This is a genomic window from Paraburkholderia sp. CI3 (genome assembly GCF_050436505.1).
GTDB classification, from domain to species: domain Bacteria; phylum Pseudomonadota; class Gammaproteobacteria; order Burkholderiales; family Burkholderiaceae; genus Paraburkholderia; species Paraburkholderia tuberum.
In genome coordinates, this window is the sequence record NZ_JBNDMI010000004.1 from 2303531 (window position 1) to 2418053 (window position 114523).

Consider the following 114523-nt stretch of genomic DNA (forward strand, 5'->3'; position numbering starts at 1 on the left):
CGCGCTGCAGTCGGTCTTTCACACGGCGCGCGACGGGGGCCTCGCCCCGATGAAGCGCGCGAGCCCACCCAACTTCGACCCGTCCGCGTTCAAACAGGCGCTCAGCCAGTTCGCGACCGGCGTCACCGTGATTACGACGCGCGCCGCGTCCGGCCAACTGATCGGCATCACGGCCAGTTCGTTCAACTCGGTGTCGCTTTCTCCGCCGCTCGTGCTGTGGAGTCTCGCGACGCGCTCCGCGTCGATGCCGGTGTTCCGCGCCAACAGTCACTACGTGATCAATGTGTTGGCCTCGACGCAGCTCGATCTGTGCAAGCGCTTCGCGACCGTGAAGGGCGACCGCTTCGAGGGCGTGTCGCACGCGGCGGGCGACAGCGGCATGCCGGTGCTCGACGGCGCACTCGCGTGGTTCGAATGCCATAACCGCAGCCGCTACGAGGAAGGCGACCACGTGATTTTCGTCGGCGAAGTGGAGCGCTGCGGTGTGCATGAAAATGCCGCGGACATGCTGCCGCTCGTGTTCCAGAGCGCGCAGTTCCACGGCCTGAAGCCGCTTTGAGCGGCGCGGCGCTTCCCTGGCGTCTGTCGCGCCTGTCGGTCGGACGCGTCGAAAACGGCGCGCCCCGCCCTCATCATCCTCAACGGTCGCTATGCGTGGCTCCGTGCCCGCTGTTCTTCTTCACGAGCGACACCGGCACGCCCGAATCTTCCTTCAGCGTTTCGAGCACGATGTTCGAGCGGATGTCCATCACCCCCGGCGCCTTGTACAGGCGATTGAGCACGAAGTCCGAATAGTGTTTGAGGTTGTGCGCGAGCACGCGCAGCAGATAGTGGGTTTCGCCGGTCACGACGAAAGCGCCGACCACTTCTGGCCAGTCGCGCAGCGCTTCGGCAAAGCGCTCGTGCCAGTTCTGCTGGTCGTTGCGCATCGATACCTGCACGAACGCTTCCAGCTCGAACCCCAAAACTTCGCGGTTCAGGCACGCTCGGTAGTGTTCGATGACGCCCTGCTCTTCCAGCAGACGCAGGCGTCGCAGACAGGCCGATGGCGAGAGCGAGATGCGCTCCGCCAGGTCGAGATTGCTGATCCGTCCTTCCTGCTGAAGCACCGTCAAGATACGGCAATCGGTGGCGTCGAGCGAGATCGCGTTCATATTCGGTCTCCCTTTCCCGTTTGACTCAAATTATGTTCCAAGACACGGCTGCTAAGGAGATTTTTTCGCAATCACATTTCACAGCTTGACCTCTATCATTTAGAGATAGTCACCAACCGTCGACACCGTCATGCGAGCACTCTGGGACATCACCCCCGCCGTCGATACCGCCACGCCCGTCTGGCCGGGCGACACGCCGGTCGGCATCGAGCGCGTATGGCGCATGGAGGCTGGCTCGCCGGTCAATGTCGCGCGTCTGACGATCTCGCCGCACACCGGCGCGCATACCGATGCGCCGCTGCACTACGACGCCGACGGCGCCGCGATCGGCAACGTGCCGCTCGACGCATATCTCGGTTTATGCAGAGTGATTGACTGTATCGGCGCGTCGCCTGTTGTGACGCCACAACACCTGGCCGGCTCGCTCGACGATTTGCCGCCACGAGTCTTACTGCGCACTTACAGAAAAGCGCCGACGCGCGAGTGGGATAGTGCGTTCTGCGCGGTCGCGCCCGAGACCGTCGACCTGCTCGCCGCGCGCGGCGTGACGCTGCTCGGCATCGATACGCCGTCGCTCGATCCGCAGGAATCGAAGACGATGGATGCGCATCACCGCATTCGCGCGCACCGGATGGCGATTCTCGAGGGCATCGTGCTCGACGCGGTCGAACCCGGCGACTACGAACTGATCGCGCTGCCGCTGAAGCTGACCACGCTCGACGCGAGCCCGGTGCGCGCGGTGCTGCGTGCGCTGCCCGGCTCGCGCTCAGCCACGCTCCCCGGCGAGCGATCAACCCGACAACCCAACCCATCGAACCACCATGAACCATCGTGATGAAGCCGTGGCGCTCGACTGCGCCGAACCGCTCGCAGCGCTGCGTGACCAGTTCGCGCTGTCGCCGACGACCATCTATCTCGACGGCAACTCGCTCGGCGTGCCGCCGGCCGCCGCCGCGCAGCGCGCGCAGACCGTGATCGCCGCCGAATGGGGCGAAGGACTGATCCGCAGCTGGAACAATGCCGGCTGGTTCGCGCTGCCGCGCCGACTCGGCAACAAGCTCGCGCCGCTGATCGGCGCGGCCGAAGACGAAGTCGTGATTACCGACACGATCTCGATCAACCTGTTCAAGCTGCTGTCGGCCGCCGTGCGGCTCGCCAATGCGCGCGATCCGAAGCGTCGCGTGATCGTGTCCGAGCGCTCGAACTTCCCGAGCGATCTGTATATCGCGCAGGGCCTGATCGAGCAGCTCGATCGCGGCTACGAGCTGCGCCTCGTCGACGATCCGTCCGAACTGCCCGACGCGATCGGCGAGGACACCGCGATCGCGATGATCACGCACGTGAACTACCGCACCGGCTACATGCACGACCTGGCCGCGCTGACGAAGCTGATTCACGACAGGGGCGCGCTCGCGCTGTGGGATCTCGCGCATTCGGCGGGCGCGGTGCCGGTCGATCTGAACGGCGTCGGTGCCGACTACGCGGTCGGCTGCACGTACAAGTATCTGAACGGCGGTCCCGGTTCGCCCGCGTTCGTGTGGGTGCCCAGACGTCACCAGAACGAGTTTGCGCAGCCGCTGTCGGGCTGGTGGGGGCATCGCGCGCCGTTCGAGATGAACCCGACGTATCAGCCCGACAACGGCGTGGGCCGCTACCTGTGCGGCACGCAGCCGATGGTGTCGATGGCGCTCGTCGAATGCGGGCTCGACGTGTTCCTGCAAACGACCATGGAGGCGGTCCGGGAGAAGTCGCTCGCGCTGACCGATCTGTTCATCGAACTCGTCGAGACACGTTGCGGCGAATTTCCACTGAAGCTCGTGACGCCGCGTGAGCATGCGCAGCGCGGCTCGCACGCGAGCTTCGAACATCCGCACGGCTACGAGGTGATGCAGGCGCTGATCTCGCACGGCGTGATCGGCGACTATCGCGAGCCGCACGTGCTGCGCTTCGGCTTCACGCCGCTGTACACGCGCTTCGTTGACGTATGGGACGCCGTCGAAATCTTGCGCGACGTGCTCACCCGCGAGGCCTGGCGGGCCCCTGAATTCGCCCAGCGCGGCGCCGTTACCTGAGGACGACAGAATGACCGATCACATGCACACGCCGGGCTTGCCAGAAGAACCGGCGGCACAAGGCTGCCCGTTCGGGCACGGACGGACGGCGTCGGCGCCGTCCGCGAGCGCGGCCGACAGCGGCTGGCACGACGCGCAGCTCGACTTCTCGGAGTCGATGAGCTACGGCGATTATCTGTCGCTCGGCACGGTGCTGGACGCGCAGCATCCGTTGTCGCCGGATCACAACGAGATGCTGTTCATCATCCAGCATCAGACGAGCGAGCTATGGATGAAGCTCGCGCTGTACGAACTGCGCGCGGCGCTCGCGGCCGTGCATCGCGACGACCTGCCGCCCGCGTTCAAGATGCTTGCGCGCGTGTCGCGAATCATGGAGCAGCTGGTGCAGGCGTGGAGCGTGCTCGCGACGATGACGCCGTCCGAATACACGGCGATGCGGCCGTACCTCGGCAGTTCGTCGGGCTTTCAGTCGTATCAGTACCGGCAGATCGAATTCCTGCTCGGCAACAAGAACGAGCAGATGCTGAAGCCGCACGAGCATCGCGCCGACGTGTACGCGCAAGTGAAGGCATCACTCGAAGCGCCGTCGTTCTACGACGAAGTGGTGAGGCTGCTCGCGCGCCGCGGCTTCAGGATTTCGCCCGCGCGGCTCGAACGCGACTGGACGAAGCCGACCGAACATGACGCATCGGTCGAAGCGGCGTGGCTCGAGGTGTATCGCAATCCGTCCGAGCATTGGGATCTGTACGAGATGGCCGAGGAACTCGTCGATCTGGAGGATGCGTTTCGCCAGTGGCGCTTCCGCCACGTGACGACGGTCGAGCGCATCATCGGCTTCAAGCAGGGCACCGGCGGCACGAGCGGCGCGCAGTATCTGCGCAAGATGCTCGACGTGGTGCTGTTTCCCGAGCTGTGGCACGTGCGGACGATGCTGTAGCGGTTAGCGCGCGTAAGGCACTTCCCGGGCAAACCTGGCATCCTGGCGGGGAACAAAGAGCAAGCCAACACTACTTGCAGTGATGCAGAACAGGCCTCGTGCATCGGGCTACGGAAAATTCGGAGTCGTCCGAATCTTGAGAGACCGTCCGCACGGCAGCATCGGAACCCCATAAAAACATCAGAGGGTTCGATATGCCCGGTGCCGATAACGCCGAAGGAGTGAAGGTTGTACTAAGTGCTCCGCAACTCGCGGCAGTGCTATCCCGCCAGTCGATCAGCCAGACGGAGACGCTTTCCAACCGGCTTTGGGGCGGGTTACAGGTCATCGGCGGCGTGCTGGAAATGGTTGGTGCGGGTGCGCTGTGCGTTTTGCCGGAACCGACGATGGCGAGCAAAGCCGGCTGTGTCGTGTTCGGAGTACATGGCTCCGACTCGGCGGCGGCTGGCTTGCGGCAGGTCTGGACTGGTCAGGACACGGCCACGCTGAGCCAGCAGGGCACGACGAAACTCGCTGAAGCGATGAAGGCGAGCCCTGACATGGCGAACAATATCGGCCTGTCGCTCGATATCGCCGTGCCATTCGGCTTCGCTGGCTCGATCAGGGCCGCACGCGCAGCGCGTGTCACGATGGGCCGGATTAACCTGCAAATGCACGAGGCAAAAGCGGGCAGCCGGATCGGCGGACATACGCTTTTGAAACATGTCGGAAGGACTGAAGCGCAGTTGCGGGAGAGGCTCAGGCTGGAGCCGGGAAAGAAAGTAGTTTCGTCTTTCGTAAATCTTGAGGAGGCGGAGTGGGCTATATCGGAAACAATGCGCGCAAATGCCTTGCAGATTCACGCATGGACAAAAGCAGCACCAAACCGGGTTTTGACGCTGAGAAAGGACGTTGGAAGAAAAGTAGGATACGCATTGGTCAGGAAGACCGACAGGTTGGTAGATAGCAGTAAAGTGGAGGTTGTCTTGAAGTACGGGGCGTATAACGGGATGCCGTACTACATCCTCACTGCTATGCTCGATAAGTGATTGGTGGGTATTGATGCATGAAATATTACGATCTGGGGCAATTGATCCTTGGCTACTTCAATGAAGATTTCGACTACTGGGGAAACACAATTGAAGAGTTGGTCCGGGCTTGTGCAAGCGGATGCACGCCAGACATGATCACCGCGACGGTGGCCGACATAGACCGGTTCAAGAGCGATCATGCTGGAAATCTTGACGCGGCCTTCGAGGAGGAATTTGGCTACCAGTGCGATCCGACGGCGTGGGAGCAGACCACTGAGGCTTTTCTCGACAAGCTTAAGCGTCTTCTTCTGAGTGAGTAGCCCGCACTTCCTCCCACCGGACGGCCCCACACCGTCTGGTAGGCTTGCGTGTACTTCCATTTCACCCGGCAACCGGCAGTGCCTGACACCCGCTAGCGCGCCGTGTAACCACCATCGATCGGCAAACACACGCCGCTAATCATCGACGCCGCGTCGCTCAACAGAAACAGAATCGGCGCGGCGACTTCCGCCGATTCGGCAAAGCGCCTGAGCGGAATCGCCTGCAAAGCGGGATCGCGTTTGACAGGATCGCTCCACGCCAGCACCGCCATCGGCGTCAGCGTGACCGTCGGGTTCACGCTGTTCACGCGAATTCCGTGCGGCCCCAGCTCGATGCACAACGCGCGCGTGACCGCATCGAGCGCGGCCTTCGACGCCGAATAGCTCAGATGATCGTCGAGGGCGACGAGCGCGGCCTGGCTCGACACGTTGACGATGCTGCCCGCGCGCCCCGCGTCGAGCATGCCACGCGCGACGTGCTTCGCGACCAGCACCGCCCCGCGCGCATTCACCGCCATCACGCGATCGAAGCTTGCGGCCGTCGTTTCCACCGCGCGTTCGAGCAACGCGATGCCCGCGCAATTCACCAGACCGTCGAACGGTTCGAGCGAGGCCATTGCTTCGTCGATCACGGCTTCGTCGCTGATGTCGAGCCTCAACGGCTCGCAGCCGGTTTCCTCGGCGAGCCGCGCGAGCTCGTTCACGTTGCGCGCGGCCGCGACGACCGACGCGCCGCTCGCGCACAGCGCCTCGACCGTCGCGCGGCCGATGCCGCTGGAGGCGCCCGTCACCAGAATCGAGCGGCCGGAAAAATCGAAAGTAGCGTTCATGATGATTGCAAGCGATGCATGACCGGCTTCAACGCCGGATAGAGGTCCGTGTACACGCCGAAGCGCTCTTTGTATAGCGCCATGCGCCGTGCGTCGGGCTGCGCGCGCTCGATCAGCGTGACCCAGCCGCCTTGCGCCGCTTCGCGCGACACGAGGCCGACGCCGAGCGCGGCGAGCAGCGCGGCGCCCATCGCGGCTTCGACGTCCTGCTCGATCGTGTTGACCGGATAGCCAGTGACGTCGGCGATGATCTGCATCCACAGGTCCGAATGCGCGGCGCCGCCGACCACGATCAGCTTGTCGTCGAGCGATTGCGCGCCTTTGCGCCCCGCCTCGATGTTGTGCTTCAGCGCGAACGACACGCCTTCGAGCACGGCGCGATACAGATGCGCGCGCGTATGAAACAGCGACAGCCCGACGAACGCGCCGCTCGCTTTCGCATCCCACACCGGGCTGCGCTCGCCCATCAGATACGGCAGGAACAGCACGCCGTCGGCGCCGGCCGGCACTTGCGCGGCGCTCTCTTCGAGTAGCCGATGCGGATCGCCATGCGGTGTCGCGCGCGCGGCCTCGATCTCCGCGTGACAGAACTGCTCGCGATACCAGGTGACCGACGCGCCCGCGGTAATCGCACCGCCGAATACGTAGATGTCGTGCTGCCCGTTGAAAACGTGCGGCATGCTGATCAAACCGTGCCGTGCGTCGACACGCTGATTGAGGTAACCCCAGCACATGCTGGTGCCGATCATCGCGACGTGCTGCCCCGCGCGCGTGACGCCGGCCGCGAACGTCGCCATCGCCGCATCGACGCCACCCGCGACGATCGCGGTGCCCGCGTCGAGCCCGAGCTGCGCGGTCCATTGCGACAACAGCCCGCCCACCACCTCCGACGATTCGACCAGCCGCTCCGGCATCATCGTCGCGGGAATGCCGAGCATGTCGAGCGCTTCGTCCGACCAGTCGCGCCGCGCGATATCGTAGACGCCGCCGATATTGCCGGCCGAGCTGTGATCGACGGCGACCTCGCCGGTCAGCATGTAGATCACGTATGCGTTCGGCGGCAAAAAATAGCGCGTATGCGCCCACACGTCCGGCTCGTTCTCGCGCAGCCACAGCATCTTCGTGTAACCGTAGTAGCTATCGACGCCGTTGCCGGTGATCGTATAGAGCCGTTCGAGATCGACGTTCTCGCGCACCCAGTCGACCTGCGCGGTCGCGCGCCGGTCCATCCAGATCAGGCACGGCGCGAGCGGCCGCATGTCGTTGTCGACCGCAATGCCCGAGCCGCCGTACAGGCTACTCACGCACAGCGCCTTGATCGCGCCCGGCGCGATGCCGGCCGCCTTCGCCTCGCCGACGCACGCGGCCACGCATTCGACCACGGCCTTCAGCCACACCGCGGGCCACTGCTCGGCCCACAATGGCTTCGGCGTATCGGGCTGATAGCTCGACGCATGCTGCGCCACGATCGCGCCCCGCTCGTCGACCAGCAGCGCCTTCGTGCTCTGCGTGCCGATATCGACGCCGATGACGTAGTTCATAGAGTCTCCGTTGAAACGCCGCGCCCCAGATTCACGCGCGCGGCTTCATCAGCACTTTGATCGAATCGAGCGAGTTCGCGATCCTGATCGCTTCGTCCCATTCTTCCAACGAAAAGCCGTGCGTGACGATGCCCTTCGACGTAACGAGTCCGCGCGCGAGCAGATCGATTGCGATCGGATAGCAATAGGGCCCAAGATGCGCGCCGCGCACGTCGAGTTCCTTGCGATCGCCGATCACCGACCAGTCGAGCGTCGTATCCGCGCCGAACACCGAGAATTCGACGAAGCGCCCGAGCTTGCGGATCAGATCCATCCCCTGATTCACCCCAATCGGCGCACCCGTCGTTTCGATATAGACGTCGCAGCCGTAGCCGTCCGTCAGTGAATGGATGATCGCGAGCGCGTCGTCCTTCCGAGGATTGATCGTCACGTCCGCGCCATATTCGCGCGCGAGTGCGAGCCGTTCTTCGACCAGATCGATCACGACGAGCCGCTTCGGCGTCTTCAGATGCGCGACCTGCGTCATCATCAGACCGAGCGGCCCCGCACCCGCGATCACGACCACGTCGTCGAGTTGCAGATCGCCGCGATTGACCGTGTGAATCGCACACGCGAGCGGCTCGATGATCGCGGCGTCTTCGAGCGAGATGCCGTCGGGAATCTTGTGGACGATCGCGGTCGGCGGAATGCGCATGTACTCGGCCATGCCGCCGTCCGCCACCTCGCGCTGAAAGCCGAAGATGTTGTGCACTTCGCACATCCAGTACTGGCCGGACTTGCAGTAGCGGCACTTGCCGCACGGCACGATCTGCTCGGCGATCACGCGCTCGCCCTTCTGCACGCCGAAATGCTCGGCCGCGCCTTCGCCCAGTTCCTCGACATAGCCGAAGAACTCGTGGCCCGGAATCACCGGCGCCTTGACCCACGGGCTCGGGCCGCCCCAGAACATCTTCGCGCCCGAATGGCATTTGCAGTCGCTCGCGCAGATGCCGCACGCGGCGATGCGGATCACGAGTTCGTGCGCGTGCGCGCGTGGTTTCTGAACCTGCTCGACGCGATAGTCTTTCGGTGCATGACAGACGATGGCGGTCATGTTCTGCTGGTCGGATTGAGTCGTCATTGCATGGTCCTGCGAAAAGAGGGATGTGGGGAAGACAGCGTTACTTTCTGCGCTCGCGGCTGATATAGATCGCGAGCAGAATGATTCCGCCCTTGATCACGTTCTGCACGTATGGATTCACGTCGACCATGTTCAGGCCGTTATTCAGGACGCCGAGTAACAGCGCGCCGATCAGCGTGCCGATGATCGAGCCGCGTCCACCGGAGATCGACGTGCCGCCCATCACGACGGCGGCGATCGCGTCGAGTTCGAAACCGACGCCCGCGTTCGGCTGGCCGCTCATCAGGCGCGCGGTCAGCACGATCGCGGCGAACGCGGACGTCAAACCCGCGATCGTGTAGACGATCAGCTTCACGCGCGCCACACGCACGCCGGACAATCGCGTCGCCTGCTCGTTACCGCCGATCGCATACACATAGCGGCCAAACGGCATCCGTTCGAGCAGCACCCACGCGATCAGATAGATCACCGCCATGATCACGACCGGTGCCTGGACGCCGAGAATCTTGCCGCTGCCGAAGAAGCTGACCCAGTCGGGCAGACCGTCGATCGGGTAGCCGCCCGTGTAGATCAGTGCGAGGCCGCGCGCGATACCCATCGTTGCGAGTGTGACGATGATCGGCGGCATGCCGGCGAACGCGACGAAAAAGCCGTTGGCCGCGCCGAAGCCGAGACCGACCGCGAGGCCGACCGCAAGCGCGGCCATCCCATTCATGCCGGCGACCATCAGCCCGGCCGACAGCGTGCCCGAAAGCGCCATCACCGAGCCGACCGACAGATCGATGCCGCCCGTCAGGATCACGCAGGTCATGCCGACCGCGATGATCGCGTTGATCGACACCTGGCGCAGCACGTTCTCGATGTTCGCGGCCGACAGAAAGCTGTCGCTCGCGAACACCATCACGATGCAGACGACCAGCAGGCCAATGAACGGATAGAACAGTGTCGAGCGTTTCAGCGCGGCCCACGTGAAGCGCACCGGCGCGCCCGGCGTGTCGCTGTTGACACTCGATGTTTTCGGCGAAGAGAAAGGATTAGGCATGTTCATGAGAGGCTCCGAGCGAACCGGCGGTCGCATAGGTCATCACGGCGTTCGATTCGATCGCGTCACCTTCGAGCAGCGCTTCGATGCGGCCCTGCCGGAATACGGCGACGCGGTCGCACATGCCGACGATCTCCGGCAACTCGGACGAGATCATGATGATCGAGTAGCCGCGCGCGGTCAGTTCGCGCATCAGCAGATAGATTTCGGCCTTCGCGCCGACGTCGATGCCGCGTGTCGGTTCGTCGAAGATCAGGATGTTGGTGTGGTGATTGAGCCAGCGCGCGATCACGACCTTCTGCTGATTGCCGCCCGACAGCGTCGCGACTTCGGTGTGCATCGTTGGGGCCTTCACGCCGACGCGCTTCATGATGTCGGCGGTCGCGCGCGCTTCGCTACGTTGGTCGATGAAGAAACGTAGCGACCGGTACTTGCCGAGGTTGTTGATCGAGATGTTCTGCTTGATCGAGAACTCGGTAATGAGCCCTTCGGTCTTGCGGCTCTCGGGCAGAATGCCGACGCCCGCGCGCAGCGCATCGGCCGGATCGGCGAGCTTCGCGGCCGCGCCGTTGACGCGAATTTCCTTCGCGTACGCACGGTCCGCGCCGATCACCGCGAGCGCGGTCTCGGTGCGCCCCGAACCGACGAGTCCCGCGAAGCCGAGAATCTCGCCCTCGCGCAGCGTGAAGCTCAGCTCGGGGCTGTCTTTGAACAGCTGCAAGCGCACGACGTCGAGCACGACCTTCGCGTCGGCGCGCGGCGGCGGCTTCGGCGGAAAACTGCTTTCGATGCGGCGTCCCACCATCATCTGCACGAGCCGGCTCACGTCGGATTGCGCGACCTCGGTCATGCCGACGCACTGGCCGTCGCGCAGCACCGTGATGCGGTCGCACACCTCGAAAATCTCTTCGAGGTGGTGCGAGATGAAGATCATCGCGACGCCCTGCTGCTTCAGCTCGCGCATGATCGTGAACAGATGCGCGGCCTCGGCGGGCGTCAGCGTCGCGGTCGGTTCGTCGAGAATCAGCACGCGCGCATCGAGCGACAACGCCTTGCCGATTTCGACGAACTGCTGCTGCGCTACCGACAGTTCCCGGATCGGCACCGACAGATCGATCGCTACGCCAAGCCGCTCAAAAATCCGCGCCGCCGCGCGCCGCATGCTGCCGCGTTCGAGCAGACCGAAGCGATTGCGCAATTCACGGCCGAGAAACATGTTCTCCACCGCGTTCAGATACGGAATCAGGCTGAACTCCTGAAACACGATACCGACGCCCGCGGCCACCGCGTCGTGATAGTTCGCGAAGTGGCGTTGCCCGCCGTCGAGCGTGATCGTGCCTTCGTCCGGCTGGTAGATACCGCACAGAATCTTCATCAGCGTCGACTTGCCCGCGCCGTTCTCGCCGAGCAGCGCGTGAATCTCGCCGCGCGCGATCTCGAGGTGAATGCCTTGCAGCGCCTTCACGCCGGGAAAGCTCTTGCTGATGTTGTCGAGCTTCAGAATCGTGTCCATCGCATGTTCCTGTGCCGCGCGCCGCCGCGCATGATCCGCACGCGCGGCAGCCTGCGCTTGCGTTACCAGCTGAAGCCCTTGGCGTTGCTCTTGTCGATCATCTTCACGTCGACCGGAATCGCTTTCGGCACATTGGCGCCCCACTTCTTCGCGAGCGCGATGCCGAGCGCGATGCGCACCTGGTCGGCCGGGAATTGCGCGGACGTCTCGACGAATTTCGAATTCGGCTTCTGGATCGCGGCGATCGCTTCCGGTGCGCCGTCGACGCTCGTCAGCTTGATGTCCTTGCCCGACGATTCGATCGCCGACAGCGCGCCCATCGAGCCGCCGTCGTTCACGCTGAACACGCCCTTCAGGTTCGGATGCGCCTGGATCATGTTCTCGGTGACGGACAACGCGGTCGCGCGTTCCTGCTTGCCGTTCTGCGTATCGACGAGCTTCACGCCCGGCGATTTCGCGAGCGCCGCCTTGCAGCCGCGCACGCGTTCGAGAATCGGCACGACCGGAATGCCGTCGAGAATCGCCACTTCGCCGCTGCCGCCGATCGACTTCGCGAGGTAGTCGCACGCCATCACGCCCGCGTCGTAGTTCTTCGAGCCGACGAACGAATCGATCGGACCGTTCGCGTTCGCATCGACCGCGACCACGACGACGCCCGCCTTCTTCGCCGACGTGACCGCCGACTGGATGCCGGTCGAGTCGGTCGGATTGACGAGCAGGATGTCGATCTTCTTTTGCAGCATGTCTTCGACGTCGCTGACCTGCTTGCTGACGTCGTGATGCGCATCGGTGACGACGACCGTCGCGCCAGTCGACGCGGCCGCGTCGTTCAGCGCTTTCTGCATCGTCACGAAGTACGGGTTGTTCAGTTCCTGGAACGTCATGCCGATTTTCAGCGGCGCGGCCTGCGCGGTCTGCGCGGCCGACACAGCGACTAGCGACAAACCGAACGCGAGCGCGGCGACGCGGCGCGCGAACATCATCGAAGGGTTGAGCGAAAGAGTAGACGGCTTCATGGTTGTCTCCATTTTTTGAAGTGAGCACGCCCCCTCGCGCTGTGGGCGCACAGCGCGATCGATGCGTGTTGAAACGCGAGTGGAATAAAGCTGTGAACTACTGGGCGGGCACTATGTGACCGGGTACGCGACGCCGCTACGCGGCAAGCCCGGCGCGAGCACGATCGCCGGCGCGTTGTCGATGCCCCTGCCATGCGCGGCCGCTTGCTCGGAAGCATCGCGGCTCGCATCGTTCAGTTGCTGATAACGGCGAAACGTCGACGGCGCCATGCCCTTCATCGCAAGAAACTGCCGGTTGAAATTCGACAGGTTGTTGAAGCCCGCCTTGAAGCAGATGTCGGTCACGCTCAGTTCGTCATCGGTCAGCAACTGGCACGCGAGATTGATGCGCATGCGGTTCACGTACTGCACGAACGGCAGCCCGGTATGGCGGCGGAAATATCGCGAAAACGCGCTGACGCTCTGGCCGGCGAGTTGCGCAAGCTCCGACTCGCGCAACTCGTTCGCGAGGTTCTTGCCGATATACGCGAGCACGTGATTGATGCGGGTCGCCGCGAAGCTGGTCGGATCGGCCTGATAAGCGGGACTTGCGAGGGTGTCGCGATCCGGCGCGTTGATCAGGATCTCGAGCATCGACATGAACAGCACGAGCCGGCGCAGCCCGCGCGCCGCGAGCAGTTCGAGAAAGAGCGGCTTGATCTGCGCGGATGTCTCCAGACCGAACGACAGGCCGCGACGCGCATCGGCGAGCAGCGCCTCGACCTGACGCCACTCCGGAAAACTCTCGAGACAGTTCGCTACGAACTCCTGGCCGAATTGCACGACCAGATTGCGCTGCGCGACGCTCTCGCCTTCGGGCACGTCGCTGACCCAGTTGTGCGGCAGGTTCGGCCCCATCAGCACGAGGTTGCCGGGCGCGAAGCTGCCGATGTGATCGCCGACGAACATCTTGCCGGTCGTCGCGACGATCAGATGGATTTCGTACTCGGGATGAAAGTGCCAGCGCACCGTGCGATACGGATAGCCATGCGACCACACTTTGAACGATTCGTCGTGGCGTACGGCCACGATTTCGAGATCAGGTTGCACTGTCTGCCTCCATGAAGCGGCGCGCGGGAGGCGCCGCCGATCTTGATCTTGTAAAGCGAAAAGTAACCGCCAAACGCGTTGGCAACCACTTTAAAAGAAACCGCGGACCGATACTTTTTTGTATTCGGGTTAGCCCCGACGCGAGCACGGTCAAATTTGATGCAATGCAATATGAGTGGCGCGACTCGTTTTCTCGCCTCGGACGCTCGTCGCTGCCGCCGGAGCCTCGCCCATGCCGCGCTGCGCCATCAAAAGCCCGCCTCCTTGCCTTGACTTTCGTTTCTCCGGGTACGATCATTCGCTCACATACAGAGCAAATGCTCTGCACGCACAGAGCGCGCGCCGCGAGCGCCGCGCACAAGTTTTTGGAGACACAACATGAACAGCGGGCAAGGCAGCGGCGCGGCCGCACACGTGATCCTGCACATCGGCGCGGGATCGTTTCATCGCGCGCATCAGGCGTGGTATCTGCACCGGCTGAACGAAGCAAGCACGGCCGGCGAGCCGCGCTGGTCGCTGAGCGTGGGCAATATCCGCGGCGACATGAACCCGGTGCTCGAAGCGCTCGCCGCGCAGAACGGCGTCTACACGCTCGAAACCGTCACGCCGCAAGGCGAGCGCGCCTACGAGACGATCCGCTCGATCGAGCGCGTGCTGCCGTGGAGCGAAAGCCTCGACGGGCTGATCGAAGCGGGCGCCGATCCGGCTTGCAAGATCATCGCGTTCACCGTGACCGAAGGCGGCTATTACCTCGACGAACACGACCGGCTCGACACCGCGAATGCCGATCTCACCGCCGACCTCGCCGGCGGCCACACGACGATCTACGGCGCGCTCGCGGCGATTCTCGACGCGCGCGTGAAGCGCGGCGCGGGACCCGTCACGCTGCAGACCTGCGACAATCTGCGCAGCAACGGCGAGCGCTTTCATGCGGGCATGAGCGAGTTTCTCGAACGACGCGGCGCGAACGAACTCGCGCAATGGTTCGACGACAACACGTCATGCCCGTGTTCGATGGTCGATCGCATCACGCCGCGTCCGACGCCCGACGTGCGCGAGCGCGTGAAGGCCGCGACCGGCGTCGACGACGCGAGTCCGGTGATGGGCGAAGCGTTCATCCAGTGGGTGATCGAAGACCGCTTCATCGCGGGACGGCCGGCCTGGGAGAAGGTCGGCGCGGAACTCGTCGATTCGGTGCTGCCGTACGAGGAAGCGAAGATCCGCATTCTCAACGCGACGCATAGCTGCATCGCGTGGGCGGGCACGCTGGTCGGCCTGAACTACATCCACGAAGGCACGCTCGATGCCGACATCCGCCAGTTCGCGTATGACTACGTGACCGAGGACGTGATCCCGTGTCTGACACCGAGTCCGCTCGATCTCGAACGCTATCGCGACGTCGTGCTCGAGCGCTTCAGCAACCCGCATATCCTCGACACGAACCAGCGCGTCGCCGCCGATGGCTTCTCGAAGTTGCCCGGCTTCATCGCGCCGACACTCGCCGAATGCTTCGAGCGCGGCGTCACGCCGGCGGCGACCGCGATGCTGCCCGCGTTGTTCTTCCGCTTTCTGGAACGCTGGCACACGGGCAAGCTGCCCTACGCGTATCAGGACGGCGTGATGGAAGAGCGCGTCGCGCACGCCTTTTTCACGGCGCCCGATCCGCTGCGCGCGTTCGCGGCCGACCGGCTGCTGTGGGGCGCCATGGCGCAGACGCCCGAGCTCGAAGCGGCGCTCGCGGGCGCGCTCGCGCGGGTCGACGCATGGCTCGCCAAACGCGGCGCGACTAGCCAGGCTTAATGCGCATGACAGCGCGCGCGATGAACCGCTAAAGTAGCGCATCCCCAACGACGAAGGTTTCGCTCCCATGTACCTAGGCATCGACCTCGGCACGTCCGAAGTGAAAGTTCTGCTGCTCGCCTCCGACGGCCGCGTGATCGGCACCGCAGGCTCGCCGTTCACCGTTTCGCGTCCGCACCAGCGCTGGGCCGAGCAGAATCCCGAAGACTGGTGGGCCGGCACGCGCACGGCGCTCGCCGCGTTGCGCGCGCGTCATCCCGACGAATTCGCGCGGATTCGCGGCATCGGCCTGTCGGGGCAGATGCACGGCGCGGTGCTGCTCGACGCGGAAAACCGCGTGCTGCGGCCCGCGATCCTGTGGAACGACATGCGCAGTGACAAGGAGTGCGCGGAGCTGACCGAGCGCGCGCCGGATCTGCACAGCGTCGCCGGCAATCTGGCGATGCCCGGTTTCACGGCGCCAAAGCTGCTGTGGGTCGCGCGTCACGAGCCGGAGATTTTCGCGAGGACTGCCTGCGTGCTGCTGCCGAAAGACTATCTGCGCCTGCAACTGACGGGCGGCAAGGTGTCCGATCCATCGGACGCGGCCGGCACATTGTGGCTCGACGTCGCGAAACGCGATTGGTCCGATTCGCTGCTCGCTGCCTGCAACATGACGCGCGCGCAGATGCCGGCGCTGCGCGAAGGCAGCGCGCCGGCCGGCACGCTGCTGCCGGAACTCGCGCGCGAATTCGGCCTGCGCGACGACGTGATCGTCGCGGCCGGCGGCGGCGACAACGCGACCAGCGCGATCGGCATCGGCGCGACGCAACCGGGCGACGGCTTCGTGTCGTTGGGCACCTCGGGCGTGCTGTGCGTGGTCGGCGACAGCTTCCGCCCGAACCCGGCCTCCGCCGTGCACGCGTTCTGTCATGCGATCCCGGACCGCTGGCATCAGATGAGCGTGGTGCTGTCGGCGGCGAGCTGTTTGCGCTGGGTCTGCAAGCTGACGTCGACCGACGAGCCGACGCTGCTCGCCGAAATCGAGGCGCTGCCCGCCGAGGCCTTGACCACCGCGCCGCTCTTTTTGCCGTATCTGTCGGGCGAGCGCACGCCGCACAACGACCCCTATGCCCAAGGCGTATTCTTCGGCATGACTCACGCAACCGACCGCGCGCTGCTCGGCTACGCGGTGCTCGAAGGGGTGACGCTCGCGCTGACCGACGGCCTCGACGCGCTGCGCGCGGCCGGCACCGAGGCGAAGGTGTTGTCGCTGCTCGGCGGCGGCGCCCGCAGCGACTACTGGGCCCAGTTGCTCGCCGATGCGCTCGACACTGTCACCGTCAAGCACGGCGGCGGCGAAACCGGCGCGGCGCTCGGCGCGGCGCGTCTCGGCTGGCTCGCCGCCGGTGGCGAGCCGGCCACCGTGCTGACCAAGCCGCCTGTCGAAAAGGAGTTCACGCCGAGTCCGCGCCGCCACGCGCAATTGCGCACGCGGCTCGAAGCGTATCGCGCGCTGTATCGCCACGTACGGCCGCTGTTCGATCCCGCGCGCGCACCGCTCGCCTGAGCGTCAACCGCGGCCGGCCCGCGCGACAGACGCGCCGCCGGCCGCTATCATCGGCGCACTTCAACCGAAACCTCATCGTGCCCAGGTCCACAGAAAAACTCGATCTCGCCACACGCGCCGCGTGGCTTTATTACGTCGCGGGCAATACCCAGAACGAAATCGCCGAGAAGCTGCAGGTATCGCGGCCGGTCGCGCAGCGGCTCGTCGCGTTCGCGGTCGAAAAGAACCTGATCCGCGTGCGGGTCGATCACAAGCTCGCTGATTGCCTGTCGCTCGCCGATCAGCTGTCGAAGCGCTATGGCCTCAGCATGTGCGAGATCGTGCCGATCGACGGCGATACCTCCGAGGAAGTCGACCGTAAGCTCGCGGTGGCCGGCGCGCAGGTGATGGAGCGCTATCTGAGCGAGGAAAAGCCGATGGTCGTCGCGGTCAGCAGCGGCCGCACGCTGAAGGCCGCGGTCGATCAGATCGCGCAGCTAGACCGTCCGCAGCATCGGCTGGTATCGATGGTCGGCGCGATCGCGCAGGACGGCTCCTCGAACCGCTACGACGTCGCGCTGCACATTTCCGAAAAGACCGGGGGCAAGTATTTTCTGCTGCCCGCGCCGCTGCTCGCCGACAGCGAGGCCGAGCGCGCGCAGTGGTGCAATCACCGTCTGTACCGGATCGTCGAATCGCTGTCGGCGCAAGCCGATGTCGCGTTCGTCGGCATCGGCAACATTGGGATGACCTGTCCGTTGCACGAGGACGGCTTCATCACGGAAGGCGAGGTGAACGAGTTGATGCACAACGGCGCGGTCGCCGAAATGCTCGGCCTGCCGATCGATGCGGCCGGCGCGCACGTCGAATCGCCGACCGGCCGACGCGTGACGAGCATCGCGCTCGACACGCCGCCACGCCGGCCGACCATCGGCTTCGCGGGCGGGCTGCGTAAGCGCGAGGCGCTGATCGCGGTGCTCAAGGGGGGGTGGTTGTCGGGGCTCGTTACCGATGAGTTGTGTGCGCGGGCGGCGTTGGAGGCGTGAGTTTCGAATGCGTGCCGGTCGCGCTCTATCGCGTCAACGCCCGCAAGCACCGCTCACGCTTGACGATCTGCAGTGCGTGCCTTTGACACGCATGATTCTTTCAACGCAAGGCATAAAAAAGCGCCCGCAGAAGAAGCGTGCCTTCTGTTTAATCTATCCAGAGCGATTGTCTACTCGCTTGCCAAATCAATCTTCATCTTCAAGCCCGATACAGAAATATTGACCATCTCCACTACTTATCACAATACCCGAATCAAATGTCGATTCCCTGCCTGTAGCTCCGTTATGACGAAACAGTCACGGCGAGCATCATGCTGCGGCTATTCCTGCTTGATGCAGAACGGGTCTCGTGCATCGGGCTACGGAAAATTCGGAGTCGTCCGAATCTTGAGAGACGGTCCGCACGGCAGCATCGGAACCCCATAAAAACATCAGAGGGGTTCGATATGCCCGGTGCAGATAATGCCGACGGAGTGAAGGTTGTACTGAGCGCTCCGCAACTCGCGGCCGTGTTATCCCGCCAGTCGATCAGCCAGACCGAGATGCTTTCCAACCGGCTTTGGGGCGGGTTACAGGTCGTCGGCGGCGTGCTGGAAATGGTCGGTGCGGGTGCGCTGTGCGTTTTGCCGGAGCCGACGATGGCGAGCAAAGCCGGGTGTGTCGTTTTCGGGGTACATGGCTCGGACTCGGCAGCGGCGGGCCTGCGGCAGATCTGGACTGGTCAGGACACGGCCACGCTGATCCAGCGGGGCACGACGAAACTCGCTGAAGCGATGAAGGCGAGCCCTGACATGGCGAACAATATCGGCCTGTCCCTCGATATCGCCGTGCCATTCGGCTTCGCTGGCTCGATCAGGGCGGCACGCGCTGCACGCGTCGCATTGGGCCGGATCACTGGACATGCATGAGGCGAAGGCGGGCAGCTCGATTGGCGGACATACGCTCTTGAAACATGTCGGACGGACCGAAGCGCAGTTGCGGGAAAGATTGGTAAATGAGCCGAAGCGGAAAATCGTGTCGTCGTTCACAAGCCGCGGGACTGCGGAATGGGCTATATCGGAAGTTATGTCTTCACACATAGTTAGAATCCGCACGTGGGCGCAAAATCCGACGCGAGATATTACTCTCACACTGATTAAGCACGTCGCGGGTGACGTTGGATATGGGATATCGAGGGCAACAGGAAAGCTAACGAAGATGAACAGGGTAACAGTCTTTCTAAAGTACGAACCCTATAATGGCATGTCATATTACGTGCTTACCGCTTACATTGACTGAAGGGAAACGATGTCGCCCGAACGCTACCCGGCGATGCGCCGCATATTTCACGTGTATTTTGGTCAGGATTTTGACCTGTTTGGCGAAACCATTGCCGAAATCTTGGCTTGTTACAAGAAGGACAGTCCCCACACATATTCGGATTTGATTCGTGAAATCAATTCGTTCATGGATGAGCACTCGACCGATCTGGATTCTGCTTTTGAAACAAGCTATGGAGCGGGTTTTGATCCAACACTGTGGGGACACACCACCGAGTCTTTTCTTAATGAACTTAAGCGTCTCATGAGCGAGTAACCTCGTTTTCCCCGAACCGGACGACTCCCCGCCGTCCGGTAGGTTTTTCGTGCGTTCGTTTCACCTTGGCAAGCGAACGCGCCTAACTCCTTCCACGGACAGCGCCTTGCGTGCGCCGCCTGCTCCTGCAATGCGTCATCGCGCGATCAAGCCGCCAGCACCTCGACGATCTTGCGCTGGAACGCCTTACCTTCGCTGTCGAACAGATGGCAATGCTCGGGCGTCGCGCCCAGCTTCTGCGTATTGCCCTTCGCATGCCGTTCGAGCGGAGGAATCCGCGCGATCAAACCATCGGGCGCGACGCTCGACTCCGCGTACAGATACGCGGCATCGCCGAGCGATTCGACCGTCATCGTGCGTGCCTCGATACCATCCTCGGTCGTGCTGACGTGCAGATGCTCGGGGCGGATGCCGACCGTCACCTTGTCGCCCTGCTTGGCCGCGCCCGGCTCGACCAACACGCGCTGCGTCTCGCCGGTCTCGTAACGCACCGAGACGCCGTCGTGCGACACCGACTGCACGACGCCTTCCATGAAGTTCATCTTCGGCGAGCCGATGAAGCCGGCGACGAAGCGGTTCGCCGGCGCGTGATACAGCATCGTCGGACTGCCGACCTGCTCCAGATTGCCCGCCGACAACACGACGATCTTGTCGGCCAAAGTCATCGCCTCGACCTGGTCGTGCGTCACGTAGATCATCGTCGTCTTCAGCTCGTCGTGCAGGCGTGCGAACTCGAGGCGCATCTTCACGCGCAGCGCGGCGTCGAGATTCGACAGCGGCTCGTCGAACAGGAACACCTTCGGCTTGCGCGTGATCGCGCGGCCGATCGCGACGCGCTGACGCTGCCCGCCCGACAGCTGCTTCGGCTTGCGATCGAGCAGATGGTCGATGTGCAGGATCTTCGCCGCGTTGCGCACGGCTGAGTCGATCTCCGGTTTCTTCGCGCCGGCGAGCTTCAGGCCGAACGCCATGTTGTCGTACAGCGTCATGTGCGGATACAGCGCGTACGACTGGAACACCATCGCGATGCCGCGCTTGGCCGGCGGCACGTCGTTCATGCGCACGGCGTCGATGTTCAGATCGCCGCCCGTGATGTCCTCGAGGCCCGCGATCATCCGCATCAGGGTCGATTTGCCGCAACCGCTCGGCCCGACGAACACGACGAACTCGCCATCGGCGATGTCGAGATTGATGTCGCGCATCACTTCGTTGTCGTCGTAGGCCTTTCTGATGTTGCGCAAGGTTACGCTTGCCATGATGTGTCTCCGTGTAATGCCGTTCGATGCTGCTCGTTACTTCATGCTGCTACCTGATGCCGTGTCACGTCGCGTGCATTCGTGCGCTCATGGCGCCGCGACCGTCGCGGAGAGCGTCCATTGCGCGACGAGGTCGGGCAACTGCCGCATGTCCTCGAACACATGACGCGCGCCCGCCGCGTGCAATCGATCGATCTGCGCATCGCTCGCGTGACCGCCGCCGATAAACCCCAGCACCGCCATGCCCGCCGTGGCCGCCGCCGTGACGCCGGTCACGCTGTCCTCGACGACGAGGCACGCACCCGGCGCGAGCCCGAAGCCTTGCGCCGCCGCCAGATACACGTCCGGCGCGGGCTTCGGATTCGGCACCGCGTCGGCGCAGAACAGCCGCTCGCCGAAGAAACGCTTCAGGCCCGTGCGCGCCAGCACCGTCTCGACGTAGGGCCGGAAGCTATTGCTCGCGCAGCCTTTGACGAGCGGCACCTGGGTCAGCGCCATCTCGATGCCGTCGACGGCGGGCGCCTCGATCGCCGCCGCTTCGACCGCGCGGCGGATCGCATCGATATCGTCGGCGCCGAGCTGTTTGCCGAGCTGAGTCGCGGTGTCCTGCAACACGCGCTCGATGCGCAGCCCGAGCAGCGGCAGCACGACCGGCGCGACGTCGATGCCGGGCCAGCGCGCCTCGAGTTCGCGCACCAGCATGCGCGCGGCCACCGCTTCGCTGTCGATCAGCACGCCGTCGCAATCGCAGATCAACGCATAGCGCACGATGCCCGGGCCAGCCGTCATTTGACGGCCCCGAACGTGAGCCCGCGCACCAACTGCTTCTGCGAGAGCCAGCCGACGATCAGGATCGGCGCGACCGCCAGCAACGAAGCGGCCGACAACTTGGCCCAGAACAAACCTTCAGGACTCGAATACGACGCGATGAACACGGTCAGCGGCGCCGCGTTCGAACTCGACAGGTTGATGCTCCAGAACGCCTCGTTCCACGACAGGATCACGAGCAGCAGCGCGGTCGACGCGAGCCCGGGCAGCGCCATCGGCATCAGCAGATAGACGATCTCCTGCCACGTCGCCGCGCCGTCGATGCGCCCGGCTTCGAGAATGTCGCGCGGAATCTCGGCGAAGTACGTGAACGCCATCCAGACCGCGATCGGCAGATTGATCAGCGTGTAGACGATGATCAAACCCGACACGGTATCCAGAAGGCCGCTGTTTTTCCACAGCAGATAGATCGGCACCAGCACGCCGACCGACGGCATCATCTTCGTCGACAGCATCCACAGCAGCACTTTCTGCGTGCGGCGCGTCGGGAAAAACGCCATCGCGTACGCGCACGGCACCGCGAGGATCAGGCACAGCAGTGTGACGCCGACCGAGATCAGTATCGAGTTCCACGCGAACGCGAAGTAGTTGCTACGCGCGAACACCTCGCGGAAGCTGTCGAGCGTCGGCACGAAAAACAGCGACGACGCATAGGCCTGCTGCTCGGTCTTGAACGCGGTGATCGTCATCCAGAAGATCGGGAAGAACAGCAGCAGCGCGACGAGCCACGCGATCACGCCGGGAATGCCGCGACGAATCGTGTCGAACGGCGATTTGGTCGGCACCGCGACCGGCTGCGTCGTCGATGCCGTAGTGGAGGCAACGTGGCTCATTTTTCGTACTCCCCTTTCAGGTTCTTCGCGAGCATCCGCACGAGGAAGATCGACACGATGTTGGCCAGCACGACCGCGAGAATACCGCCCGCCGAGGCGAGACCGACGTCGAACTGTTGCAGGCCCAGCGCGAAGATCAGGTACGACAGGGTGGTGGTCGCGTTGCCCGGACCGCCGCCCGTGGTCGTATAGATCTCGGCGAAGATCGACAGCAGGAAAATCGTCTCCATCATCACGACGACCGCGATCGCACGTCGCAGGTGCGGCAGCGTAATGTAGAAGAACATCGAGAACGGACCGGCGCCGTCGATCTTCGCGGCTTCCTTCTGCTCCTGGTCGAGCGACTGGATCGACGTGAACAGGATCAGGAACGCGAACGGCAGCCACTGCCACGCGACGATCATGATCACCGCGGTGAGCGGATAGTCGGCGAACCAGTCGATCGGCTGCATGCCGAGCGCGCGCATGCCCTGCGCGACGAGGCCGTACACCGGGTGCAGGATCATGTTCTTCCAGATCAGCGCGCTGACCGTCGGCATCACGAAGAACGGGCCGATCGCGAGCAGGCGTGCCACGCCCTGCCCGTAGAACTTGCGGTCGAACAGGATCGCCATCAGCACGCCGCCGCCCACGGTGATCACGAGCACCCATACGATCAGCTCGATCGTATGCGCGATCGACGGACCGAACGACGGATCGGTCGCGAGATAGCGGTAGTTGTCGAGACCTGCGAAGCCGCGCAGATCGGGATTGAGCAGGTTGTAGTGCGAGAACGAGAACCAGATCGTCATCGCGAGCGGAATGACCATCCACAGCACGAGCACGCCGACCGACGGCGCCACGAGCCAGCGGGCCGAATTGGCCTTACGCTCCTCGCGTTCTTTTTCTGTCTGGGGATGGGTTTGCATCAGAGGTAGGCGCAAAGGACGCATGATGGACCACCTGTTCGGTAATGCGCGGAGCGTTCGCCGGAGCCGCGTATGTGCGACGCGGCGTGCCGTGCCTGAATGGCGCACGACACGCGCCGCATCGCATCGGGCGCAGACGAACGGCCGCCCTGCTGCATGAGCCGCATCGGTCGATGCGGCGGCCCTGCCGGGTTACTTCTGATAACCCGCCTGCTTGACCGCGCGATTCGCGGCCGCGTTGCCGGCCGCGAGTGCCTGGTCGACCGTCATCTGACCGGCGATCGCGCCGGAGATGCTCTGCCCGACCACCGTGCCGAACGACTGGAATTCGGGAATTCCGACGAACTGCACACCCGTGTACGGGACCGGCTTCAAGGTCGGATGATCCGGGTCGGCGGTCTGGATCGCCTTTAGCACGAAGTCGCCGAACGGCGCGGCCTGCTTGTACTCGGGGCGCGCGTAGGTGGACTCGCGCGTGCCCGGCGGCACCGAGGCCCAGCCCTCATCCTTCGCGACCATTTCAATGTACTCCTTCGAGGTCGCCCACTCGATGAACTTCTTCGCCGCATCTTGCTGCTTCGACGACTTCGGAATCGCGAGCGCCCACGCCCACAGCCAGTGCGAGCCCTTCGGCGTGACCTCGATCGGCGCGGCCGCGAAGCCGACCTTGTCGGCGATCTGCGACTGCTGCTTGTTGTAGAGCATGCCGGCCGCGACCGTCGCGTCGATCCACATCGCGCACTTGCCCGACGACATCAGCGTCAGGTTTTCGTTGAAGCCGTTCGAGCTCGCTCCCGGAGGACCGTCCTTCCTCAGCAGATCGACGTAGAACGTTATCGCCTTCTTCCATTCCGGCGACGTCAGCTGCGCGTTCCACTTCTCGTCGAACCAGCGGCCGCCGAAGGTGTTCACGACCGTCGTGGCGTACGCCATGTTCTCGCCCCAGCCCGCCTTGCCGCGCAGGCAGATGCCGTATTGCTCCTTGGACTTGTCGGTGAGCTTGTCGGCGAATTGGCCGATCTGGTCGTAGGTCGGCTGGTCCGGCATCTTCAGGCCGGCCTTGTCGAACAGATCCTTGCGGTAATAGGTCATCGAGCTTTCGACGTAGAACGGCAGCGCGTACAGCTGGCCGTTCGCGGACAGGCCGTCGCGGGCCGTCTTCACGACGTCGTTGAGGTCATAGCTCGCCGGCAGGTTGGTGATCGGCGCGAGCCAGCCGCGCTTGCCCCATTGCGGGGTTTCATACGCGCCGATCGTCATTACGTCGAACTGGCCGCTGCCGGTCGTGATGTCGGTCGTCGCGCGCTGACGCAGCACGTTTTCCTCGAGGATCACCCAGTTCAGCTTGATGTCCGGATTCGCTTTTTCGAACGCGGGCGACAGCTTCTTCAACTCGATCATGTCCGGATTGTTCAGCGTCGCGATCGTCACCGTCGCCGCCGATGCGCTCAGCGCGAAGCAGGTGGCCGCGCCGGCACCGGCCGCCTTCAGCGCGAATTCGAAAGCTGGTTTCATCGTTGTCTCCTTTCTCGTACGTTATGTGATGCTGCGTTCGTTTGACGGAATGACGCGCCGCTCAGAGCAGTCAACGTGCCCGCTCCCTGCTCTTTATTCAGCTCATCCAGTTGCCGCCGTCGACGTTCAGCGTCTGCGCGGTGATGTAGTCGGCATCGGCCGACGCGAGGAACAGCGCGGCGCCGGTCAGGTCGTCGGGCACGCCCATGCGGCCGAGCGGCACGGCCTCGCCGACGAGGCGCTTCTTCTCGCCGAGCGGCCGGTTCTCGTAGCGCGCGAACAGCGCGTCGACCTCGTTCCACATCGGCGTGTCGACGACGCCCGGCGCGATGCCGTTCACATTGATCTTATGCGGCGCGAGCGCGAGCGCCGCGGACTGCGTATAGCTCAACACCGCCGCCTTGGTCGCGCAGTAGTGCGACACGAGCGCCTCGCCGCGCCGCCCGGCCTGCGACGACATATTGATGATCTTGCCGCCGCGGCCCTGCTCGACCATCTGCCGCGCGACCGCCTGCATCAGGAAGAACATGCCCTTCACGTTGACCGCGAACAGGCGGTCGAACACGTCCCAGGATTCGTCGAGGAGCGGGCGCATGTCGAACAGCGCCGCATTATTGAACAGGATGTCGATCTGGCCGAAGCAGCCGAGCGTGCTCGTGACGATGCGCTCGATGTCCTCGCGGCGCCGGACGTCGGCGCTGACGCTCAACACGCGCTCGCCGTAGATGCCGCGCAGCGCGCCGCCGAGGCTGTCGGTCGGCTTCACGTCGACCAGCACGCAGCGCGCGCCCTCGTCGAGATAGCGCAGGGCTACCGCTTCACCGATACCGCTGGCCGCGCCCGTCAGAATGGCGACTTTGTCCTGCAATCGTGCCACTGCCTGTCTCCGCTTCGTTTTTACATTTTGGCGCGCGGTGAGCGAACGCTCATCACGCGAACAATTGCTCGGCTAGTGATCGAATGATCGGATACGGACCCGATCATGTCAAGGCACGCGGACGAATTTCGATGGTGCAGCGCGGCAGGAGCGAGCCCATTGCGCCACGGGTCGCCACGACGCGTTCGCTGCGTGCCGCCGTGTAAAGATTCGCACCGCTGACAAAAAATCGCGCTACGTTATATCATTTCGACCTTGCAGCCCGCTCGGGGGCCACCATGTCAGGAGATTCACGCCGATGACTACCTCACTCGCCGAACAGCACGCCATGCGGCTCGCGCATGCGGACGCGCACGCTGCGGCGCAGGGCCTCGCGCTGACGCCGCTGCGCCGCCAGGTGTACGCGGCGATCGTCGCGAGCGAGCGGCCGGTCGGCGCGTACGAGTTGCTCGACGCGCTCGCCCCCCAGCGCGGTCGCATGCCGCCGACCACCGTCTATCGCGCGCTCGACTTCCTCGTCGCGCACGGCTTCGTGCACCGGATCGAATCGAAGAACGCGTTCGTCGCCTGCTGCGAAATCGGCGTGCCGCATCGCAGCCAGTTCCTGATGTGCGACGGTTGCGGCGCGACTGTCGAGATTCCCGGCGACGAGCTCGCCGACCGCCTGTCGCACAGCGCACCCGCGCATGGCTTCGAGGTGCATCGTCAGGTGATCGAGCTAAGTGGACTGTGCGGGCCATGTGCGCGAGCGGCGAAGCCTGGCGGCGCCGGCGGCGCAGCAGGCACTTCGTCGTGATCAGATGCGCGGCGCCGCGCTAAGCGCCACCCCGTATTTGGCCTTGCCACCGCGAGTGGCTGATTCAACTCTCACCCAGCAGGAAACAACGATGAAAACAATCGGCTTGATGTTGTCCAGAGCGCACCGGGCGCTGAAGCGTTCGACGTCTGTGCGCACCCATCTGTGCACCTGCCTGCTCGCGATCGCGGCGCTCGGCTTCGGCCACAACGCGTTCGCCGCCGACGCGAAAATTCCGGTCGTCGCCGCGGAGAACTTTTATGGCGACGTGGTCCGGCAACTCGGCGGCGATCGCGTCGACGTGACCAGCATCCTCAGCAACCCGGACCAGGATCCGCATCTGTTCGAAGCGAGCCCGGCCACCGCGCGCGCGTTGCAGCACGCGAGCCTCGTCGTCTACAACGGCGCCGACTACGATCCGTGGATGGCGAAGCTGCTGGCCGCGTCGAAAGGCGCGCATCGCACGGTGATCGTCGCGGCCGACCTCGTCGGCAAAAAAGGCGGCGACAATCCGCACCTGTGGTACGACCCGGCGACGATGCCGAAAGTCGCGCGCGCGGTCTGCGACGCACTCAGCGCTGCTGACCCGGCGCACAAGCCGGCGTACGATGCGAACCTCGCGAAGTTTCTCGATTCGCTGAAGCCGATCGACGCGAAGGTCGCCGAGCTGCACGGCCGCTATGCGGGCTTGCCGGTCACGGCGACCGAGCCGGTGTTCGGCTATATGTCTGACGCGATTGGCCTCGCCATGCGCAACCAGCGCTTCCAGCTCGCCACGATGAACGACACCGAAGCGAGCGCGGCCGATATCGCCGCGTTCGAACGCGATCTGCGCGAGCGGCGCGTGCGCGTGCTGATCTATAACAGCCAGGCCACCGAGGCGCTGACCCAACGCATGCTGAAGCTCGCGCAACAATCGAAGGTACCGACGATGAGCGTCACCGAAACCCTGCCGCCCGGCAAGACCTATCAGACGTGGATGCTGACGCAGCTCGATGCGTTGCAGAAAGCGCTCGCGGCGGGTGACACGAACGGCACGATTGGCGCGACCAGCGCGAACGCGCAAGGAAAGGCTCCATGATTCCGACTGGCCATCAAACGCCAGCAGGTGCGCAATCAGGCGCACCCACCGCGCGCGGCGACCGGCCCGTGCTCGAACTCGACAACGCGACGCTCGATCTGGGCGGCCGCACGATCCTGCGCGATACCAGCTTCGTCGTGAACCAGGGCGAGTTCATCGGCGTGCTCGGGCCCAACGGCGCCGGCAAGACGACGCTGATGCGCGCGGTGCTCGGCCTCGTGCCGGCCGTGGGCGGCGCGATCCGCGTGCTCGGGCAGACGGTCGAGCGCGGCAACGCGTCGATCGGCTATATGCCGCAGACGCGCAGCGCGCTCGCCGGCCGTCGCGTGCGCGGCCGCGATCTGGTCGCGATGGCAGCCGATGGTCATCGCTGGGGCTTGCCGCATGCGGATGCAAAAACGCGCGCGGACGTCGATCGGGTGCTCGAGCTCGTCGGCGGGACGAATCTGTCGAAGCGGCCACTGTCGGAGTTGTCGGGCGGCGAACGGCAGCGGCTCCTGCTGGCGCAATGCCTGCTCGGCAATCCGAAACTGCTGCTGCTCGATGAACCGTTGATCAGTCTCGATCCGCATCACCAGAAGAGCGTCGTCGAACTGGTGCGGCGCGTGCAGCAGGAGCTCGGCATCGCGGTGCTGTTCTCCGCGCACGAACTCAATCCGCTGCTGAACTCGATCGATCGCGTGCTGTATCTCGGCAGCGGCGTCGCGGCGCTCGGCACCGTCGACGAAGTGATCACGCGGCCGGTGCTGTCGCGTCTTTACGGCTCGCCGATCGACGTGATGCGCGTGAACGGCCGCATCTTCGTGATGTCGGGCGGCGTCGAAGTCGAGAAGCACGATCACGAGCACGAACACGACGAGGACGGCGGACATACGCATTCGCACGGCCACTCACACAGTCGCCCAAACCCGCACGACTTACGCGACGGACACACGCACGATGTTTGAATACGATTTCATGGTGAACGCATTCGCGGCCTCGGGAATCGTCGCGGTGCTGGCGGGCGTGGTCGGCTATTTTCTGGTGATGCGCGGACAGACGTTCGCGGGCCACGCGCTGTCGCACGTCGGCTTCACCGGCGCGACCGGCGCGGTGCTGATCGGCATCTCGCCTATCTGGGGGATGATCGGCTTCACGCTCGCGGCCGGTGTGGGCATGGGCGCGCTCGGCGAACGGCTCGCCGGCCGCGACGTCGCGATCGGCGTAATCCTTTCCTTGTCGCTCGGCTTTGGGCTGCTGTTTCTGCATTTCTTCACCGCCTACGCGACGCAGGTGACGGCGCTGCTGTTCGGCAACGTGCTCGGCGTCAATGCAGCGACGCTCGGTGTGCTCGCGGCGTTGGGCGTCGTCAGTCTGGCCGCGCTCGCGGCCATCATGCGGCCGCTGCTGTTCGCGTCGCTGCAGCCGGAGCTGGCCGAAGCGAAGGGCGTGTCGCTGCGTCGCGTGTCGGTGCTGTTTCTCGCGATCGCCGCGCTGGCCGTCGCCGCTTGCACGCAGATCGTCGGCGTGCTGCTCGTGTTCACGCTGATGGTGGGGCCGGCCGCCGCCGCGCAGAACCTGAGCACGCGGCTGTCGACGGGTCTCGTGCTCGCGGCCGTGTTCGCGCTCGCGCAGGCGTGGCTCGGGCTGACGCTCGCGTTCTATACCGATTGCCCGACGAGCTTCTGGATCACCGCGCTGTCGGCGGTGGTGTATGGCGGGAGTCTGTTGAAGCGGCATTGAGCGGCGCTTACGCCGATCAAATGAAAAAACGGCGGCACATGAAGTGCCGCCGTTTTTTTTGCCCCGCGTTTTACGACGTTGTTCAGCCGAGCAACACCTTCGCGTGATGCGCGAGATGATCCTCGACGAACGTCGAGATGAAGTAGTAGCCATGGTCGTAACCCGCATGCCGGCGCAACGTCAGTGGCTGACCCGCGGCCTTGCACGCCGCTTCGAACACGTCGGGATTGAGCTGCGTGGGCAGGAACTGATCCGCGAGCCCCTGATCGACGAGAATCCCTTCCGCGAACTTGCGCGTCGCGTGCGAAACCAGCTCGCTCGCGTCGTACTGCTTCCACGCTTCACGGTTCTCGCCGAGATAACCGCTAAACGCCTTCTCGCCCCACGGACAACGCATCGGCGCCGCGATCGGCGCGAACGCCGACACCGACCGATAAATGTCCGGATTGCGCAGCGCGAGCATCAGCGCGCCGTGGCCGCCCATCGAATGACCGAAGATGCCGAGACGCGCGCCATCGATCGGCAGGTTCGCAAGCGCCGTTTCGCGCAGCTCGTCGCGCACGTACGAGTACATGCGGTAGTTTCGCGCCCACGGCTGCTCGGTCGCGTCGACATAAAAGCCCGCGCCGACGCCGAAGTCCCACGCATCGCTCTCGCCTGGCACGCCCGCGCCGCGAGGGCTCGTATCCGGCGCGATCAGCGCGAGGCCGTGCCGGGCCGCGAAGCGCTGCGCGCCGGCCTTGATCGCGAACGTCTCTTCGGTGCAGGTCAGCCCCGCGAGGTAGAACAGCGCGGGCACCTTCGCATTGCCCCGCAACGCCTGCGGCGGCAGATAGACCGAGAAGCGCATCGGCAGACCGATGGTGCGCGACTCGTGCCGGTAAAAGCGCTGCTCGCCGCCGTGGCAGGCGTGCGACGATAGTAGTTCGAGCATCGCGACGCTCCTCGCTTAGTAGAGCACGACCGAGCGGATCGACTCGCCCTTCTTCATCAGCTCGAAGCCCTCGTTGATGCGCTCGAGCGGCAGACGGTGCGTAATCAGATCGTCGATATTGATCTTGCCTTCCATGTACCAGTCGACGATCTTCGGCACGTCGGTGCGGCCGCGCGCGCCGCCGAATGCCGAGCCCTTCCACTCGCGGCCCGTCACCAGCTGGAACGGCCGCGTGCTGATCTCCTCGCCCGCCGCCGCGACGCCGATGATGAACGACTGCCCCCAACCCTTGTGCGTGCATTCGAGCGCCTGGCGCATCACCTTCACGTTGCCGATGCATTCGAACGAGTAGTCGGCGCCGCCGTCGGTCAGCTGCACGATGTGATCGACGACGTTCTCGACTTCGTTCGGGTTGATGAAGTGCGTCATGCCGAACTTCTTCGCGAGTTCGACGCGGCCCGGGTTGAGATCGACACCGATGATCTTGTCCGCGCCGACCATTTTCGCGCCTTGAATCACGTTCAGCCCGATACCGCCGAGGCCGAACACCACCACGTTCGCGCCCGCCTCGACCTTCGCCGAATACACGACCGCGCCGACGCCGGTCGTCACGCCACAGCCGATGTAGCAGATCTTGTCGAACGGCGCGTCTTCACGCACCTTCGCGACCGCGATCTCCGGCACGACGATGTAGTTCGAGAACGTCGACGTCCCCATGTAGTGAAACAGCGGCTTGCCTTCGAGCGAGAAGCGCGAGGTCGCGTCGGGCATCAGGCCTTTGCCCTGCGTCGCGCGGATCGCCTGGCAGAGATTCGTTTTGCGCGACAGGCAGAACTTGCACTGACGGCATTCGGGCGTGTAGAGCGGAATCACGTGATCGCCCTTCTTCAGCGTGCCGACGCCCGGCCCGACATCGACGATCACGCCCGCGCCTTCGTGGCCGAGAATCGCCGGGAAGATGCCTTCGGGATCGGCGCCCGACAGCGTGTAGTAGTCGGTGTGGCAGATGCCCGTCGCCTTCACTTCGATCAGGACTTCACCGGCGCGCGGACCTTCGAGATCGACTTCCCCGATCGTCAACGGGGCGCCGGCTTTCCATGCGATTGCTGCTTTGGTCTTCATCGTCAATGCTCCTGTGAGTCCGTGAGTCCGTGAGTGCGTGAATGCGAAATGGCATCGCGTGCCGGCGACTACGTGGCGCGCGAAAAGCGTCATGGTATTGCATAGTGCGTGAAGGCTGCCTCGCCGATGGCTGCGCTCGGCACCGTGTTCAACGCCCTCGCTGTCACTGCGCTTCGCACGGCGCACTACCACCGAACCACGGCTCGACCCGGACATACAGATCGACGAAGCGCGCATAGCGTTCAGCAAGCGCCGCATCGCCTCGTGGACCCGCGACGCGCGTCGCGCCCGGCGCGAGCGCGGCGAGATCGCGCGTCTGCCAGTGGCCGCACGCGAGACCGCCGAGGATCGCCGCGCCGCGCGGCGCCGCGTTCGGGCAATCGACCGCATGCAGGTCGACGTCGAGCGCATCGGCGAGCAGTTGTCGCCAGCGCGCGTCGACGGAGCCGCCGCCCGCGAGCTTGAGCGCCGTCACCGGCGCGCCGCTCGCGCGAATCGCGTCGAGCCCCGCGCGCAATGAGAACGCGACGCCCTCGAACGCGGCACGCATCATCGCGCCGCGCGTATGCTCGAGCGACAAACCGAGCCAGCCGCCGCGCGCCTGCGGGTTCAGCCACGGCGTGCGCTCGCCGGTCAGGTACGGCAGGAAGCTCAGCGTCGACGCCACTTCAGCGGCGGCATGAGCGCTTGCATCAGCCGCATCGTCAAATGCCTCTCGGTAAGCCTCCGCCCACCCAAACGACAGCCACCCGCGCACCCGCTCCAGCGCGATGCCGACGTTCTGCATCGCCGCCATCCGATACCAGTGATCGCTCGCCGCGCGATAGCGATGCAAGCCCTTCAGCGGCGCAGGCTCGTCGTTCGCGAGCACGACGATCTGTCCGCCGGTGCCGGTCGTCAGCAGCGCGTCGCCGTCACGCACGAGTCCGCTGCCGAGCGCCGCGCACGGCGTATCCGCGGCGCCGGTGGCGAGCACGATACCGGCCCGTAAGCCAAGTGCCTGCGCGGCCTGCGGCGACAGCGCGCCCGCCGCCGCATACGACGGCGCCACAGGCGCGAACCACTCGGGCGGAATCTCGAGGCGTTGCAGAAGCGCCGTGTCCCACGCGCCGGCGGGATCGGCGAGCGCGGTCGCGCACGCGTCGGACGCATCGGTCACGCACGCGCCGCCGAGCGCGACGCGCAGCCAGTCCTTCGGCTGCAGCGCCCAGCGCGTGCGGCGCGCAGCTTCCGGCTCTTGCAGCACGAGCCAGCGCAGCAGCGGTCCGGCCATGCCGGGCGCGACCGGATTCGGTTGCGGCTCGGGCCACGCGTCGAGCATGGCGAGCGCGCGCGAGTCCGGCCACAGCATGGCGCGCCGCACCGCTGCGCCGTTTGCATCGAGCAGCACGACGCCGTGCATCTGGCCAGAGAAGCCAATCGCGCGCACGCCGTCACGCAGCTCGCGCGGCAGGCCCGCCATCGCATGGACGAGCGCGTTCCACCAGGTCTCGACGTCGATTTCGGCCCAACCCGCGTGCGGCGTAACGAGCGCATAAGCGACGCTCGATACCGCCTGCTCGCGTCCATGTTCGTCGACGATTGCCGCTTTGAGGGATCCGGTGCCGAGGTCGATGCCGAGAAAACTCATGAGCGCAGGGACGTTGAAACGAGGTGAAGAAAGAGCCAGCGAGACTGGCGACGAAGTGGGAAAGCGAAGCTCAAAGGCGAAGCTGCACAGACGCCGCGAACGTTGAACAAACAGCTCGGAAAACACGCGAAAAAAAACCATTCGCGGGTTAACCCCGCCGTGCTGCGAGCGTCATCAAAACAGGACTATGCGTGAAGCGTGATACACGTCATTGATTCTCACACATATCCCCTCGCGCGACGAACCCGCGCCGCGCACGCCATGTACCGCCTGCGGCCCCCACTGCATAGGGTTCTCTGGCGTCCGACGGCCGATCCGTCCCACGCGTGGCTTTAATTTGCCTTTCAAAACAGGTCTCTGCATATCGTCGCCGGGAATGCCGGAATAGCCACGTATGGTCTTGTTGCGACTTTTCGTCCCCGATACCTTGGAGTCATCCCAAAACGAGATGGTGGAGACAGACGATATGCAAGCGAACACGGTTCACCCGTGCGACGAGCGCCTACCGGCGGGCCAGTTGCTCACTCTCGGCATCCAGCACGTGCTGGTCATGTACGCTGGCGCGGTCGCGGTGCCGCTGATCATCGGCGCGGCGCTGAAGCTGCCGAAAGACCAGGTCGCCTTCCTGATCAGCGCCGATCTGTTTTCCTGCGGCATCGCCACCCTGATCCAGACGCTCGGACTGTGGATCTTCGGCATCCGCCTGCCCGTCATCATGGGCTGCACGTTCGCGGCCGTCGGCCCGATGGTCGCGATCGGCACCAATCCTTCGCTCGGCATCCTCGACATCTTCGGCTCGACGATCGCGGCCGGCGTGATCGGCATTCTGCTCGCGCCCGCGGTCGGCAAGCTGTTGCGCTTCTTCCCGCCGGTCGTGATCGGCGTCGTGATATCGGTGATCGGCCTGTCGCTGATGGAGGTCGGTATCAACTGGGCGGCCGGCGGTGTCGGCAATCCCGACTACGGCAATCCGGTATATCTCGGCCTGGCGCTGCTCGTGCTGACGCTGATCCTGCTGATCAACAGGTTTGCCAGGGGGTTCGTCGCCAATATCTCGGTGCTGCTCGGCATCGTCGCGGGCTTCGCGATCGCGCTGATGCTCGGCCGCGTCAACCTGGACGGCGTCATGCACGCGCCGTGGGTCGGCTTCGTGATGCCGTTCCACTTCGGTCTGCCGCACTTCGATCCGCTGTCGATCGCGACGATGGTCACCGTGATGTTCGTCACGTTCATCGAATCGACCGGCATGTTTCTCGCGGTCGGCGACATGGTCGATCGTCCGGTCGATCAGAAAACGCTGGTGCGTGGCTTGCGCGTCGACGGTCTCGGCACGCTGATCGGCGGCATCTTCAACTCGTTCCCGCATACGTCGTTCTCGCAGAACGTCGGGTTGATCGGCGTGACCGGCGTGAAGAGCCGCTTCGTGTGCGCGATGGGCGGCGTGATCCTCGTGCTGCTCGGCCTCTTCCCGAAGATGGCGCAGGTGGTCGCGTCGGTGCCGGCGTTCGTGCTCGGCGGCGCGGGCATCGTGATGTTCGGCATGGTCGCGGCGAACGGCATCAAGGTGCTGTCGCGCGTCGACTTCGTGAGGAATCAGCACAACCTCTTCATCGTCGCGGTCAGCATCGGGCTCGGCCTCGTGCCGGTCGTCTCGCCGCACTTCTTCTCGCAACTGCCGCCGGCGTTGTCGCCGCTGCTACACAGCGGGATTCTGCTCGCGTCGGTGTCGGCGGTCGCGCTGAACCTGATCTTCAACGGCGTGAAGGGCGAGAAGATGGCGAAGAGCGAGCTTCGCCGCGCCGGGCACGATCTCGACGCCAGCGCGGGCGGCGCACCGCAGAGCAACGAGATGCTGCGGGCGGCGGATCTGCATTGAGCTTTTGATGCAGCGATGATGCGGCGAGCGGCACCGAACGCCGCGAAGCAACAAAAACGCCACGGCATGCCGTGGCGTTTTTGCTTTACTTCAGCGGTTCATCGAGCCGAAGCGCTTACCCTGCCGTCGCCGCCGAAGCCGCGACCGGTGCGCTCGCCGCACCGTAGTCGACCGGCGCGTCGGCCGGACGCGGCTGGTCGCCGTTGTGCTCGATCCAGCCGCCGCCGAGCGCCTGGTACAGCGTGACCAGGTTCTGCAGACGTTCCATGCGCGCGGTGACCAGCGCCTGCTGAGCCTCGTACAACGAGGTCTGCGCGGTCAGCACCGAAAGATAGCTGTCGACACCGCTCGTATAACGGAGGGTCGACAGATCCAGCCGGCGCTGCTCGGCCGCGACATCCCGCTCGAGCGCCGCGATCTGCTCGTCGTACGTGCCGCGCGCGGCCAGTCCATCCGCCACTTCGCGGAAGGCCGTCTGGATCGCTTTTTCATACGTGGCGATCTGCACGTTCTTCTCGATGTTGGCGAGGTCGAGGTTGGCCATGTTCTGACCGCCCTCGAAGATCGGCAGCGTGATCGACGGCGCGAAGCTCCACGCCGCCGAACCCGGCTTGAACAGCCCGCCGAGCGTCGGGCTCAGCGTGCCGGCGCTGCCGGTCAGCGTGACCTTCGGGAAGAACGCGGCGCGCGCCGCGCCGATGTTCGCGTTGGCCGCGAGCAGATTTTCCTCGGCCTCCATGATGTCGGGACGGCGCGTCAGCAGATCGGACGGCAGGCCCGCCGGAATATCCGTGAGCAGGCTCTGGTCGCTCAGCGGCAGGCCTGGCGCAAGATCAGCCGGCAACGGCTCGCCGATCAGCAGCACCAGCGCGTTGTCAGCCTGAGCCCGCAAACGCATCTGCGCCTGCAGGTCCGCGCTCGCGGTTTCGACAACCGTTTGCGACTGGCGCAGATCGAGTTCCGAACCGGTGCCGTTGTCGAACTGCAGCTTGGTGATCCGAAACGACTCCTGCGCCGTCTTCAGCGTGTTCTGCGTGACCGTCAGCAGATCGTCCAGTTCGAGCACCGTCATGTACTGGTTCGCCACCTGCGACACCAGCGCGATTTCCGCGGACTTGCGCGCCTGCGCGGTGCCGAGGTACGTGGCCAACGCCTGATCCTTCAGACTCTGCACGCGCCCGAAGAAGTCGATTTCCCACGACGCGTTCAAGCCCACCGAATACGTGTTGGTAATCGTCGGGCCGTTGGGCGACGCCAGCAGATCGCGCGGCGTGCGCTGCCGGCTTTGCGAAGCCGCGGCGTCGAGCGTCGGGAACAGGCCCGCGCGCACGATACGGTACTGCGCCGCCGACGCCTGCATGTTCAGCACCGACACACGCAGATCACGGTTGTTCTTCAGCGCGATTTCGATCAGCTGCTGCAGACGCGGATCGACGAAGAAGTCGCGCCAGCCGATGTCGGCGGCAGCCAGGCCGTTCGCGCCGCGCGCGCCCTGCGCGCCCGGCTGCTGGTCGTACACGCCGCCCGTCGGGAAAGTCGCCGTCACGGGCGCGGCGGGCCGCTGGTAGTGCGGCGCCAGCGTGCAACCCGTGGCGAGCAGCGCGACCGCCACTGCAATCAAAGAGTGTTTTTGCATCTCAATGCCCATCCTTGCCCGAGCCATTGCCATCCGACCCGTCGGTCGTGCCACCCGCCGCGCCGCCTTGCGGATCGTGCGGATGGTGCTGTTCATAGTGGCGCAGCGCCTCATCCGGGTCTTCCTTCTCACCGCCGAACTTCGCGCGAATCACGACGAAGAACATCGGGATCATGAAGATCGCGAGGAAGGTCGCCGTCAACATGCCGCCGATCACACCGGTACCGATCGCGTGCTGGCTGGCCGACCCCGCGCCGTTACTGATCGCGAGCGGCAGCACGCCGAGAATGAACGCGAGCGAGGTCATCAGGATTGGACGCAACCGCAGACGCGCCGCTTCGAGCGCGGCTTCGATCGGTCCCATGCCTCCACTCTGCTGCAGTTCTCGCGCGAATTCCACGATCAGAATCGCGTTCTTCGCCGACAGACCCACGGTGGTCAGCAGACCCACCTGGAAGAACACGTCGTTCTCGAGCCCGCGCAGCGTCGCGGCCAGCAGTGCGCCGATCACACCGAGCGGCACCACCATGATCACCGAGAACGGGATCGACCAGCTTTCATACAGCGCCGCGAGACACAGGAACACGACGAGAATCGAGATGCCGTACAGGATTGGCGCCTGCGAACCCGACTGACGCTCTTGCAGCGACAGACCCGTCCACTCGTAGCCGACTCCCGCCGGCAGCTTGGTGACGATCCGTTCCATCGCCGCCATCGCCTGACCGGTCGACTTGCCCGGCCCGGCCGCACCCTGGATTTCCACCGACGAAATACCGTTGTAGCGCTCGAGCTTCGGCGAACCGAAGGTCCACTCGGTACTCGCGAAGGCCGAGAACGGCACCATCGCGCCCGCGCCGTTGCGCACGAACCAGGCATTCACGTCTTCCGGTTTCATCCGGAACGGCGCGTCGCCCTGCAGGTAGACCTTCTTGATCCGGCCGTCGGTGTCGAGGAAGTTGTTCACATACGCCGAGGCCCACGCGATCGAGAACGTCTGGTCGATCGAGGCGAGCGAAACACCCTGCGCCGAAGCCTTCTCGTGGTCGATGCTCACCTTGAACTGCGGGGTATCGTTCAGGCCGTTCGGACGCACCTGCGCGAGCGTCGGATCTTTCGCCGCCAGACCGAGCAGCATGTTGCGCGCTTCCATCAGCTTCGCGTGACCGATACCCGCGCGGTCCTGCAACTGGAAGTCGAAGCCCGCCGCGGTGCCGAGTTCAGGAATCGACGGCGGATTGACCGGGAACACCGTCGCGTTCTTGTAGGTGCTGAAGTGCATGTAGAGACGGCCCACCAGCGCTTGCACCTTCTGGTCCGCGTGCTGGCGCTGCGCGTAGTCCTTCATCCGCACGAACACGAGACCCGCGTTCTGGCCACGACCCGCGAAGCTGAAGCCGTTCACCGTGAAGGTCGATTCGACGATCGCCTTTTCTTCGTTCAGCAGGTAGTCCGACACGTCCTTCAGCGCGTGCGCGGTGGTTTCCTGCGTGGAACCCGACGGCGTTTGCACCAGCACGAACATCGTGCCCTGGTCTTCGTCAGGCAGGAACGACTTCGGCAGACGCACGAACAGCAGCCCCACCGCGAAGATCACCACCATGTAGATGATGAGCCAGCGGCCCGAGCGCTTGATCACGTGGTGCACGCCGGAGTGGTACTTGTCGCGGCTCGTGTTGAAGGTACGGTTGAACCAGCCGAAGAAGCCGGTGGCTTTTTCGTGATGACCCTTCGGAATCGGCTTCAGGATCGTCGCGCACAGCGCCGGCGTCAGAATCAACGCGACGAGCACGGACAGCACCATCGCCGCGACGATCGTCAGCGAGAACTGCCGGTAGATCGCGCCGACCGAGCCGCCCGAGAACGCCACCGGCACGAACACCGCCGACAGCACGAGCGCCACGCCGACGAGCGCGCCGGTGATCTGGTCCATCGCCTTGCGGGTTGCCTCGCGAGGCGATAAGCCCTCCTCCTGCATCACCCGCTCGACGTTTTCCACCACCACGATCGCGTCGTCCACCAGCAGGCCGATTGCGAGCACGAGACCGAACATCGACAGCACGTTGATCGAGAAACCGACCACGCTCATGATCGCGAACGTACCGAGCAGCACCACCGGCACCGCGATCGTCGGGATCAGCGTGGCGCGCAGGTTCTGCAGGAACAGGTACATGACGAGGAACACCAGCACGATACCTTCGAGCAGCGTCTTGACCACTTCCTCGATCGACAGGCGCACGAACGGCGTCGTGTCGTACGGGTACTGCACCACTAGGCCGTGCGGGAAGTACTTCGACAGTTCGGCGATCTTCGTGCGCACCGCCTTCGCGGTGGCGAGCGCGTTCGCGCCCGTGGCGAGCTGGATGCCGAAGCCTGCCGTCGGCTGACCGTTGTACTTGGTGTCGAAGTTATAGTTTTCGCCGCCGAGCTCGACGCGCGACACGTCGCGCAGACGCACCTGCGAGCCGTCCTGGTTCACCTTCAGCAGGATGTTGCCGAACTGCTCGGGCGTATTGAGCAGCGTGGCCTGCGTGATCGTGGCCTGCAGCACCTGGCCCGGCACCGACGGCGTGCCGCCGAGCGAGCCGCCCGCGACCTGCACGTTCTGCGCCTGCAGCGCGGTTTCGACATCGAGCGGCGTCAGACTGAAGTTATTCAGCTTGTTCGCGTCGAGCCAGATGCGCATCGCGTACTGCGTGCCGAACAGCGTCACCGTGCCCACGCCGTCGATACGGCTGATCGGATCCTGAATGTTCGACGCGACGTAGTTCGCGAGGTCATACTTGTTCATGCTGCCGTCGGTCGACACGAACGCCATCACCAGCAGGAAGCTGCTGCTCGACTTCGTGACCTTGGTGCCGAGCTGCTGCACCGCTTGCGGCAGCAGCGGCGTGGCGAGTTGCAGCTTGTTTTGCACCTGCACCTGCGCGATGTCAGGGTTGGTGCCGGCCGCGAACGTCAGCGTGATGGTGGCCGTGCCCGTGTCGTCCGAGGTCGACGCGAGGTACAGCAGGTGGTCCAGACCACTCATCTGCTGCTCGATCACCTGCGTAACGGTGTTTTCCACCGTCTTCGCCGAAGCACCCGGATAGGTTGCGCTGATCTGGATGGACGGCGGCGCGATGGTCGGGTATTGCGCGATCGGCAGCGTGAACACCGACGCGAGACCCGCGAGCATCAGGATGATGGCGATCACCCATGCAAAAATCGGGCGATCAATAAAGAACTTTGCCATGAGGCGGGCTCCCTGTTATTACGCGCCCGAAGCGGCGGAGGCAGGCTGAGCCGCGGGTTGACCTGTCTGGGCGCCGTTTGCGGCGGCGTCGGAAGCCGGGTTGCCGGGCAGCTGCGCCGGCACGGGCTTGACCTGCTGGCCGGGACGCGCCTTGTCGGTGCCCTGGACGATCACGCGGTCACCCGCCTTCAGGCCGTCCGAGACCACCCAGTACGAGCCGAAGGTGCCCGAGGTGACGAGCTGACGCAGCTCGACCTTGTTGTCGTTGCCGACGACGAGCGCGGTGGGCTGACCCTTCTGGTCGTGCGTGACGCCGACTTGCGGCACGATCAGCGCGTTCTGGTTGACGCCCTCGTCGATCTTCGCGCGCACGAACATGCCCGGCAGCAGCACGTGGTTCGGGTTCTTGAAGATCGCGCGCACCGTGACCGAGCCGGTGCCCTGGTCGACGGTCACGTCGGTGAACTGCAGCTTGCCCTTCTCGGAGTAGACGCGGCCGTCTTCCAGCACCAGCGTGACCTGCGCGGCGCCCGGACCGGTCGTCTTGAGACGCCCTTCCTGGACCTCGCGGCGCAGCTTCAGACCCTCGAGGCTCGATTGCGTGAGGTCGGCGTAGACCGGATCGAGTTGCTGGACCGTGGCCATCAGCGTGGCCGCGCTCTGCTGCACGAAGGCGCCCGGCGTGACCTGCGACACGCCGATCCGGCCGGTCACGGGCGAGGTCACGTCGGTATAGCCGAGGTTGATCTGCGCGGTATCGACCGCGGCCTTGCCCGCGGCGACGTCGGCGGCGGCCTGGCCTTCGGCGGCGACCGCGTTGTCGTAGTCCTGCTTGCTGACCGCGTTCGCCGCGACCAGCACCTTGTAGCGATTGGCCTGCGCGGTGGTCGTCACCAGGTTCGCCTGCGCCTTCGCGAGCGATGCCTTCGCGTTGTTCAACGACGCGATGTACGGAGCCGGATCGATCTTGTACAGACGCTGGCCGGCCTTGACCTCACTACCCTCGGTGAACTCACGGCGCAGCACGATGCCGTCGACCCGCGCGCGCACCTGCGCGACGAGGAAGGCACTGGTACGGCCGGGAAGTTCAGTGACGACGGGCACGGTCGTCGGCTGGAGGGTGACGACGCCGACTTCGGGCGTCTGTGGCGGCGGGGCAGATTGTTTTGGTCCGCACGCCGCCAGCAAGATGGCAGCCGTCGCGGCACTGATTAAGCGGAATGGAACCCGTTCGACGCGCATGGAGCGACCTCTGTCAAAGACTGAGTAATGAAAAAGTGCGCGCCTCCCTACCCCGGGGACGACAGCGCACACAAGCGTCTCGCGACGCTCGACCGGAAGCCCGTGGATGCAAACCTGCTCCTGCAGGGCACCCTGCTACGAATGCGCCATACCGGGGAATGCCGCGCGGCGCCGCCGTTTGGCGGCCGCGAAAGCGCTTTCGAAAGGCAACAGTGACGGATATTAACCGCTCGTCACGGCTTGGGCTATCCGATCGTGGGGTGCTATTATATATACATTCACGAATGCATGTAAAAGTGCATTCATATCTTCCGAGGCTGGGGTACCGCAGATTCGCGTCGCAATTCGCTTCGGAAGCAGTCAAAGTGTCACCAGACCGACTTAAAACTGTCCGCATAAACCCCAGGATCAGCGCAGGCTACACCAATATGGTCAGAAGAACCAAAGAAGAGGCGCTGGAGACGCGCAACCGGATTCTCGACGCGGCCGAACAGGTCTTCTTCGAGAAGGGTGTATCGCGCACGTCGCTGGCCGATATCGCGCAGGCCGCGGGCGTCACGCGCGGCGCCATTTATTGGCATTTCGCGCATAAGAGCGAGCTGTTCACCGAAATGTTCGACCGCGTGCTGCTGCCGCTCGACGAACTGAAGGCGGCGTCGCTCGATCCCAACGAAGCTGATCCGCTCGGGCGCCTGATTGAAGTCTGCGTGGTCTGCCTGCGCGACACTGCCAACGATCCGCGCCGCCGCCGCGTGTTCGACATTCTGTTTCTGAAGTGCGAGCTGGTCGAAGATATGGGGCCGGTGATGGAACGGTATCAGACCAATATGCGCGAGGGGCTCGCGAAGATCGAGGGCGGTCTGCGCAATGCGATCTCCAAAGGCCAGATGCCCGCCGACCTCGACACGAAGCTTGCCGCGGCGATGGTCCACGCGTTCGTCGGCGGTTCTTTGCGCGACATGCTGTTTTTGCCCGACGCGACCGACTTCGGCGCGCAAGCGCAGCAGATGGTGGAAGCGATGTTCGACGCCTTGCGCCTGAGTCCGGCGTTGCGCAGGAAGGCGGCGTAGAAGGCGCGCCAGGGTGACGGATTGGAACAGCGGGCGGTTCGGTGAACCGCCCGTTTCTGTTTTTGGACCGGACCGCCGCCCCTGCGCCCGGTTCAGGCAACCGCCCGGCGCGCTCGCGCCGCCTGATTCGACGCATAGATGTTGCCGCGCTCGAGCGGCGCGCCGCTCTTTAGCGCCGCGATCCATTGATCGGTGCTCGCGACCGCCGCGAAGCGCGACTGCAGCACCACGCTGAACACGCGATGAATCTCCTCCGCGCTCGCGAAGCCCGCGCTGTTTTCATACGGCACCGAGCCGGTTGCGTCGTGCAGGAACTCGACGGCGAGGCCAGCATGCACCGCGTGGTTGATCGTCGAGGCATCGCAATTGTGGGTCATGTAGCCGGTGACGCTCAGCGTATCGATCTGCCGGGCGGCGAGCCAGTCGGCCAGATCGGTCCCGGCGAATGCGCTCGGCAGCGACTTCTCGACGAAATGATCATGAGCGCGCGAGCTCACGACCGTGTGCAGTTCCGCGCCCGCGCTGCCGCGCGCGAACAGCGGCGAGGTGGCGGGCGCGAGGTTCTGCACGACCACGACCGGCACGCTGGCGGCGCGCGCTGCATCGATCGCGCGACCGATGTTGGCGAGCGACGTGCGCACGTCCGGAAATTCGATCGGCAGGTCGCCGCTCACGTATTCGTTCTGCACGTCGATGACGATCAGCGCACGGCGCGGCGCGGGTGTGCTCATGGCAAGGCTCCTTGTCAGAAAAAGCGGTCGATGGCGCGCGCCCAGCGCGGTGGCCGCGGCGCAACGGCAATGACGGCATTGTTGCTCCGCTGCCCGCCCGTCGACAGCGGCCCGAATGACAACCTTCGCTAGAATCGGGCCATATATACACACACTTATGGCTTTCATGAGGCGCCCGGCATGGCCACCTTCGCATCTTCCGACGACGTCTCCGATCAGGCGCCGCGCCACGTCGTCGCCGTCGTCGCGTTCGACCGCATCAGCCCGTTCCATCTGTCGGTGCCGTGCGTCGTGTTCGGCGAGGACCGTCGCGCCGGCGGTTTTCCCGACTTCGACTTCCGCGTCTGCGCCGCGGAGACAGGCGCGCTGGCGACGACCGCGGGCTTTTCGATCGCGGTCACGCACGGACTCGAAGCGCTTGCCGACGCGCAGACGATCATCGTGCCGAGCTGGCGCGATCCCGCCGAAACCCCGCCCGCCGCGCTGCTCGACGCGCTGAGGGCCGCGCATGCGCGCGGCGCGCTGCTCGTCGGCCTGTGCCTCGGCGCTTTCGTGCTGGCCGCCGCGGGCATCCTCGATGCACGGCCCGCTTCGACGCACTGGGCCTGGGCCGACGACTTCGCGCGCCGCTACCCGCGCGTGCGGCTCGACGCCGACGTGCTGTACGTCGACGACGGCAACGTTCTGACCTCGGCCGGCACCGCCGCCGGCCTCGACTGCTGCCTGCATGTGCTGCGCAAGATCTGCGGCGCGCGGGTGGCGAACCACCTCGCGCGCCGGCTGGTCGTGTCGCCGCATCGCCAGGGCGGCCAGGCGCAATACGTGCAGCAGCCGATGCCGCCGAAGCCGCGCGGCGATCGCCTGTCCGGCCTGCTCGACTGGGTGAGCGGCAACCTGGCCACGCCGCATACGCTCGACACGCTCGCCGCGCGCGCGTTGATGAGCCGCCGCACCTTCACGCGGCGCTTCCGGCTCGCGACCGGCACCACCGTCGGCGCGTGGCTGCTCGCGCAGCGGCTCGCGCGTGCGCAACAGCTGCTGGAAAGCACCGACGAGTCGGTCGAAACGATCGCGGCGAGCGCCGGATTCGGCTCGGCCGCATCGCTGCGGCAGCATTTCGCGGACGCGTTTCGCACGTCGCCGAGCGCGTGGCGGCGGGAGTTTCGCGGGGATTAGATGAAGGCGACGGGAGCACCGCTATTTCGTAGTGGGTCACCGGGATTTCGTAGTCGCGCGGGGATGTTTGTCGCGCGTTCCATCAGGGGCTGCGCGCGGCTCGCGGCCTCAATGCTCGCTGAACCAGCGCGCGACATACAACAATAGTGCGACCAGAAAGATCATCCCGGCCCACGCCCAGTACGGCACGACATGCTGACCGGGCTCGTGATGCGACCAGCTATGCGACGCGCTCGCCGCGCGCCCCGACAGCGCATGGCTGTGCTCGTTGCGCGCTCGCCGCGCGATGCCGCCGAGCGTGATCGGCCGCAAAAACACGTGCTGGCGACGCGGCGCCGTGCCACGCGCGCGGTTCGGCCCTTTGCCGTGCTTGGCGCGCACGACGGCGTCGAACTCGGCGAAAAAATCGTCGGCGATCTGACGCAAGGCGTTCTCGAGCTGGCGCGTCGGCAGTTCGGCGAGCGGTCCCGACGACGTCGCCCACAGTGTGTAGTCGATGCGCGTGCCGCGCTCCCGCCCCTCGTCCGCGCGCAAACGCACTTCGATCTGACCGCGCAACGCGCCGATGCCCTCGGCCAGGGCCTTGAAGTTGATGGTGCGGCGCTGCGCGTCCGCCGGGCCGGAATCCTGGCCGGCGACGTGCGCGCGCGCCTGATAATGCGCGCGCAACGGGCCGAGCGGCACGGTCATCGTCAGCGCGTATTCGCCGTGGGCGAGACGCACGAACGACTCGCAGTTGTCGAGGCTGGCACGCAACAGCGCGAGGTCCTGCAACGCGTCCCAGACCTCGGACGGCGCCAGCGGAATCCGTAACGCGTCGTTCAGTTCCATGACAACCTCCCCGATGAACGCGCCGACTGCGGAATCAGGACGTCTGATCGATGCGGTCGACGCGCGATGCGTAAAAAGCGAGATAGCCCTTGATGCGACTGACCTGCTCGAACGGCGCCTCGTAGCACCACACCGCGTTCTCGATCACGCCATCTTCGGTGCGCAGATGGAAGTACGACGCGTCGCCCTTGAACGGACAATGCGACGTGTGCGTCGAGCGTTCGAGCCGGGCCATGTTCACGTGCTCGCGCGGGAAATAGAACACGTCGGCGAGGCCGGTCTCCGATAGCGTCAGCGCGGCCTGGGTGTCGGCCATCGTCACGCCGCCGTGAATCACGCGCACGCGGTGACCGTTGTCGCGGATCACGATGGTATGGCCGTCCAGCCGTCCCGCAGATGTCGACGCATCGCTCATGTCCAGGCTCCGTGATGGGGTGGGTGCTGCACTACCGGCTGTTGCCGCCGGAACGGCAAAGCCACGGGAGCTGCCCGTGGCTTCATTATCGGCCAAACTTCGGCCGATTGCGCAAGCTTGCTGCGCGGCGGCGGACCGATCGACCCGTTACTTCGCGTTCCAGATGAACGCGGATTTGACGTTGCCGTGCGCCGGCACGCTAACCGAGCGGGTTTGCTCGCTGTCGTTGTATTTCGCGTGCACCGTATAGCGGCCGGGGCTCAAGCGCACCAGCATGAACGGTCCGCGCGACGTCGTGTTCAGCACTTCGCCGTTATGGGCATCGACGATACGCACGTGCACATCCGCGAGAAACTCGGCGTTGGGTCCGGTGAAGCGCAGCGTCAGTGGCCACTGGCTTTGCGCTTGTCGCAACGCCCGCGATTCGTCGAGGCCGACGCCGCCCGACACGTACGACACGTCGCCCTGCTGCTGGACTTGCGGCAAGCCGCCGCCGTTGGTGTTGCCCGCGCTGGTGTTGTCGGTCGTCGAGCCACCGGTCACGCCCGCCTGCTGCGCGTACGCACCGCCCGCCAGTCCGAGCGCGAGCGCCGCGCACAGCGCGACGGCTACGATTCTTTGCTGATTGCGTTGGGTTTTCATCGGTTCGCTCTCCTTGTTGCAGTCCCTGCCCAGTCCCCGAACAGGCCGAAATCAAGGTCGAAGCAACCTACGTGCCAACCATCCGGTTGCGTCGACTGGACATGCGCGACCGTGACAACAAGCCGCGTGGCGCGTTTCGCCCTGCCCGCGCTGCTCGCCGTAGCACGGTGCGGACAGGCGAAAAAAAACCGGTCCTTGCAGTAAATGCAAAGGACCGGCAATCGCTACTACAGCTCAAACCGGGGTGGGCGATCCGTTCGAACCGCCCGGATACTGGATCAGCCGAGATCCACGGGCACGAAAATCTGCGCGTTATCCCGCTGGATCAGCAGCGCAATGCTGTTGCCTGCGCCCGAAATCATCTGCTTCAGCTGATCGATGTTCGTGACCGGACGGCCATTGACCGCGAGAATCACGTCGCCCGCCTGGATGCCGGCGCTCGCCGCCGCGCCGCCTGCCTGCTGTACGAGCAGACCGTGCGACACCGACGCGCTGCTCTTCTCTTCCGGCGTCAGCGGCCGCACCGCGACGCCGAGACGGCCTTGCAACTGGGCCTGCTGATCGGTCTTGTTCGCCGACGCAACCTTTGCGTCCGAGAACGAGCCGATCGTCACCTTCACGTCCTTGCTGGCCTTATCGCGCCACACTTTCAGCGTCGCCGAGCTGCCCGGCGCGAGACCTGCGATCTTCGCCGGCAGATCCGTCGAATCGCTCACTTCGTCGCCATTCACCGACAGGATCACGTCGCCCGGCTGCAAGCCAGCCTTGGCCGCCGGCCCGTTGGCGTCGACCGAGCTGACCAGCGCGCCTTGCGGCTTCTGCATGCCGAACGACTCGGCGAGCGTCTGGTTCAAGCCCTGTACTGCGACGCCGAGGCGGCCGCGGCTCACGTGACCGGTCTTGACGAGATCGTCTTTGACCTTGATCGCCTCGTTGATCGGGATCGCGAACGACAGGCCCTGGAAGCCGCCCGTCTGCGAGTAGATCATCGAGTTGATGCCGATCACTTCGCCTTGCAGATTAAAGAGTGGACCGCCCGAGTTGCCAGGGTTCACCGGCACATCGGTCTGGATGAACGGCGTGTAGTTCTCATTGGGCAGCGAACGCGACTTCGCGCTGATGATGCCCGAGGTCACGGTGTTGTCGAAGCCGTACGGTGAGCCGATCGCGACGACCCACTGACCAACCTTGCTTTGGCGCGGATCGCCAATCTTCACCGTCGGCAGATCGCTCGCGTTGATCTTCAGCACGGCGACGTCGGACTGCTTGTCGGCGCCGACCACCTTCGCCTTGAACTCGCGCTTGTCGGTGAGCTTCACGGTGACGACGTTCGCGCCATCGACCACGTGCGCGTTCGTCAGAATGTAGCCGTCATTGCTGATGATGAAGCCCGAGCCGAGGCTCGTGCTCGGCTGGTCGGGCGCGTCTCCGCCATCGCCGCCCTGCATGCCGGGCACGCCGCCGAAGAACCGCTTGTAGAACTGATAGAACGGATCGTTCGGATCGATCGGCAGCTGGTTGCCGTTGAGGTTGCCGCCATTACCACGCATCGCGGTTTGCTTGACCACGTGCTTCGCGCTGATGTTGACGACGGCCGGACCGTAGGTTTCGACGAGACCGGAGAAATCGGGGATACCGGTTTTGGCGGCTGCTTCGGCTGGCATCATCGCGGCGGCTTGCGCCGGCGAGATGATCTGCGGTGCTGGCACGTCGCGATGGCCCGCCACATAGCCGGCTGAAAGCGCAGCGGCCACAGCTACCGCAACGGCGCCGCGGGACAAGGTTTTCGCGTTCATCATGAGCTCCTGACTGGACAAAGTGACTTTGGATGTCGAGGAGCGTAAGGGGCATCACTTAAAAGAGTCTTAAGCAGCGCCAGATCATGGGAACCTTATCGGACCGGCCGCTACGGACCGCCGCGCCAGCATGAACGCCGGCGTTGGCCGAACTGTAAATCACCATGATCAGAAGCGTACGATGACCTGCAAACCACCGGCCGGCGAGTCATCGAGCGACACTTGCGCATGATGTTGGGTGGCAATCCGACGCACGATCGCAAGACCGAGGCCGCTGCCCGCCACGTCGGTGCGCGCGCGATTCGCGCCCGCTCCCGCGCGATAGAACCGGTCGAACACGCGCTCGCGATCGGCGGGATCGATACCGGGGCCGCTATCGGCGATCCGCACGACCGGATGGCCGTCCTCGACACGCAGGCTGACGTCGACGCGGCCGCCACGCGGCGTGTACTTGGTCGCGTTGTCGACGAGGTTGTTGAACATCACGCGCAGCGCTTCGGCGTCGCCGGTCACGCTGGCGGCCTCGCTCGCCTCGATGCCGAGGTCGACGCCGCGATTCATCGCGAGCGGCGCGTAGGTCGCGACGCACTCCTGCAGCAGCTCGCGCAGATCGAGCATCACTGCGCCGGCGGCGCCGTCCGGCTCGGCGCGCGCGAGCGCGAGCAGTTGCTCGGCGAGGCGCGTCGCGCGCGTGACACCCGCCTGCAGATCGACGAGCGCCTCGCTGCGGGCTGTGTCGTCCTTCGCGCGCGCGACCAGTTGCGCCTGAATCTGTACCGCGGCAAGCGGCGTGCGCAATTCGTGCGCGGCATCGGCGACGAACGCCTTCTGGATATCGAGCGCGGTCGCGAGCCGCTGCAGCAGCCCGTTCAGCGCACGCACGAGCGGCCGCACTTCGAGCGGCAGGCGCTGATCAGGCAATGGATCCAGCGCTTCGGGATGACGGGTGTCGAGCGCGCTCGTCACGCGCCGCAGCGGCCGCAGCCCGCGACCGACGATCACCCATACCGCGAGTCCGAGCAGCGGCAGCAGCACGATCAGCGGCCACAGCGTGCGCAGCGCGACATCGGCGGCGAGCCGGTTGCGCACCGACAGCGGCTGCGCGAGCTGCACGACGTTGTCGCCGACGATCGCGCCATATACGCGCCATTCGCCGCGGTCGGTGCGCTCGGTCGAAAAACCGAGTTCGGCGCGCGGCGCGAGCGGCGCACGCGGCCGCGAGTAATACATCAGCATGCCGTTGCGGTTCCAGATCTGCAGCACGATGCCCTCGTCGCCGGTATCGCGGCCGAGCACCTGCGAGAACGGTTCCGCCGGCAGCGCCGCGGCGATCTGCTCGAGCTGGTAGTCGAACAGCTCGTTCGCTTCGGCGAGTGCCTGCCGGTAGATCAGCCAGCCCGCGATGCCGACGCCGAGCAGCACGAGCGCGAGCAGCCAGAACAACAGTTGTCGGCGAATCGAGCGCATCGGCTCAGGCGTCCTTCGCGATCATGTAGCCAAGCCCGCGGACGTTGCGGATCAGATCGGCGCCGAGCTTCTTGCGCAGCGCGTGGATATAGACCTCGACGGTATTGCTGCCGATCTCCTCGCCCCAGCCATACATCTTTTCCTCTAGCTGGCTCTTGGACAGCACCGCGCCGGGTCGCGCGAGCAGCGCCTCGAGCAGCGCGAATTCGCGCGCGGATAGCGCGACCAGGGCGCCATCGAGCGTCACCTGGTGCGACGCGGGATCGAGGGTCAAATTGCCGTGGCGAATCGTCGAATCGCTGCGGCCGGACTGGCGCCGGATCAGCGCGCGCATCCGCGCACCGAGTTCGTCGAGATCGAAAGGTTTGACAAGGTAATCGTCAGCGCCGGCGTCGAGGCCCTTGACACGATCGGCGACCGCGTCGCGCGCGGTGACGATCAGCACCGGCAGCGCATGGCCGCGCGCACGCAGTGCGCGCAGCACCTCGAGACCGTCGCGCTTGGGCAGACCGAGGTCGAGCAACGCGAGGTCGTAAGGCTGGGACGCCGCCGCGCGCAGCGCCGCTTCGCCGTCCTCGACCCAATCGACGGCGAAGCCTTCGCCGCGCAGCGCCTTGCGCACGCCTTCGGCGATCATCCGGTCATCTTCGACTAGCAGGATGCGCATGGTTGTCCGTTCCAAAACATTCGATGATGCCGCATTCTAGCGCCCGCTTCCGACCCGTGCGGCGTGTGGCGCTTTTTTCACCGCAGCCTCGCGGGATGTCACTACAATGGGCGCTTTGCGTCGCGCGACGGCCGGTAGACCGCGGCGCGCTACCGCGCCGTCAAGGCGCCCAGCTTGCCGTTCCATCGTCCCTCGCACGCCGACCTTGAAATCCTGCTCGTCCGTTTGCCCGTTCACCCGTTCATGACGCACGCTTTTCTGTCTTCCGTCGCACGCCGTATGGCGCTGCACTCGCGCCGTATGTTCGATCGCGCAGCCTTCATGCCTAACCGCGTCGTGCCGCGCGCAGCCGTCTGGCTCTGCGCCGCCGCGCTCGGCGCAGGCACGCTGCTGCCGCTGACCGCGGAGGCACGCGTCAAGGCCACGCATCCGAGCGTCAACGTCACGACGGTACTGCCGCAGCCGGTGATGGTCGGTCTGCAGCGCGCGCACGTGCCGTTGTCGTCGATCAGCGTGGTCGTCGAAAAGGTCGGCGATCGCACGCCGATCCTCGCGCTGAACGCCGGCAAGCCGATGATGCCCGCCTCGACCATGAAGCTCGTCACCACCTACTCAGGCCTGTCGATCCTCGGTCCCGGTTACCGCTGGCGCACCAGCGCGTACGCGGACGGCCCGCTCGACGCGAGCGGCGTGCTGCACGGCAATCTGTACATCCAGGGGACCGGCGACCCGAAGCTCGTGCCCGAAGAACTGATCGACCTCGTGCAGAAGATTCACAAGGCGGGCATCAACGGTATCGACGGCGCGCTGGTGCTCGACAAGCGCTACTTCGATCCGTCGACTCGCGACCTGCCCGCGTTCGACGACGACGTGAACGCGCCGTACAACGTCGGCCCCGATCCGCTGCTGTACGCGTTCAAATCGCTGTCGTTCACGCTGACGCCATCGCCCGACGGCACGGTGGCGATCGACGTGCTGCCCGCGCTCGCGCAACTGCGCATCGACAACCAGCTGCGTGCGACGAGCGGCCCATGCCGGGGCGAGTTGCCGACGCCGACCGTCACGCCGGAGCCTGACGGCACTCTCGTCGCGTCGTTCATCGGCGACTTTCCGGTGCGCTGCGACGCGCGCACGGTCAACGTCGCCGTGCTCGATCACTCGACGTTCTTCGCGCGCGGCTTCCTCGCGCTGTGGCAGCAAACCGGCGGCACATTCACGGGCGCGACCCGCGAAGGCGCGGTGCCCCCCGGCGCGAAGCTCGTCGCCAGGCACGAGGGGCCGATGCTGTCGGACATCGTTCGCGACATCAACAAGTTCAGCAACAACACGATGGCGCGCAACCTGTTCCTGACAATCGGCGCCGCCGAGGAAAGGCCGCCCGCCACGCCCGCGAAAGCCGCGCACGCGGTCGAAGCTTTCCTGACGCGCGACAGCCTGAACACCGAATACCTGTCGCTCGATAACGGCTCGGGCCTGTCGCGCGACGAACACATCACCGCGCTCGCGCTCGCCGATGTCCTGCAACGCGCGAACGCGAGCCCAGTCGCGCAGGTGTTCGTCGACTCGCTGCCGATCGCCGGTGTCGACGGCACGATGCGCAATCGCCTGACTAGCCAGGGCGCGGGCGGCAACGCACACATCAAGACCGGCACGCTGCGCGACGTGCGCGCGATCGCCGGCTACGTCGCGTCGGCCGACGGCAACAGCTATGTCGTCGTCAGCCTGATCAACGATCCGCATTCGGAAGCGGCGCGCGCCGCGCACGACGCGCTGCTCGAATGGGTGTACGAAGGCCCGTCGCAGGGCTTTACGAAGGTTTCCGCGCCCATCGAGGAAGCGCGCGAGAAGCCCAGGAAAAACCCGCGCAAGCGCGGCAGCCACTGAGTATTCCTTCTAGCGATGCCGCGCGCGGCAAGCTCCTAACCGTGTACGCTGTCGGGCAGCATGCGGCGCGCGACATTACGGGCTTGCCGCGCAGGGCGCCGGGCGTGCAGACCACGCGACCTCACGAACGATAACGACACCACCCGCCGCGTACCGCGCGGCGGTCAGGGACCAGGAAGGGAGACAAGATGCAATTCGATGCCGAATTGCTGCTGCTCGCCATGGCGCCCGTCTTTCTTGCCTGCATCGGCTGGGAGGCGTGGCACGTGAGCCGCACGCGCCCGGCCAAGCGGCTCTACAGCTGGCGCGACACGCTGTGCAACGCCGCGCTCGCGCTGCTGCAGCAGGCCGCCGACAAGCTCGCGTGGCTCGCGATTATCCCTGTCTACGCGCTTTTCTACGAGCATTACCGCATTCATACATGGCCGGCGACATGGCTGTCGTTCGTCGTGCTGTTCGTTGCGCAGGACCTGCTCTATTACGTCTTTCATCGCTGCAGTCATCGCGTGCGCTGGCTGTGGGCCGCCCACGTCGTGCATCACTCGTCGGAGCGGATGAATTTTTCGACCGCGTTCCGCCAGAGCCTGATGTACCCGATCGCCGGCATGTGGGTGTTCTGGATTCCGCTCGCCATTCCTGGCTTTGCTCCGAAGCAGATCGTCGCGATCGTGCTGATCAATCTCGGCTTCCAGTTCTTCGTGCACACGCAGGCGATCGGCAAGCTCGGCTGGCTCGAATACGTGTTCAATACGCCGTCGATCCATCGCGTGCATCATGCGCGCAACGATCGCTACATCGATCGCAATTACGCAGGTGTACTGGTGATCTGGGATCGCCTGCCCGGCAGCTACGTCGAAGAAGATCCGCACGAGGCGCCGCGGTACGGCATCGTCGAGCACTGCACACGTACAACCCGCTCAAGGCGACGTTTCACGAATGGGCATCGATGGCCGCAGACTTCGCGAGCGTGCGCGGCTGGCGCAACAAATGGCGTGCGCTGTTCGCGCCGCCCGCCTGGGCCGCCGCTTATCATGCGCAGCACGCGAAGGGAGCCGGCTTGAACTCAAACCATACGGTCGCGCTTCGGACATCGCGCCGGCCGTAGAAGATTCTGTAAGCTGTCGTCACGCCGCCAACGCGGTGGACGCCGCCTGCAACACATGGCATCAAGGGCCACACATACGAGGAGATGCAGTCAACATGAATCAAACCGCTTCGAAGAAACAGCAATGGTTGCGCGTCACGCAGATCGCAGTGGCGAGCGCAGCGTTCGCCGCGCTCGCGGCATGCGGCGGTGGCAGCGACAACAATAGTTCGAGCAGCAGCAACACGCCGCCGGGGGGCGTCACGCTGCAGGTCGTGTCATTCGGCGACAGCCTGTCGGATGTCGGCACATACATGCCGACGGTCCAGGCGAACGTCGGCACGGGCGGCGGCCGCTTCACGACGAATCCGGGTGAGGTCTGGACGCAGAAGGTTGCCGAGTACTACGGCGGCACGCTCACCGCCGCGTACGTCGGCGGCTTCGGCATGCCGCTCACCGCGACGGGCGGCCTCGGTTACGCGCAGGGCGGCTCGCGTGTCGATCTGCAGCCGGGTGAAGGCTACGCGCCGAACAACATGGCTGCGACGACGGTGCCGGTCACGACGCAGGTCGCCGAGTATCTGGCCGGGCACAATAACAGCTTCAATTCGAACCAGCTCGTGCTGATGAACGGCGGCGCGAACGACATCTTCGTCGCGGTGCAAGCGGTCTCGGCTGCCGGTACGGCAGCGGCGACGCAGGCGCTCCTGAACGGCGGTACCCCGGCCGACGCGCAGACGGCGGCAGCCGCCGCGTCGCAGACGGCCACGCTGGCCGCGCTGCAGGACATCACCACCGCGGCGACCACGTTCGTCGGCACGGTGCAGAAGGTCGTCGCGTCGGGCGCGACGCACGTGGTGGTGTCGGACGTGCCGGACATCGCGCAGACGCCGCAAGGTCTCGCCGCGGGCGCGCAAGGCCAGGCGCTCATCAACGCGCTCGTCAAGACCTACAACGGCGTGCTGCAGCAAGGCCTCGCGTCGACCAAGCAGGTCATCTACGTGAGCGCATTCGCGTGGATCGACCAGACGTTGCAGAACTATCAGTCGCTCGGTTTCACCGTGTCGAATGCGGGCACCGCGTGTAACCTGGCGTCGATGGCCCAAAGCGCGACCACGTACGCGACGAACAATCCGAGCGTGCTCGCCTCCGGCCAGACGGCGGCGGACTTCGGCAGCGCGCTTGCGTCGTCGCTGTTCTGCTCGCCGCAAACCTACACGGTGGCCGGCGCGGACCAGACCTACATGTTCGCCGACCTCGTGCATCCGACCACGCATCTGCAGGCGCTGTTCGCACAGCAGGTCGAGACGCAGATCGCTGCTAGCGGGCTTGGCAAGTAACGCGGCGGTGGCCGTGGGGTGAGCGGTATTGACATGACAGCTAACCGGCGTCGCTAAGGCTGGCTAGATGGCAAAAGGCCCGGCTCGTTGAACGAGCCGGGCCTTTGCCTTTTCCGGTGGACACGCCATGCAGCGCAGCGATCCGATTGCGTCAGTGCTGCGCTTCGAATGCCGCCGCCGCGCGCCCGAGCCGATCGTTGACCGCAATCCATTCGATCGTATCGGGCAGCTTCTCGATCAGAATCCGCGTGACGTTCGCGCGATCGAGCGCGCGCAGCAAGCCGTAGAGTTCGCGTGCATAGACGTGCGGATCTTCCGGCGCGGCGACGAAATGCACGCCGTCGACATCGGCCCACTGTCCCGCACGCGACGCGCGCGCGACCAGCGCGACGCGCTCGCCCGGCTCGCGCACCGCGAGAAGCGGCTCGAGCTCGCCGAATGGCAGCAGCACGAGCGGCGTGCGCGGCGCGTAATGCGCTTTCAACGTGCCCGACGCGCGCGGCGCGGTCGCGTCCGACCCGTCGGGCAGACGCGGCGCCTCGCCGAGCACGTCGGCGATATCCTGCGGCGTCACGCGACCGGGCCTCAGCAGCGCCGGAAAGCCGCGCGACAGATCGAGAATCGTCGACTCGATACCGACATCCGACGCGCCGCCATCGAGCACATGAATCGCGCTGCCGAACTCGTCGCGCACATGCTGCGCCGTGGTCGGGCTCACATGCCCGAAGCGGTTCGCCGACGGCGCGGCGACGCCGCCATGCCCGCCGCGCAACGCGCTGAATGCATCGAGCAACGCCTGCGCAACCGGATGCGACGGGCAGCGCAGTCCCACCGAGTCCTGCCCACCGCTGACCGCCGCCGGAATGCGCGCAGCGCGCTTGAGGATCAGCGTGAGCGGTCCCGGCCAGAACGCGTCGATCAGGCGCTGCGCATCCGCCGGCAAATGCTCGACCCAGTAGTTCGGATCGCCATGCGGCGCGAGATGCACGATCACCGGATGATTGGCCGGCCGCCCCTTCGCCGCGTAAATGCGCGCGACCGCGTCCGGGTTCTCGGCATCGCCGCCGAGGCCGTACACGGTTTCCGTCGGAAACGCGACCAGCCCCCCCGCGTCGAGCAAGTCCGCCGCGTGCTCGATCTGCGCGGCGCTGACCGGCGACGCGTTGGTAGCGTCCTTGGCGGGTTTCTGTTGATCCGGCATGGCGCGCGCGTCAGCTGGTAGCGATGTGCAGCAGCCGCGCGCAATCGCGCGCCGCGGTGCGGGCTTCTTCGAGGGTCGGCGCAGTGAAGTTCACGTGGCCCATCTTGCGGCCGCAACGCGCCTCTTCCTTGCCGTACAGATGCAGGCGCGCTGACGGCATCGCGGCGACTTCCTGCCACGGCGGCGTGACCGCCGCGCGCTTCGGACCGTCCGGAAACCACACGTCGCCGAGGATGTTCAGCATCACCGCCGGCGAATGCTGGCGCGTGTCGCCGAGCGGCATGCTGGTCATGGCGCGCACCTGCTGCTCGAACTGGCTCGTCGCGCACGCGTCGACCGTGTAGTGGCCGGAGTTATGCGGGCGCGGCGCCATTTCGTTGGCGACCAGCGAGCCGTCTTCGAGAATGAAGAATTCGACGCACAGCACGCCGATGTAGCCGAGCTTTTCGGCGATCTGCAGCGCGGCCTGTTGAGCCTGCTGCACGAGCGCCGGCGACGCGTCCGGCGCGGGAACGATGGTGTGCGACAGCACGCCGTCGCGATGGGTGTTCTGCGCGAGCGGATAGACCACCGACGCCCCGCTCGCCGCGCGCGCGATCAGCGCCGACACCTCGAACTTCAGCGGCAGGCGCTTCTCGAGCACACACGGCACGCCGCCGAGCGACGCATGCGCCTCGCGCACTTCCTCGGCGTTGCGCACGCGAATCTGGCCTTTGCCGTCGTAACCCATGCGCGCCGTTTTCAGGATGCCGGGCAGCACCGCTTCGAGCTCGCCATCGCCCAGCGCCGCAAGCGCATCCGACGACTCGATCACGACGTGCGGCGCAACCGTCACACCCGACCACGCGATAAAGCGCTTCTCGGCGATCCGGTCCTGCGCGACGGCGACGCAACGCCCCGCCGGGCTCACGAAGGTGGTCTTGCCGAGAAAGTCGAGGCTCGCGGACGGCACGTTCTCGAATTCGGTCGACACCGCCGCGCACAACCGCGCGAGTTCGGTCAGCGCCGCTTCGTCGCCGTAGGCCGCGCGCAGGTGGCGGTCGGCGACCGCGCCGGCCGGGCTGGTTTCGTCCGGGTCGAGCACGGCGACGCGATAGCCCATCGCCTGGGCGGCAAAACAGAACATGCGGCCGAGCTGGCCGCCACCGACCATGCCAAGCCATGCGCCGGGCAGAATCGGTGAAACCGGTGTGTTGTCAGGGTTCATCTTGGTGGTCGGTCGCGGCCGGATACGCGTCGCGCTCGCACAGCGAGCGGCGGGCATCCGGCCGGGGGTCGGACAGGGGACGTCTTATAAAACAACCAGCGCGCTTACAGCGCCGGCAATACCATCGCGTGAGCCGCTTCGTTCTGGCGCACACGGAATGCAGCGAGCTTGTCCGCGTATTCGGCGCTGGTGCCGGAGAGCAGCGACACCGCAAACAGCGCCGCGTTCGCGGCACCCGCCTCGCCGATCGCAAACGTCGCGACCGGCACACCCTTGGGCATCTGCACGATCGAATGCAGCGAATCGACGCCCTTCAGATACTTGCTCGCGACCGGCACGCCGAGCACCGGCACCGTGGTCTTCGCGGCCAGCATGCCCGGCAGATGCGCGGCGCCGCCCGCACCCGCGATGATCGCGCGAATGCCGCGCTCGCGCGCGCTTTCAGCATAGGCGAACATTTCGTCGGGCATGCGGTGCGCGGACACGACCTTCGCTTCGTACGGCACGCCGAATTCCTGCAGAATCGCGACGGCGTTTTTCATCACTTCCCAGTCGGAACTGGAGCCCATCAATACGCCGACGACCGGCGCATCATGCGTATGGGCGGTTTGTGCTTCACTCATCTTGCGGCTTCCTTGTTTCCCGGCGATGCGCGCCTGACACGGCGCGCGCGATCAGATCAGTCGAGCTTGTGGCCGGTCAGGCGCTCGAGCGCTTCCTGGTACTTCTCGCCCGTTTTCGCGACCACGTCGTCCGGCAGCTTCGGCGCCGGCGGCTCTTTCTTCCACGGCTGGGTTTCGAGCCAGTCGCGCACGAACTGCTTGTCGAACGACGGCGGGTTCGTGCCGACCTGGTACTGGTCCGCCGGCCAGAAGCGCGACGAATCGGCGGTCAGCGCCTCGTCCATCAGGTACAGCTTGCCGTGGTTGTCCAGACCGAATTCGAACTTCGTGTCCGCAATGATGATGCCGCGCGTGGCCGCGTAATCAGCGGCTTCCTGATACAGACGGATCGAAATGTCGCGGATCGTGGCCGACAGTTCGGTGCCGATGCGGCGCTCCATCTCGTCGTAGGTGATGTTTTCGTCGTGGTGGCCCATCTCGGCCTTGGCGGCCGGCGTGAAGATCGGCTCGGGCAGCTTCTGCGCGTTCTGCAGACCCGGCGGCAGTTGCACGCCGCAGACCGAACCGGTGGCCTGGTAATCTTTCCAGCCACTGCCGGCCAGATAGCCGCGCACCACCGCTTCGACGAGGATCGGCTCGAGACGCTTGACGACCACCGCGCGCCCCTTGACCTGCTCGACTTCGTCCGGCGCGACCACCGACTCCGGCGCGACGCCCGTCAGGTGGTTCGGCACAACGTGCTTCAGTTTCTCGAACCAGAAGTTCGCCATCGCGTTGAGCACGCGACCCTTGTTCGGAATCGGCTCGCCCATGATTACGTCGAACGCCGACAGACGGTCGGTCGTGACGATCAGCAACTGGTCGTTGCCCACCGCATAGTTGTCGCGGACTTTGCCGCGGCCGAGCAGCGGCAGCGAGCGGAGCGTGGATTCGTAGAGGGTAGACATCGTCGTGGTTCGCTAAAAGTGGTGCAAAAAATGTGACCGGAACAAAAGGGAAACGCCGTTCCCCCGATGATGCGGGAACGGCGATCGGACGACAACCTGGCCAAACGGCCAGGCGCGGAGCCAAAACTACAGCTTAACGGACGACTTGCGCGAGCTCGCCCGACTTGTACTTCTGCGCAATTTTATCAAGCGAAACCGGCTTGATCTTGCCAGCCTGGCCTTCGCAGCCGAATTGCATGTAACGGTCGATACAGATCTTCATCGCCGCTTCGCGCGCCGGCTTCAGGTAATCGCGCGGATCGAACTTGCCCGGGTTGGTCGCCATGTAGCGACGGATCGCGCCCGTGATCGCCAGACGCAGGTCGGTATCGATGTTGACCTTGCGCACGCCGTGACGGATGCCTTCCTGGATTTCTTCGACCGGCACGCCGTAGGTTTCCTTCATGTCGCCGCCGAATTCGCGGATTTCCGCGAGCAGCTCCTGCGGCACCGACGACGAGCCGTGCATCACGAGGTGCGTGTTCGGAATGCGCTGATGGATTTCCTTGATGCGCTGGATCGAGAGAATATCTCCCGTCGGCTTCTTGCTGAACTTGTAGGCGCCGTGCGAGGTGCCGATCGCGATGGCCAGCGCGTCGCACTGGGTCAGCTTGACGAAGTCGGCGGCCTGCTCCGGATCGGTCAGCAGTTGTTCACGCGTCATCGTGCCTTCGGCGCCGTGGCCGTCTTCCTTGTCGCCCTTCATCGTTTCGAGCGAACCGAGCACGCCCAGCTCCCCTTCCACGGTGACGCCGATCGAGTGCGCCGCCTCGACGACCTTGCGCGACACTTCGACGTTGTACTCGTACGATGCGACCGTCTTGCCGTCGGCTTCGAGCGAACCGTCCATCATCACGCTGGTGAAGCCGCTGCGAATCGCCGCCATGCACACCGCCGGCGACTGACCGTGGTCCTGGTGCATCACGACCGGAATGTGCGGATACGACTCGACCGCCGCTTCGATCAGATGACGCAGGAACGGCTCGCCCGCGTACTTACGCGCACCGGCCGACGCCTGCATGATGACTGGGGCGTTGACCTTGTCGGCCGCGGCCATGATCGCCTGCACCTGCTCCAGATTGTTCACGTTGAATGCCGGAAGGCCATAGCCGTTTTCCGCAGCATGGTCCAGCAGTTGACGCATTGATACGAGAGGCATGCTGAAACTCCTTAGATTGAAACGAATTCTTTTGCCGTCGGCATCTTTTGCGGCGATTTTATCGCGAAGCAGGGGGCGTTCCCGCGATGACACCGGCACTTTGGTGCGCCGTCGCACATGGACCGTGCGGGTTTCGCCGCCCTGCTTCGCTCAATCGAGCCTGTGCCGATCGGGCAGTCCTGCCTGATCAGTACGGTTCACCGACCCGCACGATCTTCAACGTGTTGGTGCCGCCCGCCTGACCCATCGGCTCGCCGACCGTCAGCACGACCATGTCGCCGTGCGACGCGTAGCCCTTGCCGACCACCGTTTCGAGCGCCTGCTGCAGCGCCGTGTCGCGGTCGGTGTTGGTGTCCAGATGCAGCGACGTCACGTTGCGGTACAGCGCCATCGCCCGTTCGCTGCCGACGCGCGGCGTCAGCGCGAAGATCGGCACGTGGGTCCAGTGACGCGACATCCACAGCGCGGTCGAGCCCGATTCGGTCAGCGCGACGATGGCCTTGGCGCCCAGGTGATAGGCGGTGAACAGCGCGCCCATCGCGATCGACTGGTCGATCCGCGTGAACGTGCGATCGAGGAAGTCCTTGTCGAGCTCCGACTGCTCGGACTTTTCCGCTTCGACGCAAATCGCGGCCATCGTCTCGATGGTCTGCACCGGGTACTTGCCCGCCGCCGATTCCGCCGACAGCATCACCGCGTCCGTGCCGTCGAGCACCGCGTTGGCGACGTCCGACACTTCCGCGCGGGTCGGCACCGGCGCGTGGATCATCGACTCCATCATCTGCGTCGCGGTGATCACGAACTTGTTCGATTCGCGCGCCATCCGGATCATGCGCTTTTGCAGCGCCGGCACCGCGGCATTGCCCACTTCCACGGCCAGATCGCCACGCGCGACCATGATGCCGTCCGACGCGTCGAGGATGCCTTGCAGCGCCGGAATCGCTTCCGCGCGCTCGATCTTCGCGATCATCTTCGGCTTGATGCCGAACGGCGCGCCGGCGATGTTCGCGAGCTGGCGGGCCATTTCCATGTCGGTCGCGTTTTTCGGGAACGACACCGCGACGAAATCGACGCCGAGCGACATCGCCGTGCGGATGTCCTCCATGTCTTTGGCGGTCAGCGCGGGCGCCGACAGACCGCCGCCCTGGCGGTTGATGCCCTTGTTGTTCGACAGCTCGCCGCCGATCTTCACGACCGTGTGGATCTCGTTGCCGATCAGGCGCTGCACGTTCAGCACGATCAGGCCGTCGTTGAGCAGCAGTACGTCGCCCGGCTTCAGGTCGCGCGGCAGATCCTTGTAGTCGAGGCCGACGCGCTCGTCGTTGCCGAGCTCACAGTCGGCATCGAGGACGAACGGATTGCCGGTGACGAGCGTCGTGCGGCCGTTCTCGAATTTGCCGACGCGGATCTTCGGGCCTTGCAGGTCAGCCATGATGGCGACTTCGCGGCCGGCCTGACGGGCCGCCTCGCGCACGAATTCGGCGCGCTGGCGATGGTCGTCCGCCGTGCCGTGTGAGAAATTGAGCCGCACCACGTCCAATCCCGCCTGAATCATTTGCAGCAGGATTTCCGGCGTGCTGGAAGCCGGACCGATAGTAGCGACAATCTTGGTGGCGCGATGCATGAGTCTCCTCGTCTGGATAGGATCGCTGGTAAGAGCGCTGCGGGGCTGCTGCGGAGTTCGCGCATCGAAAGATGCTGCCTGGGGTCGCGCGCCGGTTGTGGCCGGTGTCGCTTTGTGGAGTGATGCGGGTGATGCGGTATTCGAGAGCGGCGCCTCGCGCGCCGGAGATTTGCTGCCCTGCTTGCCGGAAGGCTGTTCCGGCCGGGCCGAATCGTGTTGAGCAGCTTCGACCTGTGCCGTTGGGGGCTGCTCCGCGTCGCCGGTCGGAGCATGCGCTGCAACCGGTCCCGCGGGCGCTATCGGCGCTTCGGCAGCCTCGTCCTGTCCGGCCGCTGCCGACGCAGCGGCCGCGCGTGTCGCGCGCTCCCCTGCCGGCGTTGCCGCGTTACCGCGCGGCGCTTTCACGCCACGCGCCTTGGTCGACTTCGCCGCTGGGGAGCGCGTCGCCACGTTAAGCCCGCGATTCCAGAACTTCTACCGCCGGCAGCTTCTTGCCCTCGAGGAACTCGAGGAATGCGCCGCCACCCGTCGAAATGTAGCTCACCTGGTCGTGGATGCCGTACTTGGCGATTGCCGCGAGCGTATCGCCGCCGCCTGCGATCGAGAACGCCGCCGAGCGCGCGATCGCGTCCGCGAGCGTCTTCGTGCCGTTGCCGAACTGGTCGAACTCGAACACGCCGACCGGGCCGTTCCACACGATCGTGCCGGCCTTCTCGAGTTGCGCGGCGAGCACCTTGGCCGTTTCCGGGCCGATGTCGAGGATCATGTCGTCGTCCTGCACATCGGCGACGGCCTTTACTTCTGCCTTCGCGGTCGGCGAGAACTCCTTGGCCGTGACGACGTCGGTCGGGATCGGCACCGAGGCGCCGCGGGCCTTGGCCGCGTCGATGATCGCCTTCGCTTCGTCGACCAGATCGGCTTCGGCGAGCGACTTGCCGATCTTCAGGCCGGCCGCGAGCATGAACGTATTGGCGATGCCGCCGCCGACGATCAGCTGGTCGACCTTCTCCGCGAGCGACTTCAGGATGGTCAGCTTGGTCGACACCTTGGAGCCCGCGACGATCGCCACGAGCGGACGCTTCGGTGCGCCGAGCGCCTTGCCGAGCGCTTCGAGCTCAGCGGCGAGCAGCGGACCCGCGCAGGCAACCGGCGCGTACTTCGCGATGCCGTGCGTAGTCGCTTCGGCGCGGTGGGCGGTGCCGAACGCGTCGTTCACGTAGATATCGCAGAGCTTGGCCATTTTCTGCGCGAGCTCGTCGGAATCTTTCTTTTCGCCCTTGTTGACGCGGCAGTTTTCGAGCAGCACGACCGAGCCCGGCGCGACGTTCACGCCCTTTTCGACCCAATTCGCGACGAGCGGCACGTCGCGGCCGAGCAGCTCCGCGAGACGCTTCGCCACTGGCGCGAGCGAATCTTCCGGCTTGAAGTCGCCTTCGGTCGGACGGCCAAGGTGCGAGGTGACCATCACCGCGGCGCCGGCGTCGAGCGCGGCCTTGATGGCCGGCACGGAAGCGCGGATGCGGGTGTCTTCGGTGATGTTGCCTTGATCGTCCTGCGGCACGTTCAGATCGGCGCGGATGAACACGCGTTTGCCGGACAGCTTGCCTTCGGCGATCAGGTCGGAGAGACGCAATACCTTGTTCATGGGCTTGAGTATGCGAGTTGATGAGAAGGCGGTGACGGACAGCGCGCGGGGCCGAAGCGCAGCGAACTCCAGCGCTTCGGCCCAACGGCTCCGCGGGATCGGGCGCCGGCGGCCGGCCGCGGCACCAGGCGCCTTGCCGCGGCGCGCTCAACCCGGAAAAGGCATTTTAACTGATCCCAACGGCCTTCTGATCCGCGACACGGCGAATGTCGCGCATTTGATCGCAAGGCCGCAGATGCCGCAGCGTAGCATTCATCGCCGCACCCCGGGCGCGGCCCTCACAGGAAGACGCGCATCAGCGTGAATACGACCATTCCGGTCACGATCGTGCCGAGCATGGTGCGCCGCCACAAAAACCAGCCGAGGCCGGCGAGCGTAGCGTAAAGCTCATGGTTGGAAGGCGCGAACGACAGCCCGTCGGGCGTCGTCAGCACGTCGGGCACCACCACCGCGGCGAGCGCGGCGGCCGGCGCGTAGCGCAGCATCTTCTGCACGCGCGCCGGCAGTACCGTGCGCTCGCCGCCGATCAGGAACATCGCGCGCGTGAGCGCGGTGACGAAGGTCATGCCGAAAATGGCGAGCCAGATTTGCGTGGAGGTCATCGGGAGTCTCCGGCGCGATCGTTCACGCCACGAATGCGGCGCAGGTCGGCGCGCTCGATCATCAGGTCGGCCGCACTGCCGGCCGCGATCGCCGCGATCACCGCGAGCGGCAACGCCAGCCGGTACGGCAGATCGAGCGCGAGCAGCGACACGATGCCGGCCACGCTGACCGCGACCAGCGTCGAGCGGGTGGCGATCGCCGACACCATCACCGGCAGCAGCGCGAGCGTGCCGGCCAGCGCGAGCCCCCAATTGTCCGGAATCAGGCTCGCGAGCAGGATGCCGATGATCGACGACACCTGCCACGACAGCCAGCTCGATACCGCCATGCCCCAGAAGTACGCCTCCTTGCCCGGCACGTAGCCGGTCGGAAAGCTCTTCTTGACGAATAGCAGATAGATCACGTCGCCGTTGAAATAGCCCAGCACGATGCGCCGCCACATCGACAGATACGGGAAGTGCGGCGCGAGGCCGGCGCTGAAGATCACGAAGCGGGTGTTGACCATCGCCGCGGTCAGCAGCACCGTCCACACCGGCAGCTTCGCCGCGAGGAGCGGCAACACCGCCAGCTGCGACGATCCGGCGTAGCACAGCAGCGACATCGTGAGAGCCTGGGGCAGCGTCAGCACGGACTTGCTCATCGCGATGCCGGTCACGAGGCCCCAGGAAAAAATCGCCATCAGCGTGGGGGCGTAGGCGCGCGCGCCTTCACGAAAAGCGCGGCGATCGGTGTCGGACAGTCGAGCGAGCATCGGGCGAAGGGTGCGGGCGCAGGAAACGCCGTCAAGAAGGCCAGGTCGGCGCCAGCTTGCGAGACCACCCGCTGGCGCATCCGGATTTGATTTATGCGTGCGCTGGATTATAGCGTCCGGGGTGCGCCCAAATGCCCGTGGTGTGTGCAAATGACGCTAAAATAGCGCTCCCGGCCATGTCCTGCGCTCATGGCCGCACCTCATAACGCACCTGCTGGAGAACCGTATGTCAATGGCCGACCGCGACGGCAAGATCTGGATGGATGGCAAGCTCATCGAGTGGCGTGATGCCAAAATCCACGTGCTCACCCACACGCTGCACTACGGCATGGGCGTGTTCGAGGGCGTGCGCGCTTACAAGACGGCCGACGGCGCCACCGCGATTTTCCGCCTGCAGGAGCACACCAAGCGCCTTCTGAACTCGGCGAAGATCTTCCAGATGAACGTGCCGTTCGACCATGAAACGCTCGCCGCCGCGCAGCGCGAAGTGGTCCGCGAGAACAAGCTCGATTCGTGCTATCTGCGCCCGATCATCTGGGTCGGCTCGGAAAAGCTCGGCGTGTCGGCCAAGGGCAACACGATTCACGTCGCGATCGCCGCGTGGCCGTGGGGCGCATACCTTGGCGAAGACGGCATCACCAGGGGCATCCGCGTAAAGACGTCGTCGTTCACGCGCCATCACGTGAACGTGTCGATGGTGCGCGCGAAGGCGTCGGGCTGGTACGTGAACTCGATCCTCGCGAACCAGGAAGCGATCGCCGACGGCTACGACGAAGCGCTGTTGCTCGACGTCGACGGCTACGTGTCGGAAGGCTCGGGCGAGAACTTCTTCCTCGTCAACAACGGCAAGCTGTACACGCCTGATCTGTCGTCGTGCCTCGACGGCATCACGCGCGACACCGTCATCACGCTCGCGCGCGACATGGACCTGCAGGTGATCGAAAAGCGCATCACGCGCGACGAAGTCTATACCTGCGATGAAGCGTTCTTCACCGGCACGGCGGCCGAAGTCACGCCGATCCGCGAGCTCGACAACCGCACGATCGGCGCTGGCGCGCGCGGCCCGATCACCGAAAAGCTGCAGTCGGCTTTCTTCGACGTCGTGAACGGCAGGAGCGCGAAATACGCGCACTGGCTCACGAAGATCTGAGCGACGTTTCGAGATGCCCCGCGCAGCCCAACGGCGGCGCACTGCAAGCACCCCGCATACAACGAGAAAGTCTCATGAGCGAAATCAAGGAAATGCCGCTGGTCGAACTGTCGGCAAAAGATCTGCCGGCGTATTGTCCGAACCCGGCCATGCCGCGCTGGAGCGCGCATCCGCGCGTCTTCATCGACGTGTCGCACGGCGAAGCGCGTTGCCCGTATTGCAGTACGCGTTACAAGCTGCGCGACGGCGAAGTGATCAAGGGCCATTGATCCAACGCATCGAGCGGTTCTGAGCCAGCTTGCACGGCACGAGGCGCGCGTTTTGAATCACGCGCTCGCCGCGCCGCAGGCTCGACCGCACGACCCGTGCGGCCGCACCGCCGCCGCGCCGCCATCGCGGCGCGTGTGGCCGAACGGCATCGCGCCGTGCGGCTTTCCGCTTTCCCCATTTACCTATCCGAGTGCCGCGCGCATCGCGCGCGCGGCGCTTGTTATCGACACCGGACACTCACTCTGATGCGTCGCGCGTTGGTTATCGCACCGAACTGGATCGGTGACGCATTGATGGCGCAGCCGCTGTTTGCGCGCCTCGTGAAATTGCATCCGCGCATCGTCATCGACGCGGTCGCGCCCAGCTGGGTCGCACCCGTGCTCGAACGCATGCCGGAAATCCGCGACGTGTACGCGACCGATCTCGCCCACGGCAAGCTGCAGATGCTGCGCCGCTGGCAGCTGTCGAGCGATCTGCGCGACGTCGGCTACGACGCGGCCTACGTGCTGCCGAATTCGTTCAAGTCGGCGCTGATTCCGTGGCTGGCGGGCATTCCGCTGCGCATCGGCTACACCGGCGAGAGTCGCTACGGCGTGCTGAACGTGCGTCACGCGAATCCGCGCAAGGACGCCCGCCCGCCGATGGTCGGCCACTACGCCGCCCTCGCCTATGCGCCAGGCGCCAAGGTCCCCGAAGATCTGCCGATGCCGCGCCTCGACACGGACCTGAACGAGGCCTCGCGCGTGTCGGCGCGCTTCAATCTCGATACGCGCGTGCCGCTGCTGGTGTTCTGCCCCGGCGCCGAATACGGTCCCGCGAAGCGCTGGCCGCCCGAGCACTTCGCGTCGCTCGCGCAGATGGTCGGCCAGTCGTTCCCGTACACGCAAATCGTCGCGCTCGGCTCGCCGAAAGACGCGCCGCTCGCGCAGGCGATCGCCGAGAAAGCGCCGAACGTGCGCAACCTGTGCGGCCAGACCGCACTCGGCGAGGCTTGCGCGCTGATCTCGCGGGCCAACGCAGTCGTCACCAACGACTCCGGACTGATGCACGTCGCCGCCGCGCTGCGCCGCCCGCTCGTGGCCGTCTACGGTTCGACCGATCCGCGCCACACCCCGCCCTTGTCCGAGCTCGCGAAGGTACAATGGCTTCATCTCGAATGCAGCCCCTGTTTTGAGCGCGAGTGCCCGCTCGGTCATCTGAACTGTCTGAAGCAGCTGAGCGCCGAGCAGGTTTTCGGCGATTTGCGCGGCATGCTGCTCGCGCAGCGCTGAGCTGACTGGTACTTGCACGCAACACCGCACGCCCCGAGCGCGTCGCGTCATGTTCGCGCCTTGCGGCACGGGCAAGCTGACGCCGGGGGCGATGGTCCGGCGCTCTGGACCGTCCCGCTACCGCTGACCCGCAACCGCGCGCCGCGCACAAGAGACTGACGAGCCATGCCACGTTTTGCCCATATCTTCGAAGCCGCCGCCGATACCCTGAACGCCTACTATCAGGCCGTCGCCGAGGTCAATATCGACAGCTTGATGGGCTTGTGGATCGACGAGGAGTTCGTCAGCTGCATCTGCGCGGACGGCTCGCATCTGCACGGCCTCGAGAGCATTCGCAATGGCTTGCAGGTCCAGCTCGAAGCGCTGCCGGTGTCGATCGAGCCGCTCGACATCCGCGTCTACGACAGCCTCGGCACCGTCGTCTATGCGATTGCCGAAGCACATCGTCCGGCCGACCCGACCGCCACGCCCGCGATGGTCTTCACCACCTACGTGCTGGTCCATGAACGCGGCGAATGGCGCATTGCGCATATTCACGCAAGCCCGATGCCGAACGAGACCGCCAGCCAGTTCGCGACGAAGATGCGGCATGGCCAGGGTCCGCTGCACTGACGCGCGGCACCACGACAGATTCAGAATCACGTTTTCTCGCTTTTCCGCCGGTATGAGTTCGACGCCACATAAACCCGCTTCCTCCGGTACGGCCCCCGTCAAGGTGGCGGCCGCCGTCGAGGCGACCGTCGAGCTGCTGTACCGCGCGCCGCTGTGGCTGCCGAACCGGCATGTGCAGACGATCGTCCCGTCGCTGTTCGCGCGCCGCCCCGCGGTATCGTTTCGCCGTGAGCGCTGGGACACCCCGGACGGCGATTTCATCGATCTCGACTGGGTCGCGCACGATACTCCGCCCACCGACACCGCGCCGCTCTTCGTGCTGTTTCACGGCCTGGAAGGCAGTTCGTCGTCGCACTACGCGGTCGCGCTGATGGCCGCCGCGCGCGAATACGGCTGGCACGGCGTGGTGCCGCACTTTCGCAGTTGCAGCGGCCCGCTGAACCGGCTGCCGCGCTTCTACCATCTCGCCGACAGCAACGAGGTCGACTGGATCCTGCGCCGCCTGCGCGCCGCGCATCGCGGGTCGGTGGTCGCGGCGGGCGTGTCGCTCGGCGGCAACGTGCTGCTGCGCTGGCTCGGTGAGCGGCAGGCCGATGCGGCGCGGGTGGTAGCCGCCGCTGCCGCGATTTCGACACCGATCGACGTCCATGCGGGCGGCCGTGCGCTGTCGGAGGGCTTCGGCCTCGTCTACACGCGCAGCTTCCTGAAGACGCTGAAGCACAAGGCCAACCAGAAGCTCGAGCAGTTCCCGGGCCTGTTCGATCGCGACGCGATGCTCGCGAGCCGCACGATGTACGAGTTCGACAACGTCGTGACCGCGCCGCTGCACGGCTTTCGCGATACCGACGACTACTGGAGCACCGCAACCACCCGCCCGCTGCTGCCGCACATTCAGGTGCCGACGCTCGTGCTCAACGCGCGCAACGACCCGTTCCTGCCGGCCGAAGCGCTGCCGTCGCGGCACGAGGTGTCGGCGGCGGTCGAGCTTTATCAGCCTGAGCACGGCGGCCACGCGGGCTTCATGACCGGGCCGTTCCCGGGCCGCATCGACTGGCTGTCGCGGCGCGTGTTCGGCTATCTGGAGCGACACGTCGATCATGGATGACATCGTCAAACAGGCGCTCGCCAAATGGCCGAACGTGCCGAGTTGCACCGGCTGGCTGATGCTCGACCGGCGCGGCAACTGGCGCATGCGCGACGAAGCGGCCCAGGCGAGCGGCGCGCCCGGCGTGCCGATCCGGCATGAGGCGCTGCTTGGCTTCATCAACCGGAACTACGAGGCCGATGAGCGCGGACAGTGGTTTTTTCAGAACGGACCACAGCGCGTGTATGTCGAGCTGGCTTATACGCCGTGGGTGGTCAGATTGTCCGCGCACGCGGATGGAACGCTCGCGCTGCACGACCAGGGCGGCGGCGCGTTCGAGCCGGCGGCGGTGTTCGCAGATGAAGACGGCTGCATTCTGTTTGCCGATCGCTCGCAGCCAGCACGTATCGCGGTGCTGCACGATCACGACCTCGAGATCTTCTCCGATCACGCGACGCTCGCCGACGATGGCTCATTGAGCGGTGCGTTCCACTGGAGTGTTCAGCGCACCTTGCCGCTGCAAAGCGTGCGACGCGATCAGGTGGCCGCGCGCTTTGGCTTCGTTGCGAGCCCGGCGGCGCAGGTCTGACGCGCGCAGCGGCGCGCGTTCACGTCCCACCCTACCCTTTCTCGTCGAGCCGCTCCTCCTTGTAGCGGCTCTCCATCTCGTGCAGGCGCGCGTCGACGGTCGCGAGGTCGTAATAGCCGATCGTCTTCAGGTCGCGCGCGTCCTTCAGCTGCCGGATCGCCGATGGCCACGCGCCCTCCAGCGCGAACTTCTCCGCCATCGCGCGATGCTGCGTCAATGCATCGCCACTGCCCGCGCTCGCCTGCGCGAGATAGAGCCACCACGCGGGTTGATCGGGATGCGCCCGGGTCTCCTGCTTCGCGAGCGCCTGCGCGTCGGTGAAGCGATGCAGCGTGAACAGCGTGCGGATATGCATGTCGATCGCCGCGTTCGATTGCGGCCAGCGCTTCTGCGCGAGCTCGGCGAGACGCGCGGCTTCGTCGGCGTGACCGGCACTCCGTGCGATGTCGGTCGCGAGCGCGACGGATAGCAACGCAGCGAGGAATCGTTTTGAATGCATCGCGAAGCCGGCCTGACGAAGTCGAAAAACGCCGCGCGTGGCCCGGACTAAGATAATGGGCAAGGGCGTCGCAGGACGCGTACGAGGCAAAACTCAGAGCACGACACAGCGCAAATGTAATCAGTCGCCGCGACGATTCGAGGCCGCGCCGCACTGCTATGATAGGCGCCCTCTGGAGGAGTCAACCATGCCTGAACTCACTCATTTCGATGCGGCCGGTGACGCGCATATGGTGGACGTCGGCGGCAAGCAGGAGACCAGGCGCATCGCGATCGCGCGTGGCTCGATCCGCATGCTGCCCGACACGTTCGCGCTGATCCGCGACGGCAACGCCAAAAAGGGCGACGTGATCGGCATCGCGCGGATCGCGGCGATCCAGGCCTCGAAGCGCACCGCCGATCTGATTCCGCTCTGTCATCCGCTCGCGCTGACACGCGTGAAGGCCGATTTCGAACTCGACGAGCAGATGCCCGGCGTGCATTGCACGGTCCAGGTCGAGACGTTTGGACGGACGGGCGTCGAAATGGAGGCGCTTACCGCCGTGCAGATCGGGCTGCTGACCGTGTACGACATGTGCAAGGCAGTGGATCGCGGCATGACCATCACCGATGTGAAGGTGATGGAAAAGCATGGCGGGAAATCGGGGGATTGGGTGGCGCAAGCTTGACGTGCGGTTCGACAACTATCCGGATAGCAACATGACCATCGACGAACTGCTCGAGCAGCTACTGGCGTTTCGCGACGCGCGCGACTGGCGGCAGTTTCACACGCTGCGCAACCTGATCGTCTCCACCGGCATCGAAGCCGGTGAGCTGTTGGAGACGATTCAGTGGAAGACCGATGCGCAGATCGACGCGCTGCTCGGCGATCCCGCGCAATCGACGAACCTCAGGCACGAGTGCGCCGACGTGTTCATGTACCTGCTGCTGGTCGCCCATACCGCCGGCTTCGATCTCGTCGACGCGGCAGCGGAAAAACTGAAGCTGAACGAAGCGCGCTACCCCATCGACAAGGCGAAAGGCACGGCCGCGAAGTATTCCGAGCTTTGAACTTTGAAGGGAGGAAGCCGCGGCGCCAGCACGCCTGAGCTTCCGCGGTCCGATCAATCTTCGTCGCTGTCGTCATCCGGCGTCGCATCGGCCGCCGGTGTGCCGTAGCGCTTCACCAACTGCTGCTTGAAGCCCGCGAGCGACTTCTGCTCGTCGACGAGCTGGTAGAGATAGCCGAGCTGCGCCGGCCAGTCTTTCAATTCCTCGGCGAAGATCCGCAAGCGTTCGACCGTATCGAGCGCCGCCGCGGTATCGCCGGTCAGCGCCTGCAGCACCGCGTAGCGACGCAGCACCGTCTCGCCGGGCAACAGGGCGATCGCCTGCTTGTGCATCGCGAGCTTGCGCTGCAGGTTCAGCGGATTCATCGGCTGCAGCGTCGCGAGACCGTATTCGCCCCACGCGCCGAACATAAACGACGGATCGGCGCCGTACTGCTCGGCCGGACGCGCGCCGTAGTAGAGCACCTCGGCACGCGCATAGTCGCGATACACCGGATACAGCGCGGCGAGTCCGCCGAACACCACCACCGCGAACGCGCCGAGCGACAGATTCGCCGGCACCGCGCGCAACGGCCGCGTTTCGAGCAGGCCGAACACGAACATCGCGGGCAACAGGAAGAACATGTACTGCTGCGGATACTCGACGAGCGCATGCATCGTCAGCACGCCGATCAGCGCGATGCCGAACACGCGCGCGGCGCTTTGCGGCGCACGCACGACGCGCACGAGCCACGCGACGAGACCCACGAGCACGATCGCAAGACCGATCAGACCGGTTTTCGCGAGCAGGTCGACGAAAATGTCGTGCGAGTTGTTGGCGATTTCGACGCCGCCCAGCTGCTTGACGAGCTCGAACTGATGGCTCGGAAATTCGCCCCAGCCGACGCCGAGCAGCGGATGCTGCTTGAACATCGTCCAGCCGTATTTCCACAGCGCGAGGCGCGGCGCGATCTGGCCGGCATCCTGGAAGCGCTCGGCCGCCGACTGCGCGAGTTCGAGGTGAAAGCGCACGTTGGCCCAGCGGATCAGCGCATTGACCACGAAAAACAGCACTGCGAGCGCGATCGGCACCAGCCATTCACGGTTGCTACGGCGCAATTGCGGTTCGTTGCGAGTCTGCGCGAAGGCCATCCAGAAGCCGGCGACGACGATCACGCCCATCTGCAGCCATGGACCCCGCGACACGGTCAGCGCGAGGCCGACCGAGAAAATCGTCGAGACGAGCAGCCAGATGGGCATCGCGATGCGGCGCGTCTGCACGAGGTACAGCGCGCCCGCCATCGCGAACGCGATATACGTCGCGAGGTGGTTCGCCTGCGCCATGTTGCCGAACGGCCGGCGCTCGACGGTTATGTTGTACGCGACGACGAGCGGAGCCACGCGCGCCTCGAGGTGAAACAGCTGGATCACCTGACTGAACACCGCGAACAGACCGCCGACGATCAACGCCCCCGCCGCCCAGCGCAACGCGGTCTCGTCGAGCTTCACGCGCGTGAAGCCGTAGCCCACATGCACGGCCATCCACGCAGCGAGCAGGAAGCCCGCGCCGAGCCAGTTCATCGATGGCTCCGCGACCGGCAGCACCAGCGTCTGCACGACCAGCACGAGGCCGAACAGCAGGGGTACGAGCGCGACCGTGGGCGACGCGAAGCCCACGCGCGGCCGGGTGGTCGCGACCAGCAGCACAACGGCCGCCCCGGTCAGCAGAAACAGCGCGAGCGTGGTGAATTCGGCGTAGAAGGTTGGGATCGGATACGTATGGTTGGCAACCGCGTAGGGCAGGATCAACGCAAGAGCCAGCAGTACGAGAGACAGGTAGCGCGCGAAAGGGGTGGGCATCGAATCAACGGTGGGCGTCAGCAACCGGCGCACTATACAAAAATTTCGTTGCACTGTGCGCCGGTCCGGCCGAAATAGGCTGAAAATCAGCCTTTTACGTTGTGGCTTCGACTCATCCAGTCAGCGCTCGGCTGCTGTGTCGTTCACTCACTCATTTGCCCCTTATGAACGGCATTCGGGCGGCGCCAGATTCGCGGCGAGCGTCGGCGCCTCGCTTGGCATCGGCCCCGAACCCGGCGCCGGCAACGACGACGCGCTCTTGCCGCTCGCAAAGCATTCCCACGTCAGCGCGCCGGTCTGCACCGCGTCCTTGCTCAACGCGACTCGCGCGCTCGGGGCATCGACGTTGTCCGGGACGGACGGCACCAGCGTCATGGTGTTTGCGCCGGCCTGCGCGACACGCGTCGAGTACGTGATCGTGATCTGACCAGTGTCGTCGTCGATCTGGATGGACTCGACGTTGCGCGTGGCGGGCGGCGACGCATAACCGCCGCTGAACGCGTTGCCGCTCGCGGCATTTTCGGCCACCGCGAGCCGCGCCGACGCCGCGAGCGACAAGCCCTCGCCGACCCGGCTGCGCGCCAGATAGTCCTGATACGCGGGAATCGCGTAGGCCGCGATCACGCCGACGATCGCGAGCACGATCATCAACTCGATCAGCGTGAAGCCGACGCCGCAGCGGCGGCAGATGCGCGCGAACCAGCTCGCGCGCCAGCGTGCGCGGCGCGACATACGCGAGGATTGCGTCGATTGAGAGTATGGGGAATATGGCAGGGTAACGATCATCGGCAGACTCCTGATACGAGAAACGCCTGGCCCGTGGATCGGGAGCAGGCGTTTCAATCGTAGCGAGCGAAGCTCGCGCGTCACAGTCAGCCGGATGGCCAGGCTTGCATTCGGACGGCATCACGAATCAGGCAGCGATGCACCGTCAGCGCCATGCTCACACCGCCGCGCGTTTCGCGTTACGGCGCTTCAACAGATAACCGACGATCACGACGAACAGCGCGCCCGCGATGCTCATCCCGTATTCGGCGACTGGCGTGTCGAGGATCGGCCAGCGGTCGCCGGCCGGGTCGTTGACCATCAGACCACCCGCGATCCAGCCGAGCAGGCCCGCGCCGAACAGTACGATGCCCGGAAAGCGATCGAGCAGCTTCAGAATCAGCTGGCTGCCCCACACGATCAGCGGAATGCTCACGACGAGGCCAAAGATCACCAATGCCAACTGGTGCTCGTGCTCCGCGGCTTCGGCCGCGCCCGCGATCGCGATCACGTTGTCGACGCTCATCACCGCATCCGCGATGATGATCGTCTTCACCGCCGAGATCAGCTTGTCGGCCGGCTTCACGTTGTCGTGAGCGTCGTGCGCCGGCGCGAGCAGGCGCACGCCGATCCACAGCAGCAGCAAGCCGCCCGCGAACTTCAGGAACGGCACGTCGAGCAGCACGACCGCGAACGCGATCAGCACGACGCGCAGCGCGATCGCGCCGGCGGTCCCCCACACGATCCCACGCATGCGCTGCGACTGCGGCAGGTTGCGGCAGGCGAGCGCGATCACGACCGCGTTGTCGCCGCCGAGCAGAAGGTCGATGACGATGATCTGAAAGACCGAGCCCCAATGGAGGGTCGTGAAGAATTCGAGCATGGAAAAAAGCATAAGAAAAAATCGACCGCGCGGACAGAACCGCGGCGCAAGCGCGGACGAAAAAAAAAGCGGGGGAGTCTGCACTCCCCCGCTTTTCGGGACCGCCCGCTTACGAAAGGAGTTCGTAAGCGTATCAAAATCGCGCGCCAACGGCACGCGAATTCGATTTACAGCATCGCCTTCAGAAGACGCGCCATTTCCGACGGGTTCTTCGTGACCTTGATACCGCACGCGTCCATGATTTCCAGCTTCGCTTCGGCGGTGTCCGCACCGCCCGAGATCAGCGCGCCGGCGTGGCCCATGCGCTTGCCCGGAGGCGCCGTGACGCCAGCGATGAAGCCAACCACCGGCTTCTTCATGTTGTCCTTGATCCACTCAGCAGCGTTCGCTTCGTCCGGACCGCCGATTTCGCCGATCATGATGACGGCGTCCGTATCCGGATCGTCGTTGAACATCTTCATCACGTCGATGTGCTTCAGACCGTTGATCGGGTCGCCGCCGATACCGACTGCCGACGACTGGCCGAGGCCGATCGCGGTCAGCTGGCCGACTGCTTCATACGTCAGCGTGCCCGAACGCGACACGACGCCGATGCGGCCCTTGCGATGGATGTGACCCGGCATGATGCCGATCTTCAGTTCGTCCGGCGTGATCGTGCCCGGGCAGTTCGGTCCGAGCAGCAGCGTCTTGCGGTTTTCGCGACGCATACGGTCCTTGATCTCGATCATGTCGCGGACGGGAATGCCTTCCGTGATACAGATTGCGAGATCCAGGTCGGCTTCGACTGCTTCCCAGATTGCGGCGGCAGCGCCTGCCGGCGGAACGTAAATCACCGACACGGTCGCGCCCGTTTCAGCCTTGGCTTCAGCGACGCTCGCGTAGATGGGGATGCCTTCGAAATCTTCGCCGGCGCGCTTCGGGTTCACGCCCGCAACGTACGCTTCGCGGCCGTTTGCGTATTCACGGCAAGCACGCGTGTGGAACTGACCGGTCTTGCCGGTGATGCCCTGCGTGATGACCTTGGTGTCTTTGTTGATCAGAATCGACATGTATTGACCTCTGTTCGTTTGGCGTCGCGCGGTAGCGCCACTCGGCGCGATGCTTCACGCCTGTGTCGCTTGCGCGCCGCCACTCGTAAACCTGGCAAATGAGCTGGTAAATGCGCCGTGGACAGCTGGCTTACGCCTTGCCCGAAGCAGCCGCGACGACCTTCTGAGCCGCCTCTTCCATGCTGTCCGCCGAGATGATCGGCAGGCCGGATTCGGCGAGCATCTTCTTGCCCAGGTCTTCGTTCGTGCCCTTCATGCGGACCACGAGCGGCACCTTCAGCGACACGGCCTTCGACGCCGCGATCACGCCTTCCGCGATCACGTCGCAGCGCATGATGCCACCGAAGATGTTGACCAGAATCGCGGTCAGGTTCGGGTTCTTCAGCATGATCTTGAACGCTTCGGTGACCTTCTCGGTCGTCGCGCCACCGCCGACGTCGAGGAAGTTCGCCGGTTCGCCGCCGAACAGCTTGATGGTGTCCATCGTTGCCATTGCGAGGCCGGCGCCGTTCACCAGACAGCCGATGTTGCCGTCGAGCGAGATGTACGCGAGGTCGAACTTCGACGCTTCGATTTCAGCCGGATCTTCTTCGTCAAGATCGCGGTACGCGACGATTTCCGGGTGACGGAACAGCGCGTTCGAGTCGAAGTTGAACTTCGCGTCGAGTGCGATGACCTTGCCGTCGCCGGTCAGGATCAGCGGGTTGATTTCGGCGAGCGATGCGTCGGTTTCCCAGAATGCCTTGTACAGGCCTTGCAGGATCGCGCGAGCTTGCGGGATCGAAGCGTCGGGCACGCCGATCTTCTTCGCGAGGTCGTCTGCTTCCGAGTCCTTCAGGCCGGTCGACGGATCGACGGCAACCTTGTGGATCAGCTCAGGCGTCTTTTCCGCGACTTCTTCGACGTCCATGCCGCCTTCGCTCGACGCCATCACGACGATCTTCTGCGAAACGCGATCGATCACGAGACCGACATACAGTTCCTTCTTGATGTCGGCGCCTTCTTCGATCAGCAGGCGGTTCACCTTCTGGCCTTCCGGACCGGTCTGGTGCGTGACGAGCTGCATGCCGAGGATCTGGTTCGAGTACTCGCGAACCTGTTCCAGCGACTTGGCGACCTTGACGCCGCCGCCCTTGCCACGGCCACCCGCGTGGATCTGAGCCTTCACGACCCACACCGGGCCGCCCAGCTCTTCCGCGGCCTTAACCGCATCATCCACCGAGAAGACCGGCTTGCCGCGCGGTACCGCGACGCCGAATTTCCGCAGGATTTCCTTACCCTGGTACTCGTGAATCTTCATGCGTGATTCCCTTCAGTCTGAGAGTTGGATAGAACTTCGATTCCGTTGCCGCCGTTCAGGCCGACGCGTCGCCGCTTCGTTCGCGGGCCGCCGCGCCGTCCGACGAGGCCGCGCGTTCCGCCGGACGCGGTGCATGACCATACCAGCGCGGATAAAACTGTTTCACCGCCTCGCCGTCGAAACGCAGCGCGTGGCAGCGTCCCAGCTGGAATGGCGGTTTGTCGTTGGAATGCTCGCCTGTGCCGTTAGACGATTCGTCTCCCGAACCCGCGTTCGCACCCGGCGTGCCGTCATCGGTGTTCCATACGTCGCCGGCGAACGCCTGGATCGCGGCGGTCGGCAGGATCGCGCACAGCTCGGTGAGATGCGTGCAACCGGCCGTGCCGGCCAGCAAACGGGCAGCATCGCGACGGAAGTTGTGGAACAGATTGAGCCCGATGAGGGCACGGTAGGCGGGATTGCTAGCCTGGCACAACCCTGGATAGGGCACCCAGTCGGACGACGCCTCGGCGTTGACGACATTGAGCTTGCGATCGATGGTGATGCGAAGCCAGAGTTCATGGATCGGCTGACCATTGGGCCGGACACCCGACGCAAGCGCCACATCGCGTGGCTTTTCGTCGGTCAGGCACGCTTCCACATCCCACAGGCCATCGGCTCGCTCGTAAGCTTCCGCTCTGATTGCGCGACGATGGCGCAACTGACGGGACACTGGCGGGGAGAGCGACATGCGGGAAGGAAAGGCCGGATTGGAAAACTTCTCGAGTTTAGCATAACGGGTATTTGGGACAGCCCCGATTGCGCACGGCCTGGCGCCAGGTTACGGCGCGGTATTTGCCCTACCCGTCGAGACTGGCGTGTTAGTCGCCGTCCCCGATGGCGTCGATACCCTTCAGGATCTTGCCGATCGTCGCGCCGGAGAAGCCGCGCGACGCGAGGAAGCGCGCCTGCTTCGCGCGCTCGGCCGGCGTTTGCGGCAACTGGCCGAACTTCTTGCGCCAGACCGCCTGGGCGCGCGCGAGTTCGGTTTCGCGCAATTGCGCGCTCGCCTCTTCGACGAGCGCCGGGTTGAGCGCGTGTTGCTTCAGTTCGCCGAGAATGCGGCTCGTGCCGAGCCGCGATGCGCGCCGATGGATCAGGCTTTCCGCGAAGCGCGAGTCGGATAGCCAGTTTTCGGCCTGCAGCGCGTCGAGCACCGGGTCGAGCGAATCGGTTTCCTCGACGTAAGGCTTCAGCTTGCGGGCGAGGTCGGCGCGGCTATATTCGCGGCGCGACAGATAGCCGAGCGCGCGCGCTTTCAGCGAACGGGCGGGGCGTTGGGATTTTCTGCTGTCGTCTTTGTCGGACTGGCCCGGCTTCTCTTCGCCGGGTTGGCGACGCGAGCGGGTGTAGGTGACCTCGGAGGGGATTGGGGAATCGAGTCCGGAGGAATCCCGGCTGGACGACGCTGCAGCGGGCGCAGACCGCGTACGCTGCGGGCCGCGGCCCGCGGCGCGGTCATGTGCGTCGAACGGTTCGAACGGTTCGAACGGTTCGAACGGATCGCCGGACTCAGGCGATCCGTCCGCCGCGTCGCGCGGGCCGTCCGGATAGCGTCCGGAGTCGAAACCGGACAGCGGCCGGCCTTTGCGTATCACTTGATGCTTACTCTTCTTCGCCCGCGACTTCAGCGTCCGCGCCGGTCACGGCGTTCGCCATCGCGGTAACGCCCAGCGATTCGCGGATACGGTTCTCGATTTCGCGAGCGATATCCGGATTTTCGCGCAGGAATTCACGCGCATTGTCCTTGCCCTGACCAATCCGCTCGCCGCTATAGCTGTACCATGCGCCGGCCTTGTCGACGATCTTCGCCTGCACGCCGAGGTCGATGATTTCGCCCTGACGCGAGATGCCCTCGCCGTACAGGATGTCGAAAATCGCTTCACGGAACGGCGGCGCCACCTTGTTCTTGACGACCTTCACGCGGGTTTCGTTGCCGATCACTTCGTCGTTCTTCTTGATCGAGCCGATGCGGCGAATGTCGAGACGCACCGACGCGTAGAACTTCAGCGCATTACCGCCCGTGGTGGTTTCCGGGTTGCCGAACATCACGCCGATCTTCATGCGGATCTGGTTGATGAAGATCACGAGGCAGTTCGTGCGCTTGATCGTGCCGGTCAGCTTGCGCAGCGCCTGCGACATCAGACGCGCCTGCAGACCCGGCAGCGAGTCGCCCATTTCGCCTTCGATTTCCGCCTTCGGCACCAGCGCCGCGACCGAGTCGATCACGATCATGTCGATCGAGCCCGAGCGCACCAGCGCGTCGGCGATTTCGAGCGCCTGTTCGCCGGTGTCCGGCTGCGAGACCAGCAGGTCGGCGACGTTCACGCCGAGCTTGCCCGCGTATTGAATGTCCAGCGCGTGTTCCGCGTCGATGAACGCCGCGGTGCCGCCGAGCTTCTGCATTTCGGCGACGACCTGCAGCGTCAGCGTGGTTTTACCGGACGATTCCGGACCGTAGATTTCGACCACGCGGCCGCGCGGCAAACCGCCGACGCCCAGTGCGATGTCGAGGCCGAGCGATCCGGTGGAGACCACCTGGATGTCTTCGACTGCCTCACCTGCACCGAGCCGCATGACCGACCCTTTGCCGAACTGCTTTTCGATCTGCGCGAGCGCGGCGGCGAGAGCCTTGCTCTTTTCAGCAGTCAGTCCAGCCGAGCCTTTCTTGCTTTCTTCCATGAATCGTCCTTTGCTATGATGAACGGCGTCTGAGGCAGATGTGCACCCGTGGTTCCACTCGAATTGAGCGGAGTCTCCAGGACATCACACGAAACGCAGACACTGTATAAAAAAACAGTAGTTTTGGCAAGTGCGATTGTGATGCGAACGCGCATCTTTTACTGTCGCATCGCCCCAACTACCCACAATAATGTTCGGAGACCGCTGCGCGCCGGGGCAACCCCACGGTGCCGGCAAAGCCAGGCTGGCGCATCATGCGAATTCTGATTGCCGAAGACGACAGCATACTCGCGGATGGTCTGGTTCGATCACTCCGCCAATCGGCCTATGCGGTCGATCACGTGAAAAGCGGCGTGGAAGCCGATACCGCGTTGTCAATGCAGACGTTCGACCTATTGATCCTCGATCTGGGCCTGCCGCGCATGTCCGGGCTCGAGGTGCTGCGCCGCCTGCGCGCGCGCAATTCGAACCTGCCCGTGCTGATCCTGACCGCCGCCGATAGCGTCGACGAACGCGTCAAAGGCCTCGACCTCGGCGCCGACGATTACATGGCCAAGCCCTTCGCGCTGAACGAACTCGAAGCGCGCGTGCGCGCGCTGACACGGCGCGGCGCGGGCGGCGGCCCGACCGTCGTGCGGCATGGCTCGCTGTCGTTCGATCAGGTGGGCCGCATCGCCTACGTCAACGACCAGGCGATCGATCTGTCGGCGCGCGAGCTCGGTCTGCTCGAAGTGCTGCTGCAACGGATCGGCCGGCTGGTCTCGAAAGAGCAGCTCGTCGACCATCTGTGCGAATGGGGCGAGGAAGTCAGCAACAACGCGATCGAAGTCTACGTGCACCGGCTGCGCAAGAAGATCGAACCGAGCGGCGTGCGCATCATCACCGTGCGCGGGCTCGGCTACTGTCTCGAAAAAGCGGCGTCGCCGGCGAATGCGAGCGCGCCCGCCACCCCGGCCGGCTCCGAGCCGCAGAAGGCACAAGCGGCACAATCGTCCACCGCGCCGTCGTCCACCGCGATGCCGGCGAGCCACCACTACAAATAGAGGCCAGCGATGTCCGCACGCGCTGATCGCGCCACGGCGCACGCGGCGGACCTCGACGAGGCGCGCGACGCGCGCTACGCCAATCCGTTCGCCGCGCCCGACGAAACCGAAGCCGCCGCCGAAGCGCGTCCGCGCTCGCTGTTCGGCGAAATTCTCGACTGGATGCTCGCGCCGCTGCTGCTGCTGTGGCCGATGAGCCTCGCGGTCACCTATCTGGTCGCGAAGTCGATCGCGAACGGGCCGTTCGACCGCGCGCTCGAAACCGACGCCTACGTGCTCGCGCGCCAGATCCATCCGGTCAATGGCGTCGCGGAGCTGTCGCTGCCCGAGTCGACGCGCGATTTCCTGCGCGCCGACAACGTCGACAGCGTGTTCTTTCAGGTGCTCGGCACGCGCGGCGAGCTCGTGGCCGGCGAGCGTGACATGCCACTGCCGCACGAGGAGGACCGCCCGCCACCGGGTCTCGTCGAATTCCGCGACGACGTGCTGCGCGGCAACGACATCCGCGTCGCCTACACGACCGTCGAGTTTCCGCAGACGCCGGGCGCGCAGGCCGTGCTCGTGCAGGTCGCCGAAACGCTCGACAAGCGCAGCCAGCTCGCCAACGACATCATCAAGGGCGTGATCCTGCCGCAGTTCGTGATCCTGCCGCTCGCGATCCTGCTCGTGTGGTTCGGGCTGTCGCGCGGGCTCGAGCCGCTGCATGCGCTGCAGGCGCATATCCGCGCGCGCCGGCCGGACGATCTGTCGCCGCTCGAAGCGCGCCGCGCGCCGCCGGAAATCGAGCCGCTCGTCACGTCGTTCAACGATCTGCTCACGCGCCTCGAACAGAACATGGAGCTGCAGAAGCGCTTCATCGCCGACGCCGCGCATCAGATGAAAACGCCGCTGGCCGGCCTGCGCACCCAGGCCGAGCTCGCGCTGCGCCAGAACGCGTCGGCCGAGGTTCGTCGCTCGCTCGAACAGATCGCGACGAGCTCCGAGCAGGCCGCGCGGCTCGTCACGCAATTGCTCGCGCTGGCGCGCGCGGAAAACCGTCGGTCGGGACAGATCTTCACGCCGCTCGAACTGGGCGAACTCGCGCGCAGCGCGGTGCGCGAATGGGTGCAGGCCGCGCTCGCGAAGCAGATGGACATCGGCTACGAAGCGCCCGACGAGCCCGTCGAAGTCGCCGGCAATCCGGTGATGCTGCGTGAAATGCTGTCGAACCTGATCGACAACGCGATCCGCTATACGCCGGCGGGCGGCCGCATCACCGTGCGCGTGCGGCACGACGCCCCCACGCGGCTCGTGCACCTGGAAGTCGAGGACACCGGGCTCGGCATTCCGGCCAGCGAGCGCTCGCGTGTGGTCGAGCGCTTTTACCGGATTCTGGGCCGCGAGGGCGACGGCAGCGGCCTCGGCCTCGCGATCGTGCGCGAGATTGCGGCAATGCATGGCGGCGAGCTCGCCATCGACGACAACGTCTACCAAGAGTCACCGCGGCTCGCCGGCACACTGGTGCGCGTCAGCTTGCACGTGCTCGAACGGGACTTACCCTAACGCGCCTCTATCGTCAGCTTGACGGTCAGCGTTTTTTGAGATATTTCAGCGTGGGTTGCGGGAACATACCAGCACATTAGCGGAAATTGAACGCCTTTCGTCCACTTACCGGACTACCCCAGGTTCAGGCGCCGAGTCAGAACGCCGTAAGTTTCCACTCCAATAATCGGTTGCACGGGAACGGCTGTGCCGGCGATCCGTGGATATATCAATATTGGAGACGACAATATGGCTACCGTTGGCGGGCAAATCTCGCGCGTGCCGATGACGCGCGATGAGAAGCGGGTGATCTTCGCATCGTCGCTGGGTACGGTTTTCGAGTGGTACGACTTTTATCTGGCCGGCTCGCTTGCGGCCTTCATCAGCAAGAGCTTCTTCTCCGGCGTCAATCCGACCGCGGCGTTCATCTTCACGCTGCTCAGCTTCGCGGCGGGCTTCGCGGTGCGGCCGTTCGGCGCGATCGTATTCGGGCGGCTCGGCGACATGGTCGGGCGCAAGTACACGTTCCTGATCACGATCGTCATCATGGGCCTGTCGACGTTCCTCGTCGGCTTCCTGCCGGGCTACGCGGCGATCGGCATCGCTTCGCCGGTGCTCTTCATCGCGATGCGCCTGCTGCAGGGTCTCGCGCTCGGCGGCGAGTACGGCGGCGCCGCGACCTATGTGGCCGAACACGCGCCGGCGAACCGCCGCGGCTTCTACACCGCATGGATCCAGACCACCGCCACGCTCGGTCTGTTTCTGTCGCTGCTCGTGATTCTCGGCGTTCGCACGCTCATGGGCGAAGACGCGTTCGGCGCCTGGGGCTGGCGGATTCCGTTCCTCGTGTCGATCCTGCTGCTCGCTGTGTCGGTGTGGATTCGCCTGCAATTGCATGAGTCGCCGGTGTTCGCGCGCATCAAGGCCGAGGGCAAGACCTCGAAGGCGCCGCTTTCCGAAGCGTTCGGCCAATGGAAGAACCTGAAGGTCGTGATTATCGCGCTGCTCGGCCTGACGGCCGGCCAGGCTGTCGTCTGGTACACGGGCCAGTTCTACACGCTGTTCTTCCTCACGCAGACGCTGAGGGTCGACGGTTCGAGCGCCAACATCATGATCGCGCTCGCGCTGCTGATCGGCACGCCGTTCTTCCTGTTCTTCGGCTCGCTGTCGGATCGCATCGGCCGCAAGCCGATCATCATGGCCGGCCTGCTGATCGCCGCACTCACCTACTTCCCGCTGTTCAAGGCGCTCACGCACTACACGAACCCGGCGCTCGAAGCGGCAACCGCGAAGTCGCCGATCGTCGTGATCGCCGATCCGGCCGAGTGCTCGTTCCAGTTCAACCCGGTGGGCACGGCGAAGTTCACGAGCTCATGCGACATCGCGAAGGGCGCGCTGTCGCGAGCCGGCCTGAACTACGACAACGTCGCGGCGCCTGCCGGCACGATCGCGCAGATCCGAGTGGGCGATACGGTCGTCAACACGTTCGACGGCCGCGCCGGCGACGCGAAGGAGCAAGCCAAGACGTTCGAGAAGACGCTCGCCGCGACGCTGAAGGCCGCCGGCTACCCGCCGAAGGCTGATCCGGCTCAGATCAACTGGCCGATGAGCATCGTGATCCTGACGATCCTCGTGATCTACGTGACGATGGTCTACGGGCCGATCGCGGCGATGCTGGTCGAGATGTTCCCGACGCGCATCCGTTATACGTCGATGTCGCTGCCGTATCACGTCGGCAATGGCTGGTTCGGCGGCTTCCTGCCGGCCACCGCGTTCGCGATCGTCGCGGCGAAGGGCAACATCTACTCGGGGCTCTGGTATCCAATCATCATCGCGGTGGTCACCTTCGTGATCGGCATGCTGTTCGTGCGCGAAACCAAGGACTCGGATATCTACGCGAAGGATTGAGTGGACCGACAGCCGGAGCTATCTGAAAAAGTTGTGAGCCGGGGGTTGACAGCCCCCGGTGGCCCCAGCATAATCTCGCTTCTTTCGGCGAATTAGCTCAGTCGGTTAGAGCGACGGAATCATAATCCGCAGGTCCGGGGTTCGAGTCCCTGATTCGCCACCAGCTTCAAGAAAAAGCCGCTGTCCCACAAGGACAGCGGCTTTTTTGTTTTGAAACGCTGCCACGAAGCCTGACGACCGATGGGCATCCGAGTTCAGGCAGACGCAGCGACACACCACTCGACGTTGGGGAAATAGCGGCAACAATGCGCGCATTTTCCAGACGGATACCCCGGCTATGCCACGTTAGCTCAGGTCGTGAAGAGATTGAGTCGGTGTCGGGTGAAAGAGCAGCAGCACCACGGTCATCACACCGAAGGCTGCGCCCGCATAAAAGGTCGCGGCTGCGCCCAGACGTTCCCACAACTGGCCTGCGATAACGCTCGAAACCAGCGTCACGATGCCGCTCAGCAGATTGAAGAAACCGAACGCAGTCCCGCGCAGATGCGCAGGTGCCGTGTGCGCGACCATCGTAGCGAGCAGACCTTGCGTCATCCCCATGTGCAGCCCCCACAGCGCTACGCCTACGACGACTATGCTCCAGTGGGTGCCGTGTGCAAGCACGAGGTCGGCGCCAATCAACACGATCAGACCACTTATCAGCAGCCGCGTATGCCGCATCGTGTCCGCGAGCTTCCCGAACGGATAAGCGGACAGCGCGTAGACGATATTCATTGCCACCATGACGAGCGGAACGAGCGCAATCGGTACGCCGCTGCCCATCGCACGAAGCACCAGAAAAGCCTCGCTGAATCGCGCCAACGCAAAAACGGCGCCTATCCCTACGACCCACCAGTAGTCCAAACCAAGCTCCCTGAGACTCTGCCACCGCACAGGATTGCTTCTTTTGGCGCGAGGCTCGTGCTCAGGCTCCGTGATACCAAACGTCAACAGCGCAACCGCGAGCACACCGGGAATGACGGCAAGCCAGAAGGCAAGCCGAAAATTATCTGCCCATATCAGCATGATGAGAACGGCCAGCAGCGGTCCGAGGAACGCACCGACCGTATCGAGCGACTGGCGCAGGCCGAAGGCCGCGCCACGCAGGTGCTGCGGCGTGACATCCGCGATGAGTGCATCGCGAGGCGCACCGCGAACGCCCTTGCCGACACGGTCAATGACGCGCGCCGTCACCACGACTCCAACCGACGACGCAATGGCAAAAAGCGGCTTGCTCATTGCGCCGAGCGAATACCCTGCTACGGCGAGCCACTTTCGGTTGCCGAGGTAGTCACTCAGCGTTCCCGAAAACACCTTGACCATCTGGGCCGTGGCCTCCGCGATGCCCTCGATGAGCCCGATCGTGCCGGCGCCGGCGCCAAGGCTTGCCAGCAGAAACATCGGCAGCAGGCTGTGGATGATTTCGGATGAGATGTCCATGAAAAGACTCACACATCCTAGAACCCACACGCTGCGTGGAATCTGCCGGACGACATTGACTTGCGGTTCGTTTCGCATTCGATAGGGATGGCATCAAATAACAGGTTCGAACGGCGCAGACGCATGCGAGCAGCAAGGCAGCCCGCTACGACCGTTGCATCTTGTCTGGCATCGCTGAGTCGGATACCCGTCCTCTCACGCCCGAATCGAGTGCGCTCCCTGACACACATCAGTGCACACCTTCCCCGCCCCAGGGCAAAAACTTGCCCTTCGCCGCACAAAGCTAACGACCAACCCTCGGTATGGCCCCTGGCACACTTCCCGCTTTAAAGACCGCGCAAGGAGCCGGCGCAACCTCCGGTTCGACAAACAATCTGGAAATGGACGGCTAGGGTTCCGGCCTGCTTCACGCAGGTGCTGGTCCGAGAGCTGTCGACCTCAGGCGAGGTTACACGGCGGGACAAAAGCCCGGGAGAGAACGCGATGTTTGCGCTGCTCCCTGCCGTCGCTAACCGTCCCCTCCGAGGTCAACCCATGTTCAAGCTCGTTCGCTGTCTTGGCATTGCCGCCGTCTCCCTCGCCACCTTCGCCTCGAGCCCCACGTTCGCCGCGGGCCGCAACGACTTCAAGGTCTGCTGGACCATCTACGCCGGCTGGATGCCGTGGGGTGAGGCGAAAACCCAGGGCATCGTGTCCAAATGGGCCAGGAAATACGGCATCAATGTCGACGTCGTGCAGCTGAACGACTACGTCGAGTCCATCAATCAGTACACGGCCGGCAAGTTCGACGGCTGCGCGATGACCAACATGGACGCGCTCACGATTCCCGCCTCCGGCGGCGTGGATTCGACGGCCCTGATCGTCAGCGACTATTCGAACGGCAACGACGGCGTGCTGATGAAGGGCAAGGGCAAGCAGATCGCCGACCTGAAGGGGCAGCAGGTCAACCTCGTGCAGTTTTCCGTCTCCCACTACCTGCTCGCACGCGCGCTCGAAAGCGCTCACATGAGCGAGCGCGACCTCAAGGTCGTGAACACCTCGGATGCCGACATCTCGGGCGCATTCGCGACCCCCACGGTTCACAACGCGGTCACCTGGAATCCGATGCTCGCCGATCTGAAGTCGCAGCCGAACGTCAGCGAAGTCTTCGACTCCAGCAAGATCCCCGGCGAAATCATGGACATGATGGTCGTCAACACGAAGACGTTGCAGCAGAACCCCGCCCTCGGCAAAGCGCTGACCGGTGCATGGTTCGAAATGGTCGCGCTGATGCACACCGACTCCGCGGCCAGCACGTCCGCGCTGACCGCGATGGCGAAGGCCTCGGGCACCGATCTCGCCAACTTCAAGGGCCAACTGGCCACGACCGCCCTCTTCTATTCGCCGCAAGCCGCGCTCGACTTCGTCACCAGCGCCGACATGCCGAAGATCATGACGCGCGTCGCGAAGTTCTCTTTCGATCACGGCCTGCTCGGACAGGACGCGAAGAGCGCGGACGCGGTCGGCATGGCGTTCGACAAGGGCGTCGTCGTCGGCAACAAGAACAACGTCAAGCTGCGTTTCGATCCGACCTACGTCGCGATGGCGGCCGCGGGCAAGCTCTGACACGGACCGTCCAGGCACTCGCCGGGGGCTCGCTATCGCGGGCTCGCACCCCAGCTTTCCAACCAGGCGCTCACCATGCGACTCATCAATCGACATCCGAGCCGGATCGGCGGCTTGATGCTGCTTCTGCTGCCGTTCGTCGTGCTGTTCGCGGTCTACTTCGCCGGGTCCTCGATGCGACTCTCGCTCAATCCCGATGACAAGCTGCTGCCGAGCGCGGCGCAAATGAGCGACGCGGTGAAGTCGGCCGCCTTCACCGAGGACAAGCGCACCGGCGAGTATCTGTTGTGGACCGACACGCTGTCGAGCTTGCGGCGGCTCGGCATCGGCCTTGTCGTCAGTGCCGTGATCGCACTGGTGGCCGCGATCGCGACCGGTTCGTTTCCGCTCGTCAGCGCGACGCTGTCGCCATTCATCACCGTGATCTCAATGGTGCCGCCGCTGGCGGTGCTGCCGGTCCTGTTCATCGTGTTCGGGCTCGACGAGTTGTCGAAGGTCGTGCTGATCGTCGTCGGCATCACGCCGGTGATCATTCGCGATCTGCATGCTCGCGCCCGCGAGATTCCGGTCGAGCTGTGGGTCAAGGCGCAGACGCTCGGCGCCACCAGCTGGACGCTGATTCTGCGTCTGGTGCTGCCGCAACTGCTGCCGCGTCTGCTGGCGGCGACGCGTCTTTCTCTCGGCGCGGCGTGGCTCTTTCTGATCGCCGCCGAAGCGATCGCGTCGACCGATGGCCTCGGCTACCGCATCTTTCTCGTGCGCCGCTATCTGTCGATGGATCTGATCCTGCCGTACGTCGCGTGGATCACGCTGCTGGCATGGCTCACCGATGAGCTGCTGCGCCGGATCACGCAATGGTGCTTCCCGTGGTACGGAGGCGCGCGATGATCGAAGTCCGCAACGTCTGGAAAGAATACGGCGACCAGGTCGTGCTCGAGCGTTTGAATCTGACCGTCAAGGAAGGCGAGTTCTGTTCGATGGTCGGCGCGTCCGGCTGCGGCAAGTCGACGTTTCTGCGCCTGCTGCTGGGTCAGGAGCGCGCGACGCGCGGCGAGATCCTGCTGGACGGCAAGCCGCTGCCCGGCGAATCGGACAGGCATCGCGGCGTCGTGTTTCAACGCTACTCGGTGTTCGACCATCTGAGCGTGTTGCGCAACGTGATGCTGGGGCTGGAGCTTCCACAGGCGAAGTTCACCGGCCGGCTATTCGGTGCCCGTCGGCGCGTGGCGCAAGACGAGGCAGCGGCCATGCTCGAGCGCGTCGGTCTGGGCGCTGCGTTGAACAAGTTTCCGCAGCAGCTGTCGGGCGGCATGCAGCAACGCCTCGCGATCGCGCAGGCGCTGATGATGAAGCCTCGCGTGCTGCTGCTCGACGAACCGTTCGGCGCGCTCGACCCCGGCATCCGCAAGGACATGCATGAGCTGCTCTCCGGCCTGTGGCGCGAAGCGAAGCTCACGATCTTCATGGTCACGCATGACCTGAAAGAAGGCTTCACGTTGGGAAGCCGCGTGCTGGTTTTCGACAAGGTGCGCGTCGACCCGCAGGCGCCGGGCGCCTATGGCGCGCGCATCACCTACAACATTGCCCTCGACCGTAGCCGCGATTCCATGTCCGCCGTGCATATCGCCGAGGCTGCCGTGCGAGGCGCATCGCATATCGAACTGGTCTCCGACTGAAGGGAACTCAGGTATGAACTCAGATACGACCTTATTGCTTGAAGAAACCGTCCCAGGCGGCGGCCATACGTCGCTGATCGTCAAGCGTGGTCGATCGCTGCGCATTACCGACCTGCGCGGCGGTGCGAACGTCAGCGTGATGATGGTCAACGCGACGGAAAAGAGCGAACGGCTCAATCTGCCGGATTCGTTGAAGTGCCAGCACACGGCCAGGCTCACGGTCGGGCACTGCCTGTACTCCGACATGGGCCGCGTGCTTGCCGCGATCGTCGCGGATACCTGTGGCTGGCACGACAGCATCGGCGGAGCTTCGAACGCCGACGAGGTCCGCGAACGATACGGCGCGGGCCGCTACCAGGAGCTGCGCAACGCGTTCTATCGCAACGGCACGGACAACCTGCTCGTCGAAATGGGCAAGTGGGGGCTCGGCATCACTGACCTGCTGATGACGCTCAATCTGTTCAGCCGTGTCGATGTCAGCGACGACGGCGTTCTCAGTTTCGTGCCAGGAAACTCAAAAGCCGGCAACTACGTCGAGCTCTACGCACCGATGAACACGCTCGTCGTGCTCACCGCGATCCAGCACCCGCTCGACCCGAACCCCGAGTACGCGCCGAGGCCCGTCAAGCTCGAGTTGAGCGACGCGCGGCCCGAGGTCGCCGAAGTTTGCCGCACCGCATGCGAAGAGAACGCACGCGGTTTCATCAACACAGAACGCTTCTTTCTTTGAGCGAAGGCCACGCTTATGACCAGCACGCTTATCGTCAGCGACAAACGTCCGGAAACCGCGGTCTATCGCGAGACACTCGCCGCCGGCGAGCCGTGGCTTCACGAGGTGAAGGCCGGGCAAACGCTGCGCATCGTCGATCTCGAAGGCAACCAGGCGGTCGACACGCTGTTCTACAGCCTCGCCGATCCGCGCGAGCGCTTCGACCCGCAACGCACGTTGCGCCGGCAAAAAAGCCTCTACCTGACGACGGGCTCGGTGCTGTACTCGAACCTCGGCAATCCGATGCTGACGATCGTCGCCGACACGTGCGGCCGCCACGATACGCTCGGCGGCGCCTGCGCGCAGGAAAGCAACACGGTGCGCTACGCACTGGAGAAGCGCTACATGCACAGCTGCCGCGACAACTTCCTGCGTGCCTGCGCACATGACGGCCGCCTGTCGAAGCAGGACATCGGCGCGAACGTCAACTTCTTCATGAACGTGCCGGTCACGGCCACGGGCGGGCTCAGCTTCGAAGACGGCATTTCCGCGCCGGGCAAATACGTCGAATTGCGCGCGGAGATGGACGTGATCGTACTGATCTCCAACTGCCCGCAGCTGAACAATCCATGCAACGCCTACAACCCGACGCCCGCGGAGCTGCTGATATGGAATTGAAGCGCATCCGCCACTGGCTTTTTCTCCTCATGCTGGTTCGCTCGGGCCGGTACTTCAGCCGTACGCGCGAAGAACTGACCCAGACGCATCGCTGACGCGATTTCGGCCGTGGACGACCACGGCCGGCCATTCCCACGGCGGGACGGCCCGCCTTCGAATCAACACACCTTCCATGTTCGAGAAGATTCTGATCGCCAATCGCGGCGCTATCGCGTGCCGCATTCTCAGGACGTTGCGCGAACTCGACGTCACCGGCGTCGCCATCTATGCGGAGGCCGACCGTGCGAGCCGCCACGTCAGCGAAGCGCCTGTCGCGCATGCGCTCGGCGAGGGTCCGGCCGCGCTGACTTATCTCGACGTGGCCAAGATCCTCGCGATTGCGCGTCGCGAAGGCGTGCAGGCGATCCATCCCGGCTACGGCTTCTTATCGGAGAACGCGGCGTTCGGCGAAGCCTGCGAAGCGGCCGGCATCGCGTTCATCGGACCGACACCCGCGCAGCTTCGCGCGTTCGGCCTCAAGCACACGGCCCGCGAAATCGCGGCCAACGAAGGGGTGCCGATGCTCGAAGGCACCGGGCTGCTCGCGGACTTGCCGGCGGCGCTCGCGGCGGCACAGGCCATCGGCTATCCGGTGATGCTGAAGAGCACCGCGGGCGGCGGCGGCATCGGCATGCGGGTGTGCTGGAACGCCGACGAACTCGGCGCCCATTTCGATGCCGTGAAGCGCCTCGGCGAAAACAATTTCAGCGATGCCGGCGTGTTTCTGGAGAAGTACATCGAACGGGCGCGGCATCTGGAAGTGCAGGTATTCGGCGATGGCAAAGGCGACGCGCTCGCGCTTGGCGTGCGTGACTGCTCGGTGCAGCGGCGCAATCAGAAGGTGCTCGAGGAAACGCCCGCCCCCTGCCTGCCGGACGGCATTCAGGCCGCGCTCTGCGAGGCAGCGGTCAAGCTCGCGAAAGCCGTCGACTATCGCTCCGCCGGCACCGTCGAATTCGTGTACGACAGCGCCGCCGAACAGTTCTACTTCCTCGAAGTCAATACGCGTCTGCAGGTCGAGCACGGCGTCACCGAACAGGTGTGGGGCGTCGACCTCGTGCGTTGGATGATCGAACTGGCGGCCGGCACGCTCGCGCCGCTGAAGCACCTGGCGGCGAGTCTAACGCCGCGAGGGCACGCGATCCAGGCGCGACTCTACGCGGAAGATCCGGGGCGTGATTTCAAACCGAGTCCGGGCCTCTTGACCGATGTCGCGTTCCCGAATGCCGACGGGCGCGCATTGCGCATCGATACATGGATCGAGGCCGGTTGCGAAGTGCCGCCTTACTTCGACCCGATGCTCGCGAAAGTGATCGCGTGGTCGCCGACTCGCGATGAAGCGCGCGATGCGCTCGACGATGCGCTGCGCAACACCCGACTCTACGGCGTCGAGACCAATCGCGACTATCTGCGCCAGATTCTGCGCGACCGGCCGTTTGCGTCGGGCGAACCGTGGACTCGATGTCTCGAAGGGCTCAGGTATCGGGCCAGCACGGTCGAAGTCGTCAGCGGCGGCACGCAGACAACGGTGCAGGACTATCCCGGCCGCCTGGGCTACTGGGCAGTCGGCATCCCGCCGTCGGGGCCGATGGATGACCGGGCGATGCGGCTCGGCAATCGCCTGCTCGGCAATGCGGCCGACGCCGCCGCTCTCGAAGTCACGATGAGCGGGCCGACGCTGCGCTTCAACACGGATGCCGTGGTCGCCATCACCGGCGCGCAGATTCCGGTGCTGCTCGACGATGTCGCTCAGCCGCTGAACACGAGCCTCCATGTGCGGGCGGGTTCGACGCTCGCGCTCGGCACGATACGCGGCGCGGGCGCGCGCGCTTATCTGTGCGTGCGCGGCGGCTTCGACGTCGCACTGTATCTCGGCAGCCGCAGCACCTTTACGCTCGGCCAGTTCGGCGGACATGGCGGCCGCGCGATCCGCGCGGGCGACGTGCTGCATCTTTATCCGCTCGACGATGCGCAAGCCGGCGCGGCGCTCGTCGACGCGCCGACGCTCGACGGCGTGCGCACCGTTCGCGTGATCTATGGCCCGCACGGCGCCCCCGAATACTTCAGCGCCCGCTATATCGCGCAGCTGCTCGACACCGAGTGGGAGGTTCACTTCAACTCCAGCCGTACCGGCGTGCGCCTGATCGGACCGAAACCCGAGTGGGCGCGCGAGGACGGCGGCGAGGCTGGACTGCATCCGTCGAACATTCACGACAACCCGTACGCGGTCGGCGCCGTCGACTTTACCGGCGACATGCCCGTGATTCTCGGACCCGACGGCCCGAGTCTCGGCGGCTTCGTCTGTCCGGTGACGATCATCGAGGCGGACCTCTGGCAGATCGGCCAGTTGAAAGCAGGCGACAGGATCCGCTTCGCGCCCGTCGAAGTCGAAGAAGCGCGTGAGGCTGCGCGTGAGCGTCGTCGGGAACTGGAGAGCCTCGAGATTGCACCGAGTGCGCCGAGCGAAAGAAGAGCATCGCTGACGTCGCCGATCGTGCTCGATACCGGCGCGGACCGCGACAGACTCGTCGCACGTGTATCCGGCGACACACATCTGCTGCTCGAAATCGGTCCAGCGGAGCTCGACCTCGTGGCACGGTTTCGCGGACATGCGCTGATGCAGTCCCTCGAAGCGCAGCATCTGACTGGCGTCATCGATCTCACGCCGGGCATCCGTTCGCTGCAGATCCACTACCGGCCCGAGGATCTGCCGCTCGCCAGGTTGCTCGACATCGTCGCGCGGGCGTGGGACGAGGTCTTGTTGCAGAAGGATCTGCGCGTGCCGTCGCGGGTCGTTCATCTGCCGCTGTCATGGGACGACCCCGCGTGCCAGCTCGCGATCGAAAAATATATGACCACCGTGCGCAAGAACGCGCCGTGGTGCCCGAGCAACCTCGAATTCATTCGCCGCATCAACGACCTCGACTCCATCGACGCGGTCAGGCAAATCGTCTTCGATGCGAGCTATCTGGTGATGGGCCTCGGCGACGTGTACCTCGGCGCACCCGTCGCGACACCGCTCGACCCTCGTCACCGGCTGGTCACGACGAAATACAACCCGGCCCGTACGTGGACCGCAGAGAACTCGGTCGGCATCGGCGGCGCGTATCTGTGCGTGTATGGCATGGAAGGGCCTGGCGGCTATCAATTCGTCGGCCGCACGTTGCAGATGTGGAATCGCTACCGCGAAGTCGCGGATTTCGCCGGACAGCACTATTTGCTGCGCTTCTTCGACCAGATTCGTTTCTACGAAGTATCGGCCGACGAACTGTTGCGCATCCGCGCGGACTTTCCGCTTGGGCGTTTTCCGTTGCGGATTGAAGAGTCCGAGCTTTCGTTGCCGGACTATCAGGCGTTTCTCGCTAGCGAATCAGCCAGCATCGAGCAGTTCCGTTCAAGGCAGCAGGCGGCCTTCCAGGCCGAGCGCGAGCGGTGGCGTGAAGCGGGCACCTCGGAAGTCACGTTCGAGACGCCGGTCACCGAAAACACTCAGTTAGCTCCGCTTCACGACGGCGAAGTCGCCGTGGACAGCGAGATCGCCGGCAGCCTCTGGCAAGTCAAGGTGAAAACCGGCGACGCGGTCGACGCGGGCGACGTGCTGCTCATCATCGAGTCGATGAAGATGGAAATCGCGGTGTGTGCGCCGTGCGCCGGAACGGTCGGCGAGATCTACGTGGCGCCGGGTTCGCCCGTGCGCGCGGGGCAACGCGTCGCCGTCGTCGAACGTCACTAATTATCTGGACGCAAACCATGTCTTCATTCTCGTCATTCGATCTTCGCCTCCCGACACTTCGCTCCGCATACCGTGATGGAACGCTCACACCGCGCAGGCTCGTCGCTGAACTGCTCGAAAAAGCTGCGGCGCTCAATCCATCGTTCAATCTGTTCATCCATCTTCTGACCGAAGATGAAGTCGCGCCCTACCTCGACTGGCTCGACACGCAGGACGTCGAAAGCCTGCCGCTCTATGGCGTTCCGTTCGTGATCAAGGACAACATCGATCTCGCCGGCATTCAGACAACCGCCGCGTGCCCCGCGTTCGCGTACACGCCGTCGCGATCGGCGAGCGTCGTTGCGCAATTGATCGCGCTCGGCGCGGTGCCGCTCGGCAAAGCCAATCTCGACCAGTTTGCGACCGGTCTGAACGGCACCCGGTCGCCGTATGGCAAGTGTCGCAATAGCGTGCATCCCGACTATCCGTCGGGCGGCTCGAGCGCGGGGTCGTCACTCGCCGTCGCGCTCGGCGTCGCCAGTTTCGCGCTCGGGACCGACACGGCCGGTTCCGGTCGCGTGCCTGCCGCGCTGAACAATCTCGTCGGTCTCAAGCCGACTAAAGGCCTGCTGTCCACCGCGGGTGTGGTGCCCGCGTGCCGCACGCTCGATTGCGTGACGTTCTTCACGGCGACGGCGAAAGAAGCGAGCGCGTTGCTTGCGTTGAGCGCGCACCCCGATCCTCGCGATGCATACAGCCGCGCAAATCCGCAATGGAATACGGCACGCGCGTTTGGCGAGCCCACGGCGTTCAAGTTCGGCGTGCCGGCGCAACTGGAATTCGCCGGCTGTTCCGAGAGCCCCGGGCTGTTCGCGAAGGTGCGCGCGTTGCTCGAAGAAGCAGGTGGTGAAGCTGTCGAAATCGACTTCACGCCGTTTGTCGAAACCGCCAATCTGCTCTATCAGGGGCCGTGGGTGGCCGAGCGTTACAGCGTGGCGGGCGAGTTGATGACGGAGAAACCCGCTGCGGTTTTGCCCGTCATTCGCGATGTGTTGGCGAAGGCACCCGGCGCGAGCGCGGTCGAACTGTTTCGCGCGCAGTACCGCTTGCAGGAATTGAAGGCCCTCTGCGATGCGTCGATCGATTCACTCGATTTCGTTCTGACGCCGACGTATCCGCGTGCCGTGACGCTCGACGAGTTGGAGCGCGACCCCATTGGTCCGAACTCCCTGCTCGGCTATTACACCAACTTCATGAATCTGCTGGACTATGCCGCCGTCGCTACGCCGACCGGTTTCATGAAGAATGGTCTGCCCTGGGGCGTGACCGTCTTTGGCCGCGCGTTCACCGACCAGTATCTGTTGGGTGTGGCCGACCTGCTGCAACGAAAGAGCGGCGTGCACTGCGTGGGAGGTCTAACCGTCGAGCCGGAGCCGCGCGGCGAACGATGCGCGGCGAGCCACGATCGCATGCGGATCGCGGTCTGCGGCGCACACATGCAAGGTTTGCCCCTCAACCGCGATCTGCTTGCCCGACGCGCGCGGCTCTTGCAGGCCACTCAGACTGCCGCGCAATACCGGTTGTCGGCGCTGCCTGCGTCGGCGGACGGCACGAAACGTCCAGGCCTGTGGCGCGTCACCGATGGCGGCGCAAAAATTGCGGTCGAAGTGTGGGAAATGCCCAGCGCGGAGTTCGGCTCGTTTATTTCGACCGTTCCGTCTCCGCTGGTTCTGGGGAAGGTCGAACTCGTCGACGGTTCGTGGGTTGCCGGTTTCCTCTGCGAGCCGTATGGCGTGCAGTCGGGAACCGATATCTCGGAGTTTGGCGGATGGCGAGCATGGCTTGCCAGCGAGCATTGCGCGAGTTTCTGATGGAACGAACGATGAGCAGCGGCGTCGCAGGGTATGGGCAGTGAAGCGCCGCGGGTTTGGTTGGCACCTCCGGCTTCCTTCCGCAATTCCGTCGCAACTTCGAGAGGTTCCTTAATGACGCTCCGCACCGTCGCGCTCGCCGCAACCACCGCCGCGCTCACGCTCGCCGGCACGACCGCCGCCCTCATCGCACAAGCTCAAACGCCGAGCACCGCCGACAGTCAATGGCGCGCCAGTTCCACCATGCTCGCGACGCTGCTGCAGGACGGCTACAAGATCGTGGCCGTGGTCAACAACGGTCCCGCCGACACGATCTTCGTGCAGCGCGATCAGAGCGCGTTCAAATGCATCGATCCGCAGCAACCGGATGCAAAAGCAAAAACGTCGGTGGCGCCGGGCTGTTACGAACTGGTCCCGCCGAGCGGCGCCACGCCGGCGTCGGAATCCAGATAACGTGATTTGAAGCGCGAGCTCAACGTAACCCCGGACCGCGCGAAAGACTTCGGCGTCGCGCCAACACCGCGACGCTTCAGCGATCCACGAGCCGGCTCAGATTGCCGCGCACCCGCTGCAGCAGCGCGATCAACCGCGCCGCTTCTTCATCGCTGAAACCATTGAGCGCTTCGAGCGCGACCTCGTCGCCGACCTTGCGCGCCTTGCCGAGCGTGCGCTCGGCCTTCGGCGTCATGCGCACCTGGCGCTCGCGGCGATCCTGCGGATTCGCGGTCCGCTCGATCCAGCCGCCCTCCTCCATCCGGTCGAGCAGCCGGCCCGCCGAGATCGGCGCGACCTCGAGCAGATCCGCCAGCCGGGCCTGATTGATGTCGCCGTAGTGGCCGAGATAGGCCAGCACGCGACACTGCGCGCGCGTCAGATCGACCGACGACCTCGCGAGATCGTCGAACCGCTTGCCCGCCAGCCGGCCGACGTCGTAGATCAGAAAGCCGAAGCGCTCTTCGAATTGGGTTTTCATGCGCGGATTATACGGAAGCACTTCGGCGTACAGCGCGACTGCGTGTGCGTTCTATCCTCAGCATAACTCCCGATAGCGCCAACCCCTATCGACGATATACTAAGCATGCTTACTATATCGACCCTCCCCACCGTCCATGTCTTCCGCCTCCACGTCGGCGAGCGCCACTGAGCTGCTCAACCGGCCGATGATCACGATCTCGATCATGCTTGCGACGCTGATCCAGACGCTCGACAGCACGATCGCCAACGTGGCGCTGCCGCATATGCAAGGCACGCTGTCCGCGTCGCAGGACGAGATCACGTGGGTGCTGACCTCCTATATCGTCGCCGCCGCGATCGCCACGCCGCTCACCGGCTGGCTGGCGGATCGCCTCAGCGTGAAGCGGCTGCTGCTGATCGCGATCGGCGGCTTCACGGTGTCGTCCGCGCTATGCGGGCTCTCGGAGACGCTGCCGCAGATCGTCGTGTCGCGTCTGTTGCAAGGGATCTTCGGCGCGTCGCTGGTGCCGCTGTCGCAATCGATCCTGCTCGACATCAACCCGCGTGAAAAGCAGGGCCAGGCGATGGCCGTGTGGGGCATGGGCGTGATGGTCGGGCCGATCCTCGGTCCGACGCTCGGCGGCTGGCTCACCGATAGCTACAACTGGCGCTGGGTGTTCTTCATCAACGTGCCGATCGGCGCGATCGCGCTGTTCGGCGTCGCGAGCTTCCTGCCGACGCGCGAGCCGAAACACGACGTGAAGTTCGACGCGTTCGGCTTCATCACGCTCGGCCTCGCGATCGGCGCGTTGCAGGCGATGCTCGATCGCGGCGAGCAGCTCGACTGGTTTTCGTCGACCGAGATCGTGATCGAGGCGCTCGTCGCGGCGATCAGCTTCGCGTTCTTTCTCGTGCACACGGCCACGATCGGCGAGCGCTCGTTTTTCAAGTACAAGTTGCTGAAAGACCCGAACTTCGCGACCGGCACGTTGTTCATTTTCGTGATCGGCGCGGTGATGTACGCGACCCGTGCGCTGCTGCCGCCGATGCTGCAAAACCTGATGGGCTATCCGGTCGCGACCACGGGCCTCGTCACCGCACCGAGCGGCGCCGGCACGATGGTCGCGATGCTGATCGCCGGCCGGCTGCTCAAGCGCGTCGACGCGCGGCTGTTGCTGCTCTGCGGTTTCCTGATATCGGCGTTCGCGCTGTGGCAGATGATGCAGTACACGATCGTGCTATCGGCATCGGACATCGTGTGGCCCGGCGTGATCCAGGGCTTCGGACTCGGCCTCGTGTTCGTGCCGCTGTCCACGCTGACGTTCTCGACGCTGTCGCCGGAGCTGCGCGCGGACGGCACCGCGACTTATAGCCTGATGCGCAACATCGGCAGCAGCATCGGCATTTCGATCGTGCAGACGCTGATGACGCGCAACACGCAGATCTCGCACGCGGACCTCGCTGCGAACGTCACCGCGTTCAATCCGGCGCTCCAGTCGATGCTCAACAGCGGCTCGAACTATGACATCGCGGCGCTGAACGCGTCGATCACGCAGCAGGCGGCGATGGTCGCGTATCTGAACGACTTCAAGCTGATGTTCGTGGCGACGCTGCTGGTCATCCCGCTGTTGCTGCTGATCCGGCCGTCGCACAAGGCACCAGATGCGTCGGCCGCACATGCGGCGATGGATTGAGACCGAATGCGCCGACGTCCGCCTCAGCCTTCGATTCGCCCGCGCGTCACGCCGAGCAATGACGCCATCGCCGCGTACGCCGCGGCGGCATCGCGCGCGCGGATCGCGTCGAACACCGCCGTGTGCTCGGCGAGCGACGCGTTGAACACATCGGCGCGTTTCGCATTGAGCCGCAATTGTGCCTCGAGCGTGCGCTCGATCAGCGCGCCAAGCGGGATCAGCAGCTCGTTGCTGCACGCGGTGAGCACGCACAGGTGGAACTGCAGATCCGCGCGCACCCATTCGTCGACGTTGCGCGCCGCCACCATCGCGGTATGCGCGGCCGCAAGCGCACCCAACGTGTCGTCGGTGTGCGCGGCGGCCGCGAGGCCGGCGGCGTAAGGCTCGATCATCTCGCGCATTTCCTGCAGCTTGAGCGCGAACGCCATCGGCTCGGCGACGCGCGAATACCAGTCGAGCAGATCGGCATCGAGCAGATTCCACGCGGACTTGACCCGCACGCGCGTACCCACGCGCGGCCGCGATTCGATCAGCCCTTTCGACGTCAACGTGCGCAGCGCCTCGCGCAGCACCGTGCGGCTCACGCCGAACATCTCCATTAACTCGGCTTCACGAGGCAGGATCGACTCCGGCGCATAGTCGCCGCGCAGAATCCCGGTCGCCAGCAGTTGGGCGACTCGCCCGTGCAGATCGTGCGTAATGGTTTTCTCCTCGCGGTTGATGATCCCGTCGCGCAACGCGCGCGGTAAGTCGGCCAGATCTCACCACTATGTGGCAAATAATACTATTAATAGTATTTAAGTGCAGTTTTGTTGTAGCATGGAATTCCCCGAAATTTTGCATGCCCGCAGACCATGCTTTGCATGGGTTCGGAGTAAGCGCCAAAGCGCCAACTCCGATCGACACCGGAGACACACACCATGAAAATCACCAAGCTCGAAACTTTCATCGTCCCGCCGCGCTGGTGCTTCCTCAAGATCGAGACCGACGAGGGCATCGTCGGTTGGGGCGAGCCGGTGGTGGAAGGCCGCGCGCATACGGTCGCCGCGGCCGTCGAGGAACTGTCCGATTATCTGATCGGCAAGGACCCGCTGTTGATCGAGGATCACTGGCAGGTGATGTACCGCGCGGGCTTCTATCGCGGCGGCCCGATCACGATGAGCGCGATCGCCGGCGTCGATCAGGCGCTGTGGGACATCAAGGGCAAGCATCACGGCGTACCGGTGCATGCGCTGCTCGGCGGCCAGGTGCGCGACAAAATCAAGGTGTACTCGTGGATCGGCGGCGACCGTCCGAGCGATGTCGCGAACAACGCACGCGCGGTGGTCGAGCGCGGCTTCAAGGCCGTCAAGATGAACGGCTCGGAAGAGCTGCAGATCATCGACACCTTCGACAAGGTGCAAGGCGTGATCAACAACGTCGCGGCGGTGCGCGAGGCGCTCGGGCCGAACATCGGAATCGGCGTGGACTTCCACGGCCGCGTGCATAAGCCGATGGCGAAGGTGCTCGCCAAGGAACTCGACCCGTACAAGCTGCTGTTCATCGAAGAGCCGGTGCTGTCGGAAAACGCCGAGGCGCTGCGCGACATCGTCAATCAGACCAACACGCCGATCGCGCTCGGCGAGCGTCTCTATTCGCGCTGGGACTTCAAGCACATCCTGTCGGGCGGCTACGTCGACATCATCCAGCCGGACGCGTCGCACGCGGGCGGCATCACCGAGTGCCGCAAGATCGCCGCGATGGCGGAAGCCTACGACGTCGCGCTCGCGCTGCATTGCCCGCTCGGCCCGATCGCGCTCGCAACCTGTCTGCAGATCGACGCGGTCAGCTACAACGCGTTCATCCAGGAACAGAGCCTCGGCATCCACTACAACCAGGGCAATGACCTGCTCGATTACATCAAGAATCCGCAAGTCTTCAAGTACGAAGACGGCTTCGTGTCGATTCCGCAGGGCCCCGGACTCGGCATCGAGGTCAACGAAGAGAAGGTGCGCGAGATGGCGAAGATCGGTCACCGCTGGCGCAATCCGGTGTGGCGTCACGCGGACGGCAGCGTCGCCGAATGGTGATCTGAACACCTGAGCGAAGCAGGCGGAACGCCGCCGGCGGGCCACATGACACGCGGGCCGTCGCAGTAACGTAACATCCCGGACCAGCCGGCTCGAACCGGCGTTCGAGCGCTGCCGCCCCGACCTGCATCACTCCCCGCCGAGCCTTATCCCGCCTGGCTTTCGCGACGTTTGTTCGGTATCGGACATACGTATGGCCTGCTCCTTGCTGAAATGCATGCCAACAACGCATGCAGCGAGGAGCACCATGGGCGAATTCCTTCCTGACTATCTGATCCGCGAACAGGCGGCGGTCGGCGCGCTGGTTGCGTTCGGCGTGCTGCGCATCATCGGCGCGATGCTCGCGTACGAGCGCGGATGGAACATCTCGGTAGTCGGGAAATGCTTTATCGCCGCGGCGGTGCTGTACTGCCTGCCGCAGGTCTTCGATCTGCTCACGCAGATGGTCGGCTCGCACGCGGCCGGCGCCGAACTCGAAGGCAAGGCCGCGGGCTGCGCGATCGCGTTGTTCTGCGCGCCGATTCTCGGTCATCGCCTCGGCTTCGAGTAAGCGGGCTTCGCAGTGCGGCGCTTTTTACGCGGCGCGCATCCGCGGGTGCTGTCGTAGAACTGACGCACGATGGACGCGCGTGGCCGTCGCGCATCCATTGCCGATTGGTCAATCGCCTATGCCGCGCCGCGCGTTCAACCGAGCGCAGCGAACGCCGGCACGGTGTGTGACAACGCGGCCGCGACGACGAACACGCCGATCATCAGGAGCGCTTCCAGATACATCATGTTGACGAAGGTGTGCGCATCCATCGTCGATGCGGTGCGACGCAGGCGTGGCAGCGCCGATGTGCGGTTCAGCGCGCCGAGCACCAGCGCGAGCGCGACCAGCACGAGCTTCAACGTCAGCACATGACCCCACGTGCTCGCCTGAATCGCTTCGAACGAACTACCCGAGTCGCGCACCGCATTGAAGACGCCCGACAGCAACACCAACGCGACCGCAACGATCGACACGTTCGACACCTGGGTCGCCGTGCGGATCAGCATGCCCCGCGCGGTGGATGCCCCGAGCGCCGGCAGCACCGCCAGGCCGGAGGCCATCGCGAGTCCGCCCCATACGCTCGTTGCGAGCACGTGCAGCGTCTGCATGCCGATCGCGGCCGACACCACGCCGGCATCGGCCGCATGACCGAGCGACGCCTTACCCGCCGCGATCGCGAGCACCGCGAGCCACAGCAGCGTACTGCGCAGCATGCCCGTGCCATGGCTCAGCGCGGTGCCGAGCAGCACCAGCGCGCCGCCGAACGCGACGCTCCAGCCATAGCCGACATGCGTTTGCGTCAGCACCGTCGGCACCACGCCGAACGCCGCGGACAACGCGACACCGCTCATCGACGCCGCCTGATACAGGAGCCAGCCGAGATCCGCGAGCACCAGCACGATGGTGGCCGCGAGCATCGAGCGTTGCGCGCGCATCCAGCCGGGACGCGCCGGTGAAGTGCCCTGGAGCCCGTCCCTCGCGAGCCATGCGCCGAGTAGCGCCGAGCCGACGGCGAAGCCGAACGAGACGTTCATGAGCGCGGCCATTGCGACCTGCCCGATCCACAGTCCGTCGAAGTTCATTTGACGTTGAACGCGAAATCGCCATGGGTACGATGGCCGTCGGTGGCCACCGCGATCCAGTGCACCGCATAGCGGCCGCTCGTCAACTGAGGCAGCGCGAGGTGCATCGCGCGGGCGTCCGCGCTATCGACCGTCGACGCGCCCGGCGTCGCGGGCTTGCCGTTTGCATCGGCGAGTGTGATCTTGCTGAATGCGGGCTCGAGCGGCTCGGTGAAATGGATCGTCAGGTCGGTAGGCGCGACGGCGTCGGCGTTCGCGGCCGGCACGCTCGAGATCAGATGCGCATGCGCGAACGCGGTGGACGACATGGCCAGCACCACCGCGCCGGACATCAACGCTCGCAGCGTCGACGAGGAGAAATCGAATAGCTTCATGTAAGGCCGATAGCGGATGAGAACGAACGGAACATAGGCGGGCCGGCGAGGCGCATCGTCTGCACGACGGCCGGCGAGCCCGGAAGTGTACGCTTCGATGGTGCGCGCGGGGATCGGTTCAACCCGGCTTGATCGAATGCGTCACGCGGCATCACGCTTGCGGCGGCGACGCCGTGATTATTTTTGAGGCAAAGACGTCGACCACGATCCGTGACGCAACCAAAGTCCGAAACCGGCATAACGCGACACACTGTCGCATGGCGGTCACACCTGGAACCGTCTCTAATGCGGCAAATAGTCACCATTACCCTTCGATGATAGAATGCTGCGTCGCCGCAGCGACGGCTGTCCTTCACACCGAGCCGCCCGAAGTTCGGTCAGGTCCCCGATTCTGATGGAGTTACGCGTGTCTTCAAGACGCCTCTTCCGCCCGTTGCTTGCCCTTCTGTTGATCGGCACCGCGGGTGTCTATAGCGCAGCGAAAGCGCAGACTCAACCGAAGGCCCCCGACACGATGGAAGCGCGCGTGCAAGGCTGCACGGCCTGCCACGGCTCGCATGGGCAAGGCACCGACAACGACTACTTCCCGCGCCTCGCCGGCAAGCCGGCGGAATATCTGTTCAATCAGTTGCAGAACTTCCGTGAAGGGCGCCGCAGGTACCCGCCGATGAACTACCTCGTCACGTATCTCTCCGACGACTACCTGCATCAGATCGCCACCTTCTTCTCGCAGCAGCGCCCGCCGTATCCGACGCCGGCCAAGCCGACGGTCTCGGCCGCCACGCTCGCGCGCGGTGAGCAGATCGTGCTGCACGGTGATGCATCGAAGCAGGTGCCCGCTTGCGCGGCCTGCCACGGCAAGGCACTGACCGGTATGGAACCGGCGATTCCGGGTCTCGTCGGTCTGCACGCCGACTACATCAGCGCGCAGCTCGGTTCATGGCGCTCGGGCACGCGTCACGCGATCGCGCCGGACTGCATGCACACCATCGCCACGCGCCTCAGCGACGAAGACGTGAACGCCGTCGCGGCCTGGCTTTCCACTCAGCAGGCTCCGCCAAACCCCGTGCCGGCTCCGGCCCGCTCCTTGAAGACTCCGCTTGCCTGCGGCAGCGAACCGCAATAAGGCGCCGGGAGAGACATTCAAATGAAACACAAGTCTTTGTTCGCCCTCTCGGCAGTCGTCGTGGTCGCGGCCGCCGCACTCGTTCCCGTCCTCTGGTCGGGCGGCGACAATCTGCATAGCAGCGGCGCAGCCGTGGCGGCAACGCCCGCGGACCAGGCCGACCTGATCAAGAAGGGCGAGTACCTCGCCCGCGCCGGCGACTGTATCGCCTGCCACACGGTGCGCGGCGGCAAGCAGTTCGCCGGCGGCCTGCCGATGGCCACGCCGTTCGGCACGATGTTCACGCCGAACATCACGCCGGACGACCAGTACGGTATCGGCAAGTGGACCCAGGACGACTTCTATCGCGCGATGCACACCGGCCGCTCGAAAGATGGCAGCCTGCTCTATCCGGGCTTCCCGTTCACGAGCTACACGAAGGTCACGCGCGCCGACTCCGACGCGATCTACGCATATCTGCGCTCGGTCGCGCCGGTCAACGTGCCGAGCCGTCCGCACGAACTGAAATTCCCGTTCAACCAGCGCAACATGCTGATCGGCTGGCGCACGCTGTTCTTCCGTGAAGGCGAGTTCAAGCCGGATCCGACCAAGTCGGTCGAATGGAACCGCGGTGCGTATCTGGTCGAAGGCCTTGGTCACTGCGGCATGTGCCACACGTCGATCAATGCGATGGGCGCCCCGGTCAACTCGGCCGCGTTCGCGGGCGGCCTGATTCCGCTGCAGAACTGGTATGCGCCGTCGCTGACGTCGAACCGCGAAGCCGGCCTCGGCGACTGGGACCTCAAGGACATCGCCGACCTGCTCAAGACCGGCGTGTCGAGCCGCGGCGCGGTGTTCGGTCCGATGGCCGAAGTGGTTCACAACAGCCTGCAGTATCTGTCGACCGAAGACATCAACGCGATGGCGACGTACCTGAAGACGATTCCGCAGAAGAGCGAAGCACCGGAACCGCTGCAGCTCGAAACCTCGGAAAAATTCGGCGGCGAACTGCTGAAGCAAGGTCAGAAGATCTACGCTGACAACTGCGCGAAGTGCCACGAGGATAACGGTCTCGGCCGGCCGCCGGCATTCCCGCCGCTCGCGAACAACCAGTCGATCCAGATGCCGTCCGCGGTCAACCCGATCCGCATGGTGCTGAACGGTGGTTATCCGCCGAGCACGGAAGGGAACCCGCATCCGTATGGCATGCCGCCGTTCGCGCAGGCTCTGTCGAATCAGGAAGTCGCAGCGGTCGTGACGTACATCCGTATGTCCTGGGGCAACCACGGCACGGCCGTGTCGCCGCAGCAGGTGGCCGATCTGCGTTCGGCGCCGCTCGACTAAGCAGCGTTCGACGCACCCCGGGCGCGGCCTGCGGAATTCGCGGCCGCGCCCTTCGTTTTTTCAGGACCGGTATCATGTAGGGCTATTTGTGTTGGAGGTTGCCCTCGTGGGACCGTGCAGGAGGAAAGAGTTGTGCCCTTCGGTGAGCGTTTGAACAGCATCACCCATCTCGTCGGCGCCGTGCTGTCGGTGGTGGGGCTGGCGGCGCTCGTCACGATGGGCGCGCTCGCCGGCGACGCGTACAAGGTCGTCAGCTTCGCCGTATATGGTGCGATGCTGTTCGTGCTGTATGCGATCTCGACGCTGTATCACAGCGTCAGCCATCCGCGTCTGAAGGCGGTTCTGCAGAAATGCGATCATTCGGCGATCTACCTGCTGATCGCCGGCAGCTACACGCCGTTCACGCTCGTCACGTTGCGTGGACCGTGGGGCTGGTCGTTATTCGGCGTGAGCTGGGGGCTCGCTGCCCTCGGCATCGTGCAGGAACTCACGCTCGGGCGACGCACCCGCAGCGTGTCGATGGTGCTGTATGTGTTGATGGGATGGCTCGCGCTCGTAGCCGTCCACCCGCTGGTGCAGGCGTTGCCGGCCGCGGGGACCGCGTGGCTCGTGGCCGGCGGCGTCATCTATAGCGTCGGCATCTATTTCTTCATCAACGACGAGCGCATCCGCCACGGACATGGTATCTGGCACCTGTTCGTACTGGCGGGCAGTCTGTGTCAATTCGTCAGTGTCGCGCGCTATGTCGCGTGACATTCCACGGCGACGAATTGCAACTTAAGGCCAGTCGACGTGTCTGCATAGCGCGTTGAAACATTCGGCACATCTGTGAGCGTGCCGCCGATTTCTCCGTGAACGGAACCGGGCCTCGGCCTCGAACACCCATGCGGGCGTGTCGATGCCGCGCTGGTTTTTCCGCGTTGGGGTCCTTTGGGCCCAGCGGGGCCGTTCGCGACACTGCATTGCAAAGAGCTTTTATGTCTTTTGATTCCCTCGGCTTGTCCGAACCGCTGGTCCGCGCTGTCAATGAACTCGGCTACACCAGCCCGACTCCGATCCAGACTCAGGCGATCCCGGCCGTGCTCAACGGCGGCGATCTGCTCGCCGGCGCGCAAACCGGCACCGGCAAGACCGCCGGCTTCACGCTGCCGATCCTGCAGCGCCTGAATTCGATGCCCCCGGCCGCCGGCGGCAAGCGCGTGGTGCGCGCGCTGATCCTCACGCCGACGCGCGAACTTGCCGCGCAGGTCGAAGAAAGTGTGCGCGCCTACGGCAAGTACCTGAAGCTGAAGTCGACCGTGATGTTCGGCGGCGTCGGCATCAATCCGCAGATCGATGCGCTCAGGCGCGGCATCGATATCGTCGTCGCGACGCCGGGCCGTCTGCTCGATCACATGCAGCAGAAGACCATCGACCTGTCGCATCTCGAGATCCTCGTGCTCGACGAAGCCGACCGCATGCTCGACATGGGCTTCATCCACGACATCAAGCGCGTGCTCGCGAAGCTGCCGCCGAAGCGCCAGAACCTGCTGTTCTCGGCGACCTTCTCCGACGAGATCAAGACGCTCGCCGATGGCCTGCTCGACTCGCCAGCGCTGATCGAAGTCGCGCGCCGCAACACGACGGCCGAAACGATCGCGCAGAAGATTCACCCGGTCGATCGCGACCGCAAGCGCGAGTTGCTCACGCATCTGATCCGTCAGCACAGCTGGTTCCAGGTGCTCGTGTTCACGCGCACCAAGCACGGCGCGAATCGCCTCGCCGAGCAGTTGGCGAAGGACGGCATCAGCGCGCTCGCGATTCACGGCAACAAGAGCCAGTCTGCACGCACGCGCGCGCTCGCCGAGTTCAAGGACGGTACGCTGCAGGTGCTGGTGGCGACCGACATCGCCGCACGCGGCATCGATATCGATCAGTTGCCGCACGTGGTCAACTTCGATCTGCCGAACGTGCCGGAAGACTACGTGCATCGCATCGGCCGCACGGGTCGCGCGGGTGCGACCGGCGAGGCGGTGTCGCTCGTGTGCGTCGATGAACTGCAGTTGCTGAAGGACATCGAGAAGCTGATCAAGCGTCCGGTCCCGCAGGAAGTGATCGCCGGTTTCGAGCCGGACCCGACCGCGAAGCCGGAGCCGATCCTGCGACGCGGGCAAGGCGGCGGCGGGCGCTCGCCGCGCCAGGGACAAGGTGCGGTGCGTCGTGACGGCGGTGCTGGTGGTGGCGCACCGGCCAAGCCGGCTCAAGGCTCCGGTCAGCGTTCGGGACAAGGCACGGGTCAGCGTTCGGGCCAGCGTGCGTCGAACGCTCAGCCCACGCCGCGGCCACAAGGTGCGAAGCCGGCCGGCAATGGCAGTCAGCCGCGTCGCGATACGCAGCGTAACGACGATCGGCCGCGTCCCGCCGCGCATGATGGCGCTCCCGCGCATCATGCGCCGCGCAAGCCGCAGGGCAATCGTTCGCACAACGGCAATCCGGGCGCGTTGCTTGGCGGCGGCGCGAAGCGCAACGATTCGCCGCGTGCTGCGCAACCGTCGCGCAACGGCGACCGTGGCCGTTAAGCGTCGCGCGGCCTAAAGGCTGCCCGCGCATCAGCCGTTAGCGCTTCCCTGCTCGAAGACTAACGGCGGCTCGCGGCGGCAGCCTGCTTCAAATGCTCGACCTGCCGTTCCCATCGCTCGAGCACTACACTCCCCTCTCCTTGCAATTCGAACGTGATGCCGCCCGTGAGGCGCGCATAACGGACGCTTTGCGCTTCCGCTGTGTCGATCGAGCCGAGCAGATAGACGAGGCCGCTGTCGTCGCCAGCAACACCGGGCAGCGGCGCGACACGCAACTGCACCTGATAGAACGCCGCATCGCAGACGAAGCTCAGCGCCGCGCGCCCGCTTTGCGCGATCGCGCGCGTCGCGCGCGCCTGCGGCCATAGCGCGATGCACAGCGTGCGCGAGTCGGGCGCATAGAGTTCGCCGACGCTCAGCAGAGATGTGCGCACGTGGCCGTTCGCATCGACGGTCAGTAGCGACGCGGTGAAGCCCAGCTTGTCCGCAAGCGACGAACCGTCGAACAACGCGCGCACGTTGGCCGGCCATTCGTCGAACACGATCTGTTCGAGCGGACGCGCGGACGTAGATGCGGAGGAGGAAGCGCTCATGCCATCGATCCAGTCGAAGTAGTCGGTAAAGCTCCATCATGCCTCGAAAAAACCAGAGCCCGCATGAGCGGGCTCTGGTTCGTTTCGTCAGGTCGTTGCAGCTGCATTCAGCCGATGCCTCGCGCAACGTTCGATAGCTCAGCGAAAGAATACGTGCTGCGTGATCTTCGCGAGCGGATAATGCACACCCGGCTGAATGCGCGCCGGCAGATCGAGCGGCTTGAGCAGCATCTTCACGCACATGTCGGCGGACAGATTGCGGCGCACCAGCTTGTTGATGCGCGCCGCGCGCTCGCGGTTATACGCGGAGTCGTGCACGCGCTCCGGATAGCGAATCGCGAACACGTGCCGCAACGCGATCTCCGAATCTTCGTTCTTGATTTCCATCACGCGACGCATCAACGCGCCCAGCACCGCGAGCCGACCGTTGCCCTCGATCCGGTTGTACTTCTTGAAGTACCTGAAAAAGTGCTTGTAGTGACGGACCTCGTCGGTGCGGATGTTGTCGGTGATCTGCTTGAGGACCGCTTCGTCCGAGCACTCGTTGATCGCGCGGTACAGCGTCGCGGTACCCGTTTCGACTACGCAACGCGCGACCATCTCCAGCGCGCGGGTCTTTTCGAAATCCTCGACCGAGCACGTGAGCGAATACTCGCCCATGAAATTGCGGAACGCGGTGTCCCAGTCGAACTCGGGCCATACATACGCGATATAGGTCTTCAGCGCCCGGCCGTGCTGCATTTCCTCGGGCTCCCACTCGTGGTTGAGCCAGGCCGAGACCTCGGGATCGTCGTTGAAAAACGTACTCAGATTGCTGGTGTAGAGATCGGTGCCGCTTTCGATGAACGAAGCCGCGCACAACAACAGCAGCAGGTCCTCGTTGGCCGCGGCCTTCTGACGGTCAATGCGCGTCAGATCGATGTCTTCGATCCGCCAGGGCATGACATGGTTCAGCTCTGTGTGCATCGTGTCTTGCTCCCATGCTGTACCGACCCGTGGAGTTCTTCGCAACTGCCACCGCGCTCGCCGTGATGTTTCTGCGTGTCGGATACAACGCCGTGAATTAGAGTTGGGCCCTTGTACTCTGCATCTTAGCCGGAGATATCCGACCATGCAGATCACACAGCACTGACCATGCCGCATCGACGCAGTTCCGATTTCAAGATAGTCGAAATCTTCCAACGTGTTAAAACGATGTGCGCAAGGCAAAAAAAAGCCAGCCCAAAAGGCTGGCTTTTCGGACAGACATCAGACCCGGCGGGGTTGGGGACACGGGCGGGCGCCCTAGGCGGGCTCCCCTAGGCGGGCCCCCTCTTCCTCAGGCAGGTTGCACGTCGCCCGGGATGGGACGCACGCGACGCATGCGTAGCGCGACGATGATCAGCGATACGCCCGAAAGTACCGCCGCAAGCAGGACGTAATAACTTGGCGCGAGTTTGTCGCCGGTCAAATGAATGAAGGTTTCGACGATGGTCGGCGCGAAGCCGCCGAAGATCGTCACACCGATGCTGTAACCGATTGAAAGGCCAGTCGAGCGCACGTGGGTCGGGAAGATCTCCGACATCAGCGCGGGCATCGGCCCCGAGTACGAGGCCTTGAAAATACCGGCGACGCCTTGCAGCACGAGCAGCCAGCCAATCGTCGGATGTGTCTGCAGCCATGCGAACATCGGATAGATCAGCAGGCCCATCAGGATCGACGTGCTCAGCATGATGCGAATTCGGCCGATGCGATCGGACAGCGCGCCCATGATCGGCGAGAAGATGAACTGCATGCCGCCGTTCAGCACGACCACGCCGAACGACGCGGCCGCCGCCATATGCAGCTGCTTGACCGCGTAAAGCGGCATGTAAAGCTGCAGCACGTACACGCCGACCGTCGACTGCGCAACCATGCCGATCGCGAGCAGCAGGTTGACCCACTGATTCGAGAACGACGCGTCCTTCGTTCCGCTGACGACCTTGTGCTCGCCAGCCGCCTCGCGAGCCGCGCGTTCTTCCCGCAATGCGAGGAATTCGGGCGTCTCGTCGAGATGCGAGCGGATGTAGTAGCCGACCGGCCCGACCAGCAGACCGAACACGAACGGCACACGCCAGCCCCAGCTGTTCAGATGCTCGGCCGGCAGCCACGCGGTCAGCAGCGAACCGAAGGCCGCCGCGGTGATCGCCGCGAGACCCTGGCTCGCGAACTGCCAGCTCGCGTAGTAGCCGCGCCGAGTCGCGCTGTGCTCGACCATGAACGCGGTCGCGCTGCCGAACTCGCCGCCGACCGCGAAGCCCTGCACGAGCCGCGCCAGCAGCACCAGCAGCGGCGCCGCGAGACCGATCGTCGAAAACGGCGGCATCACGGCCATCGTGAAAGTACCGACCATCATCAGCGCGATCGCGAGCGTGAGCGCCTCCTTGCGGCCCTTGCGGTCGCCGTACACGCCGAGCACGATCGCGCCGAGCGGGCGCATCAGGAACGAGAGGCCGAAAGTGGCGATCGCGAGCAGCGTCGACAGCCACTCGTCCTGCATCGGGAAGAACTGTTTCGCGATGATCGTCGCGAAGTAGCCGTAGACCAGGAAGTCGAACCACTCGAGCGCGTTACCGATCGACGACGAGAAAACGATCCGCCGCACCATCGCTTTCGAAAGCGGCGCGGCGTGGGGGGAAGCGGTCGTCGAGTGCGACGCGGGGGTGTTCATGATGGTCTCCTGCCTGTCTGCTGCGTGATAGCCGTGGTAGGTGCGGCACCGCCTGGGTCAGCGAGGCGGCTGGCGGGCGCGCAATAGCGCGGCATACGGCATGCCGCGCGTTCGTTACGTGTTACCGGGTGTCGGACCTGAGTCCCGGTGCGGACCTCGGCCCCGGGCGTTGCCTCGTTGTGGCCTAGAAGCCGGCGGCGAGACCGTCGCGGCGGCTGTCGCTGGCCGCCACGTAGCCGCGCTCCGGCTCGTTGCGATCGAGTTGCCAGATGAACTGGCCGGAGCCGAAGTCCATGTACGGATCGTCGACCGACTTGATCGTGTGGCCGAGCTTCTGCAGGCCCTCGGTGGTCTTCGGATCGAGCGTCGACTCGATATCGACCGTGAAGTCGCGGTTGACCTTCCAGCGCGGCGCGTCGCACGCGGCCTGCGGCTGCTGAGCGTAATCGAGCATGCGCACCACCGTTTGCAGATGGCCTTGCGGCTGCATGTCGCCGCCCATCACGCCGAAGCTCATCACCGCTTCCTGCTGACCGTTCACCTGCTGCGTGAGGAACGCCGGGATGATCGTGTGGAACGGCCGCTTGCCGCCCTCCACGACGTTCGGCGACTTCGGATCCATCGAGAAGCCGCAGCCGCGGTTCTGCAGCGCGATGCCGCTGTCCGGCACCACCACACCCGAGCCGAAGCCCATGTAGTTCGACTGGATGAAGCTGACCATCATGCCGCTCTCGTCCGCGGCCGACATGTAGATGGTGCCGCCCGCCTTCGGCATACCGAAGTCGAAGTGCGTCGCCCGCTTCGGATCGATCAGCTTCGCGCGCGAGCTCAGGTACGCGTCGTCGAGCATCTGCTCGGGCGTGACTTCCATCGACCGCGGATCGGCCACATAGCGATACAGGTCGGCAAACGCGAGCTTCATCGCTTCGATCTGCAGATGCTGCGACTCGACGCTGTCGACCTTCAGCGACTTCACGTCGAACTTCTCGAGGATGCCGAGCGCAACCAGCGCCGCGATGCCCTGGCCGTTCGGCGGAATCTCATGCACGGTGTAGCCGCGATAGTCCTTGCCGATCGGCTCGACCCAGTCCGCGCGGTAGTTGCGGAGATCGTCGGCGCTCAGCGCGGCGCCGCCTTCGCGTGCGAACGCGGCGATCCGCTCGGCGATCTCGCCTTCGTAGTACGCGCGCGGGCCCTGCTCGGCGATCAGGCGCAGCGTCTTCGCGTGACCGGGCAAGCGCACCAGCTCGCTGACCTCAGGCGCGCGGCCGCGCGGCATGAAGGTCTGCGCGAAGCCCGGCTGATCCTTCAGTTCCGGCACCGCGGCCGCCCATTTGTACGCGACGATGCTCGCCACCGCGTGACCGCGCTCGGCGATCTCGATGGCCGGCTCCATCAGGTCGGCGAACGGCAGCTTGCCGAACTTCTGGTGCAGCGCTTCCCAACCGGCGATCACGCCCGGCACCGTGACGGCGTCCCAGCCACGCTTCGGCTGTTTCGCGAAGCCGTTTTCCTCGCCGTATTTGCGCTTGAAGTAATCGACGTTCCACGCAGCCGGCGACACGCCCGACGCGTTCAGACCATGCAGCTTCTTGCCGTCCCACACGAGCGCGAACGCGTCGCCGCCCAGGCCGCACGACACCGGCTCGACCACTGTGATCGCTGCGGCGGCCGCGATGGCCGCGTCGACGGCATTGCCGCCCTTCCACAACATGCGCAGCCCGGCCTGCGCCGCGAGCGGATGCGAGGTCGAAACGATATTGCGTGCGAATACGGGCAGACGTTGCGTCGGATAAGGGTTTTGCCAGTTGCTGAAGCCAGTCATGTCGAACACTCTCGAAAGCGCGGGCCGGCACGAAAAAGTCGCCGGACATCATGGGAAAGGTTGTAAGGCAGGTAAATCGCGGAACGCAGGATTGCATCGCGAAGCGCACCAAAAAACAAATTCATTTATCAAATGAATAAATGCGTATTGCACCTGAATGAAGGTTCGAGCAGGTTCGGAGCGTTCGCGGCGAGTTGGCGGACAAGGGGCGCGATGGTTTTACAATAGCCGCAATCGCGTTCGTCGACGGCGGGCTTTCTGCCAGCCGCTCGATGATCGCGACGGACCACGCCGACACGACAGCCACCACCCGAGACACATGACACGAGACCCCCGCCTGACTCTCAACGCCCGGCAACAGGAATTGCTGGAATGGGTACAACGCGACGGCTTCGTGACCGTGGACGACCTCGCGAGCCACTTCGACGTCACCCCGCAGACGATCCGCCGCGACGTCAACTGGCTCGCCGATATGAATCTGCTGCGCCGCTATCACGGCGGCGCCAGTCTGCCGACCAGTTCCGAGAACGTCTCCTACACCGCGCGCCAGCGCATGTTTCATGAAGAGAAAAGACGCATCGCGGCGCTAGTCGCCACTCACATTCCCGATCAGGCATCGCTGTTCATCAACCTCGGCACGACCACCGAGGAAGTGGCACGCGCGCTGAACCGCCACCGTGGACTGCGCGTGATCACGAACAATCTGAACGTCGCGAGCATGATGAGCGGCTACCCGGATTGCGAAGTGCTGGTGACGGGGGGCATCGTGCGGCCGTGGGATAAGGGCATCGTCGGTGAACTGGCGATCGACTTCATCCGGCAGTTCAAAGTCGATTTCGCGATCATCGGCACGTCGAGCATCGAAACGGACGGTACGCTGCGCGATTTCGACACGCGCGAAGTGCGTGTCGCCGAGGCGATCATCGAGCACGCACGCACCGTGTTCCTCGCCGCGGATCACTCCAAGTTTGGCCGCCCGGCGCTAGTTCGCCAGGGACATCTGGAGCAGATCGACGCATTGTTCACCGACGCCGCGCCGGCCGCCGACATGGCCGAAGCGCTGAACGCCGCGAATTGTCAAATCTATATTGCCGGATAATTCCAGGCGATCTCCGCCATGCTGCGGTGCACGCAAAACCTCGCGTGAAATCAAGAATCTGGCTGCGGGGCCGGACCGCCTATCGCGCGACCAATTGTCAAATGGAAAATTTACGGGGACCAGGTTGGCGTTTCATCGGTGCTCGCCTACACTCCAGTTCCCCAACGTGCGTTGCGAGTTTCGCACGGCGTCGGTTTGTGAATCTGTCGTGTAAGCCGTACCTCCCGCCCTGATCCTTAGCGGACCCCGCCCCGGCCTGCCGGTCGACTGCAAGGCTGTCCGCAATTTGCTGACATGGAGAGAACGATGCTGAGTCCGCATGAATTCGCCACGTTGTTACTCGTCAAGGACGCCCCCAACCAGGTCGAAATGGACCGAGAAGAACTCGATGCGTTGCTCGAACGCCAACTGGTGCAACTCGAACGCCTCGCATCGGGCAACGAAGAATGGCGCGTGACCGAAACCGGCGACACCGCATTGCGGGCCATCAAACGTTTTTCCTGAGATTCCCTGTCGTTCGATCCGAGAGCCGTTGGCGGCGTATCCGCGCCGCCCTGGCGGATGCGCCGCGCGCTTCGCTCGCGACTGCGGGGCTCGTATCGTTCAATTCCCTGACAGCGGGCCGCCTTCGCGGCCCTTTGTTGTGCGCATCTCATTTACACAGTAAATTCACGCGACGGACTTCCCCGCCCTCGCGCATGCCCAAGACGCTCTCCGCCGACGACATCCAGCAGTTTCGCGAAGCCATGCGACGCGTCGCCGAAAACGCATTTGCGACCCGCGGCGCGCAAGGCGTGACGATGCGCGAGCTGGCGAAGGAGCTCGGCTGCAGCGCGATGACACCGTATCGCTATTTCCGCGACAAGGAAGAAATTCTGGCGATGGTCCGCGCCGCCGCGTTCAACCGCTTCGCCGCGCGCCTCGAAGCGGCCGCGCGCGGCATCCCCGCGAACGCCCCCGCCATCGATCACAGCGCCGTCGGCCGGGCCTACGTCGACTTCGCGCTCGATGAACCGCACGCCTACCGCTTGATGTTCGATCAGACGCCGCAACAGCAAGGCGCTTACCCTGAACTGGCCGCGGCGTCGCAGCGCGCGTGGCGTCTGCTGGAAGCGCACTTCGAGCGGCTCGTCGAGGCGGGTATTCTCGAAGGCGATCCGCGCCTGATCGGCTATGCGTACTGGACGAGCCTGCACGGCTTCACGATGCTTGCGCTCGCGAACCAGCTACCGCCGTCGGCGGCGCAACAGGCCGATTCCGCCGGCGACGGAGCGCCGCAGCCATCACGTGAAGCCGTGTTC

At 64.8% G+C, this 114523-nt stretch carries 102 protein-coding genes, 1 tRNA gene, 3 pseudogenes and 1 riboswitch (1 of these 107 only partly in view); of the genes and pseudogenes, 52 read left to right on the plus strand and 54 right to left on the minus strand.

Features of this window, described 5'->3' with window-relative positions; all coding sequences use genetic code 11:
* The first annotated feature begins 49 nt into the window (after positions 1 to 49).
* Positions 50 to 559: a flavin reductase family protein gene (locus OKW29_RS32025; RefSeq protein ID WP_090801653.1), complete on the plus strand. Its 510-nt coding sequence runs from the start codon at positions 50 to 52 to the stop codon at positions 557 to 559.
* Positions 560 to 638: 79 nt separating this feature from the next.
* Here the strand turns inward: OKW29_RS32025 and OKW29_RS32030 are convergent, their stop codons facing one another.
* Positions 639 to 1154 (minus strand): Lrp/AsnC family transcriptional regulator, encoded by a 516-nt coding sequence (locus OKW29_RS32030; protein WP_013090375.1) that lies wholly within the window; start codon positions 1152 to 1154, stop codon positions 639 to 641.
* 130 nt (positions 1155 to 1284) lie between these two features.
* Between OKW29_RS32030 and kynB the strand changes: the two genes are divergently transcribed.
* The 5 genes from kynB (at position 1285) to OKW29_RS32055 (ending at position 5493) form a co-directional block, all read left to right on the plus strand.
* Positions 1285 to 1989 carry an arylformamidase gene (gene kynB / locus OKW29_RS32035; protein WP_187614008.1) on the plus strand — a complete coding sequence of 235 codons (705 nt, stop codon included), beginning with the start codon at positions 1285 to 1287 and terminating at the stop codon, positions 1987 to 1989.
* Positions 1976 to 3226, plus strand: coding sequence for a kynureninase (gene kynU, locus OKW29_RS32040; RefSeq protein WP_429293852.1), 1251 nt, complete (start codon positions 1976 to 1978; stop codon positions 3224 to 3226). Before kynB ends, kynU begins: the two co-directional genes overlap by 14 nt.
* 10 nt (positions 3227 to 3236) lie before the next feature.
* A complete protein-coding gene (gene kynA / locus OKW29_RS32045; protein ID WP_184066424.1) occupies positions 3237 to 4163 on the plus strand; it encodes a tryptophan 2,3-dioxygenase in 927 nt (308 codons plus the stop codon).
* A gap of 194 nt (positions 4164 to 4357) precedes the next feature.
* Complete coding sequence (locus OKW29_RS32050; protein ID WP_429293853.1) at positions 4358 to 5191, plus strand: RNase A-like domain-containing protein; 834 nt, start codon at positions 4358 to 4360, stop codon at positions 5189 to 5191.
* Between the two features lie 17 nt (positions 5192 to 5208).
* A complete protein-coding gene (locus OKW29_RS32055; protein ID WP_429293854.1) occupies positions 5209 to 5493 on the plus strand; it encodes a contact-dependent growth inhibition system immunity protein in 285 nt (94 codons plus the stop codon).
* A 92-nt stretch (positions 5494 to 5585) separates the two neighbouring features.
* Here OKW29_RS32055 and OKW29_RS32060 read toward each other — a convergent pair whose 3' ends face one another.
* The 7 genes from OKW29_RS32060 to OKW29_RS32090 all read right to left on the minus strand — a co-directional run bounded on the left by OKW29_RS32060 (position 5586) and on the right by OKW29_RS32090 (position 13644).
* The gene (locus OKW29_RS32060) at positions 5586 to 6323 is read right to left on the minus strand and encodes an SDR family oxidoreductase (protein WP_429293855.1); all 738 of its coding nucleotides are present in this window, start codon (positions 6321 to 6323) and stop codon (positions 5586 to 5588) included.
* A complete protein-coding gene (locus tag OKW29_RS32065) occupies positions 6320 to 7864 on the minus strand; it encodes an FGGY-family carbohydrate kinase (protein ID WP_429293856.1) in 1545 nt (514 codons plus the stop codon). Before OKW29_RS32065 ends, OKW29_RS32060 begins: the two co-directional genes overlap by 4 nt.
* Before the next feature lie 31 nt (positions 7865 to 7895).
* Positions 7896 to 8984, minus strand: coding sequence for an alcohol dehydrogenase catalytic domain-containing protein (locus OKW29_RS32070; RefSeq protein ID WP_429293857.1), 1089 nt, complete (start codon positions 8982 to 8984; stop codon positions 7896 to 7898).
* Positions 8985 to 9024: 40 nt separating this feature from the next.
* Positions 9025 to 10032 carry an ABC transporter permease gene (locus OKW29_RS32075; protein ID WP_429293858.1) on the minus strand — a complete coding sequence of 336 codons (1008 nt, stop codon included), beginning with the start codon at positions 10030 to 10032 and terminating at the stop codon, positions 9025 to 9027.
* The gene (locus OKW29_RS32080) at positions 10019 to 11539 is read right to left on the minus strand and encodes a sugar ABC transporter ATP-binding protein (RefSeq protein ID WP_429293859.1); all 1521 of its coding nucleotides are present in this window, start codon (positions 11537 to 11539) and stop codon (positions 10019 to 10021) included. Before OKW29_RS32080 ends, OKW29_RS32075 begins: the two co-directional genes overlap by 14 nt.
* A 62-nt stretch (positions 11540 to 11601) precedes the next feature.
* Positions 11602 to 12555 (minus strand): substrate-binding domain-containing protein, encoded by a 954-nt coding sequence (locus OKW29_RS32085; protein ID WP_429293860.1) that lies wholly within the window; start codon positions 12553 to 12555, stop codon positions 11602 to 11604.
* Positions 12556 to 12666: 111 nt separating this feature from the next.
* Complete coding sequence (locus OKW29_RS32090; RefSeq protein WP_429293861.1) at positions 12667 to 13644, minus strand: AraC family transcriptional regulator; 978 nt, start codon at positions 13642 to 13644, stop codon at positions 12667 to 12669.
* A gap of 378 nt (positions 13645 to 14022) precedes the next feature.
* On the opposite strand from OKW29_RS32090, the gene dalD reads away from it, so the two are divergent.
* From dalD to OKW29_RS32115, 5 genes and pseudogenes are all read left to right on the plus strand, one after another.
* On the plus strand, positions 14023 to 15444 hold the full coding sequence (dalD, locus tag OKW29_RS32095; RefSeq protein WP_429293862.1) for a D-arabinitol 4-dehydrogenase: 1422 nt from the start codon (positions 14023 to 14025) through the stop codon (positions 15442 to 15444).
* Between the two features lie 67 nt (positions 15445 to 15511).
* A complete protein-coding gene (xylB, locus tag OKW29_RS32100; protein WP_429293863.1) occupies positions 15512 to 16993 on the plus strand; it encodes a xylulokinase in 1482 nt (493 codons plus the stop codon).
* Positions 16994 to 17070: 77 nt separating this feature from the next.
* Positions 17071 to 18018: a sugar-binding transcriptional regulator gene (locus tag OKW29_RS32105; RefSeq protein WP_429293864.1), complete on the plus strand. Its 948-nt coding sequence runs from the start codon at positions 17071 to 17073 to the stop codon at positions 18016 to 18018.
* A gap of 446 nt (positions 18019 to 18464) precedes the next feature.
* A pseudogene (locus OKW29_RS32110) lies at positions 18465 to 19296 on the plus strand (RNase A-like domain-containing protein).
* A 9-nt stretch (positions 19297 to 19305) separates the two neighbouring features.
* Positions 19306 to 19593 (plus strand): contact-dependent growth inhibition system immunity protein, encoded by a 288-nt coding sequence (locus OKW29_RS32115; protein WP_429293865.1) that lies wholly within the window; start codon positions 19306 to 19308, stop codon positions 19591 to 19593.
* 146 nt (positions 19594 to 19739) lie between these two features.
* Here the strand turns inward: OKW29_RS32115 and OKW29_RS32120 are convergent, their stop codons facing one another.
* The 6 genes from OKW29_RS32120 to OKW29_RS32145 all read right to left on the minus strand — a co-directional run bounded on the left by OKW29_RS32120 (position 19740) and on the right by OKW29_RS32145 (position 25810).
* Positions 19740 to 20849 (minus strand): ABC transporter ATP-binding protein, encoded by a 1110-nt coding sequence (locus OKW29_RS32120; protein WP_187629012.1) that lies wholly within the window; start codon positions 20847 to 20849, stop codon positions 19740 to 19742.
* A gap of 87 nt (positions 20850 to 20936) precedes the next feature.
* A complete protein-coding gene (locus tag OKW29_RS32125) occupies positions 20937 to 21638 on the minus strand; it encodes an HAD family hydrolase (protein ID WP_429293866.1) in 702 nt (233 codons plus the stop codon).
* Complete coding sequence (locus OKW29_RS32130; RefSeq protein ID WP_184006437.1) at positions 21635 to 22510, minus strand: carbohydrate ABC transporter permease; 876 nt, start codon at positions 22508 to 22510, stop codon at positions 21635 to 21637. The genes OKW29_RS32125 and OKW29_RS32130 overlap by 4 nt, the downstream gene beginning before the upstream one ends.
* Positions 22507 to 23442, minus strand: coding sequence for a carbohydrate ABC transporter permease (locus tag OKW29_RS32135; RefSeq protein ID WP_090801682.1), 936 nt, complete (start codon positions 23440 to 23442; stop codon positions 22507 to 22509). Before OKW29_RS32135 ends, OKW29_RS32130 begins: the two co-directional genes overlap by 4 nt.
* Before the next feature lie 168 nt (positions 23443 to 23610).
* Entirely contained in the window at positions 23611 to 24933 is a 1323-nt protein-coding gene (locus OKW29_RS32140) for an ABC transporter substrate-binding protein (RefSeq protein WP_429293867.1), read from the minus strand.
* Between the two features lie 97 nt (positions 24934 to 25030).
* Positions 25031 to 25810, minus strand: coding sequence for an L-iditol 2-dehydrogenase (locus OKW29_RS32145; protein WP_184006440.1), 780 nt, complete (start codon positions 25808 to 25810; stop codon positions 25031 to 25033).
* Positions 25811 to 26108: 298 nt separating this feature from the next.
* On the opposite strand from OKW29_RS32145, the gene OKW29_RS32150 reads away from it, so the two are divergent.
* The 4 genes from OKW29_RS32150 to OKW29_RS32165 all read left to right on the plus strand — a co-directional run bounded on the left by OKW29_RS32150 (position 26109) and on the right by OKW29_RS32165 (position 29409).
* Positions 26109 to 26606 carry a Fur family transcriptional regulator gene (locus OKW29_RS32150; RefSeq protein WP_429293868.1) on the plus strand — a complete coding sequence of 166 codons (498 nt, stop codon included), beginning with the start codon at positions 26109 to 26111 and terminating at the stop codon, positions 26604 to 26606.
* A gap of 91 nt (positions 26607 to 26697) precedes the next feature.
* Complete coding sequence (locus OKW29_RS32155) at positions 26698 to 27687, plus strand: metal ABC transporter solute-binding protein (RefSeq protein WP_429293869.1); 990 nt, start codon at positions 26698 to 26700, stop codon at positions 27685 to 27687.
* Positions 27684 to 28634 (plus strand): ABC transporter ATP-binding protein, encoded by a 951-nt coding sequence (locus OKW29_RS32160; protein ID WP_184023026.1) that lies wholly within the window; start codon positions 27684 to 27686, stop codon positions 28632 to 28634. Before OKW29_RS32155 ends, OKW29_RS32160 begins: the two co-directional genes overlap by 4 nt.
* Positions 28627 to 29409 carry a metal ABC transporter permease gene (locus tag OKW29_RS32165; RefSeq protein WP_090801692.1) on the plus strand — a complete coding sequence of 261 codons (783 nt, stop codon included), beginning with the start codon at positions 28627 to 28629 and terminating at the stop codon, positions 29407 to 29409. The genes OKW29_RS32160 and OKW29_RS32165 overlap by 8 nt, the downstream gene beginning before the upstream one ends.
* A gap of 82 nt (positions 29410 to 29491) precedes the next feature.
* Here the strand turns inward: OKW29_RS32165 and fghA are convergent, their stop codons facing one another.
* The 3 genes from fghA to OKW29_RS32180 form a co-directional block, all read right to left on the minus strand.
* Positions 29492 to 30343: an S-formylglutathione hydrolase gene (gene fghA / locus OKW29_RS32170; protein ID WP_429293870.1), complete on the minus strand. Its 852-nt coding sequence runs from the start codon at positions 30341 to 30343 to the stop codon at positions 29492 to 29494.
* 15 nt (positions 30344 to 30358) lie between these two features.
* Positions 30359 to 31465 carry an S-(hydroxymethyl)glutathione dehydrogenase/class III alcohol dehydrogenase gene (locus tag OKW29_RS32175; RefSeq protein WP_429293871.1) on the minus strand — a complete coding sequence of 369 codons (1107 nt, stop codon included), beginning with the start codon at positions 31463 to 31465 and terminating at the stop codon, positions 30359 to 30361.
* A gap of 163 nt (positions 31466 to 31628) precedes the next feature.
* A complete protein-coding gene (locus OKW29_RS32180; RefSeq protein WP_429293872.1) occupies positions 31629 to 33095 on the minus strand; it encodes a xylulokinase in 1467 nt (488 codons plus the stop codon).
* 466 nt (positions 33096 to 33561) lie between these two features.
* Between OKW29_RS32180 and OKW29_RS32185 the strand changes: the two genes are divergently transcribed.
* Positions 33562 to 34971 carry a nucleobase:cation symporter-2 family protein gene (locus OKW29_RS32185; protein ID WP_184023022.1) on the plus strand — a complete coding sequence of 470 codons (1410 nt, stop codon included), beginning with the start codon at positions 33562 to 33564 and terminating at the stop codon, positions 34969 to 34971.
* Positions 34972 to 35086: 115 nt separating this feature from the next.
* On the opposite strand, the gene OKW29_RS32190 is transcribed toward OKW29_RS32185, so the two are convergent.
* Genes OKW29_RS32190 through OKW29_RS32200 form a run of 3 tightly spaced genes read right to left on the minus strand, consistent with a single transcriptional unit; the run spans position 35087 to position 41081 of the window.
* Positions 35087 to 36607, minus strand: a complete 1521-nt coding sequence (locus tag OKW29_RS32190; protein ID WP_429293873.1) for an efflux transporter outer membrane subunit — start codon at positions 36605 to 36607, stop codon at positions 35087 to 35089.
* 1 nt (position 36608) lies between these two features.
* The gene (locus tag OKW29_RS32195) at positions 36609 to 39839 is read right to left on the minus strand and encodes an efflux RND transporter permease subunit (protein ID WP_429293874.1); all 3231 of its coding nucleotides are present in this window, start codon (positions 39837 to 39839) and stop codon (positions 36609 to 36611) included.
* 18 nt (positions 39840 to 39857) lie between these two features.
* The gene (locus OKW29_RS32200) at positions 39858 to 41081 is read right to left on the minus strand and encodes an efflux RND transporter periplasmic adaptor subunit (protein ID WP_429293875.1); all 1224 of its coding nucleotides are present in this window, start codon (positions 41079 to 41081) and stop codon (positions 39858 to 39860) included.
* Positions 41082 to 41509: 428 nt separating this feature from the next.
* Between OKW29_RS32200 and OKW29_RS32205 the strand changes: the two genes are divergently transcribed.
* Positions 41510 to 42151: a TetR family transcriptional regulator gene (locus OKW29_RS32205; protein ID WP_184023018.1), complete on the plus strand. Its 642-nt coding sequence runs from the start codon at positions 41510 to 41512 to the stop codon at positions 42149 to 42151.
* Between the two features lie 92 nt (positions 42152 to 42243).
* On the opposite strand, the gene OKW29_RS32210 is transcribed toward OKW29_RS32205, so the two are convergent.
* The gene (locus tag OKW29_RS32210) at positions 42244 to 42882 is read right to left on the minus strand and encodes a cysteine hydrolase family protein (RefSeq protein WP_184023017.1); all 639 of its coding nucleotides are present in this window, start codon (positions 42880 to 42882) and stop codon (positions 42244 to 42246) included.
* Between the two features lie 180 nt (positions 42883 to 43062).
* Between OKW29_RS32210 and OKW29_RS32215 the strand changes: the two genes are divergently transcribed.
* Positions 43063 to 44058, plus strand: coding sequence for a helix-turn-helix domain-containing protein (locus OKW29_RS32215; RefSeq protein WP_429293876.1), 996 nt, complete (start codon positions 43063 to 43065; stop codon positions 44056 to 44058).
* Positions 44059 to 44166: 108 nt separating this feature from the next.
* Here the strand turns inward: OKW29_RS32215 and OKW29_RS32220 are convergent, their stop codons facing one another.
* From OKW29_RS32220 to OKW29_RS32245, 6 genes are all read right to left on the minus strand, one after another.
* Positions 44167 to 44889 carry a CoxG family protein gene (locus tag OKW29_RS32220; RefSeq protein WP_429293877.1) on the minus strand — a complete coding sequence of 241 codons (723 nt, stop codon included), beginning with the start codon at positions 44887 to 44889 and terminating at the stop codon, positions 44167 to 44169.
* A gap of 34 nt (positions 44890 to 44923) precedes the next feature.
* Positions 44924 to 45304: a DUF427 domain-containing protein gene (locus tag OKW29_RS32225; RefSeq protein ID WP_184023015.1), complete on the minus strand. Its 381-nt coding sequence runs from the start codon at positions 45302 to 45304 to the stop codon at positions 44924 to 44926.
* A gap of 147 nt (positions 45305 to 45451) precedes the next feature.
* Positions 45452 to 45946: a carboxypeptidase regulatory-like domain-containing protein gene (locus OKW29_RS32230; RefSeq protein WP_184058311.1), complete on the minus strand. Its 495-nt coding sequence runs from the start codon at positions 45944 to 45946 to the stop codon at positions 45452 to 45454.
* 278 nt (positions 45947 to 46224) lie between these two features.
* Positions 46225 to 47742 carry a DegQ family serine endoprotease gene (locus tag OKW29_RS32235; protein ID WP_429294981.1) on the minus strand — a complete coding sequence of 506 codons (1518 nt, stop codon included), beginning with the start codon at positions 47740 to 47742 and terminating at the stop codon, positions 46225 to 46227.
* Between the two features lie 168 nt (positions 47743 to 47910).
* On the minus strand, positions 47911 to 49209 hold the full coding sequence (locus tag OKW29_RS32240; protein ID WP_184066515.1) for an ATP-binding protein: 1299 nt from the start codon (positions 49207 to 49209) through the stop codon (positions 47911 to 47913).
* A 4-nt stretch (positions 49210 to 49213) separates the two neighbouring features.
* Positions 49214 to 49876 carry a response regulator gene (locus tag OKW29_RS32245; RefSeq protein WP_184066517.1) on the minus strand — a complete coding sequence of 221 codons (663 nt, stop codon included), beginning with the start codon at positions 49874 to 49876 and terminating at the stop codon, positions 49214 to 49216.
* 243 nt (positions 49877 to 50119) lie between these two features.
* Here OKW29_RS32245 and dacB point away from each other — a divergent pair, with 243 nt between their 5' ends.
* From dacB to OKW29_RS32260, 3 genes and pseudogenes are all read left to right on the plus strand, one after another.
* Complete coding sequence (dacB, locus tag OKW29_RS32250; protein ID WP_429294982.1) at positions 50120 to 51760, plus strand: D-alanyl-D-alanine carboxypeptidase/D-alanyl-D-alanine endopeptidase; 1641 nt, start codon at positions 50120 to 50122, stop codon at positions 51758 to 51760.
* Between the two features lie 188 nt (positions 51761 to 51948).
* Positions 51949 to 52865: pseudogene (locus OKW29_RS32255) on the plus strand (sterol desaturase family protein).
* A 95-nt stretch (positions 52866 to 52960) separates the two neighbouring features.
* Positions 52961 to 54184 carry an SGNH/GDSL hydrolase family protein gene (locus tag OKW29_RS32260; RefSeq protein WP_184066523.1) on the plus strand — a complete coding sequence of 408 codons (1224 nt, stop codon included), beginning with the start codon at positions 52961 to 52963 and terminating at the stop codon, positions 54182 to 54184.
* Between the two features lie 151 nt (positions 54185 to 54335).
* On the opposite strand, the gene OKW29_RS32265 is transcribed toward OKW29_RS32260, so the two are convergent.
* From OKW29_RS32265 to OKW29_RS32305, 9 genes are all read right to left on the minus strand, one after another.
* Positions 54336 to 55385 (minus strand): L-threonylcarbamoyladenylate synthase, encoded by a 1050-nt coding sequence (locus OKW29_RS32265; protein ID WP_429293878.1) that lies wholly within the window; start codon positions 55383 to 55385, stop codon positions 54336 to 54338.
* Positions 55386 to 55395: 10 nt separating this feature from the next.
* Positions 55396 to 56592 carry a 5-(carboxyamino)imidazole ribonucleotide synthase gene (locus OKW29_RS32270; protein ID WP_429293879.1) on the minus strand — a complete coding sequence of 399 codons (1197 nt, stop codon included), beginning with the start codon at positions 56590 to 56592 and terminating at the stop codon, positions 55396 to 55398.
* Positions 56593 to 56696: 104 nt separating this feature from the next.
* Positions 56697 to 57215, minus strand: coding sequence for a 5-(carboxyamino)imidazole ribonucleotide mutase (purE, locus tag OKW29_RS32275; protein ID WP_018421699.1), 519 nt, complete (start codon positions 57213 to 57215; stop codon positions 56697 to 56699).
* Between the two features lie 56 nt (positions 57216 to 57271).
* Complete coding sequence (locus tag OKW29_RS32280; protein ID WP_184023006.1) at positions 57272 to 58162, minus strand: phosphoribosylaminoimidazolesuccinocarboxamide synthase; 891 nt, start codon at positions 58160 to 58162, stop codon at positions 57272 to 57274.
* 133 nt (positions 58163 to 58295) lie between these two features.
* Complete coding sequence (fba, locus tag OKW29_RS32285; RefSeq protein WP_429293880.1) at positions 58296 to 59360, minus strand: class II fructose-bisphosphate aldolase; 1065 nt, start codon at positions 59358 to 59360, stop codon at positions 58296 to 58298.
* 187 nt (positions 59361 to 59547) lie between these two features.
* Positions 59548 to 60984, minus strand: coding sequence for a pyruvate kinase (gene pyk, locus OKW29_RS32290; RefSeq protein WP_429293881.1), 1437 nt, complete (start codon positions 60982 to 60984; stop codon positions 59548 to 59550).
* A gap of 451 nt (positions 60985 to 61435) precedes the next feature.
* The gene (locus OKW29_RS32295) at positions 61436 to 62629 is read right to left on the minus strand and encodes a phosphoglycerate kinase (protein ID WP_187629031.1); all 1194 of its coding nucleotides are present in this window, start codon (positions 62627 to 62629) and stop codon (positions 61436 to 61438) included.
* 278 nt (positions 62630 to 62907) lie between these two features.
* Positions 62908 to 63231: an AzlD domain-containing protein gene (locus tag OKW29_RS32300; RefSeq protein WP_018421704.1), complete on the minus strand. Its 324-nt coding sequence runs from the start codon at positions 63229 to 63231 to the stop codon at positions 62908 to 62910.
* Positions 63228 to 63983, minus strand: a complete 756-nt coding sequence (locus tag OKW29_RS32305; RefSeq protein WP_184066531.1) for an AzlC family ABC transporter permease — start codon at positions 63981 to 63983, stop codon at positions 63228 to 63230. The genes OKW29_RS32300 and OKW29_RS32305 overlap by 4 nt, the downstream gene beginning before the upstream one ends.
* Positions 63984 to 64209: 226 nt before the next feature.
* Between OKW29_RS32305 and OKW29_RS32310 the strand changes: the two genes are divergently transcribed.
* The 7 genes from OKW29_RS32310 to OKW29_RS32340 all read left to right on the plus strand — a co-directional run bounded on the left by OKW29_RS32310 (position 64210) and on the right by OKW29_RS32340 (position 68959).
* Positions 64210 to 65133, plus strand: coding sequence for a branched-chain amino acid transaminase (locus OKW29_RS32310; protein WP_187629032.1), 924 nt, complete (start codon positions 64210 to 64212; stop codon positions 65131 to 65133).
* A 74-nt stretch (positions 65134 to 65207) separates the two neighbouring features.
* A complete protein-coding gene (locus OKW29_RS32315; protein WP_008920434.1) occupies positions 65208 to 65402 on the plus strand; it encodes a zinc-finger domain-containing protein in 195 nt (64 codons plus the stop codon).
* A gap of 52 nt (positions 65403 to 65454) precedes the next feature.
* On the plus strand, positions 65455 to 65649 hold the full coding sequence (locus tag OKW29_RS32320; RefSeq protein WP_429293882.1) for a hypothetical protein: 195 nt from the start codon (positions 65455 to 65457) through the stop codon (positions 65647 to 65649).
* Positions 65649 to 66674, plus strand: coding sequence for a lipopolysaccharide heptosyltransferase II (gene waaF / locus OKW29_RS32325; RefSeq protein WP_018421708.1), 1026 nt, complete (start codon positions 65649 to 65651; stop codon positions 66672 to 66674). The genes OKW29_RS32320 and waaF overlap by 1 nt, the downstream gene beginning before the upstream one ends.
* A 165-nt stretch (positions 66675 to 66839) precedes the next feature.
* The gene (locus OKW29_RS32330) at positions 66840 to 67286 is read left to right on the plus strand and encodes a nuclear transport factor 2 family protein (protein ID WP_184022998.1); all 447 of its coding nucleotides are present in this window, start codon (positions 66840 to 66842) and stop codon (positions 67284 to 67286) included.
* 52 nt (positions 67287 to 67338) lie between these two features.
* Positions 67339 to 68391, plus strand: a complete 1053-nt coding sequence (locus tag OKW29_RS32335) for a hydrolase (protein ID WP_429293883.1) — start codon at positions 67339 to 67341, stop codon at positions 68389 to 68391.
* Positions 68384 to 68959 (plus strand): DUF2946 family protein, encoded by a 576-nt coding sequence (locus OKW29_RS32340; protein ID WP_429293884.1) that lies wholly within the window; start codon positions 68384 to 68386, stop codon positions 68957 to 68959. The genes OKW29_RS32335 and OKW29_RS32340 overlap by 8 nt, the downstream gene beginning before the upstream one ends.
* 31 nt (positions 68960 to 68990) lie before the next feature.
* Here the strand turns inward: OKW29_RS32340 and OKW29_RS32345 are convergent.
* Positions 68991 to 69416 (minus strand): annotated as a pseudogene (locus tag OKW29_RS32345) (M48 family peptidase); the annotation flags it as partial.
* A 229-nt stretch (positions 69417 to 69645) separates the two neighbouring features.
* Between OKW29_RS32345 and moaC the strand changes: the two are divergent.
* The gene (moaC, locus tag OKW29_RS32350) at positions 69646 to 70125 is read left to right on the plus strand and encodes a cyclic pyranopterin monophosphate synthase MoaC (RefSeq protein WP_018421713.1); all 480 of its coding nucleotides are present in this window, start codon (positions 69646 to 69648) and stop codon (positions 70123 to 70125) included.
* A 31-nt stretch (positions 70126 to 70156) separates the two neighbouring features.
* Complete coding sequence (locus OKW29_RS32355; RefSeq protein WP_090805453.1) at positions 70157 to 70507, plus strand: nucleotide pyrophosphohydrolase; 351 nt, start codon at positions 70157 to 70159, stop codon at positions 70505 to 70507.
* 53 nt (positions 70508 to 70560) lie between these two features.
* On the opposite strand, the gene OKW29_RS32360 is transcribed toward OKW29_RS32355, so the two are convergent.
* The 8 genes from OKW29_RS32360 to recA form a co-directional block, all read right to left on the minus strand.
* Entirely contained in the window at positions 70561 to 72345 is a 1785-nt protein-coding gene (locus OKW29_RS32360) for a PglL family O-oligosaccharyltransferase (protein ID WP_429293885.1), read from the minus strand.
* 162 nt (positions 72346 to 72507) lie between these two features.
* Positions 72508 to 73131 carry a pilin gene (locus tag OKW29_RS32365; protein ID WP_429293886.1) on the minus strand — a complete coding sequence of 208 codons (624 nt, stop codon included), beginning with the start codon at positions 73129 to 73131 and terminating at the stop codon, positions 72508 to 72510.
* Positions 73132 to 73288: 157 nt separating this feature from the next.
* Entirely contained in the window at positions 73289 to 73993 is a 705-nt protein-coding gene (locus tag OKW29_RS32370; protein ID WP_429294983.1) for a TerC family protein, read from the minus strand.
* Between the two features lie 167 nt (positions 73994 to 74160).
* Entirely contained in the window at positions 74161 to 75042 is an 882-nt protein-coding gene (gene sucD / locus OKW29_RS32375; RefSeq protein WP_184058350.1) for a succinate--CoA ligase subunit alpha, read from the minus strand.
* Positions 75043 to 75172: 130 nt separating this feature from the next.
* On the minus strand, positions 75173 to 76342 hold the full coding sequence (gene sucC / locus OKW29_RS32380) for an ADP-forming succinate--CoA ligase subunit beta (RefSeq protein WP_013090442.1): 1170 nt from the start codon (positions 76340 to 76342) through the stop codon (positions 75173 to 75175).
* 55 nt (positions 76343 to 76397) lie between these two features.
* Entirely contained in the window at positions 76398 to 77072 is a 675-nt protein-coding gene (locus OKW29_RS32385; RefSeq protein ID WP_429293887.1) for a DUF2889 domain-containing protein, read from the minus strand.
* 130 nt (positions 77073 to 77202) lie between these two features.
* The gene (gene recX, locus OKW29_RS32390) at positions 77203 to 77979 is read right to left on the minus strand and encodes a recombination regulator RecX (protein WP_429293888.1); all 777 of its coding nucleotides are present in this window, start codon (positions 77977 to 77979) and stop codon (positions 77203 to 77205) included.
* Positions 77980 to 77986: 7 nt separating this feature from the next.
* Positions 77987 to 79063, minus strand: a complete 1077-nt coding sequence (recA, locus tag OKW29_RS32395) for a recombinase RecA (RefSeq protein ID WP_018421721.1) — start codon at positions 79061 to 79063, stop codon at positions 77987 to 77989.
* 254 nt (positions 79064 to 79317) lie between these two features.
* On the opposite strand from recA, the gene OKW29_RS32400 reads away from it, so the two are divergent.
* The 4 genes from OKW29_RS32400 to OKW29_RS32415 all read left to right on the plus strand — a co-directional run bounded on the left by OKW29_RS32400 (position 79318) and on the right by OKW29_RS32415 (position 83698).
* Positions 79318 to 80106 (plus strand): response regulator, encoded by a 789-nt coding sequence (locus tag OKW29_RS32400; protein WP_429293889.1) that lies wholly within the window; start codon positions 79318 to 79320, stop codon positions 80104 to 80106.
* Positions 80107 to 80115: 9 nt separating this feature from the next.
* Complete coding sequence (locus OKW29_RS32405) at positions 80116 to 81648, plus strand: sensor histidine kinase N-terminal domain-containing protein (RefSeq protein ID WP_429293890.1); 1533 nt, start codon at positions 80116 to 80118, stop codon at positions 81646 to 81648.
* A gap of 228 nt (positions 81649 to 81876) precedes the next feature.
* Positions 81877 to 83535, plus strand: coding sequence for an MFS transporter (locus tag OKW29_RS32410; protein ID WP_429293891.1), 1659 nt, complete (start codon positions 81877 to 81879; stop codon positions 83533 to 83535).
* Between the two features lie 86 nt (positions 83536 to 83621).
* Positions 83622 to 83698, plus strand: a tRNA-Met gene (locus OKW29_RS32415).
* Positions 83699 to 83880: 182 nt separating this feature from the next.
* On the opposite strand, the gene OKW29_RS32420 is transcribed toward OKW29_RS32415, so the two are convergent.
* Positions 83881 to 85092 (minus strand): MFS transporter, encoded by a 1212-nt coding sequence (locus OKW29_RS32420; protein ID WP_429293892.1) that lies wholly within the window; start codon positions 85090 to 85092, stop codon positions 83881 to 83883.
* Positions 85093 to 85391: 299 nt separating this feature from the next.
* A riboswitch (guanidine-I (ykkC/yxkD leader) is annotated at positions 85392 to 85491 on the plus strand.
* Positions 85492 to 85548: 57 nt separating this feature from the next.
* Here OKW29_RS32420 and OKW29_RS32425 point away from each other — a divergent pair.
* The 8 genes from OKW29_RS32425 to OKW29_RS32460 all read left to right on the plus strand — a co-directional run bounded on the left by OKW29_RS32425 (position 85549) and on the right by OKW29_RS32460 (position 95757).
* On the plus strand, positions 85549 to 86619 hold the full coding sequence (locus tag OKW29_RS32425; protein WP_187616418.1) for a putative urea ABC transporter substrate-binding protein: 1071 nt from the start codon (positions 85549 to 85551) through the stop codon (positions 86617 to 86619).
* A gap of 75 nt (positions 86620 to 86694) precedes the next feature.
* Positions 86695 to 87507, plus strand: coding sequence for an ABC transporter permease (locus tag OKW29_RS32430; RefSeq protein WP_429293893.1), 813 nt, complete (start codon positions 86695 to 86697; stop codon positions 87505 to 87507).
* On the plus strand, positions 87504 to 88295 hold the full coding sequence (locus tag OKW29_RS32435; protein ID WP_429293894.1) for an ABC transporter ATP-binding protein: 792 nt from the start codon (positions 87504 to 87506) through the stop codon (positions 88293 to 88295). Before OKW29_RS32430 ends, OKW29_RS32435 begins: the two co-directional genes overlap by 4 nt.
* Before the next feature lie 13 nt (positions 88296 to 88308).
* Positions 88309 to 89025 carry an urea amidolyase associated protein UAAP1 gene (locus OKW29_RS32440; RefSeq protein WP_184022980.1) on the plus strand — a complete coding sequence of 239 codons (717 nt, stop codon included), beginning with the start codon at positions 88309 to 88311 and terminating at the stop codon, positions 89023 to 89025.
* A 15-nt stretch (positions 89026 to 89040) separates the two neighbouring features.
* Positions 89041 to 89682, plus strand: a complete 642-nt coding sequence (locus OKW29_RS32445) for an urea amidolyase associated protein UAAP2 (protein WP_184066574.1) — start codon at positions 89041 to 89043, stop codon at positions 89680 to 89682.
* 172 nt (positions 89683 to 89854) lie between these two features.
* Positions 89855 to 93454 (plus strand): urea carboxylase, encoded by a 3600-nt coding sequence (uca, locus tag OKW29_RS32450; RefSeq protein ID WP_429293895.1) that lies wholly within the window; start codon positions 89855 to 89857, stop codon positions 93452 to 93454.
* Between the two features lie 17 nt (positions 93455 to 93471).
* Positions 93472 to 95304, plus strand: coding sequence for an allophanate hydrolase (atzF, locus tag OKW29_RS32455; protein ID WP_429293896.1), 1833 nt, complete (start codon positions 93472 to 93474; stop codon positions 95302 to 95304).
* Between the two features lie 114 nt (positions 95305 to 95418).
* The gene (locus OKW29_RS32460) at positions 95419 to 95757 is read left to right on the plus strand and encodes a hypothetical protein (RefSeq protein ID WP_184066583.1); all 339 of its coding nucleotides are present in this window, start codon (positions 95419 to 95421) and stop codon (positions 95755 to 95757) included.
* Positions 95758 to 95833: 76 nt separating this feature from the next.
* Here OKW29_RS32460 and OKW29_RS32465 read toward each other — a convergent pair whose 3' ends face one another.
* On the minus strand, positions 95834 to 96277 hold the full coding sequence (locus OKW29_RS32465; RefSeq protein ID WP_090801762.1) for a MarR family winged helix-turn-helix transcriptional regulator: 444 nt from the start codon (positions 96275 to 96277) through the stop codon (positions 95834 to 95836).
* Between the two features lie 187 nt (positions 96278 to 96464).
* Between OKW29_RS32465 and OKW29_RS32470 the strand changes: the two genes are divergently transcribed.
* Positions 96465 to 97952 carry a DHA2 family efflux MFS transporter permease subunit gene (locus OKW29_RS32470; RefSeq protein WP_429294984.1) on the plus strand — a complete coding sequence of 496 codons (1488 nt, stop codon included), beginning with the start codon at positions 96465 to 96467 and terminating at the stop codon, positions 97950 to 97952.
* A 23-nt stretch (positions 97953 to 97975) separates the two neighbouring features.
* On the opposite strand, the gene OKW29_RS32475 is transcribed toward OKW29_RS32470, so the two are convergent.
* Complete coding sequence (locus tag OKW29_RS32475) at positions 97976 to 98689, minus strand: FadR/GntR family transcriptional regulator (protein WP_429293897.1); 714 nt, start codon at positions 98687 to 98689, stop codon at positions 97976 to 97978.
* Between the two features lie 183 nt (positions 98690 to 98872).
* Here OKW29_RS32475 and dgoD point away from each other — a divergent pair, with 183 nt between their 5' ends.
* Positions 98873 to 100021 carry a galactonate dehydratase gene (gene dgoD / locus OKW29_RS32480; RefSeq protein ID WP_429293898.1) on the plus strand — a complete coding sequence of 383 codons (1149 nt, stop codon included), beginning with the start codon at positions 98873 to 98875 and terminating at the stop codon, positions 100019 to 100021.
* A gap of 247 nt (positions 100022 to 100268) precedes the next feature.
* A complete protein-coding gene (locus OKW29_RS32485; RefSeq protein ID WP_184006488.1) occupies positions 100269 to 100571 on the plus strand; it encodes a hypothetical protein in 303 nt (100 codons plus the stop codon).
* 134 nt (positions 100572 to 100705) lie between these two features.
* On the opposite strand, the gene OKW29_RS32490 is transcribed toward OKW29_RS32485, so the two are convergent.
* Both OKW29_RS32490 and copC read right to left on the minus strand, forming a co-directional pair.
* On the minus strand, positions 100706 to 101635 hold the full coding sequence (locus tag OKW29_RS32490) for a CopD family protein (RefSeq protein ID WP_429293899.1): 930 nt from the start codon (positions 101633 to 101635) through the stop codon (positions 100706 to 100708).
* Positions 101632 to 102009, minus strand: a complete 378-nt coding sequence (copC, locus tag OKW29_RS32495; RefSeq protein ID WP_429293900.1) for a copper homeostasis periplasmic binding protein CopC — start codon at positions 102007 to 102009, stop codon at positions 101632 to 101634. The genes OKW29_RS32490 and copC overlap by 4 nt, the downstream gene beginning before the upstream one ends.
* 394 nt (positions 102010 to 102403) lie before the next feature.
* Between copC and OKW29_RS32500 the strand changes: the two genes are divergently transcribed.
* From OKW29_RS32500 to OKW29_RS32515, 4 genes are all read left to right on the plus strand, one after another.
* Positions 102404 to 103135: a c-type cytochrome gene (locus tag OKW29_RS32500; protein ID WP_184022971.1), complete on the plus strand. Its 732-nt coding sequence runs from the start codon at positions 102404 to 102406 to the stop codon at positions 103133 to 103135.
* A gap of 21 nt (positions 103136 to 103156) precedes the next feature.
* Positions 103157 to 104458 (plus strand): c-type cytochrome, encoded by a 1302-nt coding sequence (locus tag OKW29_RS32505; RefSeq protein ID WP_187609941.1) that lies wholly within the window; start codon positions 103157 to 103159, stop codon positions 104456 to 104458.
* A 132-nt stretch (positions 104459 to 104590) separates the two neighbouring features.
* The gene (gene trhA, locus OKW29_RS32510; protein ID WP_429293901.1) at positions 104591 to 105211 is read left to right on the plus strand and encodes a PAQR family membrane homeostasis protein TrhA; all 621 of its coding nucleotides are present in this window, start codon (positions 104591 to 104593) and stop codon (positions 105209 to 105211) included.
* Positions 105212 to 105435: 224 nt separating this feature from the next.
* On the plus strand, positions 105436 to 107016 hold the full coding sequence (locus OKW29_RS32515) for a DEAD/DEAH box helicase (protein ID WP_429293902.1): 1581 nt from the start codon (positions 105436 to 105438) through the stop codon (positions 107014 to 107016).
* 59 nt (positions 107017 to 107075) lie between these two features.
* Here OKW29_RS32515 and OKW29_RS32520 read toward each other — a convergent pair whose 3' ends face one another.
* From OKW29_RS32520 to ggt, 4 genes are all read right to left on the minus strand, one after another.
* Positions 107076 to 107609, minus strand: a complete 534-nt coding sequence (locus OKW29_RS32520) for a hypothetical protein (protein ID WP_429293903.1) — start codon at positions 107607 to 107609, stop codon at positions 107076 to 107078.
* Between the two features lie 138 nt (positions 107610 to 107747).
* The gene (locus tag OKW29_RS32525) at positions 107748 to 108575 is read right to left on the minus strand and encodes a ferritin-like domain-containing protein (RefSeq protein ID WP_026226031.1); all 828 of its coding nucleotides are present in this window, start codon (positions 108573 to 108575) and stop codon (positions 107748 to 107750) included.
* Positions 108576 to 108927: 352 nt separating this feature from the next.
* Positions 108928 to 110298, minus strand: a complete 1371-nt coding sequence (locus OKW29_RS32530) for an MFS transporter (protein WP_429293904.1) — start codon at positions 110296 to 110298, stop codon at positions 108928 to 108930.
* Positions 110299 to 110482: 184 nt separating this feature from the next.
* A complete protein-coding gene (ggt, locus tag OKW29_RS32535) occupies positions 110483 to 112123 on the minus strand; it encodes a gamma-glutamyltransferase (protein ID WP_187616434.1) in 1641 nt (546 codons plus the stop codon).
* Positions 112124 to 112442: 319 nt separating this feature from the next.
* Here ggt and OKW29_RS32540 point away from each other — a divergent pair, with 319 nt between their 5' ends.
* The 3 genes from OKW29_RS32540 to OKW29_RS32550 all read left to right on the plus strand — a co-directional run.
* Positions 112443 to 113222, plus strand: a complete 780-nt coding sequence (locus OKW29_RS32540) for a DeoR/GlpR family DNA-binding transcription regulator (protein ID WP_184022964.1) — start codon at positions 112443 to 112445, stop codon at positions 113220 to 113222.
* A gap of 306 nt (positions 113223 to 113528) precedes the next feature.
* Positions 113529 to 113726: a hypothetical protein gene (locus tag OKW29_RS32545; RefSeq protein WP_167368606.1), complete on the plus strand. Its 198-nt coding sequence runs from the start codon at positions 113529 to 113531 to the stop codon at positions 113724 to 113726.
* 194 nt (positions 113727 to 113920) lie between these two features.
* Positions 113921 to 114523: the 5' portion of a TetR/AcrR family transcriptional regulator gene (locus tag OKW29_RS32550; RefSeq protein WP_429293905.1), read on the plus strand. Its footprint extends 51 nt past the window's final position; 603 of the gene's 654 nt are visible here — the first part of the coding sequence; it begins with the start codon at positions 113921 to 113923; its stop codon lies beyond the right edge, outside the window.

Bases quoted from the DNA above. Each gene is read 5' to 3' on its own strand.
- OKW29_RS32025 (WP_090801653.1), top strand. From the start codon at position 50: ATGAAGCGCGCGAGCCCACCCAACTTCGACCCGTCCGCGTTCAAACAG.
- OKW29_RS32030 (WP_013090375.1), bottom strand. From the start codon at position 1,154: ATGAACGCGATCTCGCTCGACGCCACCGATTGCCGTATCTTGACGGTG.
- kynB (WP_187614008.1), top strand. From the start codon at position 1,285: ATGCGAGCACTCTGGGACATCACCCCCGCCGTCGATACCGCCACGCCC.
- kynU (WP_429293852.1), top strand. From the start codon at position 1,976: ATGAACCATCGTGATGAAGCCGTGGCGCTCGACTGCGCCGAACCGCTC.
- kynA (WP_184066424.1), top strand. From the start codon at position 3,237: ATGACCGATCACATGCACACGCCGGGCTTGCCAGAAGAACCGGCGGCA.
- OKW29_RS32050 (WP_429293853.1), top strand. From the start codon at position 4,358: ATGCCCGGTGCCGATAACGCCGAAGGAGTGAAGGTTGTACTAAGTGCT.
- OKW29_RS32055 (WP_429293854.1), top strand. From the start codon at position 5,209: ATGAAATATTACGATCTGGGGCAATTGATCCTTGGCTACTTCAATGAA.
- OKW29_RS32060 (WP_429293855.1), bottom strand. From the start codon at position 6,323: ATGAACGCTACTTTCGATTTTTCCGGCCGCTCGATTCTGGTGACGGGC.
- OKW29_RS32065 (WP_429293856.1), bottom strand. From the start codon at position 7,864: ATGAACTACGTCATCGGCGTCGATATCGGCACGCAGAGCACGAAGGCG.
- OKW29_RS32070 (WP_429293857.1), bottom strand. From the start codon at position 8,984: ATGACGACTCAATCCGACCAGCAGAACATGACCGCCATCGTCTGTCAT.
- OKW29_RS32075 (WP_429293858.1), bottom strand. From the start codon at position 10,032: ATGAACATGCCTAATCCTTTCTCTTCGCCGAAAACATCGAGTGTCAAC.
- OKW29_RS32080 (WP_429293859.1), bottom strand. From the start codon at position 11,539: ATGGACACGATTCTGAAGCTCGACAACATCAGCAAGAGCTTTCCCGGC.
- OKW29_RS32085 (WP_429293860.1), bottom strand. From the start codon at position 12,555: ATGAAGCCGTCTACTCTTTCGCTCAACCCTTCGATGATGTTCGCGCGC.
- dalD (WP_429293862.1), top strand. From the start codon at position 14,023: ATGAACAGCGGGCAAGGCAGCGGCGCGGCCGCACACGTGATCCTGCAC.
- xylB (WP_429293863.1), top strand. From the start codon at position 15,512: ATGTACCTAGGCATCGACCTCGGCACGTCCGAAGTGAAAGTTCTGCTG.
- OKW29_RS32115 (WP_429293865.1), top strand. From the start codon at position 19,306: ATGTCGCCCGAACGCTACCCGGCGATGCGCCGCATATTTCACGTGTAT.
- OKW29_RS32120 (WP_187629012.1), bottom strand. From the start codon at position 20,849: ATGGCAAGCGTAACCTTGCGCAACATCAGAAAGGCCTACGACGACAAC.
- OKW29_RS32125 (WP_429293866.1), bottom strand. From the start codon at position 21,638: ATGACGGCTGGCCCGGGCATCGTGCGCTATGCGTTGATCTGCGATTGC.
- OKW29_RS32130 (WP_184006437.1), bottom strand. From the start codon at position 22,510: ATGAGCCACGTTGCCTCCACTACGGCATCGACGACGCAGCCGGTCGCG.
- OKW29_RS32135 (WP_090801682.1), bottom strand. From the start codon at position 23,442: ATGCGTCCTTTGCGCCTACCTCTGATGCAAACCCATCCCCAGACAGAA.
- OKW29_RS32140 (WP_429293867.1), bottom strand. From the start codon at position 24,933: ATGAAACCAGCTTTCGAATTCGCGCTGAAGGCGGCCGGTGCCGGCGCG.
- OKW29_RS32150 (WP_429293868.1), top strand. From the start codon at position 26,109: ATGACTACCTCACTCGCCGAACAGCACGCCATGCGGCTCGCGCATGCG.
- OKW29_RS32155 (WP_429293869.1), top strand. From the start codon at position 26,698: ATGAAAACAATCGGCTTGATGTTGTCCAGAGCGCACCGGGCGCTGAAG.
- OKW29_RS32160 (WP_184023026.1), top strand. From the start codon at position 27,684: ATGATTCCGACTGGCCATCAAACGCCAGCAGGTGCGCAATCAGGCGCA.
- OKW29_RS32165 (WP_090801692.1), top strand. From the start codon at position 28,627: ATGTTTGAATACGATTTCATGGTGAACGCATTCGCGGCCTCGGGAATC.
- fghA (WP_429293870.1), bottom strand. From the start codon at position 30,343: ATGCTCGAACTACTATCGTCGCACGCCTGCCACGGCGGCGAGCAGCGC.
- OKW29_RS32175 (WP_429293871.1), bottom strand. From the start codon at position 31,465: ATGAAGACCAAAGCAGCAATCGCATGGAAAGCCGGCGCCCCGTTGACG.
- OKW29_RS32180 (WP_429293872.1), bottom strand. From the start codon at position 33,095: ATGAGTTTTCTCGGCATCGACCTCGGCACCGGATCCCTCAAAGCGGCA.
- OKW29_RS32185 (WP_184023022.1), top strand. From the start codon at position 33,562: ATGCAAGCGAACACGGTTCACCCGTGCGACGAGCGCCTACCGGCGGGC.
- OKW29_RS32190 (WP_429293873.1), bottom strand. From the start codon at position 36,607: ATGCAAAAACACTCTTTGATTGCAGTGGCGGTCGCGCTGCTCGCCACG.
- OKW29_RS32195 (WP_429293874.1), bottom strand. From the start codon at position 39,839: ATGGCAAAGTTCTTTATTGATCGCCCGATTTTTGCATGGGTGATCGCC.
- OKW29_RS32200 (WP_429293875.1), bottom strand. From the start codon at position 41,081: ATGCGCGTCGAACGGGTTCCATTCCGCTTAATCAGTGCCGCGACGGCT.
- OKW29_RS32205 (WP_184023018.1), top strand. From the start codon at position 41,510: ATGGTCAGAAGAACCAAAGAAGAGGCGCTGGAGACGCGCAACCGGATT.
- OKW29_RS32210 (WP_184023017.1), bottom strand. From the start codon at position 42,882: ATGAGCACACCCGCGCCGCGCCGTGCGCTGATCGTCATCGACGTGCAG.
- OKW29_RS32215 (WP_429293876.1), top strand. From the start codon at position 43,063: ATGGCCACCTTCGCATCTTCCGACGACGTCTCCGATCAGGCGCCGCGC.
- OKW29_RS32220 (WP_429293877.1), bottom strand. From the start codon at position 44,889: ATGGAACTGAACGACGCGTTACGGATTCCGCTGGCGCCGTCCGAGGTC.
- OKW29_RS32225 (WP_184023015.1), bottom strand. From the start codon at position 45,304: ATGAGCGATGCGTCGACATCTGCGGGACGGCTGGACGGCCATACCATC.
- OKW29_RS32230 (WP_184058311.1), bottom strand. From the start codon at position 45,946: ATGAAAACCCAACGCAATCAGCAAAGAATCGTAGCCGTCGCGCTGTGC.
- OKW29_RS32235 (WP_429294981.1), bottom strand. From the start codon at position 47,742: ATGAACGCGAAAACCTTGTCCCGCGGCGCCGTTGCGGTAGCTGTGGCC.
- OKW29_RS32240 (WP_184066515.1), bottom strand. From the start codon at position 49,209: ATGCGCTCGATTCGCCGACAACTGTTGTTCTGGCTGCTCGCGCTCGTG.
- OKW29_RS32245 (WP_184066517.1), bottom strand. From the start codon at position 49,876: ATGCGCATCCTGCTAGTCGAAGATGACCGGATGATCGCCGAAGGCGTG.
- dacB (WP_429294982.1), top strand. From the start codon at position 50,120: ATGACGCACGCTTTTCTGTCTTCCGTCGCACGCCGTATGGCGCTGCAC.
- OKW29_RS32260 (WP_184066523.1), top strand. From the start codon at position 52,961: ATGAATCAAACCGCTTCGAAGAAACAGCAATGGTTGCGCGTCACGCAG.
- OKW29_RS32265 (WP_429293878.1), bottom strand. From the start codon at position 55,385: ATGCCGGATCAACAGAAACCCGCCAAGGACGCTACCAACGCGTCGCCG.
- OKW29_RS32270 (WP_429293879.1), bottom strand. From the start codon at position 56,592: ATGAACCCTGACAACACACCGGTTTCACCGATTCTGCCCGGCGCATGG.
- purE (WP_018421699.1), bottom strand. From the start codon at position 57,215: ATGAGTGAAGCACAAACCGCCCATACGCATGATGCGCCGGTCGTCGGC.
- OKW29_RS32280 (WP_184023006.1), bottom strand. From the start codon at position 58,162: ATGTCTACCCTCTACGAATCCACGCTCCGCTCGCTGCCGCTGCTCGGC.
- fba (WP_429293880.1), bottom strand. From the start codon at position 59,360: ATGCCTCTCGTATCAATGCGTCAACTGCTGGACCATGCTGCGGAAAAC.
- pyk (WP_429293881.1), bottom strand. From the start codon at position 60,984: ATGCATCGCGCCACCAAGATTGTCGCTACTATCGGTCCGGCTTCCAGC.
- OKW29_RS32295 (WP_187629031.1), bottom strand. From the start codon at position 62,629: ATGAACAAGGTATTGCGTCTCTCCGACCTGATCGCCGAAGGCAAGCTG.
- OKW29_RS32300 (WP_018421704.1), bottom strand. From the start codon at position 63,231: ATGACCTCCACGCAAATCTGGCTCGCCATTTTCGGCATGACCTTCGTC.
- OKW29_RS32305 (WP_184066531.1), bottom strand. From the start codon at position 63,983: ATGCTCGCTCGACTGTCCGACACCGATCGCCGCGCTTTTCGTGAAGGC.
- OKW29_RS32310 (WP_187629032.1), top strand. From the start codon at position 64,210: ATGTCAATGGCCGACCGCGACGGCAAGATCTGGATGGATGGCAAGCTC.
- OKW29_RS32315 (WP_008920434.1), top strand. From the start codon at position 65,208: ATGAGCGAAATCAAGGAAATGCCGCTGGTCGAACTGTCGGCAAAAGAT.
- waaF (WP_018421708.1), top strand. From the start codon at position 65,649: ATGCGTCGCGCGTTGGTTATCGCACCGAACTGGATCGGTGACGCATTG.
- OKW29_RS32330 (WP_184022998.1), top strand. From the start codon at position 66,840: ATGCCACGTTTTGCCCATATCTTCGAAGCCGCCGCCGATACCCTGAAC.
- OKW29_RS32335 (WP_429293883.1), top strand. From the start codon at position 67,339: ATGAGTTCGACGCCACATAAACCCGCTTCCTCCGGTACGGCCCCCGTC.
- OKW29_RS32340 (WP_429293884.1), top strand. From the start codon at position 68,384: ATGGATGACATCGTCAAACAGGCGCTCGCCAAATGGCCGAACGTGCCG.
- moaC (WP_018421713.1), top strand. From the start codon at position 69,646: ATGCCTGAACTCACTCATTTCGATGCGGCCGGTGACGCGCATATGGTG.
- OKW29_RS32355 (WP_090805453.1), top strand. From the start codon at position 70,157: ATGACCATCGACGAACTGCTCGAGCAGCTACTGGCGTTTCGCGACGCG.
- OKW29_RS32360 (WP_429293885.1), bottom strand. From the start codon at position 72,345: ATGCCCACCCCTTTCGCGCGCTACCTGTCTCTCGTACTGCTGGCTCTT.
- OKW29_RS32365 (WP_429293886.1), bottom strand. From the start codon at position 73,131: ATGATCGTTACCCTGCCATATTCCCCATACTCTCAATCGACGCAATCC.
- OKW29_RS32370 (WP_429294983.1), bottom strand. From the start codon at position 73,993: ATGCTCGAATTCTTCACGACCCTCCATTGGGGCTCGGTCTTTCAGATC.
- sucD (WP_184058350.1), bottom strand. From the start codon at position 75,042: ATGTCGATTCTGATCAACAAAGACACCAAGGTCATCACGCAGGGCATC.
- sucC (WP_013090442.1), bottom strand. From the start codon at position 76,342: ATGAAGATTCACGAGTACCAGGGTAAGGAAATCCTGCGGAAATTCGGC.
- OKW29_RS32385 (WP_429293887.1), bottom strand. From the start codon at position 77,072: ATGTCGCTCTCCCCGCCAGTGTCCCGTCAGTTGCGCCATCGTCGCGCA.
- recA (WP_018421721.1), bottom strand. From the start codon at position 79,063: ATGGAAGAAAGCAAGAAAGGCTCGGCTGGACTGACTGCTGAAAAGAGC.
- OKW29_RS32400 (WP_429293889.1), top strand. From the start codon at position 79,318: ATGCGAATTCTGATTGCCGAAGACGACAGCATACTCGCGGATGGTCTG.
- OKW29_RS32405 (WP_429293890.1), top strand. From the start codon at position 80,116: ATGTCCGCACGCGCTGATCGCGCCACGGCGCACGCGGCGGACCTCGAC.
- OKW29_RS32410 (WP_429293891.1), top strand. From the start codon at position 81,877: ATGGCTACCGTTGGCGGGCAAATCTCGCGCGTGCCGATGACGCGCGAT.
- OKW29_RS32420 (WP_429293892.1), bottom strand. From the start codon at position 85,092: ATGCGAAACGAACCGCAAGTCAATGTCGTCCGGCAGATTCCACGCAGC.
- OKW29_RS32425 (WP_187616418.1), top strand. From the start codon at position 85,549: ATGTTCAAGCTCGTTCGCTGTCTTGGCATTGCCGCCGTCTCCCTCGCC.
- OKW29_RS32430 (WP_429293893.1), top strand. From the start codon at position 86,695: ATGCGACTCATCAATCGACATCCGAGCCGGATCGGCGGCTTGATGCTG.
- OKW29_RS32435 (WP_429293894.1), top strand. From the start codon at position 87,504: ATGATCGAAGTCCGCAACGTCTGGAAAGAATACGGCGACCAGGTCGTG.
- OKW29_RS32440 (WP_184022980.1), top strand. From the start codon at position 88,309: ATGAACTCAGATACGACCTTATTGCTTGAAGAAACCGTCCCAGGCGGC.
- OKW29_RS32445 (WP_184066574.1), top strand. From the start codon at position 89,041: ATGACCAGCACGCTTATCGTCAGCGACAAACGTCCGGAAACCGCGGTC.
- uca (WP_429293895.1), top strand. From the start codon at position 89,855: ATGTTCGAGAAGATTCTGATCGCCAATCGCGGCGCTATCGCGTGCCGC.
- atzF (WP_429293896.1), top strand. From the start codon at position 93,472: ATGTCTTCATTCTCGTCATTCGATCTTCGCCTCCCGACACTTCGCTCC.
- OKW29_RS32460 (WP_184066583.1), top strand. From the start codon at position 95,419: ATGACGCTCCGCACCGTCGCGCTCGCCGCAACCACCGCCGCGCTCACG.
- OKW29_RS32465 (WP_090801762.1), bottom strand. From the start codon at position 96,277: ATGAAAACCCAATTCGAAGAGCGCTTCGGCTTTCTGATCTACGACGTC.
- OKW29_RS32470 (WP_429294984.1), top strand. From the start codon at position 96,465: ATGATCACGATCTCGATCATGCTTGCGACGCTGATCCAGACGCTCGAC.
- dgoD (WP_429293898.1), top strand. From the start codon at position 98,873: ATGAAAATCACCAAGCTCGAAACTTTCATCGTCCCGCCGCGCTGGTGC.
- OKW29_RS32485 (WP_184006488.1), top strand. From the start codon at position 100,269: ATGGGCGAATTCCTTCCTGACTATCTGATCCGCGAACAGGCGGCGGTC.
- OKW29_RS32490 (WP_429293899.1), bottom strand. From the start codon at position 101,635: ATGAACTTCGACGGACTGTGGATCGGGCAGGTCGCAATGGCCGCGCTC.
- copC (WP_429293900.1), bottom strand. From the start codon at position 102,009: ATGAAGCTATTCGATTTCTCCTCGTCGACGCTGCGAGCGTTGATGTCC.
- OKW29_RS32500 (WP_184022971.1), top strand. From the start codon at position 102,404: ATGGAGTTACGCGTGTCTTCAAGACGCCTCTTCCGCCCGTTGCTTGCC.
- OKW29_RS32505 (WP_187609941.1), top strand. From the start codon at position 103,157: ATGAAACACAAGTCTTTGTTCGCCCTCTCGGCAGTCGTCGTGGTCGCG.
- OKW29_RS32515 (WP_429293902.1), top strand. From the start codon at position 105,436: ATGTCTTTTGATTCCCTCGGCTTGTCCGAACCGCTGGTCCGCGCTGTC.
- OKW29_RS32520 (WP_429293903.1), bottom strand. From the start codon at position 107,609: ATGAGCGCTTCCTCCTCCGCATCTACGTCCGCGCGTCCGCTCGAACAG.
- OKW29_RS32525 (WP_026226031.1), bottom strand. From the start codon at position 108,575: ATGCACACAGAGCTGAACCATGTCATGCCCTGGCGGATCGAAGACATC.
- OKW29_RS32530 (WP_429293904.1), bottom strand. From the start codon at position 110,298: ATGAACACCCCCGCGTCGCACTCGACGACCGCTTCCCCCCACGCCGCG.
- ggt (WP_187616434.1), bottom strand. From the start codon at position 112,123: ATGACTGGCTTCAGCAACTGGCAAAACCCTTATCCGACGCAACGTCTG.
- OKW29_RS32540 (WP_184022964.1), top strand. From the start codon at position 112,443: ATGACACGAGACCCCCGCCTGACTCTCAACGCCCGGCAACAGGAATTG.
- OKW29_RS32545 (WP_167368606.1), top strand. From the start codon at position 113,529: ATGCTGAGTCCGCATGAATTCGCCACGTTGTTACTCGTCAAGGACGCC.